The organism is Catellatospora bangladeshensis (genome assembly GCF_016862575.1).
Taxonomy (GTDB): Bacteria; Actinomycetota; Actinomycetes; order Mycobacteriales; family Micromonosporaceae; genus Catellatospora; species Catellatospora bangladeshensis.
On the sequence record NZ_BONF01000042.1, the window covers coordinates 1 to 110588 of the forward strand.

Annotated in this window: 107 protein-coding genes, 1 pseudogene and 2 riboswitches (1 of these 110 running past the window's edge); of the genes and pseudogenes, 52 read left to right on the forward strand and 56 right to left on the reverse strand. The window is 72.5% G+C overall.

The window, feature by feature from the left end:
* Positions 1 to 228: hypothetical protein (locus Cba03nite_RS31085; RefSeq protein WP_203753926.1), on the forward strand; the 228-nt coding region annotated here is incomplete at its 5' end.
* 31 nt (positions 229 to 259) lie between these two features.
* Here the strand turns inward: Cba03nite_RS31085 and Cba03nite_RS31090 are convergent.
* The 3 genes from Cba03nite_RS31090 to Cba03nite_RS31100 all read right to left on the reverse strand — a co-directional run bounded on the left by Cba03nite_RS31090 (position 260) and on the right by Cba03nite_RS31100 (position 3154).
* Positions 260 to 1612 carry a hypothetical protein gene (locus tag Cba03nite_RS31090; protein WP_203753928.1) on the reverse strand — a complete coding sequence of 451 codons (1353 nt, stop codon included), beginning with the start codon at positions 1610 to 1612 and terminating at the stop codon, positions 260 to 262.
* Positions 1599 to 2351, reverse strand: coding sequence for a phosphatase PAP2 family protein (locus tag Cba03nite_RS31095; protein WP_239126135.1), 753 nt, complete (start codon positions 2349 to 2351; stop codon positions 1599 to 1601). The genes Cba03nite_RS31090 and Cba03nite_RS31095 overlap by 14 nt, the downstream gene beginning before the upstream one ends.
* A gap of 248 nt (positions 2352 to 2599) precedes the next feature.
* A complete protein-coding gene (locus Cba03nite_RS31100; protein WP_239126136.1) occupies positions 2600 to 3154 on the reverse strand; it encodes a snapalysin family zinc-dependent metalloprotease in 555 nt (184 codons plus the stop codon).
* 199 nt (positions 3155 to 3353) lie between these two features.
* On the opposite strand from Cba03nite_RS31100, the gene Cba03nite_RS31105 reads away from it, so the two are divergent.
* Positions 3354 to 3674 carry a hypothetical protein gene (locus Cba03nite_RS31105; RefSeq protein ID WP_203753930.1) on the forward strand — a complete coding sequence of 107 codons (321 nt, stop codon included), beginning with the start codon at positions 3354 to 3356 and terminating at the stop codon, positions 3672 to 3674.
* A 93-nt stretch (positions 3675 to 3767) separates the two neighbouring features.
* Here the strand turns inward: Cba03nite_RS31105 and Cba03nite_RS31110 are convergent, their stop codons facing one another.
* The gene (locus Cba03nite_RS31110; RefSeq protein ID WP_203753932.1) at positions 3768 to 6851 is read right to left on the reverse strand and encodes an AfsR/SARP family transcriptional regulator; all 3084 of its coding nucleotides are present in this window, start codon (positions 6849 to 6851) and stop codon (positions 3768 to 3770) included.
* A 295-nt stretch (positions 6852 to 7146) separates the two neighbouring features.
* On the opposite strand from Cba03nite_RS31110, the gene Cba03nite_RS31115 reads away from it, so the two are divergent.
* On the forward strand, positions 7147 to 8070 hold the full coding sequence (locus tag Cba03nite_RS31115) for an ArsR/SmtB family transcription factor (protein WP_203753934.1): 924 nt from the start codon (positions 7147 to 7149) through the stop codon (positions 8068 to 8070).
* 101 nt (positions 8071 to 8171) lie between these two features.
* Here the strand turns inward: Cba03nite_RS31115 and Cba03nite_RS31120 are convergent, their stop codons facing one another.
* The 7 genes from Cba03nite_RS31120 to Cba03nite_RS31150 form a co-directional block, all read right to left on the reverse strand.
* Positions 8172 to 15983, reverse strand: coding sequence for an FG-GAP-like repeat-containing protein (locus tag Cba03nite_RS31120; RefSeq protein ID WP_203753937.1), 7812 nt, complete (start codon positions 15981 to 15983; stop codon positions 8172 to 8174).
* A 302-nt stretch (positions 15984 to 16285) separates the two neighbouring features.
* On the reverse strand, positions 16286 to 16444 hold the full coding sequence (locus Cba03nite_RS31125; protein WP_203753940.1) for a hypothetical protein: 159 nt from the start codon (positions 16442 to 16444) through the stop codon (positions 16286 to 16288).
* A 200-nt stretch (positions 16445 to 16644) separates the two neighbouring features.
* The gene (locus Cba03nite_RS31130) at positions 16645 to 18105 is read right to left on the reverse strand and encodes an FAD/NAD(P)-dependent oxidoreductase (RefSeq protein ID WP_203753943.1); all 1461 of its coding nucleotides are present in this window, start codon (positions 18103 to 18105) and stop codon (positions 16645 to 16647) included.
* Positions 18102 to 18383 (reverse strand): (2Fe-2S)-binding protein, encoded by a 282-nt coding sequence (locus tag Cba03nite_RS31135; protein WP_239126137.1) that lies wholly within the window; start codon positions 18381 to 18383, stop codon positions 18102 to 18104. The genes Cba03nite_RS31130 and Cba03nite_RS31135 overlap by 4 nt, the downstream gene beginning before the upstream one ends.
* Entirely contained in the window at positions 18376 to 19542 is a 1167-nt protein-coding gene (locus Cba03nite_RS31140; RefSeq protein WP_203753946.1) for an NAD(P)/FAD-dependent oxidoreductase, read from the reverse strand. The genes Cba03nite_RS31135 and Cba03nite_RS31140 overlap by 8 nt, the downstream gene beginning before the upstream one ends.
* Positions 19542 to 20459, reverse strand: coding sequence for a dihydrodipicolinate synthase family protein (locus tag Cba03nite_RS31145; protein ID WP_203753948.1), 918 nt, complete (start codon positions 20457 to 20459; stop codon positions 19542 to 19544). Before Cba03nite_RS31145 ends, Cba03nite_RS31140 begins: the two co-directional genes overlap by 1 nt.
* 84 nt (positions 20460 to 20543) lie before the next feature.
* Entirely contained in the window at positions 20544 to 21080 is a 537-nt protein-coding gene (locus tag Cba03nite_RS31150) for a cupin domain-containing protein (RefSeq protein ID WP_203753950.1), read from the reverse strand.
* 258 nt (positions 21081 to 21338) lie between these two features.
* Between Cba03nite_RS31150 and Cba03nite_RS31155 the strand changes: the two genes are divergently transcribed.
* From Cba03nite_RS31155 to Cba03nite_RS31200, 10 genes are read left to right on the forward strand one after another with little or no spacing between them, the layout of a single operon-like run.
* The gene (locus Cba03nite_RS31155; RefSeq protein ID WP_203753952.1) at positions 21339 to 22940 is read left to right on the forward strand and encodes an ABC transporter substrate-binding protein; all 1602 of its coding nucleotides are present in this window, start codon (positions 21339 to 21341) and stop codon (positions 22938 to 22940) included.
* Positions 22937 to 24031 (forward strand): ABC transporter permease, encoded by a 1095-nt coding sequence (locus tag Cba03nite_RS31160; protein ID WP_203753954.1) that lies wholly within the window; start codon positions 22937 to 22939, stop codon positions 24029 to 24031. The genes Cba03nite_RS31155 and Cba03nite_RS31160 overlap by 4 nt, the downstream gene beginning before the upstream one ends.
* Positions 24028 to 24933 carry an ABC transporter permease gene (locus tag Cba03nite_RS31165; RefSeq protein ID WP_203753956.1) on the forward strand — a complete coding sequence of 302 codons (906 nt, stop codon included), beginning with the start codon at positions 24028 to 24030 and terminating at the stop codon, positions 24931 to 24933. Before Cba03nite_RS31160 ends, Cba03nite_RS31165 begins: the two co-directional genes overlap by 4 nt.
* Positions 24933 to 25910 (forward strand): ABC transporter ATP-binding protein, encoded by a 978-nt coding sequence (locus tag Cba03nite_RS31170; RefSeq protein WP_203753958.1) that lies wholly within the window; start codon positions 24933 to 24935, stop codon positions 25908 to 25910. The genes Cba03nite_RS31165 and Cba03nite_RS31170 overlap by 1 nt, the downstream gene beginning before the upstream one ends.
* A complete protein-coding gene (locus tag Cba03nite_RS31175; RefSeq protein WP_203753961.1) occupies positions 25907 to 26863 on the forward strand; it encodes an ABC transporter ATP-binding protein in 957 nt (318 codons plus the stop codon). The genes Cba03nite_RS31170 and Cba03nite_RS31175 overlap by 4 nt, the downstream gene beginning before the upstream one ends.
* A 10-nt stretch (positions 26864 to 26873) precedes the next feature.
* Complete coding sequence (locus Cba03nite_RS31180) at positions 26874 to 28115, forward strand: amidohydrolase family protein (protein ID WP_203753965.1); 1242 nt, start codon at positions 26874 to 26876, stop codon at positions 28113 to 28115.
* Positions 28112 to 29764, forward strand: a complete 1653-nt coding sequence (locus Cba03nite_RS31185; protein WP_203753968.1) for a DUF885 domain-containing protein — start codon at positions 28112 to 28114, stop codon at positions 29762 to 29764. The genes Cba03nite_RS31180 and Cba03nite_RS31185 overlap by 4 nt, the downstream gene beginning before the upstream one ends.
* Entirely contained in the window at positions 29761 to 30144 is a 384-nt protein-coding gene (locus tag Cba03nite_RS31190; protein ID WP_203753971.1) for a nuclear transport factor 2 family protein, read from the forward strand. The genes Cba03nite_RS31185 and Cba03nite_RS31190 overlap by 4 nt, the downstream gene beginning before the upstream one ends.
* Positions 30141 to 30464, forward strand: coding sequence for a TIGR04076 family protein (locus tag Cba03nite_RS31195; protein ID WP_203753974.1), 324 nt, complete (start codon positions 30141 to 30143; stop codon positions 30462 to 30464). Before Cba03nite_RS31190 ends, Cba03nite_RS31195 begins: the two co-directional genes overlap by 4 nt.
* Positions 30461 to 31462 carry an LLM class flavin-dependent oxidoreductase gene (locus Cba03nite_RS31200; protein WP_203753979.1) on the forward strand — a complete coding sequence of 334 codons (1002 nt, stop codon included), beginning with the start codon at positions 30461 to 30463 and terminating at the stop codon, positions 31460 to 31462. The genes Cba03nite_RS31195 and Cba03nite_RS31200 overlap by 4 nt, the downstream gene beginning before the upstream one ends.
* Before the next feature lie 267 nt (positions 31463 to 31729).
* Here Cba03nite_RS31200 and Cba03nite_RS31205 read toward each other — a convergent pair whose 3' ends face one another.
* From Cba03nite_RS31205 to Cba03nite_RS31225, 5 genes are all read right to left on the reverse strand, one after another.
* Complete coding sequence (locus tag Cba03nite_RS31205) at positions 31730 to 32149, reverse strand: peptidoglycan-binding domain-containing protein (protein ID WP_203753982.1); 420 nt, start codon at positions 32147 to 32149, stop codon at positions 31730 to 31732.
* Between the two features lie 337 nt (positions 32150 to 32486).
* Entirely contained in the window at positions 32487 to 35009 is a 2523-nt protein-coding gene (locus Cba03nite_RS31210) for a M48 family metallopeptidase (protein ID WP_203753984.1), read from the reverse strand.
* A complete protein-coding gene (locus tag Cba03nite_RS31215) occupies positions 35006 to 35500 on the reverse strand; it encodes a hypothetical protein (protein WP_203753986.1) in 495 nt (164 codons plus the stop codon). Before Cba03nite_RS31215 ends, Cba03nite_RS31210 begins: the two co-directional genes overlap by 4 nt.
* Positions 35497 to 36138: a hypothetical protein gene (locus tag Cba03nite_RS31220; RefSeq protein ID WP_203753988.1), complete on the reverse strand. Its 642-nt coding sequence runs from the start codon at positions 36136 to 36138 to the stop codon at positions 35497 to 35499. Before Cba03nite_RS31220 ends, Cba03nite_RS31215 begins: the two co-directional genes overlap by 4 nt.
* Positions 36139 to 36244: 106 nt before the next feature.
* Positions 36245 to 37321 (reverse strand): winged helix DNA-binding domain-containing protein, encoded by a 1077-nt coding sequence (locus tag Cba03nite_RS31225; protein WP_203753990.1) that lies wholly within the window; start codon positions 37319 to 37321, stop codon positions 36245 to 36247.
* A 92-nt stretch (positions 37322 to 37413) separates the two neighbouring features.
* Here Cba03nite_RS31225 and Cba03nite_RS31230 point away from each other — a divergent pair, with 92 nt between their 5' ends.
* A complete protein-coding gene (locus tag Cba03nite_RS31230) occupies positions 37414 to 38016 on the forward strand; it encodes a hypothetical protein (protein ID WP_203753992.1) in 603 nt (200 codons plus the stop codon).
* 21 nt (positions 38017 to 38037) lie between these two features.
* Here the strand turns inward: Cba03nite_RS31230 and Cba03nite_RS31235 are convergent, their stop codons facing one another.
* Positions 38038 to 38439, reverse strand: a complete 402-nt coding sequence (locus tag Cba03nite_RS31235) for a hypothetical protein (RefSeq protein ID WP_203753994.1) — start codon at positions 38437 to 38439, stop codon at positions 38038 to 38040.
* A gap of 123 nt (positions 38440 to 38562) precedes the next feature.
* Here Cba03nite_RS31235 and Cba03nite_RS31240 point away from each other — a divergent pair, with 123 nt between their 5' ends.
* The 3 genes from Cba03nite_RS31240 (at position 38563) to Cba03nite_RS31250 (ending at position 39949) form a co-directional block, all read left to right on the forward strand.
* Positions 38563 to 38943: an ArsR/SmtB family transcription factor gene (locus tag Cba03nite_RS31240; protein WP_203753996.1), complete on the forward strand. Its 381-nt coding sequence runs from the start codon at positions 38563 to 38565 to the stop codon at positions 38941 to 38943.
* A complete protein-coding gene (locus Cba03nite_RS31245) occupies positions 38904 to 39389 on the forward strand; it encodes an SRPBCC family protein (RefSeq protein WP_203753999.1) in 486 nt (161 codons plus the stop codon). Before Cba03nite_RS31240 ends, Cba03nite_RS31245 begins: the two co-directional genes overlap by 40 nt.
* 74 nt (positions 39390 to 39463) lie before the next feature.
* Entirely contained in the window at positions 39464 to 39949 is a 486-nt protein-coding gene (locus tag Cba03nite_RS31250) for a helix-turn-helix domain-containing protein (protein WP_239126152.1), read from the forward strand.
* 10 nt (positions 39950 to 39959) lie between these two features.
* Here the strand turns inward: Cba03nite_RS31250 and Cba03nite_RS31255 are convergent, their stop codons facing one another.
* From Cba03nite_RS31255 to Cba03nite_RS31270, 4 genes are all read right to left on the reverse strand, one after another.
* Positions 39960 to 41222: a WD40 repeat domain-containing protein gene (locus Cba03nite_RS31255; RefSeq protein WP_239126138.1), complete on the reverse strand. Its 1263-nt coding sequence runs from the start codon at positions 41220 to 41222 to the stop codon at positions 39960 to 39962.
* 23 nt (positions 41223 to 41245) lie between these two features.
* On the reverse strand, positions 41246 to 41983 hold the full coding sequence (locus tag Cba03nite_RS31260) for a hypothetical protein (RefSeq protein WP_203754006.1): 738 nt from the start codon (positions 41981 to 41983) through the stop codon (positions 41246 to 41248).
* Positions 41984 to 42216: 233 nt separating this feature from the next.
* Positions 42217 to 42882 (reverse strand): response regulator transcription factor, encoded by a 666-nt coding sequence (locus Cba03nite_RS31265; RefSeq protein ID WP_203754007.1) that lies wholly within the window; start codon positions 42880 to 42882, stop codon positions 42217 to 42219.
* A complete protein-coding gene (locus Cba03nite_RS31270) occupies positions 42879 to 44132 on the reverse strand; it encodes a sensor histidine kinase (protein ID WP_203754009.1) in 1254 nt (417 codons plus the stop codon). Before Cba03nite_RS31270 ends, Cba03nite_RS31265 begins: the two co-directional genes overlap by 4 nt.
* Positions 44133 to 44242: 110 nt before the next feature.
* On the opposite strand from Cba03nite_RS31270, the gene Cba03nite_RS31275 reads away from it, so the two are divergent.
* The 3 genes from Cba03nite_RS31275 to Cba03nite_RS31285 are packed head-to-tail and all read left to right on the forward strand — an operon-like array spanning position 44243 to position 46498.
* Positions 44243 to 45760, forward strand: a complete 1518-nt coding sequence (locus Cba03nite_RS31275; protein WP_239126139.1) for a DUF1349 domain-containing protein — start codon at positions 44243 to 44245, stop codon at positions 45758 to 45760.
* Between the two features lie 52 nt (positions 45761 to 45812).
* Entirely contained in the window at positions 45813 to 46073 is a 261-nt protein-coding gene (locus Cba03nite_RS31280; protein WP_203754011.1) for a hypothetical protein, read from the forward strand.
* Entirely contained in the window at positions 46070 to 46498 is a 429-nt protein-coding gene (locus tag Cba03nite_RS31285; RefSeq protein WP_203754013.1) for a hypothetical protein, read from the forward strand. The genes Cba03nite_RS31280 and Cba03nite_RS31285 overlap by 4 nt, the downstream gene beginning before the upstream one ends.
* Positions 46499 to 46538: 40 nt before the next feature.
* Here Cba03nite_RS31285 and Cba03nite_RS31290 read toward each other — a convergent pair whose 3' ends face one another.
* From Cba03nite_RS31290 to Cba03nite_RS31305, 4 genes are all read right to left on the reverse strand, one after another.
* A complete protein-coding gene (locus Cba03nite_RS31290; RefSeq protein ID WP_203754015.1) occupies positions 46539 to 47690 on the reverse strand; it encodes an RNA-guided endonuclease InsQ/TnpB family protein in 1152 nt (383 codons plus the stop codon).
* A gap of 285 nt (positions 47691 to 47975) precedes the next feature.
* Positions 47976 to 48368, reverse strand: a complete 393-nt coding sequence (locus Cba03nite_RS40085) for an immunity protein Imm33 domain-containing protein (RefSeq protein ID WP_239126140.1) — start codon at positions 48366 to 48368, stop codon at positions 47976 to 47978.
* 134 nt (positions 48369 to 48502) lie between these two features.
* On the reverse strand, positions 48503 to 49471 hold the full coding sequence (locus Cba03nite_RS31300; protein WP_203754018.1) for a hypothetical protein: 969 nt from the start codon (positions 49469 to 49471) through the stop codon (positions 48503 to 48505).
* 187 nt (positions 49472 to 49658) lie between these two features.
* On the reverse strand, positions 49659 to 50336 hold the full coding sequence (locus tag Cba03nite_RS31305) for an alpha/beta fold hydrolase (protein ID WP_203754021.1): 678 nt from the start codon (positions 50334 to 50336) through the stop codon (positions 49659 to 49661).
* A 169-nt stretch (positions 50337 to 50505) separates the two neighbouring features.
* Between Cba03nite_RS31305 and Cba03nite_RS31310 the strand changes: the two genes are divergently transcribed.
* A complete protein-coding gene (locus Cba03nite_RS31310) occupies positions 50506 to 51540 on the forward strand; it encodes an extracellular catalytic domain type 2 short-chain-length polyhydroxyalkanoate depolymerase (RefSeq protein ID WP_203754024.1) in 1035 nt (344 codons plus the stop codon).
* Positions 51541 to 51546: 6 nt separating this feature from the next.
* On the opposite strand, the gene Cba03nite_RS31315 is transcribed toward Cba03nite_RS31310, so the two are convergent.
* The 3 genes from Cba03nite_RS31315 to Cba03nite_RS31325 form a co-directional block, all read right to left on the reverse strand.
* Positions 51547 to 52536: a pentapeptide repeat-containing protein gene (locus tag Cba03nite_RS31315; protein ID WP_203754026.1), complete on the reverse strand. Its 990-nt coding sequence runs from the start codon at positions 52534 to 52536 to the stop codon at positions 51547 to 51549.
* Between the two features lie 197 nt (positions 52537 to 52733).
* The gene (locus Cba03nite_RS31320; RefSeq protein WP_203754028.1) at positions 52734 to 53489 is read right to left on the reverse strand and encodes a hypothetical protein; all 756 of its coding nucleotides are present in this window, start codon (positions 53487 to 53489) and stop codon (positions 52734 to 52736) included.
* Positions 53486 to 53989, reverse strand: a complete 504-nt coding sequence (locus tag Cba03nite_RS31325; protein WP_203754030.1) for a sigma-70 family RNA polymerase sigma factor — start codon at positions 53987 to 53989, stop codon at positions 53486 to 53488. The genes Cba03nite_RS31320 and Cba03nite_RS31325 overlap by 4 nt, the downstream gene beginning before the upstream one ends.
* A 182-nt stretch (positions 53990 to 54171) precedes the next feature.
* Here Cba03nite_RS31325 and Cba03nite_RS31330 point away from each other — a divergent pair, with 182 nt between their 5' ends.
* Entirely contained in the window at positions 54172 to 55116 is a 945-nt protein-coding gene (locus Cba03nite_RS31330) for an acyltransferase domain-containing protein (protein ID WP_203754032.1), read from the forward strand.
* A gap of 226 nt (positions 55117 to 55342) precedes the next feature.
* Here the strand turns inward: Cba03nite_RS31330 and Cba03nite_RS31335 are convergent, their stop codons facing one another.
* Positions 55343 to 56848, reverse strand: coding sequence for a ricin-type beta-trefoil lectin domain protein (locus tag Cba03nite_RS31335; protein ID WP_346113225.1), 1506 nt, complete (start codon positions 56846 to 56848; stop codon positions 55343 to 55345).
* Between the two features lie 264 nt (positions 56849 to 57112).
* The gene (locus Cba03nite_RS31340) at positions 57113 to 57985 is read right to left on the reverse strand and encodes a hemerythrin domain-containing protein (protein ID WP_203754034.1); all 873 of its coding nucleotides are present in this window, start codon (positions 57983 to 57985) and stop codon (positions 57113 to 57115) included.
* A 208-nt stretch (positions 57986 to 58193) separates the two neighbouring features.
* Here Cba03nite_RS31340 and Cba03nite_RS31345 point away from each other — a divergent pair, with 208 nt between their 5' ends.
* Positions 58194 to 58985 carry a hypothetical protein gene (locus Cba03nite_RS31345; protein ID WP_203754036.1) on the forward strand — a complete coding sequence of 264 codons (792 nt, stop codon included), beginning with the start codon at positions 58194 to 58196 and terminating at the stop codon, positions 58983 to 58985.
* Positions 58986 to 59035: 50 nt separating this feature from the next.
* Here the strand turns inward: Cba03nite_RS31345 and Cba03nite_RS31350 are convergent, their stop codons facing one another.
* The 3 genes from Cba03nite_RS31350 to Cba03nite_RS31360 all read right to left on the reverse strand — a co-directional run bounded on the left by Cba03nite_RS31350 (position 59036) and on the right by Cba03nite_RS31360 (position 61919).
* Positions 59036 to 59710 (reverse strand): thymidine kinase, encoded by a 675-nt coding sequence (locus Cba03nite_RS31350; RefSeq protein ID WP_203754038.1) that lies wholly within the window; start codon positions 59708 to 59710, stop codon positions 59036 to 59038.
* A gap of 71 nt (positions 59711 to 59781) precedes the next feature.
* Entirely contained in the window at positions 59782 to 61140 is a 1359-nt protein-coding gene (locus Cba03nite_RS31355; RefSeq protein ID WP_203754040.1) for an MFS transporter, read from the reverse strand.
* Positions 61137 to 61919 (reverse strand): glycerophosphodiester phosphodiesterase family protein, encoded by a 783-nt coding sequence (locus tag Cba03nite_RS31360; RefSeq protein ID WP_203754043.1) that lies wholly within the window; start codon positions 61917 to 61919, stop codon positions 61137 to 61139. The genes Cba03nite_RS31355 and Cba03nite_RS31360 overlap by 4 nt, the downstream gene beginning before the upstream one ends.
* Before the next feature lie 150 nt (positions 61920 to 62069).
* Between Cba03nite_RS31360 and Cba03nite_RS31365 the strand changes: the two genes are divergently transcribed.
* Entirely contained in the window at positions 62070 to 62297 is a 228-nt protein-coding gene (locus tag Cba03nite_RS31365) for a hypothetical protein (protein ID WP_239126141.1), read from the forward strand.
* Positions 62298 to 62306: 9 nt separating this feature from the next.
* On the opposite strand, the gene Cba03nite_RS31370 is transcribed toward Cba03nite_RS31365, so the two are convergent.
* Positions 62307 to 63077, reverse strand: coding sequence for a lysophospholipid acyltransferase family protein (locus tag Cba03nite_RS31370; RefSeq protein WP_239126142.1), 771 nt, complete (start codon positions 63075 to 63077; stop codon positions 62307 to 62309).
* 109 nt (positions 63078 to 63186) lie between these two features.
* Here Cba03nite_RS31370 and Cba03nite_RS31375 point away from each other — a divergent pair, with 109 nt between their 5' ends.
* Together Cba03nite_RS31375 and cydB are read left to right on the forward strand one after the other, a co-directional pair.
* A complete protein-coding gene (locus Cba03nite_RS31375; protein WP_203754048.1) occupies positions 63187 to 64605 on the forward strand; it encodes a cytochrome ubiquinol oxidase subunit I in 1419 nt (472 codons plus the stop codon).
* 14 nt (positions 64606 to 64619) lie between these two features.
* The gene (gene cydB, locus Cba03nite_RS31380) at positions 64620 to 65672 is read left to right on the forward strand and encodes a cytochrome d ubiquinol oxidase subunit II (RefSeq protein WP_203754050.1); all 1053 of its coding nucleotides are present in this window, start codon (positions 64620 to 64622) and stop codon (positions 65670 to 65672) included.
* Positions 65673 to 65724: 52 nt separating this feature from the next.
* On the opposite strand, the gene Cba03nite_RS31385 is transcribed toward cydB, so the two are convergent.
* Positions 65725 to 66417, reverse strand: coding sequence for a hypothetical protein (locus Cba03nite_RS31385; protein ID WP_203754052.1), 693 nt, complete (start codon positions 66415 to 66417; stop codon positions 65725 to 65727).
* Positions 66418 to 66633: 216 nt separating this feature from the next.
* Here Cba03nite_RS31385 and Cba03nite_RS31390 point away from each other — a divergent pair, with 216 nt between their 5' ends.
* Positions 66634 to 67362 (forward strand): SDR family oxidoreductase, encoded by a 729-nt coding sequence (locus Cba03nite_RS31390; protein WP_203754054.1) that lies wholly within the window; start codon positions 66634 to 66636, stop codon positions 67360 to 67362.
* Here the strand turns inward: Cba03nite_RS31390 and Cba03nite_RS31395 are convergent.
* The 3 genes from Cba03nite_RS31395 to Cba03nite_RS31405 all read right to left on the reverse strand — a co-directional run bounded on the left by Cba03nite_RS31395 (position 67340) and on the right by Cba03nite_RS31405 (position 71388).
* On the reverse strand, positions 67340 to 69400 hold the full coding sequence (locus Cba03nite_RS31395) for a diguanylate cyclase (RefSeq protein WP_203754056.1): 2061 nt from the start codon (positions 69398 to 69400) through the stop codon (positions 67340 to 67342). The two genes, Cba03nite_RS31390 and Cba03nite_RS31395, sit on opposite strands and share 23 nt — an antisense overlap.
* Before the next feature lie 120 nt (positions 69401 to 69520).
* On the reverse strand, positions 69521 to 70732 hold the full coding sequence (locus Cba03nite_RS31400) for a sensor histidine kinase (protein WP_203754058.1): 1212 nt from the start codon (positions 70730 to 70732) through the stop codon (positions 69521 to 69523).
* Complete coding sequence (locus tag Cba03nite_RS31405; RefSeq protein WP_203754061.1) at positions 70732 to 71388, reverse strand: response regulator transcription factor; 657 nt, start codon at positions 71386 to 71388, stop codon at positions 70732 to 70734. The genes Cba03nite_RS31400 and Cba03nite_RS31405 overlap by 1 nt, the downstream gene beginning before the upstream one ends.
* A 104-nt stretch (positions 71389 to 71492) precedes the next feature.
* On the opposite strand from Cba03nite_RS31405, the gene alr reads away from it, so the two are divergent.
* Positions 71493 to 72647, forward strand: coding sequence for an alanine racemase (gene alr, locus Cba03nite_RS31410; RefSeq protein ID WP_239126143.1), 1155 nt, complete (start codon positions 71493 to 71495; stop codon positions 72645 to 72647).
* A complete protein-coding gene (locus Cba03nite_RS31415; protein ID WP_203754064.1) occupies positions 72644 to 73642 on the forward strand; it encodes a D-alanine--D-alanine ligase family protein in 999 nt (332 codons plus the stop codon). Before alr ends, Cba03nite_RS31415 begins: the two co-directional genes overlap by 4 nt.
* Positions 73643 to 73803: 161 nt before the next feature.
* On the opposite strand, the gene Cba03nite_RS31420 is transcribed toward Cba03nite_RS31415, so the two are convergent.
* Entirely contained in the window at positions 73804 to 74223 is a 420-nt protein-coding gene (locus tag Cba03nite_RS31420; protein WP_203754067.1) for an FBP domain-containing protein, read from the reverse strand.
* Positions 74224 to 74361: 138 nt separating this feature from the next.
* Here Cba03nite_RS31420 and Cba03nite_RS31425 point away from each other — a divergent pair, with 138 nt between their 5' ends.
* The 3 genes from Cba03nite_RS31425 (at position 74362) to Cba03nite_RS31435 (ending at position 76802) form a co-directional block, all read left to right on the forward strand.
* Positions 74362 to 75012: an HAD family hydrolase gene (locus tag Cba03nite_RS31425; RefSeq protein WP_239126144.1), complete on the forward strand. Its 651-nt coding sequence runs from the start codon at positions 74362 to 74364 to the stop codon at positions 75010 to 75012.
* A 77-nt stretch (positions 75013 to 75089) separates the two neighbouring features.
* Complete coding sequence (locus Cba03nite_RS31430) at positions 75090 to 75353, forward strand: hypothetical protein (RefSeq protein WP_203754070.1); 264 nt, start codon at positions 75090 to 75092, stop codon at positions 75351 to 75353.
* Between the two features lie 129 nt (positions 75354 to 75482).
* The gene (locus Cba03nite_RS31435; protein ID WP_203754072.1) at positions 75483 to 76802 is read left to right on the forward strand and encodes a hemolysin family protein; all 1320 of its coding nucleotides are present in this window, start codon (positions 75483 to 75485) and stop codon (positions 76800 to 76802) included.
* 82 nt (positions 76803 to 76884) lie between these two features.
* Here the strand turns inward: Cba03nite_RS31435 and Cba03nite_RS31440 are convergent, their stop codons facing one another.
* Positions 76885 to 77373: a hypothetical protein gene (locus Cba03nite_RS31440; protein ID WP_203754074.1), complete on the reverse strand. Its 489-nt coding sequence runs from the start codon at positions 77371 to 77373 to the stop codon at positions 76885 to 76887.
* A gap of 243 nt (positions 77374 to 77616) precedes the next feature.
* A complete protein-coding gene (locus Cba03nite_RS31445) occupies positions 77617 to 78180 on the reverse strand; it encodes a TetR/AcrR family transcriptional regulator (RefSeq protein WP_239126145.1) in 564 nt (187 codons plus the stop codon).
* Between the two features lie 79 nt (positions 78181 to 78259).
* Here Cba03nite_RS31445 and Cba03nite_RS31450 point away from each other — a divergent pair, with 79 nt between their 5' ends.
* Complete coding sequence (locus tag Cba03nite_RS31450; RefSeq protein WP_203754076.1) at positions 78260 to 78670, forward strand: nuclear transport factor 2 family protein; 411 nt, start codon at positions 78260 to 78262, stop codon at positions 78668 to 78670.
* A gap of 36 nt (positions 78671 to 78706) precedes the next feature.
* Here the strand turns inward: Cba03nite_RS31450 and Cba03nite_RS40570 are convergent.
* The 3 genes and pseudogenes from Cba03nite_RS40570 to Cba03nite_RS31465 all read right to left on the reverse strand — a co-directional run.
* A pseudogene (locus tag Cba03nite_RS40570) lies at positions 78707 to 78961 on the reverse strand (NUDIX domain-containing protein); the annotation flags it as partial.
* Between the two features lie 141 nt (positions 78962 to 79102).
* Positions 79103 to 79570 carry a hypothetical protein gene (locus Cba03nite_RS31460; RefSeq protein WP_203754080.1) on the reverse strand — a complete coding sequence of 156 codons (468 nt, stop codon included), beginning with the start codon at positions 79568 to 79570 and terminating at the stop codon, positions 79103 to 79105.
* 77 nt (positions 79571 to 79647) lie between these two features.
* A complete protein-coding gene (locus Cba03nite_RS31465) occupies positions 79648 to 80493 on the reverse strand; it encodes an Imm1 family immunity protein (protein WP_203754082.1) in 846 nt (281 codons plus the stop codon).
* A gap of 167 nt (positions 80494 to 80660) precedes the next feature.
* Between Cba03nite_RS31465 and Cba03nite_RS31470 the strand changes: the two genes are divergently transcribed.
* Positions 80661 to 81341 carry a class I SAM-dependent methyltransferase gene (locus tag Cba03nite_RS31470; protein WP_203754085.1) on the forward strand — a complete coding sequence of 227 codons (681 nt, stop codon included), beginning with the start codon at positions 80661 to 80663 and terminating at the stop codon, positions 81339 to 81341.
* Between the two features lie 91 nt (positions 81342 to 81432).
* On the forward strand, positions 81433 to 82236 hold the full coding sequence (locus Cba03nite_RS31475; RefSeq protein ID WP_203754088.1) for a PhzF family phenazine biosynthesis protein: 804 nt from the start codon (positions 81433 to 81435) through the stop codon (positions 82234 to 82236).
* A 13-nt stretch (positions 82237 to 82249) separates the two neighbouring features.
* Here the strand turns inward: Cba03nite_RS31475 and Cba03nite_RS31480 are convergent, their stop codons facing one another.
* The 3 genes from Cba03nite_RS31480 to Cba03nite_RS31490 are packed head-to-tail and all read right to left on the reverse strand — an operon-like array spanning position 82250 to position 83617.
* Positions 82250 to 82639: a PIN domain-containing protein gene (locus Cba03nite_RS31480; protein ID WP_203754093.1), complete on the reverse strand. Its 390-nt coding sequence runs from the start codon at positions 82637 to 82639 to the stop codon at positions 82250 to 82252.
* Positions 82636 to 82914, reverse strand: a complete 279-nt coding sequence (locus Cba03nite_RS31485) for a hypothetical protein (RefSeq protein WP_203754096.1) — start codon at positions 82912 to 82914, stop codon at positions 82636 to 82638. Before Cba03nite_RS31485 ends, Cba03nite_RS31480 begins: the two co-directional genes overlap by 4 nt.
* A gap of 37 nt (positions 82915 to 82951) precedes the next feature.
* Positions 82952 to 83617, reverse strand: coding sequence for an MOSC domain-containing protein (locus tag Cba03nite_RS31490; RefSeq protein WP_203754097.1), 666 nt, complete (start codon positions 83615 to 83617; stop codon positions 82952 to 82954).
* 52 nt (positions 83618 to 83669) lie between these two features.
* Here Cba03nite_RS31490 and Cba03nite_RS31495 point away from each other — a divergent pair, with 52 nt between their 5' ends.
* The 6 genes from Cba03nite_RS31495 (at position 83670) to Cba03nite_RS31520 (ending at position 88658) form a co-directional block, all read left to right on the forward strand.
* The gene (locus Cba03nite_RS31495; RefSeq protein ID WP_203754099.1) at positions 83670 to 84155 is read left to right on the forward strand and encodes a GNAT family N-acetyltransferase; all 486 of its coding nucleotides are present in this window, start codon (positions 83670 to 83672) and stop codon (positions 84153 to 84155) included.
* Positions 84156 to 84258: 103 nt separating this feature from the next.
* Complete coding sequence (locus Cba03nite_RS31500; protein ID WP_203754101.1) at positions 84259 to 84501, forward strand: hypothetical protein; 243 nt, start codon at positions 84259 to 84261, stop codon at positions 84499 to 84501.
* Positions 84502 to 84533: 32 nt separating this feature from the next.
* On the forward strand, positions 84534 to 85496 hold the full coding sequence (locus Cba03nite_RS31505) for an aldo/keto reductase (RefSeq protein WP_203754103.1): 963 nt from the start codon (positions 84534 to 84536) through the stop codon (positions 85494 to 85496).
* A gap of 20 nt (positions 85497 to 85516) precedes the next feature.
* Positions 85517 to 85804, forward strand: a complete 288-nt coding sequence (locus Cba03nite_RS31510) for a GNAT family N-acetyltransferase (RefSeq protein WP_203754105.1) — start codon at positions 85517 to 85519, stop codon at positions 85802 to 85804.
* Between the two features lie 130 nt (positions 85805 to 85934).
* Positions 85935 to 87638 (forward strand): ABC-F family ATP-binding cassette domain-containing protein, encoded by a 1704-nt coding sequence (locus Cba03nite_RS40090; RefSeq protein WP_239126146.1) that lies wholly within the window; start codon positions 85935 to 85937, stop codon positions 87636 to 87638.
* Between the two features lie 54 nt (positions 87639 to 87692).
* Entirely contained in the window at positions 87693 to 88658 is a 966-nt protein-coding gene (locus Cba03nite_RS31520) for a sporulation protein (protein WP_203754107.1), read from the forward strand.
* Between the two features lie 57 nt (positions 88659 to 88715).
* On the opposite strand, the gene Cba03nite_RS31525 is transcribed toward Cba03nite_RS31520, so the two are convergent.
* On the reverse strand, positions 88716 to 89525 hold the full coding sequence (locus tag Cba03nite_RS31525; protein WP_203754109.1) for an alpha/beta fold hydrolase: 810 nt from the start codon (positions 89523 to 89525) through the stop codon (positions 88716 to 88718).
* A 225-nt stretch (positions 89526 to 89750) separates the two neighbouring features.
* Here Cba03nite_RS31525 and Cba03nite_RS31530 point away from each other — a divergent pair, with 225 nt between their 5' ends.
* Complete coding sequence (locus Cba03nite_RS31530) at positions 89751 to 90527, forward strand: sulfite exporter TauE/SafE family protein (RefSeq protein ID WP_203754111.1); 777 nt, start codon at positions 89751 to 89753, stop codon at positions 90525 to 90527.
* Here Cba03nite_RS31530 and Cba03nite_RS31535 read toward each other — a convergent pair.
* The gene (locus Cba03nite_RS31535; protein WP_203754114.1) at positions 90447 to 91424 is read right to left on the reverse strand and encodes a LysR family transcriptional regulator; all 978 of its coding nucleotides are present in this window, start codon (positions 91422 to 91424) and stop codon (positions 90447 to 90449) included. The genes Cba03nite_RS31530 and Cba03nite_RS31535 overlap by 81 nt on opposite strands.
* An 83-nt stretch (positions 91425 to 91507) precedes the next feature.
* Between Cba03nite_RS31535 and Cba03nite_RS31540 the strand changes: the two genes are divergently transcribed.
* The 5 genes from Cba03nite_RS31540 to Cba03nite_RS31560 all read left to right on the forward strand — a co-directional run bounded on the left by Cba03nite_RS31540 (position 91508) and on the right by Cba03nite_RS31560 (position 98910).
* Positions 91508 to 92386, forward strand: coding sequence for an EamA family transporter (locus Cba03nite_RS31540; protein ID WP_203754117.1), 879 nt, complete (start codon positions 91508 to 91510; stop codon positions 92384 to 92386).
* A 227-nt stretch (positions 92387 to 92613) separates the two neighbouring features.
* Positions 92614 to 94170 (forward strand): IucA/IucC family protein, encoded by a 1557-nt coding sequence (locus tag Cba03nite_RS31545; protein WP_203754120.1) that lies wholly within the window; start codon positions 92614 to 92616, stop codon positions 94168 to 94170.
* Positions 94170 to 95783 carry an IucA/IucC family protein gene (locus tag Cba03nite_RS31550; RefSeq protein WP_203754123.1) on the forward strand — a complete coding sequence of 538 codons (1614 nt, stop codon included), beginning with the start codon at positions 94170 to 94172 and terminating at the stop codon, positions 95781 to 95783. The genes Cba03nite_RS31545 and Cba03nite_RS31550 overlap by 1 nt, the downstream gene beginning before the upstream one ends.
* Positions 95784 to 95831: 48 nt before the next feature.
* On the forward strand, positions 95832 to 97016 hold the full coding sequence (locus Cba03nite_RS31555; RefSeq protein WP_203754126.1) for an alanine racemase: 1185 nt from the start codon (positions 95832 to 95834) through the stop codon (positions 97014 to 97016).
* Between the two features lie 241 nt (positions 97017 to 97257).
* Complete coding sequence (locus tag Cba03nite_RS31560; protein ID WP_203754129.1) at positions 97258 to 98910, forward strand: substrate-binding and VWA domain-containing protein; 1653 nt, start codon at positions 97258 to 97260, stop codon at positions 98908 to 98910.
* 86 nt (positions 98911 to 98996) lie between these two features.
* On the opposite strand, the gene Cba03nite_RS31565 is transcribed toward Cba03nite_RS31560, so the two are convergent.
* Positions 98997 to 100205, reverse strand: coding sequence for a chorismate-binding protein (locus tag Cba03nite_RS31565; RefSeq protein WP_203754132.1), 1209 nt, complete (start codon positions 100203 to 100205; stop codon positions 98997 to 98999).
* Between the two features lie 175 nt (positions 100206 to 100380).
* Between Cba03nite_RS31565 and Cba03nite_RS31570 the strand changes: the two genes are divergently transcribed.
* A complete protein-coding gene (locus tag Cba03nite_RS31570; protein ID WP_120321268.1) occupies positions 100381 to 100578 on the forward strand; it encodes a DUF5999 family protein in 198 nt (65 codons plus the stop codon).
* A 123-nt stretch (positions 100579 to 100701) separates the two neighbouring features.
* On the opposite strand, the gene gcvP is transcribed toward Cba03nite_RS31570, so the two are convergent.
* The 4 genes from gcvP to Cba03nite_RS31590 form a co-directional block, all read right to left on the reverse strand.
* Positions 100702 to 103506, reverse strand: coding sequence for an aminomethyl-transferring glycine dehydrogenase (gene gcvP / locus Cba03nite_RS31575; protein ID WP_203754135.1), 2805 nt, complete (start codon positions 103504 to 103506; stop codon positions 100702 to 100704).
* Positions 103507 to 103572: 66 nt separating this feature from the next.
* A riboswitch (glycine riboswitch) is annotated at positions 103573 to 103661 on the reverse strand.
* 200 nt (positions 103662 to 103861) lie between these two features.
* Positions 103862 to 104839: a zinc-binding dehydrogenase gene (locus tag Cba03nite_RS31580; RefSeq protein WP_203754138.1), complete on the reverse strand. Its 978-nt coding sequence runs from the start codon at positions 104837 to 104839 to the stop codon at positions 103862 to 103864.
* 57 nt (positions 104840 to 104896) lie between these two features.
* A complete protein-coding gene (locus Cba03nite_RS31585) occupies positions 104897 to 105397 on the reverse strand; it encodes an HIT family protein (protein ID WP_203754141.1) in 501 nt (166 codons plus the stop codon).
* A gap of 43 nt (positions 105398 to 105440) precedes the next feature.
* The gene (locus Cba03nite_RS31590) at positions 105441 to 105845 is read right to left on the reverse strand and encodes a hypothetical protein (RefSeq protein ID WP_203754143.1); all 405 of its coding nucleotides are present in this window, start codon (positions 105843 to 105845) and stop codon (positions 105441 to 105443) included.
* Between the two features lie 74 nt (positions 105846 to 105919).
* On the opposite strand from Cba03nite_RS31590, the gene Cba03nite_RS31595 reads away from it, so the two are divergent.
* On the forward strand, positions 105920 to 106414 hold the full coding sequence (locus Cba03nite_RS31595) for a molybdenum cofactor biosysynthesis protein (protein WP_203754145.1): 495 nt from the start codon (positions 105920 to 105922) through the stop codon (positions 106412 to 106414).
* 141 nt (positions 106415 to 106555) lie between these two features.
* Here Cba03nite_RS31595 and Cba03nite_RS31600 read toward each other — a convergent pair whose 3' ends face one another.
* Together Cba03nite_RS31600 and Cba03nite_RS31605 are read right to left on the reverse strand one after the other, a co-directional pair.
* Positions 106556 to 107260 carry a nicotinamide mononucleotide transporter family protein gene (locus Cba03nite_RS31600; protein WP_203754147.1) on the reverse strand — a complete coding sequence of 235 codons (705 nt, stop codon included), beginning with the start codon at positions 107258 to 107260 and terminating at the stop codon, positions 106556 to 106558.
* 171 nt (positions 107261 to 107431) lie between these two features.
* A riboswitch (FMN riboswitch) is annotated at positions 107432 to 107558 on the reverse strand.
* Between the two features lie 66 nt (positions 107559 to 107624).
* A complete protein-coding gene (locus Cba03nite_RS31605) occupies positions 107625 to 108092 on the reverse strand; it encodes a GNAT family N-acetyltransferase (protein ID WP_203754149.1) in 468 nt (155 codons plus the stop codon).
* A 341-nt stretch (positions 108093 to 108433) separates the two neighbouring features.
* Between Cba03nite_RS31605 and Cba03nite_RS31610 the strand changes: the two genes are divergently transcribed.
* The 3 genes from Cba03nite_RS31610 to Cba03nite_RS31620 all read left to right on the forward strand — a co-directional run.
* Complete coding sequence (locus tag Cba03nite_RS31610) at positions 108434 to 109015, forward strand: dihydrofolate reductase family protein (RefSeq protein WP_203754151.1); 582 nt, start codon at positions 108434 to 108436, stop codon at positions 109013 to 109015.
* A 106-nt stretch (positions 109016 to 109121) separates the two neighbouring features.
* The gene (gene mgrA, locus Cba03nite_RS31615) at positions 109122 to 110129 is read left to right on the forward strand and encodes an L-glyceraldehyde 3-phosphate reductase (RefSeq protein WP_203754153.1); all 1008 of its coding nucleotides are present in this window, start codon (positions 109122 to 109124) and stop codon (positions 110127 to 110129) included.
* Positions 110129 to 110588 carry the 5' portion of a nucleotidyltransferase domain-containing protein gene (locus tag Cba03nite_RS31620; protein WP_203754155.1) on the forward strand. Its footprint extends 239 nt past the window's final position, so only the first 460 of its 699 coding nucleotides appear in the window; its start codon is at positions 110129 to 110131; its stop codon lies off the right edge, out of view. Before mgrA ends, Cba03nite_RS31620 begins: the two co-directional genes overlap by 1 nt.

The window sequence follows — 110588 nt, forward strand, 5'->3', positions numbered from 1 at the left end:
TGGCTTTCTTGGCTCAATGTCGCCGAGATCCCTGTCGACATCGTTCAGGGCACGCTCCACGGCACACACATGACGCGGCTCGCGCGCTCATGGCCGGCTCCCGCGATCTCGGACATCAATGACATGGCTGAGGACGTCGGCCGTCTCCTGGTCACGTATCAGACCGGAGTGGTCCTGCCACGGCGAGACCACCTTCCGGACGAGTGGCCACCGCTCCGGATCCGCTGACGTGTGCCCAGCCCAGCGCCCCGGACGAGACTCATGATCCAGATGATGGCACCGGAGCCGTCGCAGCGGGGTGGAGCCGTCGACCGGCTGCCTCGCGTACGTCGTCCTCCTCCAGTGGGTCTCGGCTCAGGTCGGCCAGCCACTGACGGGCGTCATCGGTGGGCGGCGTGTGCTCGGCGGCGAGCAGCCGCACCCCAGGCTCGCAGTCCAGCAGGCCGAGGGGCAGCAGCTGCGTGGTGCGTTCCGTGTCGAGCGCGAGGAGGCTGGTCAGGTAGCTGGTCCGCTCGTACGAGTGGGGCGAGCCGTGCAGCAGTCTGCGCAGAATGCGTACCAGCTGATCCTTGACGGAGACTGCGCCGCCCACGGTGGTCACGATGCGGGTGAGTCCTTCAGTGAGGGTGTCGTAGCCGCACCAGCCGGTGCACTCGTCGAGTTCTCGTACTGCGGCGAGCAGTGCAGGAATGTCGGCCTGGCCGCCGTGATCGGCCAGGATCTGCCAGCCGGTCCAGGAGAGAGGATGGCCGGGTTGGGCGGCCCAGGTGCGCGCCTGCGTGAGCGCCAGGGGGCCGAGCCGTCGGATCGTGGAGCCGAGGAAGGGCAGGTTGAGTTCCGCGACGCGGTCGGCGAGGCCGAGGAGTTCTGGTGCCGGTTCGCGGCGGCGGAGCTGGGCGAGCACCGAGATTTTGGCCTGGCGGCTGACTGCGGTGGTGCCGAGGATCGCGATGAGCTCGCTGGTGGCCTTCTCTTCGAGGCCGGGTTGCCGGTGGCGCGAACGTGCCCGCGCGATGCGGCTGTCGGCGGCGCTGAGAACAGCGTCGATGGCTGGATCGCGTCCGGTCCAGACCGACCAGGGCCCGCTGCCGGGGAGGACGTCGTGTGCGTCGTCGGGCCGCAGGCGGCGTGCCGCGACCGTCCAGAGGTCATCCCACCAGGTCGCGGGCCATTCGCCGGCGATCTGCTCAAGCACGTCGATCCACCGGACGCCGTCGGCGGTGTAGTCGCGCAGCGCGCCCCGGGCGTGGTCGTCACCGGACCGAGCAAGAGCTGCGAGGACGCCTACAGCGACGTCGAACTGGTTGTCGTCGTCGGTGGGATCGGGCTCGGTGTAGTGCTTCTGCGGGCCGCAGGCTCGCATCTGCCCGACCAGCGGAGCGAGGTCGAGGTGCAGGTCGCGCACCAGGCGGGCCAGGTACACGATCCGGTCGTCGACCTGCCAGTCCCACCGGTGGTCGCGGCGCAGGCACTCGCCGGCGAGCTGAGCACCGTCGGGATCGCGCGGGGCCAGGTACGCGGCGTACCCGAGGCCACGCTGCATGCTGCCGCGCAGGGTTTTCGGAGAGTCGTAGTGCCAGGCGTGGTCGCAGTCCTCGTCAGCGCAGCTCATCGGGGGGAGTATGGGCTGCCGCGGGTTCGGCGACCACCGCTTTATCAACGGGATCCGATTCCGCCGCAGGCCGCGCCCGGTGCCGTCGCCGGACGAGGCTGCCCCACGCCGTCGCGACCGCCACGGAGACGGCCACCAGCACCATGCTGCCCACGACGTCGAGCACGTAGTGATTGCCCGTCGCGATCACGACCGCGACCATGAGCAACGGGAATGCCCACGCCAGCAGCGCCAGGCGCGGGCGCGACACCCGCAGCGCCGACCACGCGGCGTACGCGCACCACAGCGACCAGCCGACGTGCAGGCTGGGCATCGCCGAGAAGTGGTTCTGGCCGTTCCCCAGGTCCCGGGAGGCATGACCCAGGATGTCGTACGCGGCGACGATGTCGACGACGCCGGGCAGCGCGAACCGTGGCGGCGACAGCGGCAGCGCCCAGTAGACCGGGAGGATGAGCACCGTCATCGCGACCAGCGTGCGGCGAATCCGGCGGTAGACGCCTGCATGCCGCAGGAACACCCACACCAGGACCGCGATGATCACTAGGTAGTAGAGCCGGTACACGTACACCGCCAGGTGGCTGACGAGCACGTTGCCGGCCAGCCAGCCGTTCACGGTCCGCTCGATGTCCAGGTGCAGGGTCTGCTCGGCGGACTGGACGGCGTGCGCGTTGGCGGTGGCCGCAGCGACGTCCTTGCCCGCCGCGGCGTGCAGCCGGGTGAAGACCACGAGCCAGAGCATCAGGCCGGCCACCTCGACCAGTGCGCCGGGCCGCCCGCCGGCACCTCGGATGAGAGGGCTCGTCCAGGCTCGTACCAGCGGATTCGGTCTGTCACCGGCGGCCGCGCGCTCCTGACCGGCCCGCTCTGTCTGCCATGGACGGCGGCGTCTGGTCTCCGGCGGCGGAGTCACGCGGCCACGATACGCCGACAGCGGGGACGGCAGGCCGTCAGGCGCCGCCGTCCCCGCTGTGGGCAAGGAGTGACCTGTCAGGCGCCGTCGTGGCGCCAGCCGGCGGTGACCAGGGCACCGCTGGCGAACAGGCTGTTGACCTTCGTGATCTCGGCGGAGTTCGGGAAGGCGCTGGTGCAGGAGGTGCCCGCGCTGCTGCCCGACATCAGTTCGGAGCAGATGCCGGTGCGCCGGTCGGGCAGGCCGAGGATGTGGCCGAGTTCGTGCGCGGCGATGCGGGTGGGGTTGTGGCCCTCGGCAGTGGCCTGGCGGCCCATGTAGATGGTGCCGTTGCCGAGGGAGTTCACGTAGGCGCGCGGCCAGTTGTTGTCGGCGTAGACGCGGATGTTGAGCGGGCGGCCCGAGGTCCACCGCTCCAGGCGCACGTTGGTGACCCGGGCGTTCCAGTTGGCCGCGCCCTGGTGTACGACGTTGATGAACTCGGCGGCCTGGCTCGCGTCGTAGTAGAGCACCCGGACGGCGGCGGGTGCCGGGGCCGCGGTGGCGGCCGCACTGCCGAAGAGCTGGCTGGACAGGGTCATCGTGATCGCGGCGAGGGTGGCCACGGCGATGCGCGCGAGGTGTTTTCTCATGAACAGACACGATGCCGCATATGCTGAGATATTTCAATCTATAGATATGACTGCTCACGCCCTCATGGTGCGCGGGATGGTGCCGCATCGCCCTGAGCAGGGTCATTGACGCAGGATGCAACCACCATGACCGGCGGAAGGAGCCCTCCTAGATTCGAACACGTCCGCACCCGCGGACCACTCACGAGGGGAGCCCAACATGGGTATGAAGGTCCGGCTGCTGGTGGCAGCGGCGGCCGTCGCGACGGGAGTCCTGACCGGCGCCACGGGGGCCCAGGCGTCGCTGGGGTCGTGCTCGGGCGCGGTGCAGAGCTTGAACAGTTGGACGGTCTACTGCAACGGCACGAACTCGACCCACGAGTACCGTGCGACGGCTAAGTGCTACACGCTGACCGGCGTCTACCACCACACCGCGTACGGCAGCTGGGTCACCGCCGGCTGGCCCACCGTCAACTCGACGGCGAGCTGCACGTCGCAGTACGAGCTGGCCGACGGCTACTGGCAGACCCGCCTCAAGTGATCCGGCAACATCGCCGATTGACGCATAGCGAGCTATAACAGTGCTCGGGTGGGCGGACGGTCCGTCGGCCCACCCGAGTGCCGTCGGCCACGCTCAGCTGATCTCGCCATCATCGGCCCGAGGAACCGCGCTGCGCGCAGCGCGAAAGCCTAGCGGTGCAGTGGCGGCGGCCATACCGTCGCGCGCCGCCTGCTCGAGCCGGGAATTCTCGAGCTTGCCGGCCAGATCCGACGCCTCGCCGAACACCACCGCCGCCCGCTCCCGCTCCCCTAGCGCCGCGAGCACGCCGCCGTACTCGATCTGCGCCTCGAGCAGGAACGTCGGGTTCGCCCGCAGCGCGTCGACGCAACCTTCCAGCTCGCGGTTGGCCGAGCCGTAGTCGTGGCCGCGGGCGTGCACGACAGCCTGCGCGAAGTGCGCGTAACCGGCGTACTGCGGCAGCGACACCTGTTCGGCCAGGCCAAGCGCCTGGTGGGCGTGCAAGCGCGCGTCGGCGAGCTGTCCCGCGTTGGCCAACGTCACCGCCAGTTCGGAACGCACCACCAGCTCCCCGACCGGGTCGCGCTCCCGCTCGACCAGTGACAGGCATTCGGCGTACGCGCCGATGGCCTCCGGCCAGTTGCCGCGGTCGCGGTGGAACCGCGCCATCCGCCGCAGGCCGTGCGCCAGCGGCAGGCTCGCGTCGGCGGTCCGCAGCAGCCCGACCCCGCGCACGTAGTAGCCGCCGGCCGCCGTGGCGTCGCCGGTGCGGGCCGCGATGTCGCCCAGCGCGGTCAGCTTCACCCCGGCCTCGGCCATGTCACCCACCGCGAGGTAGTGCTCGGTGGCGTGCTCGAGGGCCGTGAGTTCTGCTGCCGTGTCGGCCAGCCCGTTGTAGATGTGGGCGGCGACCGTGTAGATCTCCGCCAGCAGCCACCGGTCGTCCAGCTGCCCGGCCAGCCCTAGCGCGCGGCCGATGTCGTCCGACGCGGCCTGCAGGTCGTCCTCCAGCAGGGCCGCGAACGCGATGCTCATCGAGATCGAGGCGATGCCTTCGGCGTCCCCGGTCTCCTGGACCGCCTCCAGGGCGCGCCGCCCCCGGCTGCGCACCTCCGCGGTGCGGGCCTCCATCCTCAGGTAGCCCTCGACGTTGTAGATGAGCTTCCACTGCCACTCGGCGATACCGGCCTCGGCGCACCGCTCGACCATGTCGAGGATCGACGTGCACTCGATCGCGAACCAGGTCCGCGGATCGCGCCGGTGCACGTCGATCGGGGCGACGTGACCGGACTTCGGCGGGCGCGCGAAGGCGTCGGCGTAGTAGAGCGCCATGTCGGCCTCCTCGGCCAGGCACTGCCAGGCCCGCGCAACCCGGTCCAGCAGGTCGCGCAGCGCGGCGCCGGGCTCCTCGTCCCGTGCCCGGTCCGCGGCGAACGTGCGCACCAGATCGTGCAGCCGGAACCGCTGCTGGCCGAGCGCGTCGGCACCCTGCGCGGTGACGAAGCTCGACTCGACCAGGGCCGCGAGCCGGTGCGGGCCGTCCTCGCTCCCGAAGACCTCGGCGGCGACCCACTCCGGGAACGTGTCCGTCGTGACGATGGCCAGCCGGCGCAGCAGCCGCTGCTCGTCGGGCGACAGCGCCGCATACCCGGAGCTGAGGCTCATCCGGACGCCGCGCTCCGGGCTGGTCAGCCGGTCGAGCCGCCGGGAGGCGTCGACAAGCTGGGCGGCCACCGCCTGCAACCCCGACGGCGAGGCCATCGCCCGGGTGCCGCTGATCCGGGTCGCCAGCGGCAGGTAGCCGCAGTAGCCCGCGATCGCCACCGCGGCCCGCCTGTCGGCCTCCGTGCGGAACGAGCCGGACAGCCGCTCCAGCATCAGCAGCGCCTCACGCTCGCTCCACGGCTCCAGCTGCACGAAGGCGGCTCCGTCGAGGTCGATGAGCCGGCGGCGGCTCGTGACGATCACCGGGCACTCCGGTCCCGGCAGCAGCGGCGCGAGCTGCGCCACGTCAGCCGCGTTGTCGAGCAGGACCAGCAGCCGCCGCTCGGCCAGCATCGACCGGTAGAGCGCCGACGCCTCGTCCAGGTCCTGCGGCAGCGCGTCCGGCTCGACCCCGAGTGTGCGCAGGAAGCCGTGCAGGATCAGCCGCGGCTGACGAGGCTCGGCGTGCCCGCGCAGATCCGCGAACAGGTGCCCGGCGTCCAGCTCACCCGCCAGCGTGTGCAGCACGGCCAGCGCCAGGCTCGTCTTGCCGACACCGGGCAGCCCGCTGACCGCCACGACCGGCGCGGCCCCTGCCGCCAGCCGCTCGGCGACCGTCGCGCGGATCGCCGCGACCTCCTCGGCCCTGCCGACGAAGTCCGCCAGCGGCGCCGGAAGCTGACGGATGGCCGGTGCCTTCACCGCGGCGAACGGCTGCGGTGCCGCCACCGGCGCCGGGCTCGCGACCCGCAGCAGCTCGTCCCGCAGCCGCGTCAGCTCGCGCCCCGGGTCGATGCCGAGATCCTCGGCCAGGCGTGAGCGCAGCCGGTCGTAGGCCAGCAGCGCGTCGCGCTGGCGGCCGGTGCGGTGCAGGGCGGTCATCAGCATGCCGACCGCCCGTTCACGCCAGGGGTGCGCGGCCAGAAACGGGTCCAGCTCCGCGATGACCACGTCGTGGCGACCGAGTTCGAGCTCGCAGTGGATGAGTTCCTCGTACGCGGCGTCGCACCGCTCGGTCAGCGCCCGCGCCAGCGCGCCCAGCCAGCCTTCGCCGAGCCCGGCCAGCGCGGCACCACGGCGCAGCGACAGCGCCTGGCGCAGGTGGTAGGCCGCGTCGTGCCACCCGCCCTGCCTAACGAGCACGTTCGCCCTGGTCACGTGGGTGTCGAAGACGTCGACGTCGCGGCTGCCCGGCGGCGCGGTCAGCAGGTAGCCGCCGGCCGTGCTCGTGATCAGATCGGGTGCTCCGGCGGCGCGCAGCGCCGAACGCAACTCCGAGACCCGGTTCCGGGCCTGGGTCGGCGCGGTGCGCGGCGGATCGTCGCCCCACGCCGCCGCGACGAGATCGGCCACGCTGAGTGAGGTGCCGGCTCTGGCGATCAGCGACGCCATGATGGCCTGCGGATGGCGTCCGCCGAGCGGGACGATGATGTCGCCGACCCGCACCTGCACCGGCCCGAGCAGGCGGAACTGGACATCTTCCCTGGCTGCCAACGTCGGTCCCCTGTCGCGCTCCCCGTTGCCAGGCACAGGTTATCCGCGCCCGCACAGGCGTACGACAGCCGGGGGCGCATGCACTGTGCGCGATCTGTGACGGCTCTGTGATCGCGATTCCTAGATTCCTTTCGAGCCGCCAAGACCTGCTGCTCACGGGGGAAAGGTCCAGCATCCGCATGCCCAAAACCATCTATACCAGACGAATCAGCGTAATCGGGAAACTCCCGTGCTGAGAATCCACTTCACACCCGCAGATCTAGTCGCCGTCCGCATCGCCGCCAAACCCGATCCGATGTGGGAACTGGCGCTGAGCATGCACCACCTGCGCTACCGCAACCCGCCCGTCGCGCTGGCGCCGTGGAAGCAGCGGCTGGCCGGCCTGCTGCAGCCACAGAGCCCGCTACGGACCGACATCGACCTCCTGCTGGCCGTCAACCCAGCCGTCGGATACTTCCCGGACCTTCTGACGCCGAGCCAGTCACGGGACGGGTTCGAGCACGGGGTGCAAGCGGTCCTCGCCACCTCGAAACGCCGTCTCGGCGAGGAGATCACGCGGGTCGCTCGACCCGCATCCGCACAGGACCGCGTCGCGATGGAAGACCTCCGTTCCGGCAGGACCACCGCGGTGCGCGCGCTGGGAACGGGACTGCGCCAGTACAAGAGAATCGCGCTCGATCCCTACTGGGATCGGCTGGTCACCGCGTTCGACGCCGACCGCGTCGCGCGAGCACGGCAGCTGCTCTCCGACGGGCTGGGACCGTTCCTGTCCCACCTGCACCCGACGGCCCGGTTCCGCGACGCGGTGCTGCACATCACGAACTCAGGCACCTCGCCGGTGGAGCGTGACCTGCACCTCGCCGGACGCGGCCTGACCCTGATCCCCAGCTATTTCAAGCGTGCCGCCAGCCTGATGGTGCTCGCCGACGAGAGCCTTCCACCGGTCCTCGTCTATCCCATCGATCGCGACCTCAAGATGATGGCCGCCGCGCGTCACTCGCCCCTGGCCAGGCTGCTCGGTGAGACGCGCGCTCGTGTCCTGGAGTGCGTCGAAGGACTCAGCACCTCCGAGATAGCCGCGCGGCTCACCCTCTCGCCGCCTGCCGTCAGCAGACACCTGACGGCGCTGCGCAACGCGGGCCTGGTCGCCGCGAGCCGCTATCACAACTCGGTGGTCCACACCCCGACGCCGCTGGGACGTACGCTGCTCGAAGGATAGGCGGGTGGCGCCGCGGGTCCGGTAACGTGACCGGACCCGCGGCGCCACCCGCTACTCATTGGGGAGAATGCCGACGATCGACGCAGACGCCGAGCGGGCTCTCAACACCTGGCCGCCGCGCATGCCGCGTCGGTTGCCTTGTCGGTGAGCAGTCCACCCAGGAAGTCGGTGATGACGCCCGTCGCCTCTTCAATGCCCTTGTTGACGCTCCTGGCAAGCTTGTTCGGAACCCATCTGGAGTGCACGAAGCTCCGCCCCACCACGGCTATCTCATCCCAGGCCCGCAGGCCCAGCATGCGGATGACACCCGGGGTGACGTGGGTCGCCAGCTTCTTGACGAGCACGTCCCCGGCTTTGCCGAGCAGGAAGCCGATGCCTGCACCCAGGATCTTGGAGATCCCCTCCCGCACCTCACCTCCGATGATCAACAGCAGTCCGGCAAGCACGGTGAGCCCGGCGATGATCGCCGCGCACGGAGCACAGAGCCAGCCGGGAATGAGGCTGACCACGTCGAGGATGTTGCCGAGGATCTCACCGATGCGGGCTACCGTCTTTCGCCAGCCGGGCTTCTCCTCAGCACCACTGGCTCCGGCGGCGAGGTGGTTGTCCCCACAGCCGATGGTGCTGGGATCGTCACAGATGCCCGGCGCGGTGACGGTCGATCCGCCGCCTCCGGAACCGCTGCCGGGCCCGGTTCCGTGGCAGTCGGACCGGTTCGGATTGTTCGCGCAGTTCCCGCCCGCGCCGCTGCCGGTGCCGCCCGTGCCGTGGCAGTCCGACCGGTTCGGATCCTCGTAGCACGGCGTGGGCGGCGCGGGTGCCGGACCGGCGCCCCCGTCACATACGTCGCAGGCCGCGAGGCCGGTGGGGTCGGCCATGACCACGGGAGCGTTGTTCGCGTAGGCATAGCCGTTCCACGATTGCGGATCCCGAAGGTTGAACAGCGGGTCGACACTGATGAACCTGCCGGTCACCGGGTCGTAGTCGCGGGCGCCGAGGTGGGTGAGGCCCGTCGGATCGGTGGTGCCGCCGACGAAGCCCTTGGTGCCGAAACCGCTCGGCTGGGTGCCGCGCGCTCCGCCGTAGGGCAGTGACCTCCGCCGTTGCACACTCACCGTCGATGCGTCAACGACGACCTGGCCGGTGCCGTGATGATCGGCCAGTGTCCAGGTCAGCTTGTCGCCACCGGTCCGGTTGCCGGCGGCGTCGACGTTGGCGGTCCGCACCGCGACCCCGCCGTAGTAGCGGGTCGCCGCGATCGATCCGGCGCCGTTGCGCTTGAGTTCGGTGCCGTCCGGCAGGCTCAGGGTCGCGTATGACCCTGGGTCGCGACGCAGTAGCCGTGTCCCTTCCGGGGTGTAGAGGTAGGTCGTGTCCGCGCCGCCCTCGGTGACGGTCTTGACGCGTCCTTCCTCGTCCCAGCTCAGCGTCTGCTGCCCGAGGCCGGGTCCGGGCCTGCTGGTGGTGTTGCCACCGGCGTCGTAGCCGTAGGCCTTGGTCCCCGCCCCCACTCCGGTGACGGTCACCGAGTCCAGCGTATGCGGGCCGTGGCCCGGGTCCGGGTAGGTCGACGTGGCGGTCGAGGCCACCGACCCGTCGACGTTGTAGCCGACCTCGCTGATGCGGTTACCGGCGAGGTCGAAGGTCCACGACAGCCGGTACGGGTCCACGCCCTGCCTCTGCGGAGCGGTGCTGCTGCAGGCGGTGGTGGCCCCCTCGGTCCACGCCGCCGTCAGGCGCCGTAGGTTGTCGTAGTCGAAGCACTCGACCTGGTCCTGGACACCCGCTGTCTTGGTGGCGAGGTACTGGACGTTGCCGGTGGCGTCGTAGGAGTAGCTGCTGGTCGCCTTGTCGATCCAGGTGCCCGGAGCCGCCTGGCTCTCCGTGTCGATCTGGTCGGTGGACAGCCTCCGGGTGCCCGGTTGGTAGGTCAGCGTGTGCCGGACCTGCTTGCCTCCCACGCCGAGGATCCGCTCGCCGACGAGCCCGTCGTGGGTGTAGGCGGTGTCGGCAACGTAGACCTGCGCACCACTGAGCGACGTGGGCTGGCCGACCGCGTTGTAGTCGCTGGCCAGTGTCTCGGCCGGCAGGCCGCCCACCGCGGGCAGGCTGGCGGTGTCGAGTGCGCCGTCGACCCGGTACGCGAAGTCGGTCCCGTACGTTCCCGCCAGCGCGCCTTCGGCGGACGGGATGACCGTCTCGACGTGGGTCGGCTGGTAACGGTCGTTGTAGCTCGTGGCTCGCTGGATGTACGCCTGCGTGCCGGGCTGGTTGTAGCCGCCCAAATAACGCACGGACTCGTACGGCTGGCCCTTGGCGGCGGTGTCGTAGGCCCAGCCGGCGAGCTTGTCGACGTTGGCGGTCGAGTCGCCCTTGAAGACGCCGATCTTGCGGCCGAGCAGATCGTAGGTGTAGGTCAGGATCTGGTCACGGCCGTCCTTGGTTTTGATGACCTGACCGGCGCCGTCGTAGGTGACCGTGGCGGTCCCCGCGTCCGGATCGGTATTGCTGATCATGCGGCCGAGCAGGTCGAATCCGAAGGACCACTCGTTGCCCGCCGCGTCGGTGACCTTGGTGAGGTTGCCAGCGCGGTCGTAGGTGTAGCCCGCGGTGTCCCAGGCCTGCCCCTGGCCGATCGCCAGCGTCCCGATCGAGGTGAACGTGGTGTTGTCGCCGGTGAACCGCTTGAGCGAGGGGTCGGCCTGGTCGACGGGGTACGGCCCGAACAGGTCGAGCTTGCCGTCGCCGGTGAAGTCGGCGGCGGCAAGCGTCTGCCGCTTCCATCCGGTGAACAGGTCGGTGGCCGCGGCGAAGGTGCCGTTGCCGTTGCCCAGCGCCCGCCGCAGCATCGTGTCGGAGCCGCGTACGGCCAGCAGGTCGGCTTTGCCGTCGCCGTTGGCGTCGCCGCCGACGAGCTGGTCCAGGCCGGCCCAGCCGGTGCCCAGATCGGTCGGGCCGGTGAACGACCCGCCCCCGGATGCGGCCTGCCAGTACTGCAGCATGCCGTCGGCCGCGCGGATGCCGGCGAGGTCGGTGTACCCGTCGCCGTTGAAGTCGCCCGAAGCGAGTTGCCGCACTCCGGAGAACCCGGTGCCGACCTGGCCGTTGGCGGTCAGGTTGCCGGTGCCGTCGCCCGAGTAGCGCAACAGCGCGCCGTCGGTCTTGCGGATGCCGAGCGCGTCGAGGCTGGTGTTGCCGTCGAATCGTCCGGCGACCCACTCGCGCAGCGCGTCCAGCTGGTCTGCGGTGGTGGAGGAGGTGGGGGTGAAGGTGCCGTTGGCGTTGCCGGCGAACAGGACCTTGCGTCTGGCTCCGGGCCGGATGGCCTGGAGGTCGGCTTTGCCGTCGCCGGTGAAGTCACCGGCGATCAGGTCCGTGTAGTCGGCGAAGCTGTGGTACTGCCGCGTCTGCGTGGCACGGCCGAGCGCGTCGGTCAGCGTCGTGGTGTCGGTGCCGCCCAACGCCGCGTCGACCGTGGCACGGTCGCCGTCGTAGCTGGTCGAGACCTTCGACTGGAGGGCGTCGGCGCTCCACAGCTCGTCGGTGAGCTTCCGGCCGAGGCCGTCGTAGGTGTAGCGGTGCTGGTTGCCGACGGCGGTGTCGGCCCAGTCGGTGAAGCGGGCCGAGCCCGGCGCGCCGGAGTTGTAGAACGACGACACCTTGGCCGTGCGGCCGTGCTCGTCGTACTGGGTGTCGGTGATGGAGCGCCCGCCGTCGGCGGTGGGGCGCTGGGTCTGCCGGGTGCGCAGGAACCCGTCGAGGATCTCGTAGGACGTGATCTGCTGACCGTCCGGGCCCAGCCTGGTCGTCGCGACGTACGCGGCGGTGGTACCCCCGTCGAGGCTGTACGCGTAGGCCACGTCGGGTGTCAGTGACGTGGACCGGTTGGCACGCCACACCTTGACCAGCCGGCCGAGGCTGTCGTACTGGGCGGTGGTGACCTTGTCGTTGGCGTCGGTGACGGTCAGCGGCACCCCGAACGCGGGGTCGAGCGCGGTGTCGATCGCGAAGGCCGACCCTGTCGGTGGCGTTACCGTGGTGGCCGTCGTCAGGCCCAGCGTCTGGCTGTAGGTGGTCGTGGTGGTCCGGCCGTTGCCGTCGGTGACGGCGGTGGGACGTCCCCAGGGGTCGTGGGCCGCGTCCATGGTCGTGATCCAGTTAGGGTTCGTGCCGGTGTAGTCCCGGACCTGCTCCACGCGGGTGACGTCCCCGTTGAGCGGGATCCGGGTCAGGCTCGGCGTGCTCGATCCCGGCTGGTCGTAGTACGTACGGGTCTCGGCCACGGCATCCGCGGGGAACGACGGGGTGCCGGCGCAGCCGACCCCGACCGTCTTCGTGCTCGCCACCAGGCTCGGCTGGTAGCGCGACTGCACGGTGACCAGGTCCCGTTTGCCGTCGCCGGTGATGTCGCCGACACCGAGGAAGATGTCGGTGTCGGTGGCGATCCTGCCACTGGCGATGACCGCCGGCGTGCCCACGCCGCTGGCGCCGTTGCCGGGCAGGACATACACCGACCAGTTGTCGGCGGCGAGCAGATCGGCCTTGCCGTCGCCGGTGTAGTCGCCGTACCCGAAGATCTGCTCGTACTTGTCGGCGCCGTATCCCGAGGCGGCGATGATGGACACCGTCGACCACTGGCCGGCGCCGTCGCCCCGCCAGATCAGCAGCGCGTTGTCGCTGTGCCGGCGGCCCATGATGTCGGCCTTGCCGTCACCGCTGAAGTCCCCCGGCGAGAACAGGTCGTACTGCTTCCAGCCGTCGCTCTCGCCGATCTGCTCGCCGACGCTCACTCCTCCGGCGCCGTTGCCCTTGAACATGTACAGCAGGCCGTCGGGGTTGGCGCCGATGATGTCGGCTTTGCCGTCCCCGTTGAAGTCGCCGGGCGAGAAGATCTCGGAGTAACCCTGCCAGCTGCCCGGCCAGAAGACGACCGCGGCGCCGAAGGTGCCGTCACCGTTGCCGGGCAGGTAGCTCATGCCGCCGGTGGTGCTGGACCGGGCGATCAGGTCCCGCTTGCCGTCCCCGTTGAAGTCGCTGATCGGGAACACCTTGTTGTATCCCGAGAAGTCGGCGTTCACCACGACCGGGGACGTCGAGAAGCCCGAGGTCGGCGCGCCGTCGTAGCGGCGCAGGTTCGGGTACGGGTTGCCGTTGTAGACGGTCGTCGTGCACGTGTCGTCGGTGGTCACCGCCGTGTCGCCCTTGGCGTCGGTGGTGAGCACGTTGGAGAACGCGTCGTAGGTGTAGTCGGTCTGGGTGGTCCGCCAGCTGTTGGTCGCCGCGACCCAGGTCACCGTCCGGTCCCAGCCGGTCAGCTGCCGGTACGCGGTGGTCGGCACCACCCGTGCCCACGCCGAGGACAGCGAGCGCCCGCCGGACTGCACGGCGGCCGGGTCGTGGAACACCTTCTTGAGGATCGTGGTGCTTTCCCCGTCGAAGGTGATCTCCTCCTTGAGGAAGCCGGCCCGATACCAGAGGTCGGTCGCGGCCGCGTTGTCGGTATCGGTGATCGCCGAGGTGCGCGCCCCGTCTCCCCCGGCCGAGGTCCGGTCGCCCGACAGGCCCCGCAGGTAGAGCCGCAGCGTCTTCGACTTGACCGCCGTCCCGACCGTCTCGGTCACCAGCGGGTAGCCGACCCACAGGTTCCACGACCGGTCGTCCATGTCCAGCGTCGTGAACCCGGCCTGGTCGTGCTTCCACAGCACCGGCGACGACGAGCCGATGGTCCTGCCGGCCAGCGACATCGACACCGCGTAGTCATAATCGTGGATGATCGGCGGCGCGCCGCCGGTCAGGTCCTCCTCGGTGACCCGGTCCACCCGGTACTTGTGCCACCAGGTCCACACCTGTGCGGTGCCGTTGTCGTACAGCTGCGGGAAGCACCTGCGGTTGTTGTTGTCCGACGCCGGCGGCGAGATGCCGCCCACGCAGTTGCCGTCCGTCCCGGAGTAGGTGACGGTGATCTTCTTACCCGCCTCGGTCGTGATGCCCTTCAGCCGGTACTTCCACGACTCCGGCGCACCGGAACCCGCCGCGAACAGCGCCCGGTTCTGCATCGACGTGCCGTAGTCGAGCAGGACCGTGGGCATGCCGTCACGGGTGATCGAGAAGAGCGTCAGCACCCCGAGGTAGCCCGGGTGCCCGGTGCCCTTGATCGTGGTCCACAGGTCCACCGAGGTCACGGTCTGATAGGCGGGTGTGCCCGACGGCGACTCCAGCGCCTGCACCGAGATGTTCGTCAGCCGCTTCGCGGTCCAGTAGGTCGGCGCGCCACACCCGGAGCCGCCGGCGCAGTCCAGGTCCCACGGCACGTCGGGCCAGTTACTGCCGTCGTGCGTGCCACAGGACGACGTCCAGCACCGATCGGCCACGGTGAACACCACCCTGGCCGCCGGAGGTGTGCCGGGAGCCGACACCGACAGGTCGCTCGTGCGCTCGTCGCCCGCCCGGAAGCCGTAGTCGATCTTCTCCAGGTAGCCGCCGCGGTCGTATCCCGCCGAGCCGCCCGGAGTCGCCGCGTAGTTGTACTCCTTCTTGTAGGTGTAGACCATCGTGTTGCCGTGCGGGTCGACGACGTAGTCGAGGTTCCACCGGTACGCCATCGCACACGTTGACTTCAGCGCCGACGCCCAGTCGAAGCAGGGCTCGCCGCTGGAGTTGCTCAGCACCGGCTGCCCCCACACCGAGTGGGTGCGGTTGCCCTTCACGATCGACAGGCCGAAGTAGTACTGCGTGCCGTCCTTGGTGGTCAGCCGCCACCGCTCGTTGTTCCAGTTCAGGGTGCGGTCGTCGCCGCCGTCGGTGATGTACTCGACCTTGGTCGCGTCGTCGTCGGCCAGGTGCCACACCTTGGGCCGCGAGGTGTTCGGCGTGCTGCTGGAGTCGTCCGGGATGAGCTCCGTCGCCCGGCCGTCCCACATCAGGCGCGCGTTCGGCACCCGCCAGCACTGCATCGGCACGGTCGCGATCCAGTTCGGCGTCACCGGCGTCGTGTCGATGCCGCACGACATGTAAGACCGCTCGATGTAGCCCGGTTCGTAGGACCAGCCCTCACCCAGCCAGCCGGGCTGGGTGTTGCGGTGCGCGGTCTGCCCGTCGACGGCGGCGCTGGAGTAGCTGAGCGCGACCTTCGGCGCCAGACCGCCGGGCACGGGCACCGTCGGAATGTCGTACGACCAGGAGAACCCGCCGCCAGACTGCCCGGCCTGCCACGACGCCGCCTGCGACAGCGGCGTCTGCGTGAAGTCATCCGTGGCCGACGTCGGCGCGGCCATCAGCGCCACCACCGTGTTCGCACCCGCCACCGACACCTCGCCGGAGACGGTCTCGGTCTTGGCGTCAGTGGTCGACGGCACGGCGACCGCGTCGCGGCAGCCAGCCGCGGCCGGCGTCGTCAGCGCGCACTCCGGCAGGGTGACCAGCCGCAGCCGGTGCTCCCAGCCAGCGCCGAACGCGTCGTGGAACGCGCCGTAGCCGACGTCGAGCCGCACGGCGCCGGCGCTGCCGACGCCGTCGTTGCGGGTCAGGCGCATCGCCACCGCCGCGCCAGCCTTCGCCGCCGCGGCACGGTCGGCGATACGCACCCCCACCTTCGCGGGCGCGGCGGTCGCCGGAGCCGCGTCGGGAACGCCCTTGCCCCGCTGCACGATCGGGGTCCGGTGCAGGGTCGTGATGGTCACCGGGAGGCCGCCGACCACCCCGTGGCCGGACCTGCTCCCGTCGGCGCGGGCCGTCAGCCCCACCTCACCCGCGACCGGTGCCGGCCACACGACCGGGTCGGCCCGCCACGGGGTCTGCTGCGGCTGCTGCTGCGGGCGGGGCTGCGCCGCCTTGCCCGACACCGACTTGTCGTGCGCCTGCGCCACCGCGGACGGGCGGGACGCGGCAAGCGCGGGTGGCACCCACCCCAGCAAGCCCGCCACCATCGACGCGGCGACACCGGATATAAGGACAAGGGCGCGTCGGCGCGCCCTCAAAGACGGTCTTGACAGTGGTATCACGGATTCCCCGATCGCTGACGCAACTGGCCCAGGCGGCGTCGCCTGAGGCCGATCAGCGCGAGGATTCCGGAACCGTGCCGAGCACCACCAGATCCGTTACACAGGAGGCAATGTCGCAGCTCATCGCCTTGACAGGCCAGCCGGGCGGCGTTCGCCACGCCGCTGCCGGGATCGGGTACGCACTCGCCGACCCGAGCCCGGCAGCCGCTCGCGGGTCAGGCCGTGACCCGGAAGGTGGTGATGGTGTCGTCCTGCGCGTTGATCTCGCGCGCCGCGTCGGAGGAGACCCAGTCGTTGGCGCCGCCCTCATTGGAATGCCGTGATGAATCTGTCGACGGCGCTAATCCTGCGGCTTCTCCTTCCCACAGCCTCAAGGCACTCCTTCGGTCAGGCACAGCAGGAATGCACGGCGACAGCGACTTAGGGCGTGTCTCACTTGGTGAGGCGGCGGTAGCAGATCAGGGCACTGGCGATCATGGCAAGGGCTTCGTAGTGGTCGCCCTTGCGGTCGGTGCGCCGGACCAGGCGCCGATGACGCATCAGCCAGGGCAAACACGATTCGACAGCTTCCGGACTAGGCGTGGCGTTCTGCGGCGGCGAGCGCGTCCAGCGGCACTGGCTTCACCGGCGGCTGTGCCGTGAAAGTGCCGACCTGCTCGGGTGTGCGCCCGGTCTGCGCGGCGATCAGCCCGCACACCGCGGGCGCGCACGACCTGCCCTGGCACAGGCCCATACCGGCACGGGTCACGAGCTTGACCGCGTTCGCAGTGCCCAGATGCGGGTGCTCGGCGAGCGCCTGTCGGATGTCCCCGGCGCGCACCTCCTCGCACCGGCACAGCACGGTCTCGTCGGTGACCAGCGCGCCGAGCGTCGCCGGGGCCGGTGCAAACCTGCTGAGCACCGCAGCCGCGAAACGCCGCCGCCGCGCGAGGACCCGCCGGACCGGCCGGGCCAGCGCGCTCGCGCGGTCGGCGTCGAGCAGCCCGAGCGCTTGCAAGGTGCCGTACGCGGCGAGCCGCCCCTCGACCTCGGCCTGCTCCGCCCCGGCGACCCCCGTCAGCTCCCCCGCGACGCTGACACCGGGCACGGATGTGCGCATCCACGCGTCGTGCGCGACGACCCATCCGCCCTCGCCCGGCCGCCAGTCGACGGCGCATCCGGCCTGCCTGGCGAGTTCGGTGGACGGGACGAACCCATACCCGAGCGCGAGCACGTCGCAGCCCACGATCCGCTCGGTGCCGGGCATGAGCACACCGCCCGAATCCACCCTGGACATGTTCACCGAGTCGAGTGCGTCGTCGCCGTGCGCGGAGCGGATCACGGTCCCGAACCGGATCGGCACCCGCGCCCGCCGCAGCGTACGCAGCGCGGCGGCCCCTTCGGCGAGCTTGCCCGCGCTGCCGAACGCGGCGAGCAAGTCCCGCGGCCCCGGCAGCAGGACACGCGGGTGCTGGCTGAACGCGACCTCGACCACCCGCGCCCCCGCGTCGACGAGCTGGGCGGCGACCACGAGCAGCAGCGGATGCCCGCCCGCCAGCACGAACCGGTGCCCCGGCAGCAGTCCCTGGGCTTTGACGAAGGTCTGCACGCCGCCCGCGGTGAGCACGCCGGGCAGCGTCCACCCGGGGAACGGCACCGGCAGGTCGTACGCGCCCGCGGTCAGCACCAGCGCGGACGGCTCCAGCACCCGCCCGCCGTCCGGGGTGTGCACGCCGACCCGGATCCGCCCGGGGCCGGGTGCGGGTCCGGCGTAGTCGTCGAGCCCGGCCCTGGTCCCGAACACGCCCCACGCGGTGCTGTCGGGCAGCCACCGAACGTTCGGTGTCGACTCGGCCTCGGCCAGCAGCGCCCGGCCGGCCTTCGCCTGACGTCCCGGCCGGGTGAACCCGGCGGGCGGCTGGCGGTAGATCTGGCCGCCGGGCCGCTGCTGCTCATCGACGACCAGCACATCGGCGCCGTGGCGGCCGAGGGTCGCGGCGGCGGCGAGCCCGGCGGGCCCCGCGCCGACGACGACCACGTCGGGCTGCTCGTTCATCGCCCGGTCCGCACACGCAGACCCGGGCGGACCCGGACCAGGCAGGAGCGCTGGTAGGCCTGGTCGTCGACGGTGACGACGCAGGCGAAGCAGACGCCCATGTTGCAGTACGGCGCCCGCGCCGCCCCCGAGGCGGTGGTGCCGGTCGCGGTGCGCCCGGCTGCCAGCAGCGCGGTGGCCAGGGACTCCCCTGGATAGGCGGTGACGGGTTCGCCGTCGACCTCGATGGTGGTGGGCGCGGGCCGGTCCAGGCGGGTGCGGGTGGCGGTGTCAGACAAAGTTCAGCGCTCCGAAGCGTGCGGGAGAGTAGCCGTCCAGCGGCAGGTCGGGCTGCGCGCCGAGCAGGGTCGCGGCGAGCAGCCGGGCGTAGGTCGGCCCGAGGGTGAACGCGGACCCGCCGGTGGCCACGTACAGGCCGGGGCGGCGCGGGACCGCCCCGAGCAGCGGCAGCTGGTCCGGGGTCAGCGTGGTCATCCCGGACCACGACCGGATGACGGGCAGGTGCATCACGGCGGGCACGACGCGGGCGGCGTCGGCGTTGCCGGTCAGGGACTCGTACCGCAGCTCGGGGTTGTGGTCGAGGTCGATGCGGCCCTGGCGGGTGACGAGTTTGGCGGGCCAGCCGCCGCCGAGCAGGATGTTGCCCTCGGGGGTCTGCTTCATGGACAGGCGGCGGCCGACGTGCTGGATGAGGTGCGGCAGCAGGGGCGCGGTGCGGGCGGTGGCGCTCATGGTGAGCCCGACCGGGAACACGGGCAGCCTGGTGTCGGCCATGGCGGCCAGCTCGGTGGTCCACACCCCGGCGGCGAGCACGACGGTGTCGGCGGTGTCGGCGCGGCCTTCGGCGTGCAGGTGCCAGCGGCCGCCGTCGCGATGCAGCGCGGTGACCCGGTGGCCGGTGCGCAGCTCGGCGCCGTGCCGGGTGGCGGCGCGGGCGAAGGCGGGGGTGACCAGCCGGGGGTTCGCCTTGCCCTCACCGGGCAGGTGGGCGGCGGCCCGTACGGACTCGGCGAGGTAGGGCGCGAGATCCCGCAGGCGCGCGCCTTCGAGGACGTCGACGTCGAGGCCGTGTTCGCGTTCGAGAGCGGCCTTGCGGTCGAGGGCGGCGACCTCGGCGGGGGTCTCGGCGAGCATGAGGCCGCCGCGCTGGGCGACGCCGCAGGGTTCGCCGAGGGCGGCTTCGAGCCCGGCCCAGGCGCGCATGGCGTCGAGGTGCAGGGGCAGGGCGCGGGCGGCCTCCCGGGCGGCGTCGTCGCCGTGTTCGACCATGCGGTACTCGAGCTGGAAGTGCAGGCTGCCCGCGTTCTGGCCGGAGGCATGCCGGTTGAGCTGGTCCTTCTCGACGAGCAGGACGCGGGTGCCGGCGCGGGCGAGGTGCCAGGCGACCGCGCAGCCCAGCAGGCCGCCGCCGACGACCGCGGTGTCGTAGTGCGCCATCAGAGCAGGCCGAGCTGGGCCAGGGTGGCGCGGACGCGGGCCTGCTGGTCCTCGGTGAGCGGCAGCAGGGGGCGGCGGACGTGCCCGGCGGGCACGCCGCGCAGGGTGAGGGCGTACTTGAGGATGGCCTGGGCGCCGGCGAACCTGGCCCCGTAATCGGCGTTGAACCAGTTCTCCATGAGGACGCGGTCGCGGGCGCCGAGGCGGCGGGCGCGGTCGAGGTCGCCGTCGGCCAGGGCGCGGAAGAAGTCGGGGTGGTCGGCGCCGAGCACGGCCCCGGCGCCCATGAGGCCGTCGCCGCCGATGCGGGTGAGCAGCTCGATGCCGGTCTCGCTGGTGGGGATGCCGAAGTAGCGGACGTGGTCGCGCAGGGCGATGAGGCCCTTGACGAAGCCGCCGAAGTCGGGGGTCGAGTTCTTGACGGCGACGACGGTGGGCAGCGCGGCGAGTTCGGTGAGCAGGGCGGTGTCGAGGTCGACGCCGGTGCCGCGGGGCCAGTTGTAGACGCACAGCGGGATGTCGACGGCTTCGGCGACGTCGCGGTAGAAGGCGACGATCTCCTCGCGGGCGGGCACGACGTACGGCGGCGGGGTGAGCAGGATGCCGTGCAGCCCGGCGGCCTGGGCGGCGCGGGCGTGGCGGACCGCCTCGGCGGCGGTGTACGCGTTGCACCCGCCGAGCACCGTCATCCGGTCCCCGACCTGCTCGGCGGCGGCGGTGAACAGCTCGGCGCGCTCGTGTTCAGCCAGGCTGAACCACTCGCCGGTGGTGCCCGCGACGATGATGCCGTGCATACGCTGCTCGGCGAGCCAGTCGAGCTGGACGGCCCACGCGTCCAGGTCGAGGTCGCCGGAGGCGGTGAACGGGGTGGTGACGGCGGGAATGTAGCCGTGCCAGTCGACGCTGTCGCGGTTCATCGAGGGGTCCTTCCGTGGCGCAGGGCGCATCGGCCCGCCGGTCGGGCGGGCTGCGCGGGTGGTGCGATCGGGGTGTGGGGGCGGCTAGGGGGTCGGCGGGGTGACCGCGATGACCAGGCGGGCCGGTTCGGTGCTGGTGTTGAGGTAGCGGTGGGGCAGGCGGGAGTCGAAGGTGACCGCCTCGCCGGTGGACAGCTGGTAGGTGGCGCCGCCGATCTCGGCGGTCACGGTGCCTTCGAGCACGATGGCGCACTCGGTGGAGGGGTGCGACCAGGGCTGGGCGGAGCTGGCGTCGCCGGGGGCGAGTTCGGCCTGGAGCACTTCGAGGTCGCCGCGGCCGGGGGTGAGCCGGTCGTAGGCGATCTGGCCGGGCGGGGCCGCGAGGCGGCTGCGGGTGCCGGGGCGGCTGATGTACACGGCGGGGGCGTCGGGCTCGCTGAACAGCATGGCGATCGAGGTGTCGAACACCCGGGCCAGTTTGCGCAGGGTCGCCAGGCTCGGATCGGTCGCGCCGTTTTCAATCTGACTTAGCAGAGCCGACGAGACGTCGGCTTCGGCGGCGAGCTGACGCAGCGTGTACCCATGCTGCTGTCGCAGCTCACGGAGCCGATCACCGAGCATTGGCGCCTCCAACCCGATAAGTTTTACTGAACTTGTTTGACGAAACTACACGAGCGTGTTTAGTGTGGTCAACCAGAGCGGTAATGAGCAGGACTCATGATCGCCCTTACCACGCTGTTGCCGGGCGCACGCGTCCGTCCACATCAAACCCGAAGGCGCGCCGCCGGCCGTTTGCCGGCCCTGGTTCCGCCGGTCCCCGGGAGGCCTCCTCCTCCCTGAAGCTCCCGAGGGACCGGCCCGAAGGAAGGTAGGAACACCATGTCGGTGAACCCCCGCCGACTCCGCGTCGCAGCGCTCGCGCTCGCCGCCGTCAGCACCGCCTCCGTCACCGCCTGCACCGCCGGTTCCGGCGGCGGCGGCGCCGCCGGACCGACCGACACCCTCACGGTCAACACCTCGTTCGTGCTCAAGACCCTGGACCCGGGTCGCGTGTACGAGGCCACCGGAGTCACCACCACCCACGCCCTCTACGACACGCTGCTCACCTTCAAGGGCTCGGACGTCAGCAAGCCCGTGCCGGAGCTGGCCGAGTCCTACGAGGCCTCCCCCGACGCCAAGACGTTCACGTTCAAGCTGCGCGAGGGCGTCAAGTTCTCCGACGGCACCCCGCTGACCGCCGACGACGTCGTGTTCTCGCTGAACCGGCTCAAGAACGTCAAGGCCAGCCCCGCCGTCATGGTCACCGACCTGACCGCGTCGAAGACCGACGACCGCACCGTCGTGGTCACCTCGGCCAAGGCCAACCCGAACGTGCCGGTCGTGCTCGCCATGTCCGCCACCGGCGTGGTCAACTCGAAGGTCGCCAAGGCCAACGGCGCGACCGACGGCGCCGACGCGGCCTCGGCCGACACCGCCCAGCAGTTCTTCGACAAGACCTCCGCGGGCAGCGGCCCCTACGTCCTCAAGTCGTACGACCCGTCGTCGCAGGTCGTGCTGGAGGCCAACCCGAACTACTGGGGCGGCAAGCCCAAGTTCAACCGGGTCGTGCTGCGCAACATGGACGTGCAGACGCAGAAGCTCACCATGTCGCGGTCCACGGCCGCGGAGGTGTCGCTGGACATCTCCGGCAAGCTGCTCGACGGCCTGCCCGACAGCCTGCAGACCTCCGGCGTGCAGGACACGGTGTACTACCTGATCCTCAACGCCGACCCCGCCGTGTCGAAGGTGACCTCGGACGCCAAGTTCCGGCAGGCGCTGCGGTCCGCGATCGACTACCAGGGCGTGGCGGCGCTGTTCGGCAAGGGCGCCGGTCCGGGCGCGGGCCTGGTCGCCCCGGCCTTCCCGGGCACGCTCACCGGTGAGGAGAGCAAGCGCGACGTCGCCCAGGCCAAGCAGCTGCTGACCGACGCCGGGCTGAGCAACCCGACGGTCAAGTTCACCTACCCGGCGATCACCTACCGGGGCGTCGACCTCGGCACGGTGGCCACGAAGGTGCAGGGCGACGCGGCCGAGGCGGGCATCACCCTGGAGCTGAACCCGCAGCCGCTGACCACGTTCCTCGACCAGATGCGCGGCGGCAAGATGCCCATGGGCTTCACCCCGCAGAGCCTCAACTACCCGGTCGCCGACTCGCTGGTCAACAACATGGCACCGGGTGCGGGCAGCGCCCTACGCGCCGGATGGACCGTCGAGCGGGCCGCACCCAGCGTCGTCGCCGCCGGGGAGAAGGTCGTGTCCACGCTGGACCCTGCGCAGCGCGCCGAGGCCATGAAGGACTGGCAGCGCGAGATGAACGCCCACGGGCCGTACATCGTCATCGCCAACAACTCCGGCATGAACGTCGCCACCAGCGACCTCACCGGTGTGGAGTACACCCCCGCCGGATGGCAGCTCGACCTCGCCGCGATCGGCACCCGATGACCGAGGTCAGCACCAAGCAGGACCCGGGAGCGGCCGTCACGGCCGCCCCCGGGCCCCGCCCCCGGCGCCGCCGCCCGATGCTCACCTACCTCGCCAAGCGGCTGGTGATCACCGTCGGGCTGCTGCTGGGCGTGACCGTCCTGACCTTCGGCCTGGTGCAGGTCGTGCCCGGCGACCCGGTCACCGCGAACCTGTCCGACCAGGCGCTCAACGACCCCGCCGCCGTCGCCGCGTTCCGCGCCAAGTGGGGCCTGGACCAGCCGGTGCACCTGCAGTACCTGCACTACCTGGGCAACCTGCTCACCGGCGACCTCGGCATCTCCCAGCAGACCGGCCGCTCCGTCGCCGAGGACCTGCTGCAGTACGTCCCCGCCACCATGGAACTGGCCATCCCCACCATGCTGCTGGCGCTGCTGCTCGGCACCGGCATCGGCATGCTGGCCGCCGTCCGCAACGGCCGCCTCACCGACCAGGTCATCCGCGTCGGCGCGCTGCTCGGCCTGTCCACGCCGCCGTTCTGGCTGTCGCTGGTGGTCCTCTACCTGTTCTTCTTCCAGCTCGGCCTGTCCCCCAGCGGCGGGCGGCTGTCCCCCGGCTTCACACCGCCCGACACCGTCACCGGCATGTACACCGTCGACGCGGCGCTGGCCGGGCAGTGGGACCTGGCCTGGGACGCCGCCCAGCACCTGGTGCTGCCGGTGCTCGTGCTGACCTGCCTCACCGTGGCGATCCTGGTCCGGTTCGTGCGCTCCTCCATGCTGGAGGTGCTCCAGCAGGACTACATCAAGGCCGCGTACGCCAAGGGCCTGCCCACCGGGCTCGTGCTGCGCCGCCACCTGCTGCGCGCCGGGCTCGTGCCCGTCATCACCGTCTCCGGCCTGGCGTTCGCGTCACTGCTGTCCGGGACGGTGCTGGTGGAGAACATCTTCGGCTGGCCGGGCCTGGGCCAGTACGCCTACCGCAGCGCCAGCGCCCTGGACCTGCCCGCGATCCTCGGCGCCAGCCTGTTCGTGGCCCTGGTCTACACCCTGGTCAACCTCACCGTCGACCTGCTGTACGGACTCATCGACCCGAGGATCCGGATCCAATGACCAGTCTCGCCCACGCCGACCCCAAGGCCGCCAAGTCGCTGGGCCGCCGCCGCTGGCTGCGCCGCCTGCGCGGAACCGGCACCGCCCGCCCCGTCTGGCGGCAGCCGGTCACCGTCGCCGCCCTGGCCATCCTCGCCGCCTGGCTGCTCATCGCCCTGGCCGCGCCGCTGCTCGCGCCGTACGACCCGATCGCGCAGAGCGTCGACACCTACCAGCCGCCGTCGGGCGCGCACTGGTTCGGCACCGACTCCCTCGGCCGTGACATCCTCAGCCGCGTCGTCTACGGCGCCCGGCTATCGATCCCGCTCGCGCTGGCCATCGTCGCGCTCGCGCTGCTGCTCGGCGGCCTGCTGGGCCTGGTCGCCGGGTACGTCGGCCGGTTCCTCGACGAGGCCGTGATGCGGCTGACCGACCTGGTGTTCGCGTTCCCGCAGATCATCCTGGCCATGGCGGTCACCGCCGCGTTCGGGCCCAGCACCGGCAACGCCATCCTGGCTCTGGTCATCGTGTCGTGGCCGGTGTACGCCCGGGTCATCCGCAGCGCCGTGCTCACCATCCGGGGCGAGGACTACCTCAGCGCCTCCCGACTGCTGGGCGTCGGCCCGATCCGGACCCTGCGCCGCGACGTGCTGCCCAACAGCGTCGGCCCCGCGATCGTGCTGGCCACACTCGAACTCGGCAACGCCGTGCTGCTGCTGGCCGCGCTGTCGTTCCTGGGCCTCGGGCCCCGCCCGCCGGCCGCCGAGTGGGGCTCCATGGTCGCCCTCGGCGCGCAGGACCTGTCGATGTGGTGGGTCAGCGTCTTCCCCGGCCTGGCCATCCTGACCGTGGTGCTGGCCTTCAACGTGCTCGGCGACGCGCTGCGCGACCGCCTCGACCCCCGCTACATGAACGGACGCTGATGGGTGCGCTCCTCGACATCGACCGCCTCGCGGTGGCCCTGCCCGGACCCCGCGGACCCCTGCCGATCCTGCACGACGTGTCGCTGACCGTCGGCGAGGGCGAACTCGTCGGCATCGCCGGGGAGAGCGGCTGCGGCAAGAGCATGACCGCGCAGACCCTGCTCGGCCTGCTGCCGCCCGGCGCCAAGGTGACCGGCTCGGCCCGCTTCGACGGCACCGAGCTGCTCACCCTCGACCGCAAGGGCTGGCAGAAGGTACGCGGCGCGGGCATCGCCATGGTGTTCCAGGACCCCACCGCCGCCCTGCACCCGATGCTCACCGTCGGGCGGCAGCTCACCGAGCACATGCGGGTGCACCTGGGTGTGGACCGCAAGGCCGCCCGGCGGCGCGCGGTCGACCTGCTGGACCAGGTGCGCATCCCGGACCCGGAGCGGGCGCTGGAGGCATACCCGCACCAGTTCTCCGGCGGGATGCGCCAGCGCGTGGCCATCGCGAGCGCCCTGGCCGCCCAGCCCCGGCTGCTCATCGCCGACGAGCCCACCACCGCCCTCGACGTCACTGTGCAGGCGGGCATCCTGGCCCTGCTGGACCGGCTGCGCCGCGACACCGGCCTGGCCGTCGCGTTCATCACCCACGACCTGGGTGTGCTCAGCGCGCTGACCGCCCGCAGCTACGTGTTCTACGCCGGGCGCGTCGTCGAGTCCGGGCCGACGGGGCAGCTGCTCACCAAGCCCGAACACCCCTACACGGCCGCGTTGCTGGGGGCCCGGCCGCACGGCGGGCAGACCGGTGTCGCGCTCACGCCGATCCCGGGCAGCCCGCCCGCGCCCGGCGAGCTGCCGCCCGGCTGCGCGTTCAGCCCCCGCTGCGCGCACGTGCGCGACGAGTGCCGCACCGCCGTCCCGCCCCTGCACCCGGCGGGCCCCGGCCGCGCCGCGGCCTGCGTGATCCGACCCGAGCTGGAGGTGGCCGCGTGACACTCCTGGACATCGACGGCGTGCACGTCGAGCACAAGCCGCGCGGCCGCGCCCCCGTCCGCGCCGTCGCCGGAGTCGACCTGAGCGTCGCGCCCGGACAGATCGTGGGGCTGGTCGGTGAGTCCGGCTGCGGCAAGTCGTCGCTGGCCCGGGTCGCCGCCGGGCTCACCGCGCCCAGCGCCGGCGAGGTCCGCTACGCCGGGCGGCCGGTCACACCGCTGGGCTGGCGCCGCCGCACCGCCGACCAGGTCGGGCTGCAGATGGTGTTCCAGAACCCGTACGCCTCCCTCAACCCGCGCCGCGCCGTCGGCGAGCAGCTGCTCGACGGCGTACCGGCCGAGGTCACCGGGGCGGCCCGCAGCGCACGGCTTAACGAGCTGCTGGAACGGGTCGGCATGCCGGCCGCCGCGGCGAGCCGCTACCCGCACCAGTTCTCCGGCGGGCAGCGCCAGCGGCTGGCCATCGCGCGGGCACTGGCCCCGCAGCCGCGCGTGATCATCGCCGATGAGCCGGTCACCGCGCTGGACGCCTCCTCGCAGGCGCAGGTGGTGAACCTGCTCGTCGGGCTCGTGCGGGAGCTGGGCATGGGGATGCTGTTCATCTCGCACGACCTGGCCCTGGTGCACGAGATCGCCGACGTCACCGCCGTCATGTACCTCGGCAAGATCGTCGAGACGGCGCCCACCCGGCAGCTGTGGGCCCAGCCGCACCACCCGTACACCCGCGCCCTGATCGACGCGGTGCCGCGCATCAGCACGGAGCCGGTGCTGCCCGCGACCCTGGCCGGGGAGGTCCCCGACCCGGCGAACGCACCCGCGGGCTGCCGCTTCGCGCCCCGCTGCCCGCACGCGTTCGACCGCTGCGCCACCGAGCCGCCCACCGTCGCCATCGGACCGTCCGCCGGGGTCGCCTGCTGGCTGCACCAGCCCGCACCCCAGACCGCCCGCCTGTAAGGAGAACAGCATGTTCCGCCCTGCCGAGCAGGTCCTCGTCAACTGCTCCGTCTACGACGGCGTCGGCGACACCGTCCTGCCCGACCACGCCGTGTGGACCGACCCCGACGGCATGATCCGCGCCGTCGGGCCCGTCGACGACGTGCTCGCCGAAGCCCGCGGCGTCACCGTCGTCGACCTCGGCGGCGGCTACCTCATGCCCGGCCTGACCAACATGCACGTGCACCTGTCGCTCGGCCTGCCCGGCCACTTCGGCGACGAGGTGCACCGCTCCGACCAGGCCGAACTCGTCCTGCTCATGGCCGACTCGGCCCGCCGCACTCTGCACGCGGGCATCACCACCGCCCGCCTGGTCGGCGAGAGCCGCTACGCCGACTTCGCCCTGCGCAAGGCCATCGAGCGCGGCGCCGTCGACGGACCCCGCATCTTCACCGCCGGGCACGCGCTGTGCTGCACCGGCGGCCACGGCTGGGACGCCGACGCGCTGGAGGCCGACGGCGCCGACGGGTTCCGCAAGCTCACCCGCCAGCAGATCCGCGCCGGGGCCGACCTGATCAAGGTGTGCATCTCCGGCGGCATCGCCGGCCAGCACGAGGCCATCGACACCCCACAGCTGCTCGACGACGAGATGGCCGCCGTCATCCAGGTCGCCCACGACTGGGGCCGCAAGGTCACCGCTCACGCGGGCCCGGCCGACTCGATCCGCCGCGCCGTCGAGCTGGGCCTGGACTGCGTCGAGCACGGCTACGAACTCACCGACGACGTCACGAAGCTGATGGCCGCCCACGGCACCTGGTACGTGCCGACCATCGTGGTCAGCCGCTGCGAGCAGTTCTTCCGCGACTCCGGCGTGCCCGGCTGGCTCATGGACCGGGCCCTGTCGGCCGGTCCCCGCCACTGGGAGAGCCTGCAGCTGGCCATCGCCAACGGCGTGCCCATCGCCATGGGCAGCGACATGCCCCCGCACGCCGGCTACGACGAGACCACCGCCACCGTGCGCGAGCTGGAGTTCATGGTCGACGCCGGGATGAGCGTCGCCGACGCGCTCAAGTCCGCCACCGTACGCCCCGCGCAGTGGCTCGGCGCCGACGACCGACTCGGCACTGTCCAGGAGGGACGCCACGCCGACCTGATCGTGCTGCGCGACGACCCGACCAAGAGCATCTCCGCGCTGCGCACCCTGCACCTGGTCATGAAGGGCGGCGTCGTGTACCGCGACGACACCAACGTGACGCGGCGGTTCGCCCGATGAGCACCATCACCGAGATCGCCGACGGCTATCTGGCCGCGCTGGCCGCGATCGACCCCGACGCGGCCGACGTCGTGGGACGCCCGCTGCCGTCCCGGTTCGGGGACCTGTCCCCCGCCGGGTTCGCCGCCCGCGCCGAACTCGACCGGCGCACCCTGACCGCGGCGCGGGCCGCGACCGCAGACGGCACCGCCGCACACGCCCTCAAGGCAGCGCTGGTCGACCGGCTGGAGAGCGACCTGGCGCTGTACGACGCCGGGTTCACCACCCGGCTTCTCGCGCCGCTGGCCACGCCCGTGCACCTGACCCGCCAGGTGTTCGACCAGTTCCCCCGCGAGACCGATGAGGACTGGGCGGTCATCGCCGAGCACCTGCACGGCCTCGGCGGGGCGCTGGAGGCGTACGCGGCGACCCTGCGCGACGCCGCCGACCAGGGACACCTCGTCGCCCGGCGGCAGGTGCTCGCCGTCGCCGACCAGGCCACCGCCTGGATCACCACCGACGACTTCTACGGCCGCCTGGCCGCCGCCCGCCCCGGCGACGACCGGATCGCCGAAGGCGCCCGCCAGGCGTCCGCCGCGACCGGCAGGTTCGCCGCGTTCCTGCGCCTGGAGCTCGCCCCGCGCGCCGGGACCGTCGACGGCGTCGGCCGCGACATGTACGCCGTCACCTCCCGCAGCTTCCTCGGCGCGCAGGTCGACCTCGACGAGCTGTACGCCTACGGCTGGGACCAGCTGCGCAGCACCGCAGAGGAGATGCGGCAGGTCGCCGCGCAGCTCGGCCATCCCGACACGGCCGCCGCCTTCGCCGCGCTCGACGCCGACCCCGCCTGGCGCGTGGCCACCGGCCCGGCGCTGGAGCAGTGGCTCGGCGATCGCGTCGAGCAGGTCACCGCCGCGCTCGACGGCACGCACTTCGACATTCCCGCCGCGACCCGCCAGGTGACCTGCCGGATCAGCCCCGCCGCGTCCGGCGTCATGTACTACACCCCGCCCGACGCGACCCTGACCCGCCCCGGCGGCATCTGGTGGGCCGTGCCCGGCGGCCACCCCGAGATCCCGGTCTGGAGCCACGTCGGCACCCTCTACCACGAGGGCCTGCCCGGACATCACCTCCAGCACGCGATCACCATGACCACCGAGCAGCTGCACCCCTGGCAGCGGCACCTGTGCCACGTCCACGGCTACGCCGAGGGCTGGGCCCACTACGCCGAACGCCTCGCCGACGAGCTGGGCCTCTACCAGGGCCCCGCCGAACGCCTCGGCATGCTCTGCGGCCAGATCTGGCGCGCCGCCCGCATCGTCATCGACATGGGCCTGCACCTGGACGCACCCATCCCTGCCGGCAACGGCTTCACCGAGGCCACCCGCTGGACCCCGGAGCTGGCCGTGGACTTCCTCGTCCAGGTCGCCGGGCTCGACCGGGCCACCGCGACGTTCGAAGTGGACCGCTACCTCGGCTGGCCGGGCCAGGCGCTCGCGTTCAAGGCCGGGGCACGGCTGTGGGCGCAGGCCCGCCGCGACGCCGAGACCCGCGCCGGAGCCGCGTTCGACCGCAGGCGTTTCCACACCGACGCGCTGCGCCTTGGCCCCATGGGCCTGGACCCGCTGCGCGCCGTCCTCACCGCACTCGACCCCCAGGAGCGACCTTGAGCACCGACGACCTCGCCCAGGTCATCACCTCGATGTACCGGGCGCTGGGCGACCGCCCCGCCTTCGACGCCCACCTGCACCCGGCCCTGACCATCTGGGAGTCCGACGCGCCCGAGCTGCTGCACGGCCTGCCGTCGCTGGACGCGCTGCGCGACCGGCGCGCCGCGGCCCGCTCCGGCGCCCCCGTGGCCGGGACGGTCACCGTCGCCCCCGAGGAGCTGCTGACCGAGAGCTGGGGCGAGACCGGCCTGGCCCGGTACCTGCTGCGCGCCGTGCACGCCGACGGCAGCCGGGACGACGTCTTCCGGGTCACCGACGTGCTGCGCCGCGACGGCAAGGGCTGGCGCATCGTGCACCACCACGCGGAGGCCGTGGCATGAGCGACGAACCCGTCACCGACGTCTACGACCTGCGGGTCGTCGTCGAGCGCATCGAGGGCCGCTCCGTCTGCGGGCTGAAGGTCGGCGACTACATCGACCTCACCCAGTCGAATCGGCTGTCCACTCCCGAGGGCGGGCACTTCTGCCTGTACGCGCTGGCCGCGTGCCTGCCGCTGCTGCCCGCCAAGCAGCGTCCCCTGCCGCCGGGCGACTGGCTGGAGACCGACTGCCACGTCGCCTGCCCCGACCCCGACGAGCGGCTCATCATGCGCATCGAGCGCACCGCCCGCCGCACCATCCCCACGGAAGAACTCACATGACCCAGCGCCTGATCGGGCTCGGCGTGCAGTCCGACAAGACCGCCGGCGAGTACGCCGCCATCGCCCAGCTCGCCGAGCAGCACGGCTTCGACGTGCTGAGCGTGTTCGGCGACCTGATGTACCAGCCGCCGATCTTCCCGCTGCTCGTGGCGGCCCAGCACACCAGCCGCATCGCGCTCGGGCCCGCGTGCCTGAACCCGTACACGATGCACCCGGCCGAGGTCGCGGGCCAGATCGCCGCGCTGGACATCGCGTCCGGCGGCCGGGCGTACCTGGGCCTGGCCCGGGGCACCTGGCTCGACCAGGTCGGCGTGCCGCAGGCCCGGCCGCTGCGGCGGCTGCGCGAGACCGTGGACGTGGTGAACCTGCTGCTGGGCCAGGACCCAGCCGGCTACCAGGGGCGCGAGCTGAGCATCGCCCCGGGCACCGCGCTGCGGTACACGCCGCACCGGCCGCGCGTACCGCTGCTCATCGGCACCTGGGGGCAGCGCACCGCGGAACTGGCCGCCGCGGTCGCCGACGACGTCAAGGTCGGCGGCTCCGCCAACCCGGCCATGGGCAAAACCATGCGGGCCTGGCTCGACGCGGCCGCGGCCGCCGCCGGGCGGGACCCGGCCGAGGTCGGGCTGACCCTGGGCGCGGTCACCGTCGTGGACGAGGACGGGGCCGCCGCCCGCGCCCTGGCCCGCACCGAGGTCGCCATGTACCTCGCGGTGGTCGCCGACCTCGACCCCACCGTCGAGATCGACCCCGAGCTGCTGGCGCGGGTGCAGGCGCACGTCGGCCGGGGCGAGCACGCCGAGGCGGGCGCGCTGATCAGCGACGACCTGCTCGACCTGTTCGCGTTCTCCGGCACGCCTTCGCAGATCGCCGACCAGGCGGAGGCGGTGTTCGCGGCGGGGGTGACCCGCGTCGAGTTCGGCACCCCGCACGGGCTCACCCCGATGCGCGGCGTCGAGCTGCTAGGCGGGTATGTCGTGCCCGCCCTGCGCGGCTAGCCAGGCGCCAGCAGCTTCGGCACGTCGGCCCGGCGGCGCCGTTGAACTTCGACGACGGTACGACTTCGTGATTCGTGAGCGCCCTGTCCTTCGGAATTGCGCCGTCTGGGGAACTTCCGTCTCGGGAAGGTTCAGCCGGTCTCCCGTGGTGAGCCGGATTCTTCGCCACAGGAGAACATGTTCTCCTGTGGCGAAGAACCGATCTCAAGCCTGAGCCTGCGATGAGCGCCTACCTGAGCAGCCGGCAGGGTCGCAGACTGGCGTGAATCAGTCGACGTACGCGCAAATGGCCTGGTCCTTGGGGAACCAGCGCATGTTCACCCTAAGGGTGGGATCGTAGACACCGGTCTCCGTAACTCCCTCCACACGTTGCACATAGCGGACTGCGTTCTCGGTCGCCGTGCCGAAGTCGCCGTCCACCACGAGGTTGAAGTAGTAGCACTTGTTCAGAGAGGTCTGCAGGACCCTGACTGCATTGTTGTCGTAGTTTCCATTGCGCATCTGGCAAGTGACGCCGGTGGTGCTGTTCTTCGGAATGGCCGTGAGTACGTTGTCGTGGTTGTAGATCGTTCCGCTCACATTGCAAGTCGCATACGCGGCGTGAGCGGGCGTCGCCACGCTCACGATCGTCGCCGCGACCATCGACACGAACAGCCCGGACAACAGCCGTGCGAGCTTCTTGGACATGTGTGTAACTCCCCGTTCGACACGTAGAATTTGGACACGGAGATCTTTTCCCGTCCCACAAAGGTTCGCCATGTCCTTTCCCCCTGGGGAAACCTGTGCTCTGACCGGGTCAGCCGTTGTCGCGATGTGGAGATGACCCGGCATCCGATCCCGCAGGCGGCGGCAAGGCGGCCGCTTCGCCCGTTGGCTCGCTGCGCAGACTCGCCGCCAACCCACCAGCTACCGCCGCGTCCACGGGGTCCGCTGGTTCCGGACGACGTACGGTCCCGCCCCGCCTGCTGGACAGCAGGAGCCTCACCTGGCCTGACCTCACCGCCGGACGGGATGGGTGCGGAACTCATCGATTATGGGATGACGGCCAGTGGTCGGCGGGGACCTTGGCGGCCTCGGCCGCGGTGACGATGCCGCAGTAGTCGGCGATCGCCCGGTTGGCCTGGTGGTTGCGGGTCAGGTCGGCGGCGAGGAGCGCACGCATGGCCTCGTCGCCCAGCTTCTGCAGCACGATGTCGTCGGCGGACGCGGCGGCGGTGGCGGCGACGCCCAGCCTGCTCGGCCACGTCGTGCCGCTCAGGTCGGTCAGCCCGACCCCGTAGGAGTGCGCGGCGAGGCCATAGCCGCACGCCACGGCGCGCGGCAGGCTCGCCGGGCGGATCGACGCCGCGTACTGGCGCAGCAGGTTGACCGAATCCGGCGACATCGCCGTGCTGTTGTCGGTGCCGCGCAGGTACGTGGTGGCCCCGGCCCCGCCGATGACGGCGACCGCGAGCACCGTAGGCAGCAACCCAGCGACGGCCGGCCAGCGGGGGCCTGTCGGCGGCGGGGGCGTGCTGGGGCGCAGCGGCGCGCGTACGGCCGATCCCGCCATCGCCGCGAGCGCGGCCAGCACGACGGCCAGGACCGCTCCCGCCATGGTGACGCCGGTCAGGCCCTGGACGGCGAAGCCCGCGCCGCGGGCGGCGCAGTCGAGCACGTTCGTCGTGCAGGTGGCGGTGATCAGGTAGGCGGCAACGACGGCGACGAGGGCGGGCACGGCCGTGAGCGCGGCCAGGGCGGCGTGGACGGCCGCCTCCCCGGTCCGCCGGTGCCCGCCGCGCCACAGCCCGAGCCCGAACGCGCACGCCACGACGACGCTCCCGGCGACGACCCCGCACAGGCCGAGCGCGGGCCACACCTGCCCCGCCCGCAGCAGCCCGCCGAGTCTGCCCTGGAAAGGGAGCATGGCCAGCGTGAACCCGATCGCGATCGCGCCCGTGGTCAGCAGCGCTCGGCCGATCTCGGCCCGCCGTGCGCGGATCAGCCCGGCGACGGGGTAGACGCAGGCCCAGATCACCCCGGCGGCGAGCACCGGGTTGCTGATCATCGCGCCGAGGCCGATCGTCACGGTCTGCCAGGTCGGGTACGACGACACCAGCATCGCGGGCAGCTTGAGCCAGGCCGACACCCACCACCCGAACACGGCGGCGGCCGCGAGCACCCCGAAGATCGCCTGCCCGCGCGGCCGCGGGTTGCCGCGCAGGTGGCTGTACGCGCTGCGGACGACCCAGCGCAGGTAGACCTGGCACAGCACCAGCAGCACGGCCGCGACCCCCGCGGCGACCAGCGGCTCGGACCACAGGACCTGCGCCCAGCTGCCGGCCTCCGGCAGGTTCGGGGTGAGCAGCTGGCCCAGCAGGAGCCCGCCGGTCAGCGCCGCCGCGGCGGGCCACGTCGCCGGGGGCCGGGCGTCGGCGTCCGCGAGCGCCCGCTGGACCGCGCGCCAGGCGGATCCGGCGACGACCGCCGCCGCGCACGTGCCCAGCAGCAGGCCGAGGATCCAGTCGTGGACGTAGAGCCGCGCATCCGGCCAGACGGTGCCGAGCAGGAAGCCCATCAGCGGATACGCGAACCCGAGCAGCACTCCCGCGCCCAGCGCCTCGCCGGGGTGCAGCCGGAACAGCACCGCGTGGTCGTCGAGCGCGGCCAGGCGCTGTGCCTCGGTGGGGTGGTTGGCGCCGAGCGTCCACCGCCTCGGGCGGCCGTGCCGGGGCTGCAGCGCCGCTGCCACGTCGCCGGTGTCGCCGGCCGTCTGGGCGGCCCGCACGTCGGCGTAGTACTCACGCGAGCGCAGCACGGCGGTCCGGGTCAGCCACAGCACCACCAGGAACAGCGCCAGCCGCCACGACACCTGGGTCAGCATCGCCGGCTCCACGGCGCTGTAGACGACGGCGGGCACCACCACCACGGCGAGGAAGCCCCACCACAGCGCCAGGGTCAGGTACGTGATGTCGATGTCGCGGTTGCGCACGTGGGCCAGCTCGTGTGACAGCACGCCGCGCAGCACCCGAGGGTCCCGGCCGCCGTGGGCGAGCAGCCCCGCGTCGAGCATGATGCGGTAACGGCCGAGCCGCCCGAACGCGCGCGCCCCGGCGGTGACCCGCAGTATCGCGACCTCGACCCGCACCGGCTGCCCCGAGGCGGCCAGGACCTCGTGCGCGGTGCGTACGGCCGGGCTGTCCGGCATCTCGGCCAGCGCGCGCAGCGGCTCTCTGCTGATGAACCGGGGCGCCGTGGCGTACGCGAGCACCGCGACCAGAAGCAGCACCCCCACCATCGCGGCGACCAGCCCGAACGCCGACCGGTAGGCGCCGTTGACGCAGCCGGTGAACCCGTCGGTCAGCGCCGCGCCGTCCAGGCCGAGCACCTGGCGGCGGGCGTCGTTCACGCACTCCACCCGCGCCGCGGCGACCGGGCCCCGGAAGGTCCCGCCGAACAGGCCCGCGATCCAGCTGAACACCATGATCGAGCCGATGGTCGTGGTGAGCATCAGCAGCACGAACCTGGCGCTGGTCGCGCTGGGCAGCACGAACGGGTCGGGTTTCACCTCGCCGGCCCGGTCAGCGCTGCGGTGATGAGGTTGGCCACCCGCTGCGCCCGCTCCGGCTCGACCTTGGAATCCAGTGCCAGTTGCAGTGCGAGCCTTCCGATCTCGGCCGCGTCCGTGCTGGACAGCTGCGGCAGCGGCGTGTCCGAACCCTGCGGCGCCACCGCACCGCTGAGCCGCTTGCGCAGCCTGCGCCTCTCCCACCATCCGCGGGCCTGCCCGCTCACCCCGGCGGTCAGCAGGTCGCAGGCCACTCCGTTGAGGACGGTCAGCAGGAACGCCGCCAGCAGCCCGGCACCGCCCGCGAGGTCGAACCCGACCGGGTCGTCCCCGGAACGCCCCTCCAGGGCCGTTCGCACGGCGCGGTCCCGGCCGCTGTCACTGCCGAAGAACCCCGCCGCGACGGGGTCGAGCAGTGCCAGCTCCTCGGGAGCCAGCTCCCCCAGGATCGCGGCTGCGGCCTCGTTGATGGTCGGCGGCGCTTCGGTCATGTGTTCCCCTGGGTCTTGGCGACGGCGGCCCGCACGACCGCCTCGGTGATCTTCGTATCGACCGGGCTGAAACTGCCGTGCGCCAGGTGGATCACCAGTCCGGCGCTGCGCACGGTGACCTCGTCGGAGTAGTACGGCGGCAGCCCCGGCGCCGTGGTGACGAACCTGAGCGCGACCGTCTCGTCGCCGATCCCCTCCAGGACACCCGGCTCGACGGTCGTCGTCAGCGGCGTCCCGTTGGCGTCACGGGCGGTGAACGTCGCGCACAGCGACACGCGCCGGGCCGTGCGCAACTGCTCGCGCGCACCCGGGACACCGCGCTGGTACAGGGCCAGGCGCAGGAAGGGACCGGAGACACCGGTGGCGAACTGGGTGCGCGCGTCGGGCGGGACCTCGGCGGTGATGTCGGGACAGCCCTGCACGTTCTGTGCGGGCGTGTCCGGGCCGTCGAAGTAGCCGAACCCGGGCGGCAGGTCGGCCACGGTCAGCAGCGCGGCCTGCAACGCCGTGGACGGCGAGGGCGCGGCGGCCGCCGGGACCGCGGCGGTGGGCAGCGGCACCAGGTCGGGCAGCTCCCGCAGGGCGCAGCCGCTCAGCAGCACACAGCACAGGACTACGCCGAGCCCGCGTCCGACCACACCATCCTTTATAGACTCGACCTTGCCGCGCGGGACACCGCCCGATGCGGTGAGTCGGCGACCTGATCGTGTGACACCGAATCGGGTGTGTCGCCGCTCGCCCGGCTCAACCGGCCGGACTCAGGAACCGCGCCGTCGCGGCCGCTTCCTGCGCGACCCCGGCCTGGACCTCATCTGTCAGTGGCGTGAACGGGTCCACGGTGATCGCCCGGCCGCGCGACCAGGTGCCGACCACAAACCCGTCGACCAGCACGGTAGGCCGGATCACGCCCCCGCCGGGCCACACCCGCGCCTCGAATCCGGCGTCGACCGACTCCTGCCGGGTGCGGTAGCCGGTCAGGTAGTTGTCGTACGCGGGCAGCAGGCGCACGTCCGGCCCGCCGGACCGGTCACCGTGCCCCCGGGCGCCGCCGGCGAGGACGGTCAGATCACCGTCGGTCACGATCGCCCCGGATCGGGCCATGGCCTGCCACGCCGCGCGGGCCGAGGTGAGGGCGAGGCCCGACCAGGAGGCGAAGTCGCAGACGGTCGCCGGGGCGTACCCGGCCAGGTAACGGCGCGCCAGCTCGGCGGCGGCCGCTTCACCCGCCAAGCCGGGCGCACCCGCCGCCGGGACCCAGTCGCGCAGCAGCACGTACGTCGGCTCGCCTGCGCGCAGCGGCCCGTGGCACACCAGGCCGGTCAGCGCGGCGTACCGGACCAGGTGGAACGGCGCCTGGCCGGCCGGGGCGACGCCGAGGGTGGCAAGCTGCTCGGCCAGCTCGGCTCTGGTGAGCGGGCCGTGCGCCCCGAGCAGCCGGCCGATCAGGTCGCCGGACCGCAGGCGCAGGTCGTCGGTGAGGCCGAGGTCGCGGTAGCGCGAGCCGGTCCCGGCGATCACCCGCGGGGCGAGCAGCGCGGTGACCCAGCCGACGTCCTCCGCCGGGATCGTGTGCAGCGTGCCGCGCATGAACCAGTTGCGCACGATCGTCCGGTCGTCCTCGTACGCGGTGCGGATCGCGCGGGCGGTGAGGTCCTGCCCGCGCACGCGGATGCCCAGGTCGGCGGCGACGGTGTCCTGGGCCTGGATCGCGAAGACCTGCCGCACGACGTCCTCGGCGCTGCGCCCGCGCCTGCCCCCGGCCAGCAACTGGGCACGGGCACGCGCCTGGCTCAGGGGCTCGTCGTCGGCTCGGCGGGACACGGCCTCGACGGTACGGCACCTCCGAATCCCCTTGCGCCGTGCCCAATGGATCACTACCGTCCACCGCCACACCCGACGCGAAAGGCACCCGCATGGCGCAGCGCCTGCCCCGGCCCGTTTCCATCGCCTCGTACCTGCTGGTCGCGCTCGCCGCTGTCGCGCTGATCGATGTCGCCATCTCGGCGTCCGCTCTGCTGCGGGTCGCGGAGGAGGGGCCGAGATTCCTCGCCTCCCCGCTCGCGCAGCCGGTAGCCGATCCCGAACTGGTGGTGGAGACGACGCGGCAGGGGCTGGGCTGGAATGCGGCGCTCGCCGGGGCGATCCTGGTCGTGTTCGGGGTGCTCGGCCTGCTCATCCGCCGCCCTTATGCGGCCGCCCGCAACCTGGTGTGGATCAGCGGCTCGGTGGCCCTGTTCGTGCTCTCCTGCGGCGTCACGGTCAACCCCGACTACGCGGCTCCGGCCGACGGCGCGGGCAGCCGGTGGTGGTCGATCACCGAACTCGGGCTCATCCCGGCGTGGCATTCGGGCGTACGCAGCGCGCTGACCGCGGTCGAGCTGGCCCTGCTGATCCTGGGCTGCCTGCAGTTGCTCCGGCCCGGTGCTCGTGACCACTACCGCAGGCAGACCTCCGAGATCAGCCTGGGCGCGGTGTTCGCGCAGCGCGAGGAGCGGCTGAAGCGCGAGGGCGCCTGACGCGCTGTCCACGCTGGCAGGTCAGCGCCGCGGGGTGCGGCGGAAGCCGGTGTCGCGCATGTGCGGCAGCAGCCACGCCGCGCCGCAGCCCAGCGCCGCCAGCAGCACCAGCGGCGTGAGCGCGGGCACGGTCACCAGCAGTCCCGCGGCCGCGATGGAGGCCAGGTAGCCGGCGGCGTACCGGTGGCGGCGCGGCGGGGTCTCCTCCCGGGCGGCTGGGTTCCACCACGCCGGCGGCTCGGCCTTGCGACGGCGGATCTCGGCGCGGATGGCCTTGTTGACGGTCTCCCACAGGTCGCGCCGGTACTCGTAGTCCAGTTCCTTGTAGTCGGTCGGGAACCGGTGGGCCAGCAGGGTCAGCCGCAGGTACAGGGTCTCGTCGGTGACGGTCCGCAGGTCCTGCATCAGGGGATCGTCGGACATTGCCACACCCCTTCCGGCGAGGCCTGCCTTCGACGGTATCGGCATCAAACAGGCAAAGCGATCCCTCGACAGGGCTATCGCCGATCCTTGCAACATGCAACCGATTGGTTGTATGTTGGAGCCGTGACCGAGCAGCGTGAAGATCAGGCGGACGCCTTCTTCCACGCGCTGGCCGACCGGACCCGGCGCGACATCATGCGCCGCGTGCTGGCCGGGGAGCACTCGGTCTCCGCTCTCGCAGCGAAATACGACATGAGCTTCGCCGCCGTGCAGAAGCACGTCGCCGTGCTCGAACGAGCCGGGCTGCTCACCAAGCGACGCAGTGGACGCGAGCAACTCGTCAGCGGCGACGTGGAGGCGGTGCGATCGGTGGCGTCCATGCTCACCGAGCTGGAGCAGATCTGGCGCGGCCGCATCGCGCGCATCGACGAGCTCATCGCAGCCGACCTGAATCTGGAGGAACCATGCCCGTCACCGACGTCCGGCACGACCTCGACGCCCTGACGCTCACCATCACCGCCGACTTCGCCGCCCCGGTGGAGCGCATCTGGCAGGTCTACGCCGACCCGCGGCAGATGGAGAAGGTGTGGGGGCCGCCGACCTACCCCGCGACCGTGGTCGAGCACGACCTGCGGCCCGGCGGGCGCGTCACGTACTTCATGACCGGCCCGGAGGGCGACAAGCACGCCGGCTACTGGCTCGTCACGGCCGTCGAGGCGCCGTCGAGCCTGTCGTTCGACGACGGCTTCGCCGACCTGGACTTCACGCCGAACCCGGACCTGCCCGTCACGAAGAACGTCTACACCTTCACCGCCCACGACGGCGGCACCCGGGCGACGTACGTGAGCAGCTTCGACTCCGCCGAGCAGCTGCAGCAGCTGCTCGACATGGGCGTCGTCGAGGGCGCGACCGGCGCGATCAGCCAGATCGACGACCTGGTCGCCTCCTGACGCCATCCGGCTCCGAACGGGCCGGGCGTCGCGCGGGGACGCCCGGCCCGGCATGAGATCGTCTGTCGGTGGACATGGTGGAGCTGTTGGCACACCCGCTGCGGCTGCGGCTCCTGCACGCCGCCCGCCGCGGCGCCCTCAGCATCGCGGAGTTCCGCGCGGCGATCCCCGAGGCCAGCAAGGCCACCCTCTACCGGCAGATCCTCATCCTGACCAGGGCCGGGCTGCTGGAAGTGGCGTCCCAGCGCCGGGTGCGCGGCCAGACCGAACGCAGCTACCGCCTGCGGGAGATCGCGGAGCAGACCGGCGCCGACCCGCGCCCCGGCCGCGGACGCCTGCAGCATGCGGTGCTGCTGGCCACGGCGGTAGCGGCCCTCGTCGTGGAGTTCGAGGCGGTCAGCGGCCGCGAGCCGCGCGGCACGTCGGCCGCTGCCGCCTCATCGGCCGCGCTGGCCCTGTCCGAGCAGGAGTTGCGGCTCCTGCGGCAGATGATCGACCGGCTGGCGACGGAACCGGCCGCCGGCTCCCCCACCCCGGACCGGCCCGCAGACCCGCGCTGAGCACGTGCGGCTACTGACTCCGGCGCGGGAAGAACCCGACGCGGCCGTGGTACTCGTGTCCCAGGCGGTCGGTGTCCGAGCCCACGAACAGGCCCTTGGCGATGGACAGGAACGCCCGCAGGCCTTCGCCGCGGGTGCGGGTGGGATTCCAGGGCAGCGCCCGGCCGCTGCGGGGGTCGATCGCGCCGATGCCCTTGCGGTCGACCGCTCCCGGCCCTTTGGACTTGTCGCCGTCCGGGTTGTCCAGCCACTGCAGGTGGCCGCCGACGTACACCGCGGCGGGGGTGACCTCGACGGCGAACAGCGAGTTGCCGCCGGTGTGGTTGACCCAGGTCGGCTGCTGCTCGCCGTGGCCTGCCGTCTCGTAGCGGGCGGCGGTGCCGCAGGCCAGCTCGTCGTCGGAGCTGTGCCCGCTGGTGACGATGACGGCGAAGCGGCCGTCGGGTGAGAAGTCGGCGGCGCGCAGGTAGGTGTGGAAGCCGTCGCCGCAGTCGTCCAGGCCGTAGAAGCCGGTGTGCCAGTCGGTGACCTTCGCGGCCGGGGTGCTGATGTCGAGCATCGCGACCTGCTCGCGCGGGTTGCTGTCGGCGGTGGTGAACGAGCCGATGGCCAGCAGGCGCGCGCCGTCGGGCGAGATGGCGACGTCCTGGACCTTCACGGGCCGGTCGGCGGGTGCGGCCAGCCGGGCGTCGAAGGCCGGGTCGAGCGCACCGGTGTCGGCCGACATGCGGATCAGGCCGCGGCTGTAGGTCTGGCCGTCGACGGCGATCCGCCCGCCGACGTACAGGTCGTGGTCATGGCGGGCGAGGGTGAGCACCTCACCGGTGATCTTCGGTGCGAACCCGGGCACGGGCCTGCCGGTGACCAGGTCGAGGCGGGTGATCGCCCGCTGCGGCAGGCCGTCGACGGCGCGGAAGTCGCCCGCGGCGATGACGGTGCCGTCGGGGCCGGGCGCCAGCGCGTACACCGGGCCGTCGAACTTCGGGGCGAGGTCGAGGACGGTGCCGTCGCTGATCCGGAAGGCCATCAGGTTGTGCCGCTCGTACCGGGTGGCCTTGTCCGCGCTGGTGACGGCGCCGAACTCGCCCGCGACGAGGACGGTGTCACCGACCCGGGCCAGCGCCCAGACCTCGCCGTCGGTGAGGTGCGGCGTCCAGTCGGCGGGGTCGTCCTGGACCGGCTGCGGCGGTGCCGCGGCAGCGGGGGCGGCGGCCGCCAGCAGGCATGCGGTCAGCGCGGTGACGGTGGACAGCGTGGCACGGTTTCTGCGCACGCCCTGCTCAACGACCGGCATGATCACCGGTCACGGGCGGGCGGGTGCTGGGCGGCGCCGGCCAGCGCGATCAGGGAGATGCGGCCGGCCAGGTCCGCGCCCACGCCGGGGTGCGCGCCGGGCGGGAACAGGCGGCAGGTGCCGAGGTTCATGCCGTTGCTGCGGTCGTTGTCGCAGGCGACCGCCCGGTGGCCGGCGCCGATCCGCAGCGAGCCGACGGTCCCGGTGAGCCTGTCGAAGTCGCCGTCGACCTGCTCGTACCCGCCCGCGCCGAGCCTGATCCTCGCTCCGGTCAGGCCCTCGTGCTGGTATGCCGTGGCGCCGCCGGCCCTGGTGGGACGGCCGAAGACCGCCAGCAGCGAGATGCGGTCACTGAGGTCGTCGCCGACGTGGTCGTGCCGGCCCGCACCGAAGTAGCGGCACAGCCCGAGGCCGCCGGACCTGCCGCCGTCCTCGCCGCCGCCGTCGTCGCAGGCCACCACGCGGTAGCCGGCGGCCACCCGCAAGGAGGTGATCTGGTCGTTGCCCACCGCGCCGAGGCCGCCGGAGGAGGTGTCGAACACGCCCGCGCTGAACGGCTGGCTGCGCCCGCCCTGCATGCGGTCGCTGTAGGCGACCAGCGCGACCGGGCCGGTGGGCCGTATCGGCAAGGCCGCAGGGGCCGGGCCGAGCAAGGGCGCCGTCGCGGCGCCGGCCGCGGTCTGCGACAGCGCGAGCGCGCAGCCGATGCTGACGCCCGCCGTCAGGGATCGAACCCGCATGGAGGTACTCCTGATGCCGCCCGCGTCGGCGGGCATGTCGGATGTGCCGACCGGCGCTCCATGACCCGCCCCGGCGGCTGTTCCGGGTGCCGCGGGGCCGGTTGCCAGGGAAGTGCCGGACAGCCGGATCAACTGATCAACCCCGCGTCCGAAATGTCCCTGCTGGAAAAAGTTCGGCGAGATGAGAGGCCGTAGCGTGCGGCCTGCGGCGACGCGGCGCCACGGCGCCGAGGTCAGGCCACAGTCGCGATGCGGTAGCCGACGCCGGGTGTGGTGGTGACGATCGGCGGGTCGCCGAGCTTGCGGCGCAGCCTGCCCACGGTGACCGTGACGGTGTTGGTGAACGGGTCGGCGTGCTCGTCCCAGACCTGCTCCAGCAGGTCCTCGGTGGACAGGAAGCCGGGAGACGCGCGCAGGAGCGCCTCCAGCACCGCGAACTCCTTGACCGACAGGTCCAGCGCCCGGCCGTCGCGGGTGACCGTACGCCGCACCGGATCCAGCTCCAGCCCTGCGGCGCGCAGCGTGCGCGCCCGCGCGACCGGCCGGCGCCGGGCCAGCGCCCGGACCCGCAGCACCAGCTCCGGGAAGTGGAACGGCTTGGCCAGGTAGTCGTCGGCACCCAGGGTGAACCCGCTGACCCGGTCCCCCGGTGCCCCGGCCGCGGTCAGCATCAGCACCATCGGCCGGTCGTCCCGCTCCGTGATCATCTGGCACAGCGTGTCGCCGTGAATGCCGGGCAGATCCCGGTCCAGCACCACCACCTCGTACGTGTTCACGCCGAGTTTCGCCGCCGCGGCCAGCCCGTCGAGGGCCACGTCGACCGCGATGCCCTGATCCCGCAGCCCCTCGGCGACGACCTCGGCCAGCGCCCGCGCGTCCTCGACCACCAGCACTCTCACCGGCCCGACTCCCCCGTGCCGGGCCGCCCGCCGACGGTGGCCCGCGTGACGTGCGCGGACCCCGGTGCCCCGGCGGTCTCCGCCACCTCCTCGGCCCGCGGTTCGCAGGCCGCCGGAAGGCGCACGGTCACCCGCAGCCCGCCCTCGGGCAACGCGGCGAGGTCCACCTGGCCGCCGTGGGCCGAGGCGACCGCCGCGACGATCGCCAGCCCCAGTCCGGAGCCGTCGTCGGAGCCGGTCCGGGCGGCGCCCATCCGGTGGAACGGCCGGGTCAGCGCGGCCACCCGGGCCGGGTCGAGCACCTCTCCCCCGCTCTCGACGACCAGCTCGGCCTGCCCGTCGCGCCGGGCTGCGGCCAGCCGCACCCGGCCGCCGTCCACGTTGTGGATCACCGCGTTGTCGACGAGGTTCTCCACGAGCCGGGCCAGCAGCGTCGCGCTGCCCACGGTCCATGCCGCCTCGCCCAGCCCCGCGGTGTCGACGGTCAGCCGCCTGGCCGTGACGTCGCCGTCCCGCGCGGCCAGGGCCGACCCGGCCAGCCCGGCCAGGGACACGGCGGCCCGGTCGGCGAGCGCGCCGTGCTGGGCGCGGGCCAGCATCAGGAACCCGTCGAGCAGCCGGTCCACCCGGTCCAGCTCGGTGCGGACCCGCCCGGCCAGCGCGGCCGTCTGGGCGGGCACCGGCTCGGGCTTGGCCATGGCGACGTCCACCGAGGCGCGCATCGTCGCCAGCGGCGTACGCAGCTCGTGGGACGCGTCCGCGACGAAGCGCCGCTGCGCCGCGAACGACGCCTCCAGCCGCTCCAGCAGCCCGTCGATGGTGTCGGCGAGATCCTTCACCTCGTCGGCAGGCCCGGCCACGGCCAGGCGCTCGTGCAGGCTGTCGGCGGTGATCCGGCGCGTGGCCGCGGTGACGGTACGCAGCGGCCGCAGCACCCGCCGGGCGGCCACCCGCCCCAGCACCACCGACACCACGGCCATCACCAGCAGCGCGATCAGCGACCCGGCCAGCAGCCGCCGCGACTGCATGATCTCGGCCTCGTCGAGCCGCTCCTGCAGCAGCCGGATGTGCTCCTGCGCCCGTGCCAGGTCCAGCTGCGGGGTCGTCTGGCCCGGCGCGACCGTCGTGGTGTCCCGGAACGCGAGCAGGTTGGTCAGCGCGAGCAGCCCGGCCCCCGACGCCAGGAACAGCGCCGCGTAGAGCAGCGTGAACCGCCACGCCACCGTCCGGCCCGGCCGCAGCCCGCCCATCCCCGACCTCCCTGTCCCGTGCGAACGTCCAGCATGCCGCGCCGGACCTAACATCGGCATGACAGCGGCGGTTCGGCCCGCGTTAGGTGCGTCTCCGTAGAACCGACGCCATGCGTACCCCCTTGGAAATCACCACCGCGCTGCGGGCGCAGTGGGCCGTGCTGCGCGCCGGACGCGGCCGGATCATCGCCCTGGCCGCCGCCGCGCTGGCCGTGCTGCTGCTCGGCCTGCTCCCGGCCCTGACGAACCTCAGCTCGTGCAGCGAGGGCACGGTCGAGGTCCAGTGCCCCACCGACCCGATCGGGCCCGACGGCGCACCCGTGAGCGACCAGTCCTTCTTCGCGCACGTGCCGCTGGGCGAGCGCGGCGTGATCACGGCGCGGATGACCGAGCTGACCGGCACCATCACCTACCCGCCGCCCAACCACGACCAGATCGTCAGCGGCGTGGTGCCGTGGGCCAAGGCCGGGCTGATCGTCAAGGACGGCACCGGGCAGGGCTCCGACTACGCCGCGCTGCTGATGACCGGCGCCCACGGCGTACGGCTGCAGCACTCCTACCGCCACGACACGGCCGGCCGTCCCGGCGGGGTCTCCCCGGACCAGCCGCGCTGGCTGCGGCTGACCCGCGACGGCGACACCGTCACCGGCGAGGAGTCCGCCGACGGCACGGCGTGGACGCGGGTCGGCACCGCCCGGCTGCCCGGCCTGCCCGCCACCGTGCAGGTCGGCCTGTTCGCCACGTCCCCCGGCGACCTGACACTGCGCGAGATCGGCCTCGGCGGGCACGTCGGCGAGGTCCGGTTCACCCAGGCCGTCGGCGTGTTCGACCACGTCACGATCGACGGCGCCCCGGTCACCGGCTGGCAGCGCGACACGGTCGGCGAGCTGGGCCACACCGACTGGGAGAAGTACCACCGCCCGGCCGGGCTGGTCGAGGAGAACGGCGTCCTGTCCGTCACCGGCTCCGGCGACATCGGCCCGATCGGCTCCATGGGCTCGACCCGCCCGGAGAGCACCCTGCTCGGCCTGGTCGTGGCCCTGATCGTGGTGATCGTGGCGGGGGCCCGCTTCGGGGTGGGCGCCGCAGGACGTGTGATCGCCGCGCGGGCCGCCGCACTCGGCGGGCTCGTCCTCGCGGGCGGGCTGGCCGTCGCGGGGCTCACGCTCACCGCCGGGACCCTGCTGATGCAGCACAAGGGGCTGCCCGTCGCCCCGCTCGGGCCGCTCACCGGACTGCGGGTCGCCGCGGGCGCGGGAGTACTGCTCGCCGGGGCTGCCGCGCTCGCGGTGGCGCTGGGGGCGCTGTGCCGCCGCGCCTGGGTTGCGGCGACGGCCGGGATCGCGCTGGTGGTGGTGCCGTACCTGCTCAGCGTGGTGCCGTTGCTGCCGGAGCAGGTGACCTCGTGGCTGCTGCGCCTCAGCCCCGCGGGCGGCTACGCGATGCTGCAGACGGTCGTCGCGTATCCGCAGGTGACCATGCACTACGCGCCGCATGCGGGCTACCTCCCGCTGCCGGGGTGGGCAGGGTTGGCGGTGCTGGGCGGCTACGCGGTGCTCGCCGTGCTCCTCGCGGTCCGGCTCCGGCCACCGGCCGGCACAGACCCCACGGTGGTGGACTTCCGCTGACCAGCCTGCAAGGTGCTTCGCGGCGATGTGTGACAGTTGTAGGCTGTGGTGTATGACAGCGCCACAGCCTGCCGAGCCCCGCGCTCGCCGCGTCACCGTCTATCTGCCCGCCGACGTGGCCGCCGTCGTCGAGGCTCAGGGTCCTCGTCAGCAGTCGGCCTTCGTCGCCGACGCGATCCGGATGCACCAGCGCCGGGCCGCGACGCGCGCGATGCTGCGCGAGGCCGGTTACCTGGTGACCACGGAAGGCGTGGAGCGGATGCGGCAGAAGCTCGCGGCGCTGGACGCCCGGCGGGCGGCCGAGCAGCAGTGAGCGACGAGGTGGCGGAACCGCAGATCCGCGTGTTGCTCGACGTCACCGCGCTGACCGCGTACGCACGGCTGACCGGCATGGGCGTCGCCGAGCTGATCGCCACGATCGAGGAGGAGGGCGGCGCCGGCCTGGTCGGCATCCCCGCCGCGTGCTTCATGACCGCGTATTGGCAGCTGGACGCGGACGAGCAGGAGCGCCTGGCTGCCATGGTGACGCGGCCGGACGCGGTGACGGTGCTGCTGCCGCTGCTGGGAACGGACGCCCTGGAGGCGGCACAGATCGGTGACGTCATGGGGCACGCCGTGATCGCGGCCAGGCGCACAGGCGCGTACCTGGCCACCTACGACGCCGACGAAGCAGGCCGGCACCTTCCTGACAGCGGCGTGCTCGAGGTGGAAGACAAGTTGTCAACTACCCGGCTCTGAAAGGCCGGGCTTGCGGGTCTCTTTCTCGCTGGCTGCGAGGTCAGGCCGCGTGTGGGCGGTTGACTGCGCCCCAGCCCTCGACGCCGCGCCGGGCGATGTTGAGGGCCGCATTGTGATCTGCGTGGGCAACGACCCCGCACGATCGACAGGTGAACGTTTCCTGGTCGGGCCGGTTGCGCTTGTCGCGGTGCCCGCACCGTGAGCACGTCTGGGAGGTGTACCGCGGGTCGACCTGGACCAGCGGTACACCGGCCCGGCACGCCTTGTAGGCCAGGAACGCGCCGAGCTGGCGGAACGACCACGACGACAGAGTGACCCGTTGGGGCTTGCGGAGCCGGACCCGGTCGCGGATCCCCGTCAGGTTCTCGACGGCGATCCCACGGCCGGTGCGTACAGCCTCGGTCACGATGGTCTTGGCAATGACGTGGTTGACGTTCGCGGCGTGGCGGGCTTCCTTGCGGCGACGCCGGGCGAGCAGCCGCCTGGCCGACTTGGTGGCTTTGTGCTGCAGTCGAGCCCGCAGTCGTATCTGTCGTCGGCGGTAGCCGTTGAGCCGGGTTCCGGCGTAGCGATTGGCGTCGGAGTCATAGGCGATGTTGGCGACGCCCATGTCCACACCCAGGAACCCGACGGGGTCGATCAGCTGCGGCTCGGGCACCTCAACGCTCGCATGAAGGAACCACATGCCGTCGCGGTGCACCAGGTCAGACTCCCCGATCGGCAGGGTGGCGACGGCTTTGAGCTGATCTGACGATCCGGTGTACGGTACGGCCTTGAGGCGGCCGTCGACCGTCCAGATCGACACCGTGCGAACGTCCGGCCGCCAGGACAACATCCGCGCGTCATAAGGCTGCGCGGCGTCCCAACGAAACGAGACCGGGCTGGTTTCGGCATTGCGATGGCGTTTCGACCCGGGCTTGCCGAGATTGCCAGCCCGGATATTGGCTTTAAGCGTCTTGTACGCGTCGCTGACCTTCTTGATGACGTGCTGGGCCGCTTGCGCGCCGAGCCGATGATCATCCTTGACGGCCTGGTAGACGTGTCTACGCAGGTCGTAGTTGCGGTAGACGCCGACCTGCCGGGCCACGACGGCCACCTCCGAAGCAGCGGCATTGCACGCGCGCAGCGTCGCCTCCAGCGCCGACGCCTGCTGCGGCGCGGGCTGGAGTTTGAGCCGCACCACCAGCTTCATGGGCTCACTGTAACACTCGTCCATGTCCACAACGGACATTGAACTCGTACGTACGGCGCGACCGTGGCGTCATGCACAACCTGCACGTGCACTTGGTCTTCAGAACCAAGCGCCCGAACTGATCGCCCGGCAGCGACCGAAATGGATCACGCCGTGATTCTGCATCACAGTCGTATGCCCTGGCGTCGTAGGCGCACCGCGCTGAAGGTTAGCGAGAATCAGCTGCGTCAGCACGCGGTCACAGGGGGACTGTTGGATGTCGGGGCTTCAGGCACCTGCCGTCGGTCAGCCGTCGGTCCGGTCGAACCACACGTCTTCGTAACCAGGCGCGATGACGAATCTCCAGCCCGGTGGCAGCGCGAGATACGGCACGACCTCGGGCCACCGCTCGTACAGATGCGCGGTATGCCACGGCACGTAGAAGTCGTCCGCCTCCGAGTACTCTCCGGTCCACAGATACCAGCCGGTCGTGCCGCCTTCGACGTCGTGCCGGATGCCGTAGACCGGCCAGCTGACCGACGACGGCCTACGGCGCAGCCACCCGCTGCGGCCCCGCCCGCGAGAAAGCAAGCTGCGCGAGACGCCCGTGTTCAGCCCAGCAGGTGCAGCCACAGGTAGGGCCTCGAATCGACGGCAGAGCCCTGCCTGCTCAGGCGTGACGTCGCTGGATCCGACCATGCGTGCAACCTAGCGGATTAGCACCTCCGCCTGCTCGGCTGCCGTATCTGCTGGGGGCGGTGCGCTGCTGCCGGAGCGGTGGTACTCGTGGCTGCGGGACCGGCGGCGATCTGCCGGCGCAATCCCCACGTCGGTCAATCTTCGGCAGCGCCTCGGCCGCAGCCGCCTGATCGGGGTCCCCTCCCTTCCCGTTCGGCCTCGGGGCGGGGACGGGACACGATGATCTGGGCTATGCCGATGAGCAGGACGGCGATGGTGAGCAGCCGCTCGGCGTCGGGCAGCGGCCGGAAGTAGCCGTAGACCTGGGTGGCCACGGCGAACAGCGAGGCCCCGAGCGGCAGCGCGATCGCGGGCCACCCCGTGATCTCCCGGGACGGGTGTACCCGCGACGGCAGCCGGGTGGCGCCGACCGCGAACGCGAGCGCGCCCGCCGTCCAGAGGAAGTCGTAGCGCGCGTTGTGGGCCGTGACGTCGGCCGCGTCGAGGCTGTAGGCGGCGTCGGCGAAGGTCAGGCAGACCAGCCCCGCCGCCACCCACGGCCAGCTGCCGATCAGCCGCCAGGACATCAGCGGCAGGGTGCCCAGGAGCGCGCCGAGCAGCAGCACGTCGCCGAGTGGGTAGGCGACGGTGACGGTCTTTCCCAGCAGATCGATCGGAGCGTTCTTCACGACGGGTTCGATGACCAGCAGCACGCCCGGGGTCGCCACGACGAGGACCAGGACGAAGCCGTCGAGCCACCGGTGCCAGGGGGCGTCGCGTACACGTGCCCGGACCATGCCGACGAGTCCTGCCATGAACAGCGGATAGGTGCTCAGGTAGAGCGGGTCGGTGGGGTTCGGGGTGGGGATGTCGCGACCGCCGGCGTACAGGACGCTCTCGGTGATCACGGCGAGGCCGTACAGCAGCAGCGCCGCGGCGAAGCACCACCACGCCGCCCGGGCCGGGCCTGCCGGCCTGCGCCGGGCGCCCCGCGCGCAGATCGCGCTCGACGCCAGGATGAGCCCCGCGCTGAGCCAGTCGTCGATGATCGGCAGGTCCGACGGGTGGCGACCGGCCGTGAGATCACGAACGGCCTCGACGACCACCCCGGTCAGCAGCACCACGGCGAGGGCCCACCGCGGGCCCCTCCCGCCGCATCGCTCGCGCAACCGCACCAGCCGGCCTTCGCGCGTCACCGCCCCGCCTCCGGAACCTGAGGCTCACCCCGACAACGTCATTCTGAGCGTGCCGGCGGGGCGACGCTGCGAACTCCGTTCCGTGCCGGGCAGAAAGCCGCGATCCCGGCACACCTCACCCGGCTGCCTCGGACAGGCCGACCTCGGCCGCGTACGCATCCAAGCGCTCCGCGAGCTCAGCCGGGCGGCTCAGGGCCGGGGTGTGGCCGCCGTCCAGCTCGTCCGCCTCGACGCCGAGCCGCTCCCGCGCGACCCGCCGCAGGTACTCGACTGGGAAGATCCGGTCATCCCGGCAGATCAGCACCCGGGTGGGCACATACGGCCAGGTGATCATCGGCGACGGCTCCTTCAGCTGCGCCTCCGACTGCGCCCGCCCGCGCCGCAGCGCCTCGGCGGCCAGCTCCGGCGGGACATCCTGGTAGAACAGCTCGATCGGGTCGTCGTAGTGCCCGACCTCGGCGTCCTCGTAGCGGGTGTGCGCGGTGTAGTCGGCGGGCGCCTCGCCCGGCGCGGGGATCATCGGCGCCACCAGCACCATCAGCCTGGCCGGGACCCGCTCGCAGACCAGCGGCGCGGTGAACCCGCCCAGCGACTGGCCCACCACGACCAGGTCGGTCCGGTCGGGCACGGCGTCGATGACCGCGCTCGCGTACTCGGCGAGCCCGGCGGAGTCGTCGTCGCAGGGCAGGTCCGGGGCGAGGGTCTCGTGCCCGCGGGCGCGCAGCTCGGCCTCGACCAGATGCCAGTACCAGCCGACGTCACCGGCGCCGTGGATCAGGACGAACGTGGCCACTGCAGACTCCTTCCGCCGTGCCGGGCAGGCACGCTCGGGGCTCTCTTACCCCGCCGCCGGTGGAGTCACGCCCCACCGCCACGAATCGAAACATGTGGCTACGACGGATGGGTCCCGGACCCGCGCGGGCCTACGGTGACGCCACCCCTGTCACCGGAAGGAGTCGGTCATGTCACCATCCCGTGTCCGCACCGGCCTCACGCTCCTTGCCACGCTCGCCGCGGTCCTGCTCCCGGCCCACCCCGCCGCCGCGGCCACCCCCTACACCGTCCCGCCGACCCCCGGCACGCTGCAGACCTACAACATCTCCGCCGTGTACGTCGCCGGCGTCTCCTCCGGCGCCTACATGGCCGAACAGCTGCACGTGGCCTACTCGGGCCGGATCAAGGGCGCGGCGCTGTTCGCGGGCGGGCCCTACTACTGCGCGCAGTACAACGCGGCGCGTGCGCTCAACGCGTGCGGCGACAACCTGTGGTCCACGCAGCTGGCCGGCCTGCAGTCGTACACGTCGCTGTGGTCGGGCTACGGCTGGATCGACCCGCCGTCGCAGCTGTCCGGCGACCCGGTCTACGTCTTCCACGGCAACAACGACGGCACCGTGAAGAAGTCCGTCACCGACGACCTGGTCCGCTACTACCAGCACTTCGGCGCGAGCGTCAGCTACAACTCGGGCACCTCGGCCGGCCACGCCTGGGTCAGCCCGTACGGCAGCGGCGGCTGCACCGTCACCGCCTCGCCGTTCGTCAACGACTGCGGCATCGACCCGCAGCAGGCGATGTTCACCAAGCTGTACGGCTCGGTCAGCGCGCGCAACACCGGCCCGCTGACCGGCACCCTGGTCCGCTTCGACCAGAACACGTTCGCGGTCAACGGCCTGGCCGCCGGGCTCAGCATGGGCGGCTACGGCTTCGCGTACGTGCCGAGCAGCTGCGCGTCCGGGCAGAGCTGCCGCCTGCTGGTCGCGCTGCACGGCTGCTCGCAGGGCTACAACGCGGTCGGCACGGCGTTCGTGGACCGGGCCAACCTGAACCAGTACGCCGACACCAACCGCACGGTCGTGCTCTACCCGCAGGCGACGGCGAGCGGCGTGAACCCGTACGGCTGCTGGGACTGGTGGGGCTACCTCGGCTACACCAACTACCCGATCAAGGGCGGGCTCCAGCTCGAATCGATCATGAACATGGTGCGCCGCCTCGACGGCTGACCGGGCTCAGACCAGCAGCATCCGCAGCAGCAGCGCCGCCTCGGGGTCGATCAGCGTGCGCAGATCCACCAGCGCCTGATCGGCCCCGCCGGCCTGCCCCATGAACTTGCGCAGGTGCTGCAGCCGCCCGCGTGCCTCCTGCGCCGCGTGGTCGTCGCGGCCGTCCAGGCGCACGAGCCCCGCCTCGACCCGGTGCACGCCCCGCACGACCACCAGCGCCGGGTGGTCCGGCAGGGTGACCCGGTCGAAGTTGACCCCGCGGAAGTCGACGTCGTCGAAGGCGGTCACCCCGGCCATGTCCACGTCCAGCATCGGGTTGGGCGCCAGGTCCCGCTCGGGCTCCAGCACCCGCCCGTCGAACACCACCTCGCGCAGCACCCCGGCGAACCGGCACCGGATCAGGCTGGCCTGCCAGAAGTTCGTGCACTCCAGCTGGGCGTGGGAGAAGTCGACGTCGGTGAAGCTCGCCACGCCGCAGCCCAGCCGGGACAGATCGGCGTGCCGGAAGTCGACGTTGCGCAGCTTGTTGGCCCGGTTGGCGTACCAGCCGCCCACCGACGACCGGCCCAGCTCCGCCGCCAGGAACGAGCTGTCCATCACGTCGGTCGCCCACATCCGCAGGCCGACGCAGTACGCCCCGTCGAACAGGCTGTTGTCGATGACGCAGCCGAACAGCCGCAGCCGTGGCAGGTGCGCCCCGCGCAGATCCAGGTCGCACAGCCGTGCCCGCTGGAACTCCAGCGTCGCGGCGACCGTCGCGAACTCGAAGGTGAACGTTATCGGGCCTGACTGCGGGCCGGCGGGTTCGGCGGGGTCGGCGTCGACGCCCCGGGGCTCGGGGGCGCCCAGGCCGCGCAGGTCCCAGCGGCCGTCGACGCGGTCCAGCGGCAGCCCGTCCAGGCGCTCGCCCATTCGCAGCCGCCGCAGAACCTCGGTCTGCAGCTCCGGGCCGCCGGCCGCGAGCCAGCGCCCGGCGAGCGCCTCATCGTTCAGCATCGGGGTCCCCTCGCATCGACGCGGCATCATGACGAGCCGCACGGTGCCGCAGCTCAACGGCCTGTTGGCGATCAAAAGTAGGGGGCTGCCCGCGTCACATCAACAGGCCGGTGTCCGGCATGCCCGGAGTTGTCGGAACGTGTTACCGAACCTTGACCAGGCCGGGCGCCCACGAGGGCGCGCCCGGCCAGTTCCGCTCATCCGTGCAGCACCGGCAGCTCCTGCCTGCCACCCGGGGTGACCGCGACGATCTTGGTGATCTCGGAGAACGCGTACGAGTCCTCGCCGGTGCCCGTGAGCAGGTACCAACCGTTCTCCAGGGTCGCCTGCCGCACCGTCCCGCCCGGGAAGTGCACCTCCACCCGGGTGGTCCCCTCCGGGACCCGGCCGAAGGTGTACGCCGCGGCGGGGTTGCTCCCCCAGTTCGCCGACACGTTGCTCAGCCTGCCCGGCGGATGCGCGGGATCCATGTCCGTGGTCAGGTTCGACTGGTCGATCTCCACCGAGTGCTGCTCGGCGCCCAGCCAGCAGGCCACGTTGCGCTCGTCGTCGGCGTAGATCAGCAGCCGCAGCTCCGCCGGGACGACCTCGCGCTCGAAGCGCAGCGGCGGCAGCTCCGTCATACCCTCGGCGGCCAGCTCGGGCCTGGCGAAGTCGGCACACCGGCCCAGGGCCGTCGTCGCGCTGCTGGACGGCCGGGGCGGCTTGCCGGGCGGGGACGCCGAGGGCGACGGCAGCGCGGGCTGCAGCCCGATCGGCTGCCCGCCGAGCAGCACCCACGCCATGCCGAACAGCACCACGCAGACCAGCACCGCGGCGGCCGCGGCCACGGCGAGGCCCACCCGCCGCCGCGGCCGGGCCGCGATGATCCGCGACAGCGGCACGGCCAGGTGCGTGTCCCGGTGCGCCTCGCGGATCAGGTCTGCCAGGTGCGTGTCGTCGTACCCGCTCATCGGTTCTCCTCCCCGGCCAGGCGGACGCCGTCACCGGCCGTGCCCGCCAACTGGGCGCGCAGCGTCGCCAGCGCGCGGTGCAGGTGCACGTGCACGGTCGCCGCGCCGATGCGCAGCGAGCGGCCCGTCTCCTCCGCCGACAGGTCGGCCAGCAGCCGCAGCGCGACCACCTCGCGCTGCCGTCGCGGCAGCGCGAGCACCATGGCCCGCAGCCGCTCGTCGAGCCCGCCGGGGTCCCGGTCGCGCGCGCCGCGTTCGGGCGGGTCGCCCAGCAGCTCGCGGCGCAGCCGCCGCCACCACGAGCGCTGCTCGTTCAGCGCGGTGCGCAGCACCCACGCGGTCGGGTCAGGATGCGCGCGGACCGCCGCCCAGCGCGCGTACGCCCTGGTGAACGCCTCGGCCACGGCGTCCTCCGCCCCCGGCTGGCCGCGCGTGGCGACCAGCACGGCCCGGTAGACGGCGTCCTTGCGCGCCGCGTAGAAATCGCCGAAATCGTCCATCGACACCACCTGAGACCGGGGAACGCACTGTCGCATGTACTACGCCCGGCCCGCCTCCCGCCTTTACTTTCCGGCGATGATCGCCATCTCCTGTCAGAACCTGTGGCTAGGCAGCACTTTTCGACACGAGACAGCGATCTTGCCCCGCGCGCCGCAGCGGTGCTTCCGGTTAGGATCCTCGCGTGGATCTGGAGGAGATCGCCGCGCGGCTCGGGGTTCCCGTCGAAGAGGTCGAGCGCGTGCACCGGCTCGCCGGTGACCGGCCGTCGGCGCCGCTGCCCGCCAAGTCCGACGTGCCCGAGATGCTCGAACGCCTCGCGGTGCGGCCGGACGACGCCGCCGAGATCATGGCGGGCTGGCCCGACCCGGACTCACCACTGTGGACGCCGGAGCTGCGCTGGCTGCTCGACCGCTCGATCGCGCTGGTCCGCGCCGATCTGGGCGGCCACGGCTGGCTGCCGCCCGGCCCGGAGCTGGACCGCGACCGCGGCCCCGCCTGGCGGCACCTGTACGTGTACGCGTACCTCGCGCTGGTCGACGTCGCCATGGGCTACCACCGTGAGCACGGCGTCGCCGCGGACGTGTCGTGGGCGACCCTCGCCGACCTGGGCCGCAACCTGGCGATCGACCGGCGGATGGACCGTGAGGGCTGGCCGGTCATGCAGAGCTGGCTGACGCTGCACGCCCGCGGCGGCCTCTACCAGCTGGGCCGTCTGCAGCACCACCGGGGCGACAGCGCGATCAGCCTGCACATCCCGGACGCGGGGCCGCTCACTCCCGAGGCGGTCACGGCGTCGCTCGACGAGGCCCGCGCGTTCTTCCCCCGCCACTTCCCCGACGAGCACTACACGACGTTCGCCTGCGGCTCCTGGCTGCTCGACCCGCAACTGCTGGAGTACCTGCCCGAGGACTCCAACATCGTCCGGTTCCAGCGCCGGTTCGAGCTGGAGCCCTACGAGGCGCCCGAAGGGCTCGACCCCGACGTCGAGGTGCTGCGGTTCGTGTTCCGCAGCCTGACCACGCCGCTGGACCGGCTGCCGCGCGACACCGTGCTCCGGCGCGCGGTCGTCGACCATCTGGAGGCCGGCCGCCACTGGCAGTGGCGCCGCGGCACCTTCCCGATCTGAGCGACCGTGCACGAGGTGCCGGCGCGCGGGATTGGCCTCCCCCGTGTCGGCCAAGCCCGCGTCGCCCGAGCCGCACGGACTCGCCGCGCGTTCGGCGATTGCGCCGGTTCGCGCACGATCCTGCAAGACCCCGTCGCGATCGTCGAGGCTTTCGGCCACCGCCGAAACAGCCACGTGGATGTGGGGCGCCGGTCGGCGTCCCGGCGCCCCACATCCGGTCGGTGGCTCAGCCGCGCCGCCACTTCTGGTTGGCGCCGCCGGTGCAGTCCCAGGTCTGCAGCGGAGTGCCGGTGCCGCCCCAGGCGGTCACGTCGACGCACTTGTTGGCCTGCGGGTTGACCAGGTCACCCGCGCCGGTCAGCACGAACTGCTGGGCTGGGTTGCCGCTGCAGCCCACGATCTGGATCGCCGCGCCGGCCGCGGTCGAGCCCCAGGCCACGTCCATGCACAGGCCGTTGACGGTACGGATCGTGCCGTCACCCGGGAACGTCCAGTTCTGCGCGTTGGTGCCGTTGCAGTCCCACAGCTGCAGGCGCTGGCCGTCGACGAAGTTCGAGTTCGGCACGTCGATGCACTTGTCCTGCCAGCCGATGATGCGGCTGGCGCCGCCCCCGCCGGTGGTGGTGAGCGTGAGGCCGTACGCGCCGAGGATCTCGTTGACCGGCTGGTAGAACGTGGTGCCGCCGGTCGAGCAGTTGCCCGAGCCGCCGGAGGTCACGCCCTGGGCCTGGTTGCCGCTCAGCCACGCGCCGCCGGAGTCGCCGCCCTCGGCGCACGCGGTCGTCTGGGTCAGGCCGTAGACGGTGCGCCCGCCGGAGTAGTTGACGGTGACGTTCTTGGCCTGGATGACGCCGCAGCGCCAGCCGGTGGTGCGGCCCGAGCGGCAGATCGACGCGCCGATCGCCGCCTCCTGCGAGCCCGCCACGGTCGCGCTCCCGCCCGCGTAGTTGTTGACCCACGGGCGCGGGGTCCAGTTGCTGTTGGTACGCACCCACGCGTAGTCGTTGTTCGGGAACGACGACCCGGCGAAGGTGCCCTGGGCCACGTTGTTGTAGCCGAGGGTGGGGCTGCCCGCGCCGCCGCAGTGCCCGGCGGTGACGAAGCCGCCGTTGTTGACGGAGAAGCCGACCGAGCACAGCGTGTTGCCGTTGATGACGTACTGGTCGCCGCCGCGGATGTCGTACAGCGGGCGCGGCGCCTGGCCGGTGACGATCCGCAGCGCGGCGGCGTCGACCCCGCTCGCGGCGGCGAAGCGGCGGGCCGCGGCGGTGTCGGCGGCGGCCACGGTCACGGTGTTGGCGGCCACGTCCACGTACCAGCCGTGCACGGCGGCACCGGCCTTGGCGGCGCGGGCGTCGAGCTTGGCCTTGACGCCGTCGAGCTGGGCGAGGCTGCGGGTCACCAGGGCGGGCACGGCGCCCGCCGCGCGGGCCTGAGCGGCGCCGGCCTCGTCGAGCACACCGACCTTGAGGCGGCCGTCGGCGGGCGAGAACCACGCTCCGGCGAAGCGGGCGCCGAGGCGCTCGCGTACGGCCCGCTCGACGACGGGTGCGGCGGCCTCGTGGGCCTGGCGGACGCGGGCCTGGTCGGCGGTGAGGCCGAGGTCGCGTTGCAGCGCCTGCTGCATGGAAGCGGCGGGGGCGATGTCGGTGGCGGGGGCGGCCGATGCGGGTATGGGGGCGGCCAGCGCCACGGCGAGCACCGCCGCGCCGGTCAGCGCAGTGACTCTCACGTCAGTCCTCCGGGGGTGGGACGGATCAGGGCGTGAGAGCGCTCTCAAAAAGGAGACTTTACTGTCCGGTCACGTGAAGTCAATAGATGTGAATCGATTACTCTCTGTAGGCCGGCGGCCACGGTGGATGCGGGGGCTGCATGGTGCCGGGGTCGACGGCCTGCCCGCTGCGGCCGGGTGGGGAGAGCGATTTCAGGAGCGCGCCGACGAGGGGGTGGCGGGGCTGGTGCGAGGGCTCACCCCGCATCCGGCATCGAGCCCCGCTCAGGGCGCGGGGAAGGCGTCGCGGGCGCGGGAGAAGACGGTGCGCGGGGGGTCGGCGGAGGTGTCCTCGTCGTCGGCGAGGGCGACCAGGGTCGCGTTGAGCGCCACGTCGGCGAGCCGGAGCAGCTCCGCCGGGGGCACATTGTCGCGCAGGTAGTCGAACTCCTCTTCCTCCTCCAGCTCGGCGTGCTCGACCAAGGCGTCGCGCAGGTTGGCCAGCTTCGTGGTGAAGTCGTCGTGCTCCAGGCCCAGCTCGTGCAGCTCCTGCAGGTCCAGCTCGGCCTGGTCCTCTTCCTCGGTGCGGGCGTCGACGACCGCGTCGCCGTCGGTCAGCCTGGCCCGGGCCAGCGGGTGCACCAGCAGCTGCTCGATGCTCTCGTGCACGGCGAGCAGGCGTACCAGCCGGTCGAACTGCGCCCGCCGGTGCGGGCCGCGCGCGCGGCCCAGCTCGACGAACAGGTCGGCGATCTCCTCGTGCTGGGCCAGCAGCAGGTCGATCACGTCGTCGTCGCGGTCCAGGTCGGGCAGCTCGACCCCGGGTGCGGACGGCACCCGCTTGGCCGGGCGCACCGGCGCCTGCGCCCGCGACGACGGCGCGTTGTCGCCCGGCGGCACCAGGCTCTTCTTGCCCGTGGCGACCTTCGCCGTGGAGCGGGCGCGCTGGTCGGAGTGCATCGTCTTGAACAGCTCACGCACCAGCTCGTCCTTGCGCATGGCCGAGGTGCCGGTGACGCCCGCCTCGCGCAGTAACGCGCGCAGCTCCTTGACCTTCAGCCGGTACACGTCGGCCTCGCTGCGCCCCGCGGCGCCCGGCTCCGGCCGGGGCTGCTCGGGCTCGGGCCGCTCGTCGCCGGCCGCATCGCGCTGCGCCATCCGCGCTCACCTCACAGAAAGTCCGTTTCGTCACCATCCTGACGGAAACGACGGTCCGGCCGGGCCGAAATGGCGGCAGAGGCACCCGGAAGCGGACCGCGACCTCCGGCGGCCGGAGGAGGCACGCGAGCCGCATGCCCGGTTCGCGGCCTTGCCCCGACCGTCGTGGTCGGACAGCATGAGCCCCACGACATCGACGGGGGACGCCATGAACGCTGCCGGGAACCGGAACCGAGCCGCTCGCCGCGCGGGGGTGATCGCGCTCTGCGCCGCCGCGTACACCCTGGTCGTGCTGCTGGTGCCGAGCGGGCCCGCCGTCTTCGCCGACCACTGGGCCTCGCTCTACGGCCCCGGGCACTGGGCGCTGTGGGCGATCCTCACCGGCAGCGGCCTGATCCTGCTGGCCGGCCGTCCCGCCCTCGCGGGTGCCGCCGCGACCGCGGGTGTGCTCGCCACCGTGCAGCTGGGTGGGACCGGCATCTGGGCGGTGCGCCACTGGGAGCCGTTCACCGGCATGGGCGGGCGCGGTGAGCCCCTGCTCGGCATCCTCCGGCCGCTGGCCGCGGGGCTCGCCGTCGCCTGCGCCGCCGCGGTCGTGGCCTGCGCGCTGGCCGTGCTGCGCACCGGCGCGTGGCAGCCCGCCGCCGGACCTCGCCGGTGGCTGCCCGTCGGCGCCGGGGCGCTGCTCGCGGCCGGGTTCCCGGTCGCGCTGCTGGGCGGTCTGACCCCGATCACCCTGCTCGGCACGTACGGGCTGCTGTTCAGCCTGCCGTGGGGCCTCGCCGTGGCGGCGACCGGCCTGCTGCGCCGCGACGCCGCGATCAGCGCGGGCGTCATGGCGACCGTCGGCCCGCTCGCCGTCGCGGGCTGGAACCTCGCCTGGGACGTGTTCTACGGCGGCGGCTGGCAGTGGTACCTGCTTCCGCTGCTCGCCGCGGCCCTGCTGGCCGCCGTCGCGACGGCCCTCCCGATGCGGCGCGCCCGGCCCGCCCGGCCGTGACCGGAACTCCCTGCCACCTCGCCGGAGCGGCACGGCAGGGAGCCGGACGGTCAGCGGCCGAGGTCGCCGGAGCGGTAGTGGCGGCGGCAGAGGACCTGGTAGCGGACCTCGGCGGGGTCGGCGGCGGCGGTGTCGCCGATGACGACCTGCTCGCCCTCGCGGGCCACCACGCCGTCCACGATCCGGGCGTTGAGCAGGCCCTCGCTGCCGCACCAGCACAGCACCTCGACCTGGAGCCGGTGCACCTCGTCGGCCAGCTCGAACAGCCGCTGCGCCGCCGGGAACAGCCGCGAGCGGAAGTCCGAGGCCAGCCCGAACGCGTACACGTCGACGTCGTAGGAGTCGACCAGGTCGGCCAGCTGCTCGATCTGCTCGACGGTGTAGAAGCAGGCCTCGTCGCAGATCAGGTAGTCGATGCGGGCGCCCTCGGACCACTCCTTGCGCACCAGCGCGATCAGGTCCAGGTCGTCGGTCACCTCGACGGCGGTGTGGGCCAGGCCGATCCGGGTGGTGACCTGCGGGCCCATGGACCGGTCGTTGCGGGTCATGACCAGGCCGCGACGGCCCTGCCGGCCGTGGTTGTGGTCCATCTGCAGGGCGAGGGTGGACTTGCCGCAGTCCATCGGGCCCCAGAAGAACTTCAGCGCGGCGCCGTGGCGCAGCCTGCCGTCCCCGGCCGAGACACAGTGCGCGGGATCGGTCGTGGGTTCGTCAGCAGGCGTCACGGAGGGGCAGCCTAGCGGCTACCCCTCCGTCAGCGGGAATCCATGAGCGCGATTGGTGTTGGTACGGCGTGTCAGAGGCGGTCCGGCGGCGTGTTGCCCGCCGCAGCGATCGCCCGTGCCATGGGCACCCTCAGCAGCAGCACGAACCCGATGCCGAAGAACACGATCAGCGAGATGATCGCGACCCGGTAGCTGCCGGTCAGGTCGTAGGCCAGGCCGAACAGCAGCGGCCCGAACCAGCTGGTGCCCTTGTCCGAGATCTCGTAGAGGCCGAAGTACTCGCCCTCCTTGCCCTTCGGGATGAGCTGGCTGAACAGCGAGCGGCTCAGCGCCTGGCTGCCGCCGAGCACCAGGCCGATCGCGCCGCCGAGCACCACGAACGGCACCGCGTCGCCATACGGCAGGAAGTAAGCCGCGACCAGGATGAACGTCCAGCCGACGAGGCTGCCCAGCACGGTGCGCCACGCGCCGTACTTCTTGGCCAGGCGGCCCAGCAGCATCGCGCCCGCGAACGCCAGGAACTGCACCATGAGGATGGTCGGCATGAGCACGGTGTTGTCGAAGCCGAGCTGCTCGGAGCCGTAGGTGCCGGCCATCGCGATGACGGTCTGGATGCCGTCGTTGTAGATCAGGAACGCGATCAGGAACGACAGCGTCAGCGGGTACGCCTTCAGCCCCTTGAGCGTGTGCCCGAGCTGCTTGAACCCGTCGATGAGCACCGAGCCGCGCGCCTCGCCCGCCAGCGGGGGCCGGTTGCGCAGCCACAGCAGCGGGAACGTCGTGAACAGCGCCCACCACACACCGGCCGAGACCAGCGACCAGCGGGCGATGTCGCCCTGGTTCTCCTCGCCGCCGATCAGCACCACGATGACGTTGAGCAGCAGCAGCAGGCCGCCGCCGAGGTAGCCGGCGGCCCAGCCGCGGCTGGACACCCCGTCGCGCTCGTTCTCGTCGGCGATCTGCGGCAGGAACGAGTTGTAGACGACGACGCTCGCGCCGAACGACAGGTTCGCCACCAGGAACAGCGCGGCGCCCAGCGCGTACCGCTCGCCGGTGAGGAAGACCAGGCCGCAGGTGGCGGCGGCGCCGATGTAAGCGAACAGGGCGAGCCAGAACTTCTTCTTCGCGGCCCGGTCGGCGATCGCGCCGACCACCGGCAGCAGCAGCACCTGCAGCGCCACCGACAGCGAGGTGGTGTACGCGAACAGCGCCCCGGCCTTGAACGACAGCCCGAGCAGGTGCACGTCGCCCGCCGCGTCCGCGCCGTTCTCGGCGATCGCGGTCAGGTACGGCCCGAGGAAGGCCGTGACGACGGTGGTGGAGAAGGCGGAGTTGGCCCAGTCGTAGAAGTACCAGCCGACACGCTCGCGTTTGGTGCTCGCGCCGTAACTCTCTTCGGGGGTGGGGGGTGCGCTGGTGTCAGCGGTCATTCGCGGTCCTTCCAGAGGCCACGGTGTGTGAAAACTTCCCGTAACACGTCGATGCGATCGGTCATGATGCCATCCACACCGAGATCAAGTAAGCCCTCCATCACGGCAGGATCGTCGACCGTCCACACATGGACCTGCAGCCCCAGCGCGTGCGCGTGGGCGACGAAGCGCCGGTCCACCACCCGCACCCGCCCGAACATGATCGGGACCTGCGCCGCGACCGCCGACGGGGGCAGCGCGATCCGCCGCCGCACCCGCGAGGCCAGCCACAGCCGGGCCGTCTCCCGCTGCGCCAGCGACGTCGCATAAGCCGGTCCGGCGAGCTGCCGCAGCCGCCGCAGCCGCGGGTCGGAGAACGAGGCCAGCAGCACCTGGTCCGGGGTGGCGCGCTCGTGCACGACGGCGATGGTCGGCTCGACGGCCGCGTCGGCCTTGACGTCGATGTTGAAGCGGACCTCCGGCCAGGCGTCGAGCACCTCGTCCAGCCGGGGCACGGCCGCCGCCCCGCCCACCCGCACGCTCTTCAGGTCCGCCCAGGTCATCGTGGCGACCGCGTGCGGATCCCCGGCGACCCGGCCCAGGGTCGCGTCGTGCAGGACGACCGCCACGCCGTCGCGGGTGGCGTGCACGTCGGTCTCGACGTAGCGGTAGCCCGCCCGCACCGCGCGGTCGAAGGCGCCGGCGGTGTTCTCGTCACCGGCGGCGGCGCCACCCCTGTGGGCGAAGGCGAGCGGGGGCGCGGCGAGATACGGATGGGGTGGACCCTGCGGCGTCTCCATCTGCGAAAGCTTGCCACCCGGGGGTGCGTCCGCGTTGCCCCCATACTGACCGCTCGCCAACAACGGGCGACATCGGTGAGAATGTCCGCACCACCGCGTCGAAACGAATCGATCTTTCCGAGAGACATTGTGCCGTGAAGGGGTGCTCAGGTGGCCGAGGACGACCCTGTGGACTGGCTCCGCCGGCTGTCTCCGGTGCAGCGTGCGCTGCTGGACCGGCTGGCCGACGGCGCGACGATAGCCGCGGCTGCCGCCGCGGAGTACCTGTCGCTGCGCACGGCCAACCGCCGCATCGCCGACCTGCGCCAGGAGCTGGGGCTGGCCACCACCCGCGAGCTGGTCGCCGCCTACCGCTCGCGCCGCGTGCCGCCGCCCTGACGCGGCCGGTCAGCGGGGGCTGCGCACGCGCGCGCGGCGGGTCTCGGCGGGCCGGGTCGGGTCGGTGCAGCGGGGCAGGCCGGGCTCGTCGGCGCGCAGCGGGACGAGCTCCGCGTCGATCGCGTCGATGATGCGGTCGGCGATGCGCTGCGCCGCGCCCGGCCGCTCAGGATCGACGCCGGACAGGTCGACGGGCGCGCCGACGTGCACCCGGACCCTCGGGCGAAGGCGCAGGTTCCGCCAGACCACCGGCCACATGCCGGTGGGCGCGGCGTACGGCAGGACCTCGTGGCTGCCCCAGATCGCGATCGGGACGACCGGGGCGCCGGTGGCCAGCACGAGCCTGCCCACCCCGGTGCGGCCGCGCTCGGGCCACATCGCCGGGTCGAGGCCGATCCGCCCCTCCGGGTAGATCATCAGCAGCGAGCCCTCGGCCAGCGCGGTGACGCTGTCGGTGACCGCGTTGCCGGCGGTGGGCTCACCGCGGTCCACCTGGATGTGGCCCTGCCTGCGCATGAGCGGGCCGATCACGGGGGTGCGGAACAGTCCCGCGTTGGCCATGATCCGCGGATGCACGCCCAGCCGCCGGAACGCCGCGGCCGCCACGATCGGGTCGAACGGGCTGAGATGGTTCGCGGCCAGGATCAGCGGCCCGCCGCGCAGCCGCGCGGGCAGGTCCCCGGTCACCTCCAGACGCGCGAGCAGCCGCGTCACACCCTCGGCGAGCCACTGCGCGAAGCGCAGCAGCGGGGGCGGGGTCCAGGTCGGTGAGGGGCTCACGGTCGAAGATCCTGCCACGAGGTCGCCCAACTCCCCTACCACAGGCCCGTGACCTGCGTATGGTCGCCAAAAGGGGGATCGATACACGCGCGTGTGGGGAGCGCTGGGCATGGACGCGACGGAGCTGGCCCGCTGGCAGTTCGGCATCACGACCGTCTACCACTTCCTGTTCGTGCCGATCACCATCGGGCTGTCGTTCCTGGTCGCCGGGATGCAGACGGCCTGGATGCGGACCGGCGACGACAAGTGGCTGAAGCTGACGAAGTTCTACGGCAAGCTGTTTTTGATCAACTTCGCGATGGGGGTCGTCACCGGCATCGTGCAGGAGTTCCAGTTCGGCATGAACTGGAGCGTGTACTCGCGCTTCGTCGGCGACATCTTCGGCGCGCCGCTGGCCATGGAGGCGCTGCTGGCGTTCTTCCTGGAGTCGACCTTCCTCGGCCTGTGGATCTTCGGCTGGGAGCGGCTGCCCAAGAAGATCCACCTGGCCTGCATCTGGATCGTGGCGATCGGCACCGTGCTCAGTGCCGCGTTCATCCTCGCCGCGAACTCCTGGATGCAGCACCCGGTCGGTTACAAGATCAATCCGGAGCGGGGGCGGGCCGAACTCACCGACTTCATGGCCGTGCTGACCAACAAGGTCGCCCTGATCACCATCCCGCACACGATCGCCGGGGCGTTCATGACCGCGGGCGCACTGGTCGCCGCCGTGGCCATGTGGCACCTGGTGCGCCGTCCCGGCAAGGACACCGCGGCGTTCCGGGGCGCGGTGAAGCTCGGGTCCTGGACCACGCTGATCTCCATGGCCGCCCTGCTGGTCACCGGTGACATCCAGGGCAAGATCATGACCGAGGTGCAGCCGATGAAGATGGCCGCCGCCGAGGCGCTCTACCAGACCGAGCAGCCCGCGCCGTTCTCCCTGTTCACCATCGGCACCCTCGACGGCAGCCGCCCCGTCTGGTCCCTGGACGTGCCCGGCGTGCTGTCGTTCCTGGCCACCGGCTCCTTCGACGGCCGCGTCCAGGGCATCAACGACCTGCAGGCCGCCTACGTGCAGCAGTTCGGGCCCGGCCGGTACATGCCCAACATCCCGGTCACCTACTGGACGTTCCGCCTCATGATCGGCACCGGCGTGGTCGCCGCGATCCTCGCCCTGTGGGCGCTGTGGTCGATCCGCAAGGGCCGCGCCCCCGAGCCGGGCCGCCGCAGCACCCGCTTCCTGATGTGGGGCATGATCGCGCTGCCGCTGCTGCCGCTGGCCGCCAACTCCTTCGGCTGGATCTTCACCGAGATGGGCCGCCAGCCCTGGATCGTGTTCAGCCAGATGAAGACCGCCGTGGCCGCCTCACCCGCCGTCAGCTCCGGCGACGTGATCACCTCCCTGATCGTGTACACGCTGCTCTACGGCGCGCTCGCGGTGGTCGAGGTGGGCCTGCTGCTGCACTTCGCCCGCGCCGGGCTGCCCGACGTGTCCTCACCGGCGCCCACCGAGCCGGACGAGGACCGCCCGCTGGCCTTCGCGTACTAGGAGGACGCCGCCTCATGGAACTGTCGACCGTCTGGTTCCTGCTCATCGCGCTGCTGTTCGTCGGCTACTTCGTGCTGGAGGGCTTCGACTTCGGCGTCGGCATGCTGCTGCCCGTACTCGGCCGCGACGAGCGCGAGCGCCGCGTGATGATCAACACGATCGGGCCGGTGTGGGACGGCAACGAGGTCTGGCTGATCACCGCGGGCGGGGCCATGTTCGCCGCGTTCCCCGAGTGGTATGCCAGCGTGTTCTCCGGCTTCTACCTGCCGCTGCTGCTCATCCTGCTCGCCCTGATCCTGCGCGGGGTCGCGTTCGAGTACCGCGGCAAGCGCAACGACCCGGTCTGGCGGCGGCGCTGGGACCGGTGCATCGTGTTCGGCTCGTTCGTGCCCGCGGTGCTGTGGGGCGTCGCGTTCGCCAACATCGTGCGCGGCGTGCCGCTCGACGCCGACCACGACTACATCGGCGGCTTCTTCACCCTGCTCAACCCGTATGCGCTGCTCGGCGGCCTGACCACGCTGGCGCTGTTCCTCACCCACGGGGCGGTGTTCATCGCGCTGAAGACCGTCGGCGACATCCGGCAGCGGGCCAACCGGCTGGCCGAGCGCCTCGGCATCGCCGCCGTGCTCGCCGCCGCGCTGTTCCTCGGGCTGACCCTGGCCCGCCGGGCCACCACCCCCGCGCTGATCCTGGCCGTGCTCGCCGCGCTGTGCCTGGTCGGCGGCCTGATCGCCAACCGGCTGCCGTCGCGCGACGACCCGCAGGGCCGGCGGGAGGGCTGGGCGTTCGCGGGCACGGCGGCGGCGATCGCGCTGGCGGTGGCGTCGCTGTTCGCCGACCTCTACCCGTTCGTGCTGCCTTCGACCGTCGACCCCGTGACCAACAGCCTGACCGTGGCCAACGCGTCGTCGACGCCGTACACCCTGAAGATCATGACCTGGGTGGCGGTGATCTTCACACCACTGGTGCTGCTCTACCAGGGCTGGACCTACTGGGTGTTCCGCAAGCGCATCGGGACCCAGCACATACCGGAGGAACTGGTCACGCCGCAGCCCGCCACCCGGTGAGACGCAGACGGCGGCAGCGCACCGCCCGGTGCGCTGCCGCCGTCGGGACGGCTCAGACGCCGGCGGCGCCCAGCTCGGCGAGCTTGGCCTCCAGCTCGGCCAGCTCGGCGCGCAGCTTGCCCGCGTGCGCCTCGGCCTCGGCCCGCTCGGCGGCCAGGATCTGCTCCACGGCCTCCTGCACGCCCGGCACGTCGAGCATCGACACCATCTTCAGCGCCTCCTGCGCCTTGATGACATACGGCTTGGCCAGCGCCTTCGTGCCCTGCACCGCGCCGACGGTCCACTCGCCCTCGGTGTAGGCCAGCGTCACGGTCAACCCGGCCGGCGGCTTGACCTTCGGGCCCTTTGCCGCGGGCTTGCGGGGGGCGGGCGCGACGCTCGACGTCTCGGCGGGCACCTCGGGGGTTTCGGACACGGATCGCTCCTGACGTACGGGCTTCTCGCGGATGATCATGAACTCGGGCTCGGGCGGCGCGACCGGCTCCGGAACGGGCTCGGGCGCCGGCTTGCGCACGGTGTGCCCCTTGGGCGGGATGGACAGGTCACCCGGCGCGAACGGCAGCACGTCGCTGCCGAACTTCACCAGGATCCACTCGTCGTGGGTGGCCGGGTCGTCGAGCTGCACGACCTGCCCCAGCTGGCCCGCGATCTGGCCGGCCGCCTCGGTGAACATGACCTTGGGGCGCTTGCCGGACGCGAGCGTCTCCTGTATCTGGGTCAACTCCTGAGTCGACAGTCCCGCCATACCGCGCTCCAACTCTCCCGCAGCGGCAGCATGGCCGCCGCATCAACCCTCACCGAACACATATTTGATACGCATGTTCTATCAGAGCCGTCCGACAAACAGGCACCGACACCATGCTGAAGAGAGGGACATCTTCGCAGTACGCCATCGCGCCGCGCATCGGGTGTGTCGGCGGTGACAGTGCCACCCGCCCGGCGCGGTTGATCTAATGGCGCCATGGGGATCGTCATCGTCACCGGAGGCAGCCGCGGCATCGGCGCGGCCACCTGCCGGAAGCTCGCCGCGGCCGGCCACGACGTGGCGATCGGCTACCGCACCGACGCCGAGACCGCCGAGCAGGTCGCCGCCGAGGTGCGCGCCGCCGGCCGCCGCGCGATCACGGTCGCGGTCGACGTGTCCGACAGCGCCCAGGTGCGCGCCCTGTTCGACCGCGCCCAGGCCGAGCTGGGCACCCCCACCGGCCTGGTCAACAACGCCGCGGTGAGCAGCACGATCGGCCCGTTCACCGAGCTGTCCGAAGCCGACCTGCGCCGGGTCGTCGACGTCAACGTGGTCGGCGCGATCCTGTGCGCCCAGGAGGCCGCCCGCCGCTTCGGTCCCGGCAGCGCGATCGTCAACGTGTCCTCGGTCGCCGCGAGCCTGGGCAGCCCCGGCGAGTACATCCACTACGCCGCTTCGAAGGCCGCCGTGGAGACGCTGACCGTCGGCCTGTCCAAGGAACTGGGACCGGCCGGGATCAGGGTCAACACGGTCTCCCCCGGCGTCATCCACACCGGGTTCCACGCAGGCAGCGGCGAGGCCGGCCGCGCCGACCGGCTCGGCCCGTCCGCACCGCTGGGCCGCTCCGGGCAGCCCGAGGAGATCGCCGCCGCGATCGTCTGGCTGTTGTCCGACGAGGCGTCCTACGCCACCGGCGCGACGCTCAAGGTATCCGGCGGCCGCTGATCACCGGATGCTCCGGCGGCAGCGCCGCCGGCTCGTCGACGGCGCCGTCGTCGACCAGCGACAGGAACACGTCCACCACCGCCGGATCGAACCGGGTGCCCCGGCCCGCCAGGATCTGCGAGCACGAACCGGCCAGGGCGGGCTCCCCGACCGCCAGCGCCGCGCTGCGCAGCCTCGACCACGCGTCGCACACCGTGATGATGCGCGCCTCGACCGGGATGTCGGTCCCGGCGCAGCCCCGCGGGAAGCCGGTGCCGTCGTACCACTCGTGGTGCGCCCGCACCAGCGGCGCCAGCTCGGGCAGGTCGGCCAGCTCGGTGAGCAGGCGCGCCCCCTCCTCCGGATGGCCGCGGTCGTCCTCGCCCCGGTGCAGGCCGTCACCCTCGGCGACCGCGGCGACCCGGCCGATGTCGTGTACGCGGGCCGCGGCGGCGGTACGCCGCTGCACCGCGTCGTCCAGCCCCATGCGGGCCGCGGTGCGCAGCGCCCAGCGCGACACCGCGGCGCTGTGCTCGCGCTCGCCGACGGCCCGGTCGACCCGGTCGGCCAGCCACACCAGCGCCGGGGGCAGGGGCAGCGCGGTGTCGAACGCGGGCGCGGCGTAGCGGCCCGAGCCGACCACCCGGTCCCGGCCGAGCGCCTTGGCGCGGTAGACGGCCTGGTCGGCGTCGTCGACGAGCTGGTCGATGACGGGCCGTCCGGTGCCCGGCTCGGCGGTGGCCACCCCCAGCGACGCGGTCAGGGTGAGCTGCTCGTCGGTGCCAAGCACGCCGACCTGCGTGGCGCACAGCCCCTGCCGGACGCGTTCGGCCAGGTCGAGTGCCTCCCGGCCGCCGGTGCCGGGCAGCAGGCACAGGAACTCCTCACCGCCGTAGCGGCACAGCAGGTCCCCGGCCCGGAACGAGCGGCGCAGCCGCTGCGCGACCTCGATCAGCACGGCGTCGCCGACGGAGTGCCCGTACGTGTCGTTGATCTGCTTGAAGTGGTCCAGGTCGATCAGCACCAGGCTGAGCGGGTCGCCGCGCTGCATCGCCCGGTCCGCCTCGATGTCGAGCACCTCCTCGAAGAACCGCCGGTTGTGCAGGCCGGTGAGCGGGTCGGTGGTGGCGGCGGTGCGCAGCCGCTGGGTGAGCCTGGTCCGGTCGCGCGTGGCGACGACCTGGCGCACCAGCAGCCCCAGCAGCAACAGCATGATCACCGCAAGGGTGACCTCGCTGAGCCGGCCGACCAGGATCAGGTCGGCCACCGCCAGCGCCCCGACGGCGAGCACGGCCACCACCGCGGGCAGGAACGTGATGTCCGGGTCGGCCGCCCCGGGCTCGTCGCCCTCCCGGCGGCCGGCCGCGGTCACCGCCGCCACGCACAGCAGCACCGCCTCGGTCTGCCAGCCGAGGTTCACCCAGCTCCAGCTCTCGTACGAGCGCACGGCGGTCAGGTAGGCGTAGGCGCCGTCGGTGATGCCGGCCAGCCCGAACGCCGCCCCGACGACGATCATGGAGCGGGGCACGTGCTGAGTGCCGCTGAGCAGCACCGCCACCAGGATGCTGACCATGCTCACCGAGAACACCGGATACAGGAAGGTGATCAGCGCGGCAGCGGTCCAATCCTCCGGAACCAGCGGTGCGATGATCATCTGCCAGCCGATCGCGCCCGCCCCGGCCGCCACCAGCAGCGCGTCCAGCAGGCCCTGTCCCCGGCCGACCACCCCCAGCCCCAGTCCGACCACGATCGCGGGCAGCGCGACCGCGTACGAGGCGAGGTAGGCGGCGTCGGCCAGCGACGGCACCGGCGGCCCCTCCGGATGGACGTAGGAGTACACCGCCCAGATGCTCTCGCCGAGCAGCCACAGCGCGTTCGACACCACCAGCATCCGCCACGCGATCCGCACCCGCTGCCGGGTGCGCCGCGCGGCGAACACCGCCAGCCCCGTGCAGGCGATGATCGGGACCAGGTAGAGCACCTCGCCGACGAAGCGGGCCAGCTCCGGCATGTCACGGCTGTAGTTGAGCAGTGCGGCATAGCACCCCAGCCAGGCCACACCCGCGACGATCACCGTCGCCTGGGTTCGGTCGAACCCGGCGCGTGTGCCGCGAAGACCCTCTCTCACCGCCGTGATGCCCCCCGGGGTGGCGCAATAACTACTCTCAGTAGAAGTCTGTCATATGTGGTCCGCGCCGGTGCCGCTCGCGGAAACAGCCGGCACCACCCGCGGCGCCGCCGGCACGGGCAGCGCCCGCGGCAGGATCACCCGCACCACCAGGCCTCCTCCGGGACGGGGCACCGCCACCGCGTCACCGCCGTGGGCCTTGGCCACCGCCCGCACGATCGACAGCCCCAGGCCGCTGCCCCGTGCCGAGCCCACCCGGTCGGTCAGCCGCCGGAACGGCTCGAACAGCGCCGGCACCTCGTACGCCGAGATCACCGCACCGGTGTTGCTCACCACCACCTCGGCGTGGCGCGGCTTGGCCACCGTCTGCACCCGTACCCAGCCGCCCGCCTCGTTATAGCGCGCCGCGTTGTCGACCAGGTTGCGGATCAGCTGCTCCAGCAGGATCGGATCACCCACCACCGGCGCAGCCGACAGCTCCCGCACGATCTGCACCTGCTGCCGCGCCGCCAGCGGCTCGGTCGTGCTCACCGCGATGTTGGCCAGGTCGGCCACGTCCACCGGCCGCCGCTCGGTCACCGCGTCCTCCGCCCGCGCCAGCGTCAGCAGCGCGTCGATCAGCCGCTCGTGGCGCAGGTTGACCGCCAGCAGGTTCTCCCCCAGCTGCCGCGTCTGCGGCGGGCAGTCCGGGCGGCCCATCGCCACCTCGACCAGGGTGCGGTTCAGCGCGATCGGGGTCTTCAGCTCGTGCGCGGCGTTCGCGATGAACCGGCCCTGCCCCGCGAACGCCTCGTCCAGCCGGTCCAGCATGCTGTCGAACGAGTCCGCCAGGCTCTTCACCTCGCCGGGCGGCGCGTCAAGGTCGATGCGCCGGTGCAGGGTCCGGCCCGCGATCCGGTGCGCCGTCGCGGTGATCATGCTCAGCGGCCGCAGCAGCCGCCCCGCCACGAACCAGCCCGCCGCGGTGACCACCAGCCACACCGCCAGCAACGTCAGCCCGCCCTTGAACAGCAGGTTGGCGTGCATCGAATCCAGGATCGCCTGCTTGGACGCGTAGGCCGAACTCGCCAGCTGCGTCGCGCCCTCGTAGTCGTCCGGCTTGAGCCGGCTGTACCTGTCGGCCATCAGGATGTTCAGGCTGTAATCCATGCTGTTGTCGACCAGGATCAGCGTGCCCATCAGCACCGCCCCGCCTGCCAGCGCGAACAGCAGGCTGAACACCGCCGTCAGCCGGACCCGCAGGTTGCCGCTCCACAGCCCCATCAGCGGATCCGGTAGCCGACGGCAGTGACCGTCTCGATCGGCTGCGGCTCGCCCAGCTTGCGCCGCAGCCCGCTGATGGTCACCCGCACGATCGTGCTGAACGGGTCCATGTGCTCGTCCCAGACCTTCTCCAGCAGCGTCTCCGCGCTCACCACCGCGCCCTCGGCCCGCAGCAGCTCCTCCAGCACCGCGAACTCGCGCCGCGACAGGCTCACGTAACGCCCGTCCCGGTACGTCTCCCGGTGGTGCGGGTCCAGCCGGATCCCGGCCCGCTCCAGCACCGGCGGCGCGGCCGGGCGGGCCCGCCGCCCCAGCGCCCGTACCCGCGCCACCAGCTCGGCGAACGCGAACGGCTTCGGCAGGTAGTCGTCGGCACCCAGGGTCAGCCCGGCGACCCGCTCGGCGACGGTCACCGACACCGTGAGCATCAGCACCCGCACGTCCATGCCCTGCGCCACGACCTGCCGGCACACCTCGTCGCCGGGCACCTTCGGCAGGTCCCGGTCCAGGATCAGCACGTCGTAGGCGTTCACGGCGAGCTTCTCCAGCGCCGCCGCCCCGTCGTGGGCCACGTCCACCGCGAACGCCTCCTGCCGCAGGCCCTCCGCGACGGCCTCGGCCATCAGCTCCTCGTCCTCCACCACCAGGACCCGCAAAAGCCACCTCCTCGACCGCTCGCAAGTATGCACACGCCGTGTTAGCAGGGCGTTAGTGAAATCGCTCTCGGTACGCTCACACGCCCTCCTGTCCACTACTCACCGTGACAAGCGAGCTGGCCGAGGCGGTCGTCGACCTCGCGGCGGTCACGGGCAACGTCGAGCTGATCGGGGGCGCCACGTCCGCCGCGGTGATGGCCGTGGTGAAGGCGGACGGGTTCGGCCACGGCGCGGTGCCGGCGGCCATGGCCGCGCTGGCGGGGGGCGCCACCTGGCTCGGCGTGACCAGCGCGGCCGAGGCCCTGGCGCTGCGCGAGGCGGGTATCACCGCCCCGGTGCTGAGCTGGCTGCACGGCCCGTACACCGACTACGCGGCGCTGGCCGCCGCGGGCATCGACGTCTCCGTCAACACCGCCGACCAGCTCCACACCCTGGTCCAGGCGTTAGGAAGGGCACCTTCTACTACGGAAAACGATAAGAAGGTGCCCTTCCTCGCGCATGTGCATCTGAAGATCGATACGGGGATGTCGCGGGGCGGGGCGGGGACCGACGGGTGGCCCGAGCTGGTCAGCTGGGCGCGTAAGTACGAGCGCGAGGGTGCGCTGGCCGTGCGCGGGGTGTGGTCGCACCTGGCCACCGCCGACACCAGCCCGATCGGGGTGGCCGCGCAGGCGGCGGCGTTCGCCGAGGCGGTGGCCTGGGCGCGCGACGCCGGGCTGCGCCCGGACCTGCTGCACCTGGCCAACTCGGCCGCGGTGTTCACCGCCCCGCGCACCCACTACGACCTGGTCCGCGCCGGGATCGCCGTGTACGGGGTCGAGCCCGTGCCCGGCCGTACGTTCGGGCTGCGCCCGGCGCTCACCCTGCGCAGCCACGTGACCCTGGTGAAGCGGGTGCCCGCCGGGACCGGCGTCGGCTACGGCCACGACCACGTCACCGCGCGCCCCACCACCCTGGCCCTGATCCCGCTCGGCTTCGCCGACGGCGTCCCGCGCGCCGCGGGCGGGCGAGCGGAGGTGCTGCTCGGCGGGGTACGCCGCCCGCTGGCCGGGCGCGTCGCCATGGACCAGTGCGTCGTCGACGCCGGCGACCTCGACGTGCACCCCGGCGATCCGGTGACCGTGCTCGGCCCCGGCACGCACGGCGAACCCACCGCCGCCGACTGGGCGGCCTGGGCCGGCACCAACCCCCACGAGATCCTCACCGGCATCGGCCCCCGGGTCCCCCGCCGGTACGCACGGAGCAAGGAGCGCGCATGAAACTGGCGATCGTCTACGGCGGGCGCAGCGGCGAGCACGAGGTGTCGTGCAAGTCGGCCCACAGCATCCTGGCCCACCTCGACCGCGGCCGCTACGACGTCACCGAGGTGCTCATCGGCCGCGACGGCGCCTGGCACGTCGACGGCCTGCCCGTCGGCATGGGCGACGCGCTGCGCACGCTCGGCCGCGCCGACGTGGTGTTCCCCGCCCTGCACGGCCCGTACGGCGAGGACGGCACCGTGCAGTCGCTGCTGGAGCTGGCCGGGGTCCCGTACGTCGGCAGCGGGGTGCTGGCCAGCGCGACCGGCATGGACAAGGAGTTCACCAAGAAGATCCTCGCCGCCGACGGGCTGCGCGTGGCCGACGGCGCCGTGCTGCGCCCCGGCACGGACGAGCTGTCCCCCGCGGACCGGGACCGGCTCGGCCTGCCCGTGTTCGTCAAACCGGCCCGCGCCGGGTCCAGCATCGGCGTCACCCGCGTCGACGACTGGGCCGCGCTGCCCGCCGCGCTGGACGCGGCCCGTGCCTGCGACGGCAAGGTGCTGGTCGAGGCGGGGGTGACCGGCCGCGAGGTGGACGTGGCCGTGCTGCAGTTCCCCGACGGCAGCCTGCGCGCCGGGCCGCCGCTGGAGATCCGGGTCACCGACGGGCACGGCTTCTTCGACTACGACGCCAAGTACACGGCGGGCGAGGTCGTGTTCGACATCCCGGCCCGGCTGGACGCGGCCGTGACGTCACGGCTGCAGGAGCTGGCGATCCAGGCGTTCACCGCGCTGGACTGCCGGGGGCTGCTGCGGGTGGACTTCTTCCTGCCCGCCGACGGCGGCGAGCCGGTCCTCAACGAGGTCAACACGTTCCCGGGCTTCACGTCCGCCTCGCAGTACCCGCGCATGTGGCAGGCCGCGGGCATGTCCTACCCGGAGCTGCTGGACACCCTCATCGCGACCGCGCTGGCCTCCGCCGCGCGCCACCTGACGGCCCTGTCCCGCCGCTGAGACTCCGGGGTGCCGGGCCCCTCGGGGTGGGCCCGGCACCCCGGCACACCTTCAACCCAGGCGACGACCCGCGTCCGCAGTTTCGGGGAGACTGCACGAATCGAAGCCAGGAGCCGTGCAGTTTCCCCGAAACTGCACCACCGGGCCCAGCCGGCTGGGCGTCAGGGGTGGAGGACCTCGTCGAGGAAGGCGTCGAGGCGGGTGGCGAGGTCGTCGCCGGGGAGGCAGTTCAGGGCGGCGCACATGTAGGTGCCGACCGTGTCGCCGCGCCGCCCGGCGTCCCCGGCGCGGCGGGCGGTGAACAGGGTGACCTCGTCGGCGGTGCGCACCGCCTGGCAGAGCAGGCACATCGCCGCCCGCCCGCGCGACATGGACGAGCCGGCGGCGCGCAGCAGCAGCCCCACCGGTTTGCCGTCGCGCCAGCGCAGCACATACCCCCGCTGGTCGAGCTTGGGGTCACGCCAGCCGAGGAAGGTCAGCGACGGCCAGTCCCGCTCGGCGAAGTCCTTCGGCAGCGTCATCGCCGACGCGTCGCCGCGCGAGCAGTTGCTCATCGCCCGCCTGATCTGGGCTTCTGTCATCGGTTCCACCCGGCGCACGCTACGCCGGGGCGAGCCGATGATCGACCACATTTCCCCGGTCCCCGCACCGGCGGTGACGGGCGGCACGGGCCGCGCACCCGGGGCGGTATCGGCCCGCCCGCCCGTTATCCTGGGCAGATGATCAAGGCAGTGGTGTTCGATGTGGGCGAGACGCTGATCGACGAGACCCGCATCTGGAGCCGCTGGGCCGACCGCCTGGGCGTGCCCCGCTTCGCCATGCTCGGCCTGCTCGGCGGCATGGCCGCCATGGACCGCCCGCACGGCGACGCGTTCGAGCTGCTGCGCCCCGGCCTGGACGTCGACGCCGAGATCGCCGCCTGGGCCGTCGAGGACCCCGACGGCCTGCGTGAGAACTTCGACGAGGCCGACCTCTACCCCGACGTGCGGCCCGCGTTCGCCGAGCTGCGCCGCCGCGGCCTCACCGTGATCATCGCCGGGAACCAGCCGCCGCAGGCCAAGGCCGCCCTGGAGCGGATGGACCTGCCCGTCGACGCGATCTTCACCTCCGCCGAGTGGGGCATCGAGAAGCCGCACCCGCACTTCTTCGCCAAGGTCGCCGAGGTCGCCGCGCTCGAGCCGGCGCACATCTGCTACGTCGGCGACCGTGTCGACAACGACGTGCTGCCCGCCACCCGCGCCGGCATGATGCCGGTGCTGATCCGCCGCGGGCCCTGGGGTTACCTCGGCTCGGAGAAGCCCGACGCGGCCCGCCACGCCACCATCGTCGACGGCCTGGACACCCTGCCCGGCCTGCTGCGCCCCGCCTGATCAGGCGCCATTCCGGCAACGGCCTGCGCCCCCGCTCCCGCGCTCTTAGCGTGGAGGTGATTCTTCGAGGAGGAGCGATGGCCAGGAACCACAAGAACAACCAGTCCCGCCGGCACCCGGAGGCCGAGCAGCCGGCCGAGCAGGACCAGCCCGGCGCTCCGCACGCCGAGCACGAGCACGGGCCCGACTCGCACTCCGGCTGGGCCACCGAGCGGGCCGAGGAGCGCTCCCGGCAGGCCGCCATGGCCGCGCGGGAGAAGACGACACGCACCCACATGCCGACCGGCCAGTCGACGGGCATGCACCTGCGCAAGGGCAACCAGCCCCGCGGCGGCCGCTGACCCAACGCGCGGACAGACCGCTGAGCTGCTGATACCGTTGACCGAATGGAAGGCTGTGATACGGGGCCGGGCCTGTGCCCGGCCTGCGCGTACCGGCTGACAGACCAGGCGGGCCCAGGGTGATGCGCGGTGGGCGACCACTGGATCCAGCTCGTACTGGTAGCCGTACTCATCATCGTGAACGCGCTGTTCGCCGGCAGCGAGATGGCGCTGGTCTCCCTTCGTGAAGGCCAGCTGCGCCGGATGGAGCAGCAGGGTGGCGGCGCCGCGGCCGCCGCGGCACTGGCCCGGGACCCGAACCGGTACCTGGCCACCATCCAGATCGGCATCACACTGGCCGGGTTCCTGGCCTCGGCGACCGCCGCGATCGCCCTGGCCGAGGTGTTGCAGCCCGCACTGGGCTTCCTCGGCCGCGCCGCCCGACCCGTGGCCGTCGTCGGCGTCACCCTGGTCCTGACGTTCCTCACCCTGGTCTTCGGCGAGCTGGCGCCCAAACGCGTGGCCATGCAGCACGCCGAGCGCTGGGCCCGGCTCGCCGGGCGCCCGCTGACCACGCTCGCGGCGATCTCACGGCCGTTCGTGTGGGTGCTGAGCAAAGCCACCGACCTGGGCGTACGCCTCATGGGCGGGGACCCGGGCAGCCACCGCGACGAGATCACCCCCGAGGAGGTACGCGACCTCGTCAGCGTGCACCGGGGTTTCACCGCCGAGCAGCGGCTGATCATCGCCGGCGCCGTGGAGATCACCGAACGGGTGCTGCGCGAGGTGCTCATCCCCCGCCGCAACGTCTTCCTGCTCGACGCCGACCTGCCCGTGGACGTGGCCCGCAAGGAGCTGGCCGGGTCCGGCTTCTCCCGGGCGCCGGTGGTGCGCCGGCGCAACATCGACGACACCATCGGCATCGTGCACCTGCGCGACCTGCTCAGCCAGGACGACGGCACGGTCGCCGACGTCGCCCGACCGGTGCTGCTGCTGCCCGACTCGCTGCACGCCGGGGACGCGCTGCGCCGCTTCAAGGTCGAGCGGCAGCAGTTCGCCCTGGTCGTGGACGAGCACGGCGCCGTGGACGGCATCGTGACCATGGAGGACCTGCTGGAGGAGGTCGTCGGGGAGATCTACGACGAGGCCGACCGGGACGTGATGGCGGTGCAGCAGGGCGAGGACGGCGACATGCTGCTGCCCGGCACGTTCCCGATGCACGACCTGCCCGACATCGGCGTCAACTTCGGCCAGCGCCCCGACGGGGACTACATCACCGTCGCCGGGCTGGTCATCGCCGTGCTCGGCCACGTGCCGACCCGCCCCGGCGAGATCGTGCACCTGGACGGCTGGACCGCGCAGGTCACCTCCGTGGACCGCCACGCCATCACCGAGATCCGCCTGCGCCCCTGCGGCGGCCCCGCAGGCGACGCCCTCTGCCCACCCCGCGCCCGCACCGAGTCCGCCTAGCGCGCCTTTGATCATCCGACTTGCCTGGCACCTGGGCGTATCTTGAGCGCGCATTCGCCCATCTGCCAGGCAAGTCGAGTGATCAAGCCGGGTCACGGGCGGGCCGGGCGCGGTGCACGGCTCGCAGGAAGGCGCCGCTCGCCGCGTAGAACGTGCCGAACAGCGACGCGATGAGGAACTGGAGCGCGAACTGCGCGAACTGGTAGCGCTCCGCGCTGGCCGGGCCGGTCCGCCGCCCGTGGGACTCGAACCAGTACCCGTCGGGCGCCTGCTCCACGTTGCCCGCCGCGCACGCCATCACGAACGCGCCGAGCAGCAGCGCGAGCAGGGCGGCCACCGCCGCCTTCAGCCAGGCCGGGGTGTCGGCGTACGCGTCACGCGCCACGTCGGGATCGAACAGTCCCTGAAGAAGCAGGTAGCCGAGCAGCACGGCGCCGAACATCGCGGCGTTGAGGCCGATCATCCCGATGATGCCGGCCCCGATCCGGCTCGGACCCGGCCGCACCGCATCCACGAGGACGAGCGCGCACAGCAGCAGCCCGACCGCGTTCCACGCCCTAAGCGCCCGCATCGCGCCACGATAACGCCCCGTGCCGGGTCCCACCGCCCCGTGATCGTCCCCGCCGGCGCCGCGGCCGCCGTCCGCCCGTCCGGCCCTCCGCCCGCCCGTCCGCCGACTCGTCCGCCGGCCCGCCCGCATGATCGTTCGACTTGCCTGGCACCTGGGCGTATCTTGAGCGCGCTTTCGCCCATCTGCCAGGCAAGTCGAGTGGTCTTGACGGGCCGCCGGGCCGCGGGGCGGGGCGGGGCGGGGTCAGCGTGGGGTGAGGCCGGTGAAGACGACGGCGAGGGTGCGGGTCTGCAGGTCGGGGGGCCAGCCGCCCTGGACGGCGCCCTGGCAGACGGCGGCGAGCAGCGCCATCACCTCGGGCAGCGCGACGTCGCGGCGTACCGTGCCGGCCTGCTGGGCCTCCTCGAGCAGGCTGCCGACGGAGCGCTCGAGCCGGCCGACGGCGTCGGGGACGTTCAGCCCGGAGCCCGCCTCGGCGAGCAGGTCGACGACGGTCTTCTGGCGCGCGGCGTGGGCCACCAGGCCGGTGAAGAACGCGAACAGCGCGTCGCCGGGCGCGCTGTCACGCAGCAGGCCGTCCACGTCGGACAGCAGCCGGTCGAGCAGGTCCTTCATGATCGCCCGGAGCAGGTCGGCCTTGGTCGGGAAGTGGCGGAAGACGGTGCCGATGGCGACCCCGGCGCGATTGGCGACCTCCTCGGTGGAGGCGGCCGGGCCGCGCTCGGAGAACACCTGCGCACCCGCGGTCAGGATCCGGGCGCGGTTACGCGCCGCGTCGGCGCGCAGCGGCTTGGCGTCGGCTGGCACACGTACTCCCTTGAAAGATGAGTCCCCACTCACTATCGTGGAGAACCTGAGTCAACGCTCATTTTACCGGAGGTGCCTCGTGCCCACGCCCCGCGAAGCGTTCGACCGGCTGCGCCGGCAGTGGTTCCTCGCCGCCCAGTCCGACCTGGATGAAGACCTGTTCACCGAAGACCTCGTCGTCGAGATGCCCTTTGCCGCACCCGGCCGCCCCACCCGCATCGAGGGCAGAGCGGCCTTCATCGCGTACGCCCAGACAGGACGCGCGACCCTGCCCGTCCGGTTCGACCGGTGCGACATCACCGCCGCACACGACACCGCCGACCCCGACGTCATCGTCGTCGAGTACGAGCTGGGCGGCACCGTCACCACCACCGGCGTGAGCGCGTCCGCGCCGTTCGTCGGCGTGCTGCGCACCCGCGACGGCCGCATCGCCCACTGGCGCGAGTACCAGCACACCCTCGCCATCGCGCAGGCCCTCGCCGCCGCGTGACCGGCGTCAGCCCAGATAGGGCGCAGGCCGGTTGTCGATGCTGAACTGCTGGCGCGCCTCACCGTCGGCGTACGCGATCACGTGGCCCGGGTCCGTGTAGATGCCGACCAGGCCGGTGATCTCGATGTCCAGTCCGGTCTCCTCGCGCACCTCCCGCACCACGCACCGCTCCAGGGTCTCGCCGACCTCCATCGTGCCGCCGGGCAGCGCCCAGTTGCCCGAGTCGGTGCGCCGCTGCAGCAGCACCCGGCCGTACTCGTCGGCGAGCACGGCCACCCCGCCGGGCACGATCCGCGTCGCCGCCGGGGCGGCCGGGTCGTGGTAGTAGTCGCGGCGCGCCGGCCCCGCCGCCTCCCGGGGCGGCCCGCCCCACTCCGGCCTCGGCGCGGCCGGTGTCTCGTGTGCCGTCATCGTCGCCGTCCACATCGCATGTCACTCGCCCGCCCCGGGCGGCACCGCGCGCAGAGATCTGCGGCCCCGGCGCGCGAGGTCCGCGTCCAGCGCGATCACGCAGAACAACGCCACACAGAACCAGGCCTCGACCCAATCGGCCGGCACCAGCAGCCAGAGCAGCCCTCCGATCACCAGCGTGCTCACCAGCCACCAGTTGATCAGCCAGAACGGCGAATCCTGGAACAGGTGACGCAGCAGCCTGCCCCGCCGCCGCGCCGGCGTACCCCGCCGCCTGCCCATCACGTACCGGATCGCCTGCGGGCCCAGGCCGACGAGCATCACGATCCCGGCCAGCTTGAGCCCTCGGTCCTTGCCGAGCAGGTCCGGCACCAGCATGAACAGCCCGATGACCACGACCGCGAGCGCGAGGCAGGCCATGAGCGCCACCGAGACCGCCGTCTCGCCCTCGCCCGGGACCGGACGCGTAACGCCCTTACCGTCAGCCATGTCAGCTCCCCTGTGACGTCAGCCGCCGACCATAACCGTCCCGCGCCACGCCCGGTGCCCCGGCCGAGTAAGAATCTTCACGCCGCCGCCCGATCCGGGCGCGGCAGTTCACCCGCGACGAAGTACGCGCACAGCACGTCGATCGCTACGTCAACGGGGATCTCGCTGCCGGGAGGGAACACCGCCTGGCGATCATCGGTGTAGACGACCGGCACACCGGAGACACCGTCCGGACCGGCCACGGCCACCTGCGGCGGCCCGCCCTCGGGCACCGTCAGCACCATGCTGTCCGGCTCCCCGAGGCCGATGACGGCGCGCGGCGCGCCCGGCAGGACCAAGTCGACGGGCGTGGGCCGTCCAGCGGCCTCGTGGTGCAGCTGCCATAGCAGGTCGCGCAGCTCAGCCACGCTCGCCACCTCCCGCGAGTGGTCACCCGACTCCCATTCGAGCTGCGCGGCGAGCGGTTCCCGCACCGGTGTCCCCGGCGCGGCGCCAGTGCCCACCCGCTCTGGGCCGCTCCGCGCCTGCGCCCTCAGCGCGATGCCGCTGGCGACGAGGCTGGCAAGCAGGTACCAGCCGCGCGCCCAGTCACCGGGCACCAGCCACCGCAGCACCGCGCAGACGGCCAGGGACAACGCGGCCCACCCGTTCACCCACCGGAAGGGCGACTCACGGAAGAGGTGGTGAAGAAGATGCACGGCTGGGTGTCGGCGCTCGCCCGCGTCGGCGGCAGTCCGGCCGGCAGCTGCATGCTTGACCACGTCCCACTGGGGAAGGACGACGAAACAGGCGAGCAGGAACGACAGCCGGAACACCGGATCGCGGGTGATCGGCTCCGGCACCAGGAAGATCAGCGCCGCCACCACGGCCGCCGAGCCCACCAGCCACGCCGCCAGTATCAGGTACGACCTGTCCCGCGCCACGAACCGACCGCCTCATCCCCGTAATGGATCTCGGCGTGCAAGGTAGCGGGTAGGTGCCACCCGCGCAGCCCTGCTGCCCGCGAGCAGAAGCCGTGCCCGGCGCTCCGATCGGCCTGACGTCATGGGCGGGCGGCCGTCCCGGGCGGACGGTGGCATGATCTGTGCCCATGCGGCTGATCGACGACACGGAACTGCACCGTTCCTCGGTGGTCGCCAACAACGCGATGAACCGCGAGCGCGGCCTCGACGGCGTCAACAGCTACGCCCGTGACCTCGGTTTCCACCCGCTCGACCGGCTGCGGCCCCGGCTGGCCGAGCACGGCACGGCGTCCTGGCTGGACCTGTGCTGCGGACAGGGACGCGCCCTGGCCCAGGCTGCCGCGCAGCAGCTCGACGGGCTGACCCTGACCGGCGTGGACCTGGCCGGCCACTTCGACCCGGCCGCGACGGCCGCACCGGACCTGACCCTGGTCACCGCCTCCCTCGGCGAGTGGCAGCCGGGCCGGACCTTCGACCTGATCACGTGCGTGCACGGGCTGCACTACGTCGGCGACAAGCTCGGCACGCTCGCCCGGGTGCTGACCTGGCTGGCGCCGGACGGGTTCTTCGCCGCGCACCTCGACCTCGGCAGCATCCGGCTGCTCGACGGCACACCTGCCGTCCAGCCCCTGCGCCGCCTGCTGCGCACGGCCGGGCTCGCCTACGACGGACGCAGGCGGCTGCTCACCTGCACCGGCCCACGCGAGCTGGTCCTGCCGTTCGCGTATGCCGGAGCCGACGACCAGGCCGGCCCCAACTACACCGGCCAGCCCGCCGTCGACTCCTACTACCGCCCGCTGCCCGTCTAGGCCTGTGCCGGCGCTGCCCGTGAGCACGTGCGGGCCACGCGACGCGGATTGGCTGCAGTCTGCGGCGTACCCGCTGGTCTAAGGTCTGCTCATGCGGATCAGGATCGTGGACGCCTTCACCGACCGGGCTTTCGGCGGCAACCCCGCCGGGGTGTGCGTGCTGGACGGTGACTCGTTTCCCGACGCGGTCTGGATGCAGCGCGTCGCGGCGGAGCTGAACCTGTCCGAGACCGCGTTCGCGCACCCGCGCGGCGGGCGGGACTGGGCGCTGCGCTGGTTCACCCCGCGCACCGAGGTCAACCTGTGCGGCCACGCGACCCTGGCCACCGCGCACGCCCTCGGCGAGGATGGGCTGGCCACCGGCACGATCCGCTTCGACACCCGCAGCGGCATCCTCACCGCGGCCGTCGGCGGCGACGGCTCGATCACCATGGACTTCCCCGTCTTCCCGGTCATCCCGATCGACCCGCTGCCGGGCACCGCCGAGGCGCTGGGCGTGCCGATCCTCGCCTCGTACGACACCGGGGCGCTCGCCGACCTGCTGGTCGAGGTCGCCGACGAGCAGACCGTACGCACCCTGGCTCCGGACCTGGGCGCGGTGGCGCGGCTGGCCACCCGTGGCGTCATCGTGACCGCACCGGCCGAGGACCCGGCGGCCGGCTACGACTTCGTGTCGCGGTTCTTCGGCCCGGCCGTCGGCGTGCCCGAGGACCCGGTGACCGGCAGCGCCCACTCGGCGCTCGCGCCGCTGTGGTCGGCCCGGTTCGGCCGCGACGAACTCGTCGGCCTGCAGGCCTCGGCCCGCTCGGGCCTGGTCCGCACTGTGCTGCGCGGCGACCGCGTCGACCTGACCGGCCACGCCGTCACTGTCCTGGACGGCACCCTCGCCGCCTGACGGCCGGCAACGATCAGGGCATAGCCCACACCAAGGCTTGCTCCAGCACTTCATGAGCCGCGCTCGCGTCACGCGTCATCAGGGGAACGTCCTCAGCCATTGCCAAGAGGCAGGAGTGGGCGAGGCTGAGCCTGCCAACGCGCTTAGCGATCACGCCGACCAGGTCGCCGTCCTGCAGCCGACACTCTGCGATCTCGACGGTCGGCAGTTCGAGCAAGATGTCCAACAGGTCGGCGGTCTCGCCCTCAGCGCGTTGGTATGCCTCGGCGACGCAGAGCACCGAGGTCAGCATGGTGCGGCCCAGATCGGCACAGAAAGACAGTTGATAGGCCACTTGCGGATCACGACGTTCGGCGTACGCGAGCAGCGCTCCGGTATCAAGAACCCGGATCGTCGATGTCACCTGCGGCGCCTGGCCAGCTCGTCCAGACGCGCGTCCAGCACGCGGCGGCGGTCAGGATCCGATCTTCGTGCGTCGGACTCAGCCACGGAACGGGCGATGCGTTCGTACTCCTCGCGCGGCACGTCATGAACCCCGACCGCCGCCAGCGCAACCTGCGTCGCCTCCAGACGCTGCCGCATACGGACGGCCTCAGCGATGTAGCCGGACGCGTTGCCGCCCGACCGGACAACCTCCGCAAGATCGTCAGGCAGACTGATCGTGAACTTCGCGGTCATACCGGTAATGCTAGGAAGGTATGACCGTAGCGGCAACTCAACGTTTGTTCCTCGCCGCACGCTGGCGGGCCTTGTCCTTGATCTTTTCGGGGAGGGCGTCGGCGGCGAGCAGCTGCGGCAGCAGCTCCGGCTCCAGGGTCAGCGCCCGGAACGTCAGCGCCACCGTCACGTCGTGCTCGGGCCGGTGCAGCACCGTCACGGTGTCGCCTTCGCGCACCTCACCCGGCACCACCACCCGCAGGTACGCCCCCGGCAGCGCCCGCTGCGTGAACGTCTTGATCCAGCCCTGCTCGCGCATCTGGTCGGCGAAGGTCCGGCACGGGATCCGCGGCGAGGACACCTCCAGCACCGCGTGCTCGCCGACCTGCCAGCGCTCGCCGATCAGCGCCCCGTTGACGTCGATCCCGGACGTGGTCAGGTTCTCGCCGAACAGGCCGCCGGACAGGTCCCGGCCCAGCTCGGCCTGCCACCCGTCGAGGTCCTCGCGGGCGTAGGCGTACACCGCCTGGTCGTCGCCGCCGTGGTGGCGCCGGTCGCAGATGTCGTCGCCCTCCAGGCCGCTGCCCAGCCCGCCCGTCCGCGGTCCGGGGGCGCGCAGCCGCACCGGGCGGTCCACCGGGTGCTTGTCGATCGCGGTCATGCCGATGTCGGCGGCCGCGCTCGGCCGCGCGGCGCCCAGATTCACGGAGAGTACGGTGCCCACCGGGCCAGCCTAGTCGGCGTGAGCTGGGACGCCAGCGAGTATGGTGCGCACCATGATCCGTCCTGCCGTGCCCGCCGACGTCCCCGTCATCCTCGACCTGATCCGCGAGCTGGCCGAGTACGAGAAGGCCCCGCTGGAGGCCAAGGCCACCGCCGAGCAGCTGCACGCGGCGCTGTTCGGGCCGCACCCGGCCGCGTTCGCGCACCTGGCCGTGGACGACGAGAGCGGCGAGCCGGTCGGCGTGGCGATCTGGTTCCTCAACTTCTCCACCTGGCACGGCGTGCACGGCATCTACCTTGAGGACCTGTTCGTCCGGCCCGCCGCCCGGGGCCGCGGCCACGGCAAGGCGCTGCTGCGCGAGCTGGCCCGCATCTGCCGCGAGCGCGGCTACACCCGCCTGCAGTGGTGGGTTTTGAACTGGAACGCGCCCGCGATCGACTTCTACCGGTCCATCGGCGCGGTCCCCATGGACGACTGGACCGTGTACCGCGTTTCCGGCGACGCCCTTGGCGCGCTCGCCGGCGAACCGGCCGCGTGACGGCACAGCGTGGTGGATCCAGATGAACTGTGGTCGCGGGCGCGACCACAGTTCATCTGGATCCACGGGTTCCGGGCGTGGGGCGGCCGGGTAGGCGGGGGGCATGACGGTTGACGTGATGGCGCCGCGCGGCGGGGTGATGACGGACGAGGTCGGCACGATCACCGGCGAGCTGACCCTGGAGCCGAAGGTCGAGACCGACGGCACGGTACGCCTGCGCGTGCAGTACAAGGGCGCCGAGGAGTGGTACACCGTCACCGGCGCCCAGATCAAGGTCCCCGACCCGGCCGACGCCACCGCCGTCGACCGCGCCGCCCGGCACCTGCTCGACCGCTTCTCCCACTGACCGTCCCCGACGGGCGGGATAGGGTGGCGATCATGCGTTACAGGGCACTGGGTGAGTCCGGGCTGATCGTGTCGGCGGTCGGGCTCGGCTGCAACAACTTCGGGTGGCGGCTGGACCTGGACGGCACCCGTGCCGTCGTCGACGCCGCGATCGACGCGGGCATCACGTTCTTCGACACCGCCGACATCTACGGCCGCGCCACCGCGATCGGGGCGTCGGAGTCGATGCTCGGCGAGGTCCTCAAGGGACGCCGCGACCAGGTGGTGCTGGCCACCAAGTTCGGCCACCAGGGCGCGGACATGGGTTACGGCCCGGCCGCGGGCGGCAAGGGCGGCCGCAAGTACATCCGGCGCGCGGTCGAGGAGTCGCTGCGGCGGCTGGGCACCGACCACATCGACCTCTACCAGCTGCACACGCCCGACCCGGTCACGCCCCTGGCGGAGACCCTGGCGGCGCTGCACGAGCTGGTCACCGAGGGCAAGGTGCGCTATATCGGCAGCTCGCAGTTCGCGGGCTGGCAGATCGCCGACGCGGCCCGGCTGGCGCAGGCGATGGGCGTGACGCCGTTCGTCAGCGCGCAGAACCACTGGTCGATGCTGGAGCGCGGCAGCGAGATCGAGGTGGTGCCCGCCGCCCGGCACTTCGGGCTCGGCGTGCTGCCGTTCTTCCCGCTGGCCAACGGGCTGCTGACGGGCAAGGTGCGCCGCGGCCAGGATGCGCCCGCCGACAGCCGGCTGGCCAAGGACCAGGCCGGATTCATCACCGACGAGCGGCTGGACACGGTCGAGGCGCTGGCCGGCTGGGCGGCCGAGCGCGGTCACGAGCTGGGCAGGGTCGCGATCGGCTGGCTGGCCGCGCAGCCGGGCTGCGGCTCGGTCATCGCGGGCGCGACCAGCCCGGCGCAGGTCGCCGCGAACGCGGCCGCCGCGGACTGGGAGCCGACCGCCGACGAGCTGGCCGAGCTGGACAAGATCGCGCCCGTACCGGCGCGATAGGAACAGGCAAGGGGGAGGCAATGGTGGAGGTCGAGGTCGTCGAGGTCCCGGAGAGCAGCCGGTACGAGGCACGCGAGAGCGGGCGGCTGCTCGGCGTGCTGACCTACTACCGCAAACCGGGGATGATCGTGTTCGACCACACCGGGGTCGAGCCGGAGGCCCGCGGGCGCGGCATCGGCGCGATGCTGTGCGCGGCGGCGCTGGCGGGCGCGGCCGCCGACGACGTGCGCGTGGTCCCGGCCTGCTCGTTCGTGCGCCGCTGGGTGCAGGACCACCCGGAATACCTGCCGCTGGTGGAGCGGGCGTAAATCACTGGCAGTGCGGTGGGGCCGGTCGTTAGGCTGGCCCCACTATGGAGCTGTGACATCACCGACCGGCCTGTGACCGAGGCGCTGTGCGCCCGGCAGGCTCTCCCGCGAAACCCTTCCGGTGGTGCTCATGCGTGCTCGATCCCTCATTGCTGTTGATCTTGTCAAGCTCTTCGGGGACCGCCGTGTCCTCGACGGCGTCGACCTCACCGTCGCCCCCGGCCGCCGCGTCGGCCTCGTCGGCGAGAACGGCGCCGGCAAGTCCACCCTGCTGCGGCTGCTCGCCGGCGCCGACACCCCCGACGGCGGCCGCATCGAGCGGCCCGGCGACATCGGCCTGCTGCACCAGGAGCTGCCGTACGAACCCGGCGACACCATCGCCGACGTACTCGCCGAGGCACTGCGCGAGAGCCGCGACCTGCTCGCCCGCCTCGACCAGCTCAGCGCCGACCTCACCGGCCCGGCGCAGCTCGACGCCTACGCCGAGACGCTGGCCCGCGCCGAGCAGGTCGACGCCTGGGACGCCGAGCGCCGCGCCGAGCTGGTCATGCACGGCCTCGGCCTGGCCGCACTCGACCACGGCCGCACGCTGGGCACCCTGTCCGGCGGGCAGCGCTCCCGCGTCGCGCTGGCCGCGCTGCTGGTACGCAGACCCGCCGCGCTGCTGCTCGACGAGCCCACCAACCACCTCGACGACGAGGCAGTCGCGTTCGTCGAACAGCAACTACGCCGGCTCCCAGGCGTCGTCGTGGTCGCCAGCCACGACCGGGTCTTCCTCGACGAGGTCTGCACCGACATCGTCGACCTCGACCCCGGCGACACCGCCCACGGCGGACTGGTCCGCTACGGCGGCGCCTACACCGCATACCAGCAGGCCAAACGCGACCAGCGGGCGCGCTGGGAACGGGCCTTCGCCGACCAGCAGGCCGAGATCGCGGCGCTGCGGGAGTCCGCGGCCACCACGGCCCGGCAGGTCGCCTACGGCCGCCCGCCCCGCGACGGCAACAAGATGGGCTACAACCGGCACGGCGCGCGGGTGCAGGCCCAGATCTCCCGCCGCGTCCGCAACGCCGAACAGCGCCTGGCCGTGCTCGAACGCGACCCGATCCGCAAGCCGCCGCCGCTGCTGCACTTCCAGGCACCCGCGCTCACCGCAGCCCCGGCGCCTGGCGCCGCCTCCCCCGGCGGCGCCTCGTCCCGCGAAAGCGCCTCGTCCCGCGCGGTCGGGTCATCGCCCGGCAGCGCGCCGGCGAACCTCCCGGAGGCCGGCATCTCCGCGGAGCAAGACACCGTCGCACTGGCACTGCGGGACGTGCACGTGCCCGGACGGCTGCGACTGGACCGGCTCGACCTGCCCGCCGACGGCCGGCTGCTGATCACCGGACCGAACGGGGCGGGCAAGTCGACGCTGCTCGCGGTGCTCGCCGGGCAGCTGCGTCCCGCCTCGGGCAGCGTCACCCGCCGCCGCGGGCTGCGGGTAGGGCTGCTGGCCCAGGACGACCGGTTCGCCGACCCGGCCGCCACGCCGCGCGCCCTCTACGAGCGCACCGGCGCGGCCATACCCCTGGTGGAACTCGGCCTCGTCGCCCCGCGCGACCTGGACCGGCCGGTCGGCGTGCTCAGCGTCGGCCAGCGCCGACGCGTCGCGCTGGCGCTGCTCATCGCCGACCCGCCGCACCTGCTGCTGCTCGACGAACCCACCAACCACCTGTCCCCGGCCCTGGCCGACGAACTCGAAGACGCCCTCGGCCGCGCCCCGGGCGCCGTCGTGGTCGCCAGTCACGACCGCTGGCTGCGCCGCAACTGGCCGGGCGGCCGACTGGACCTCGTTTGATAGGAAGGTGACAGCGCAGGTCACCAGGACCGGCACCAGAGGAGATGTAGTTCAGTGGTCTTCAAGAAGATGCTCGCCGCCTTCGGCGTGGGCGGCCCGTCGGTCGACACCGTGCTCGCCACCCCCGTCGTCCAGCCCGGCGGCACCCTGTCCGGCACCGTCCACATCAAGGGCGGCGACCACGACACCCTGATCGAGTACGTCTCGCTGGGCCTGGTCACCCGGGTCGAGGTGGAGGGCCACGACAGCGAGTACGACGCCACCGTCGAGTTCCACCGGGTGCACCTGACCGGCTCGTTCACCCTGCCCGCCGGGGCGAGCCACCAGCTGCCGTTCACCGTCGAGGTGCCGTGGGAGGCGCCGGTGACCAGCTTCTACGGCACCCCGCTGCACGGCATGACGATGGGTGTGCGCACGGAGCTGTCGGTGGCCAAGGCCGTCGACAAGACCGACCTCGACCCGGTGCGCATCGAGCCGCTGCCGGTCCAGGCCGCGGTCATGGAGGCGTTCACCCGGCTCGGGTTCCGCTTCAGCCGCGCGGACCTGGAGCGCGGCCGCATCCACGGCGTGCACCAGACGCTGCCGTTCTACCAGGAGATCGAGTTCTACCCGTCGCAGGCGTACGCGGGCCGCATGCGCCAGCTGGAGCTGACCTTCGTCACCAGCGCGCACGGCATGGACGTGGTGCTGGAGTTCGACAAGCGCGGCTTCCTCGGCTCGCACGACACGTTCAGCCGCCACCACGTCAGCCACGCCGACGCCGCCGGCACCGACTGGCCCTCGGCCGTCGACGGCTGGATCCGCCAGGCCCTGGACCGCCACGCCCCGCACTACGGCGGCGGCCACGGCGGGCATGGGTTCAGCGGGCACGGTCACGGCGGTCACGGCCACGGGCACCGCGGGCACGGCATGGGCGGCGTAGCCGCCGGTGCGGCCGCGGGCTTCGTCGGCGGCATGGTCGCCGGCGAGATCGCCGAAGAGGTCTTCGACGTCGACATGGACTTCGGCTTCGACGAGTGAGAAAGGAAGGGCACCTTCTTACCGTTGTCCGTGGTAGAAGGTGCCCTTCTTAACACCTCACTGGGTGGCGGTGGCCGCCGCGTTCTGGATGACCTGGGCCACCCGGTCCGGCTGGGACACCATCACCACGTGCGACGCGCCGTCCACGGCCACGGACTCCTTCGCGCCCGCCCGCTGGGCCATGAACGCCAGCGCCTGCGGCGGGATGTTCTTGTCGGCTGTCCCGTACACGAACCAGGACGGGATGTTCTTCCACGCCGCCGCCGGGGACGCCTCGTTCAGCGCCGCCTCGGTGATCGGCCGCTGCCCCGCTCCCATCTGCGCGGCCAGCGCCTCGGGCACGTCGGCCGCGAACTGATCGCGGAACTTCGCCCGGTCGATGTACAGGTCCCTGCCGCCACCGGCCAGCGCCACCGGCGGCGCCAGCGCCTGCGCGAGCGTGCTGCCCGGGAACTTGCCGGACAGCGACGCCGCGCTCTCCCCCACCTCCGGCGCGAACGCGGACACGTACACCAGCGCCTTGACGTTCGGGTTGCCCTCGGCCGCGTTCGAGATCACACTGCCGCCGTAGGAGTGCCCGACCAGCACGATCGGCCCGGAGATGGTCTTGAGCAGCGCGGCCACCTCCGCGGCGTCGCTGCTCACCCCGCGCAGCGCGTTGGGCGCCGCGACCACCGGATAGCCCTGCGCCTGCAGCAGCGGGATCACCGCGTTCCAGCTCGACGAGTCCGCGAACGCGCCGTGTACCAGCACGATCGTCGGTTTCGTCTGTTTCCGTGCGGCCGCGGCCGCCGGAGCGGCCACCGCGAACGTGAGCGCGACCGCCAGGACCGCGGCGACGCCGGTCAGCACCCTGCGCGTGGACATGCGTGAACCTCCATCCGGTGTCCGGCCCGGGGGTCCAGCCAACGCCCAACCTACGCCGACCGCCCGGCGCGCATCCGGCGTTCGGCCCGCTATGGTTGCCGGGTGTTCAAGGCCCTCGTCTGCTTCATGCTGCTCTTCATCGCCATCGGGGCGATCGGGATGTGGCTCGCCACCCAGCGCCGCAAATCATGATCAATAGCACCTGCGCCACCCCCAGCACCGCCCATGGACGCCGGTAGCCTCACGCTGCTGCTGACCGCCGCCACCGCCGCAGGGTGGGTGGACGCCGTGGTCGGCGGCGGTGGCCTGCTCCTGCTGCCCGCACTGCTCATCGGCCTGCCCCAGACGCCGCTGGCCACCGTGCTCGGCACCAACAAGATGACCGCCATCGCGGGCACCACCAGCGCCGCGATCACGTACGCCCGCCGCACCCGCATCGACTGGCGCGTCGCCGGCCCGGCCGGCCTCATCGCGATCGTCGTCTCCGGCTTCGGCGCCTGGCTCGCCATCGCGCTGACGCCGAACAAGGACGTGTACCGGCCCGTCGTGCTCGGCATCCTGGTCGCCGTCGCCCTGTTCGTCACGTTCCGGCCCAGCAGCGGCATCTACCCGCATCCCGAGCGGCGCACCACCGGCCGGGCCGCGCTGGCCGTCGCGCTGGCGGGCGGCGTCATCGCCCTCTACGACGGCATGATCGGGCCCGGCACCGGCACCTTCCTGGTGCTCACCTTCACCACGGTGATCGGCGCGGACTTCCTGCACGGCTCCGCCATGGCCAAGATCGTCAACGCGGGCACCAACCTCGGCGCGCTCATCGTGTTCGCGATCGACGGGCATGTCTGGTGGCAGCTCGGCGCCGCGATGGCCGTCTGCAACATCGTCGGCGCGCAGATCGGCGCGCGGATGGCGCTCAAGCGCGGCTCAGGCTTCGTACGCATCGTGCTGCTCGTCGTCGTGCTCGCCCTGATCGCCCGCCTGTCCTACGACCAGTGGCTCGCCTGAGCGCGCCCACCCGGCCGCGTGCGCGGCCACCCGCTCGATCACCAGCGCCACGGCCGGCCAGTGCTGCCGGCCGGGCCTGGTGATGGCGAACATGCGCCGCCGCACCGGCAGCCCCGGCATCGGCACGAACCGCACCCCCGGCCGCGGCGCCACCACCGCCGCCAGCAGCGCCACCCCCAGATCCGCCGCCACCAGGTCCAGCACCAGATCCAGGCTGTCCGCCCGATGCTCGATCATCGGCCGGTACGCCGCCAGCGCGCACACCCGCGTGGCCAGCTCGTCGTCGTCCGGGCCGCGCGAGTTCACCACCCACGACTGCCCCGCCAGCGCCGACAGCCGGGCCGGCTCGTCGATCACCTCCGGCAGCGCCCGGCCCGCCGGCACGGCCAGCATCAGCGGCGTCTCGCACAGCCGGCGCACCGCGTACCCGGCGAACTCTCGCGGGACCAGGTCGTAGTCGTACACGAAGCCCAGATCGACCCGGTCCTCGTCCAGCAGCCGGGTCACCTCCGGCGGCTCCCGTTCCTGCAGCATCACCTGTAACCCCGGATGGGACACCGCCAGCTCCTGCACCACCGGGATGAGGTCGCCCGACAGCACCGTGGCGTACGCCGCCACCTGCACCGTGCCGCCCGGCTCCCCGCCCCGCGCCAGCGCCGAACGGGCCGCGTCCACCGCCGCCAGGATCGGCCGGGCGTGACCCACCAGCCGCCGCCCGGCCGGGGTCAGCCGGACCGTCCGCCCGGAGCGCTCGACCAGCGGTGTACCCACCTCGCGGGTCAGCGCCGCCAGCTGCTGCGAGACCGCGGAGGTGCCATAACCCGTGGCCTGGGCGACCGCGCGCAGCGTGCCCCGGTCCGCCAGCTCCACGAGCACCCGCAGCAGCCTGGTGTCCACGGCTCCATCATCCGCGATCCGCGGACGGTCAGTCCGCAGACCCGTGGTGGACGCGCATGATCGCCATCCGGTCACATGGAGTGATGACCGCAGTCGACGTCGCCACCAGCACCGCCCGCCGGCAGCGCACCGCCCCGGCGGTCGCGCTGATCCTCGGGTCGATGCTCTCCGTGCAGGTCGGCGCCGCCGCCTCGACACGCCTGTTCGACGACGTCGGCCCCGCCGGGACCGCCTGGCTGCGCGGCTGCTGGGCCGCCCTGTTCTTCATCGTCATCGCCCGGCCGTCGCTGCGCTGGCTGCGCGCCCAGTCCCGCCGCGACCTCGCCGGGGCCGTCGCGCTCGGCGCGGTCAGCGCGGTCATGAGCGTCTCGTTCTTCGAGTCGATCGCCCGGATCCCGCTGGCCACGGCCGTCGCGCTGGAGTTCCTCGGGCCGCTGTCGCTGGCGGTGCTGCGGCGTACCGGCCGGTGGGGGCTGCTCTGGCCGGTGCTCGCGCTGGCGGGGGTGCTCGCGCTGACCCGGCCCTGGAGCGGCGGCATCAACCTGGCCGGCGTGCTGTTCGCGCTGGTCGCCGCAGTCTGCTGGGCCGGGTACATCCTGCTCACGCAGCGCGTCGGCGACAGCTTCAGCGGCGTGAAAGGGCTGGCCATCGCGATGCCCGCCAGTGCGGTGGCCGCCGCTGTGGTCGGCCTGCCGCAGGCGCTGCCCGGTCTGAGCTGGGCCGTGCTCGCCCAGTCCGCGTGGCTGGCGCTGCTGCTGCCGGTGCTGCCGTTCGCGCTGGAGCTGCTGGCGCTGCGGCGGCTGACGGTCGCCGCGTTCGGCACGCTGATGTGCCTGGAGCCCGCGTTCGCGCTGGGGGTCGGCGCGACCCTGCTCCACCAGACCCCCCAGCCGCTGCAGGTGCTCGGCGTCGCGTTCGTCGTCACCGCCGGCATCGGCGCCCAGCGCACCGGCCACCGCTGACGGGGCATCGCGCGCGACCGCCTGCCCGCACCCACGGCGAGAGTTAAGAAGGGCACCTTCTACTACGGAAACCGTTAACAAGGTGCCCTTCCTTTCGTGGAGGGCGTCACGGTCTGTAAGCGGTCCTAGGACGCTAGGGTGAGGGGCGGGTGGCTGGCCGGGTGCGGCTCTCGTGGTCCACACTGGATCTCCAAGCTGCCGGGACGAGGGGGCCGACCATCAACACCGTGCCTAGGGTGACCGACTCGATGGCCGGCGCGCGTGCCGCGATCCTGGCCCGGCTGTGGGGGGCGCTGGTGCGCGAGCCGCTGCCGGGTGTGCAGCGGCAGGCGTACGGCGGCGACACCCGGGTCACCCTCCCGGGCGGCGAGCGGATCATCGGCTCGACGGCGCTGGCGCTGCCGTTCGCGGTGCCGCCGGAGGGGATGCGCCTGGTCACCGACACGGTCGCGGTCGACGATCCGGTGGAGCTGCTGCGGGCGGTGCGGCTGCCCGGTGACGCGGTGCGGCTGGCCACGGAGATCCGGAGCAGCCTGGCCGGGCTGGCGCTGGCCCGCGCCGCGCAGCCGGGCCCCCAGGGCGGGCCGCCGGCCCTGGAGGTGCTGGCCGGGCGGGCCGACGGGCTCGCGCTGCTGGAGCAGTCCGTCGTGGACGGTCACCCGCTGCACCCCTGCTGCCGCACCCGCATCGGCATGAGCGAGGCCGAGATGCTGGCGTACGCCCCCGAGCACCGCCCCACGGTGACGCTGGAGGTGTACGCCGTGCCCCCGAAGCGCTGGCTGACCACGGGCGCGGGGCTCGCGCCGCGGCTGCCGGTGCACCCGTGGCAGCGTGAGCACGTGCTGTCGGCGTACCCGTTCCTGAAGCCCACCGGCGAGAAGATCGCCGCCCGGCCGCTGATGTCGCTGCGCACGCTCGCGGCGGTGGGCGACCCGACCCGGCACTACAAGACCGCCGTCGACGTGCAGATGACCAGCGCCGTGCGCATCGTCTCCCCCGCCGCCGTGCGCAACGGGCCGGTCGTGTCCCGGCTGCTGACCACGCTGTCGGCCGACCTCGGGCTCAAGGTGTGGCCGGAGCTCGCGGCCGGCGCGGTGCTCGGCGACGACGGCACGCCGCTGCGCAGCCTGGCCGTGGTGGCCCGGCGCGCGCCCCGGCCCGGCCCGAACGAGGTGATCCTGCCGATCGCCGCGCTGGCCGCGCCGTCCCCCGCGGACGGGCGGCCGCTGATCCGCGAGGCGGTGACCCTCGGCTACGGCGGGCACCCGGCGGGCTTCCTCGCCGACCTGGCCGCGCTGGTCGTGCCGGTGCTGCTCACGCTGCTGCACCGGGGCGCCGCGCTGGAGGCCCACGGCCAGAACCTCCTGGTCACCCTCAGCCACGGCCGCCCCACCGGGCTGTCCTATCGCGACGTCGGCGGGGTGCGGCTGAGCCCGCAGCGGCTGCGCCGCCACGGCGCCGACGTCCCGGCCCTGCACGGCGACCTGGCCTCTGACGACCCGGCCGAGCTGCGCGCCAAGGTGCTGGCCTCGGGTTTCGCGGTCGCGCTCGGCGAGCCGATCGCGGTGCTGTCCCGGGAGTACGGCGTCGTCCCCGACCTGCTGTGGCGCCTGGTCCGCGAGCGGGTGGAGGTGGTGTACGACGGCCTGCCGCCGAACGCCGTGGCCGACGCGCGCGCCGTGCTCGGCGAGCCGCTGCCGCTGAAGGCGACCACGGCGATGCGCCTGGCCGCCGACCCGCTCACCGACGTGTGGGCGTCCCTGCCGAACCCGCTGGCCGCCTGATGCGCCCGCTCACCGACCCGATCGGCGCGGAACTCGCCGAACTCGCCCCGCACCTGCTCGACGGGTATGCCGCCGCGCTGCCCCGGGCCCGGGTCACGGTGGCGACCCGGCTGGCCGAGGCGCTGTGGCGGGAGGACCTCGGCGACGCCCGAGCCCGTTTCCGCGGGCGGCGCCACGCGTTCGACCGGGTGCTGCTCGACCCGGTCGACGCCGACCCGGTCGACCTGGTGTCCCACGAGGGGCTGCGCGCGGAGCTGGACAGCGCGGTGCACGGGCTCGCGCTCGCGTACGCCCGCCGGTCCGAACAGGACCCGGGACATCGCGCCGCCGCGGCCGCCAACGGGGTCGCCGACCTGCCCGCGCTGCTCGACGGCGCGCCGCCCGACGAGCGCACGGTGCGGCTGGAGCAGCTCGCGGTCGAGGGGCACAACCTGCACCCGTGCGGGCGCACCCGGCTCGGCTGGGGCACCGGCGACATGATCGCCCACGATCTGGAGAGCGAGTCGACCGCGATCGGGTTCCTCTCCGTGCGGCCGGAGCTGGCGCTGGGCGACGACCTGTCCGAGCGGCTCGGCGTGGCCGTGCCCGGCGGGCGGCGGCTGCTGCCCGTGCACATCTGGCAGCTGCGCCACCTGACCGGCCGCCACCCGGAGCTGTTCGCCGACGGCACGCTGCGCGTGCTCGACCAGGTGCTGCCCGCCCGGCCCACCGCCGCGCTGCGCACCGTGCTGCCCGCGGGCGCGACCTATCTCAAACTGTCGCTGGACATCCAGGTCACCTCGACCCGGCGCAGCATCTCCATCGCCTCCACCCGCAACGGCCCGGAGCTGAGCCGGGTGCTGTCGCGGCTGCTGGAGCGGGTGCCCGGCGGCGAGCGCGTGCTGCTGATGGCCGAGCCGATGGGCGTCGCCGGGCTGCTGGAGGACGGCCGCCAGCTGAGCACCATCGCCCGCGACGGCCTGGGCGGGCGGCTGGCCCCCGGCGAGCAGCCGTATCCGGCCAGCGCGCTGGCCGCGACCGACCCGGTGACCGGCCGTACGCTGCTCGCGGGCCTGGTCGACCGGTACGCGCGCACCCGGGGCGGCTCCTCGTCGGCCGCGGCGGCGGGGTTCCTGGGCGAGTACGCCGCGCTGCTGCTGCCGCCGGTGCTGGCGCTGGCCGCCCGGCACGGCATCGGCCTGGAGGCGCACCTGCAGAACTGCGTGCCCACCTTCGTGGGCGGCGTGCCGCACCGGCTTGCCCTGCGGGACCTGGCCGGGCTGCGGGTACACCAGCCGCGCCTCGCCGCCTCGGGAGCTTCGCTGCACCTGTGGCCCGGTTCGGTGATCGGCACCGAGGACGAGGCCGTGCTGCTGGCGAAGGTGGCGTACACCGCGTTCCAGGCGCACCTGGGCGAGCTGGTGCTGCGGCTGGGCCAGTCGCACGCGCTCGACGAGGCCGCCGCCTGGCAGATCGTCCGCGACGTGGTCGACGAGGCCCTGGCCGGCCACCCCGACCACGCCTTCTACACCGCGCCCACGGTGCCCCACAAGGCGCTCACCCGGATGCGGCTGGCCGGGGCAGGCGACCTCTACGTGCCCGTGCAGAACCCGCTGCACGACCCCCTGCGGTGATCGGCACCTCCACCGTGCTGTTCTAACGGCATGGCGGAAGCTTCGATCATGAGTGGTGGCGGCGGGAGCGGGCGGGCGGCCGTGCCGGAGCGGGTCGCGGCGGCGGTGCGCGGGCTGGCGTCGCCGGTGTGCGCGTACGTGTACGACCCGGCCGTGCTCGCCGCGCGGGTCGCCGCGCTGCGGGCGGCGCTGCCGGGGGTGACCGTCTGCTACGCGGTCAAGGCCAACGGGCACCCGGCGATCGTCGCGGCGGCTGCCGCGGCCTGCGACGGGCTGGAGGTCGCCTCGGGCGGCGAGCTGGCCCTGGCCGAGGCGGCGGACGCGCGCCGGATCGTGTTCGGCGGCCCGGCCAAGACCGACGCCGAGCTGGCCCACGCGCTGCGCCTGGGCGCGACGGTGAACGTGGAGAGCCCGCACGAGCTGCGCCGCCTCAGCCTGCTCGCGGATCGGGCCGGGACGACCGCGACGATCACGCTGCGGGTCAACCGCGCCGGGGCGGCGCTGCCCGGCACGCACGCGATGACCGGCGCGCCGACGCCGTTCGGGGTGGACGAGGCGCAGCTGCCCGAGGTGGTGGCGCTGGCCCGGTCGCTGCCGGGGCTGGACCTGGCCGGCTGGCACCTGCACGCGGTGTCCAACAACCTCGACGCCGCCGCGCACAGCGCGTTCCTGGCCGAGGCGCTGCGCTGGTCGGCGGCCACGTCGAAGGAGCTGGGCGTGCCGCTGCGTACGGTCAACGCGGGCGGCGGCTTCGGCGTCGACTACACCGGCGGCGCGGCGTTCCCGCTGGACGAGCTGCGGGTGGCGGTGCCGGAGGGGGTCGAGCTGGTGGTGGAGCCCGGCCGGTGGCTGGCCGCCGACACGGGCTGGTACGCCGCCGAGGTGCTCGACCTCAAGCACACGCACGGGCGCTGGTTCGCGGTGCTGCGCGGCGGCACCCACCACTTCCGGCTGCCCGCCGCGTGGGGTTACAGCCACCCGTTCACGGTGCTGCCGGTGGAGCGGTGGGACTACCCCTGGGCGCGGCCGGAGGTGGGCGGGGTCGCGGTGGACGCGGCCGGCGAGCTGTGCACGCCGCGCGACGTGCTGACCCGCGGCCAGGAGGTGGATCGGCTGCGCGCCGGCGACGTGCTGCTGTTCGCCCGCACCGGGGCGTACGGGTGGGACATCTCGCACCACGGGTTCCTGCGCCATCCGCAGCCGGACTTCGTCGTGCTCGACCGCGCAGAGTGACCCTGCGGTGTACCCAGCGAATCGGATGATCACGAGTCGGTCCGGGCTGTTCGGCCCGGCTTGACAGCGTCCTAGACTGTGCCGGTCCACCACCGGTGTGTGGTGCGATACACCCCCCTCAACGCCCCCCTCGACACCCCTGAAAGCGGAGGCCCCGATGCCGAACGGCCGTAGCTCCGCGGTCCGATCGCACCGGCGCGGCGGCCGGAAGCGCCGCATCGCACCTTGGATCGTCATCCCGATGTCGGTCGTGCTGGTCGGTTCCGGTCTGACCATCGGGTACGTATACCTGATCAAGAACGCGTGCAGCGGCAGCGCCCAGGCCACCGTCGTGGCCGCGCCCGGCACGGCCCAGCTGTTGCGCTCCCTGGCCGACAAGTGGTCCGACACCAACCCGTCCGTCGACGGCATCTGCGCCTCGGTGCAGATCGGTGAGCAGGAGACCGCCGCGACCGTGCAGGCGCTGGCGCACGACTGGGACACGGCCACCTCCGGCCCCGCGCCCGACGTGTGGGTGCCGCCGTCGAGCGCCTGGGTCAAGGCCGCCGCCGCCAAGAGCGCCGTCGCCGACCAGCTGCTGCCCGACCGCCTGCCCAGCGTGGCGCGTACGCCCGTGGTCATCGCGATGCCGAAGGCCGCCGCGGAGACGTTCGGCTGGCCCGACGCGCAGCTGGACTGGAAGGACCTGCTGGACAAGCTCGCGCAGAACTCGTCGGTCAAGGTCGGCATGAGCAACCCCGCCACCTCCACCGCGGGCCTGCTGGCGCTGTCGGCGATCATCGACGCGGACGACAACACCGAGGTCGACCCGACCGAGCTGGGCCGCGTGTTCTCGCTGGAGCAGCGCCTGGCCGTCTACACCAGCACCACCGACGAGCTGTTCGCCGAGTACGTCAAGGGCGCGGGCAAGACCGTCAACGCGTTCCCGGCGCTGGAGCAGGACATCGTGCGGCACAACGCCGAGCACCCCGACCTGCCGCTGGTCGCCCTCTACCCGAAGAACGCCACCACCGAGGCGGACAACCCGTACCTGGTGCTGAAGAACGCGGGCTGGACCAGCCCGGAGCGGATCGGCGCGGCCGAGGCCTTCCTGAACTACATCAGCGGCGACGCGGCCCGCGACGCCGTGCGCGAGCAGGGCTACCGCGACTCCAACCGGGTGCCCGGCCCGAAGCTGACCCCGGCCAACGGCGTGGTCAGCAAGCTGACCGCGCTGCCCGGCGGCGTGCTGCTGTCCGAGTCGATCACCCGGACCGTGGACACCTGGACCGCGCTGACCCGGCCCACCAACATGCTGATGGTGCTCGACGTGTCGGGCTCCATGGGCGGCCTGGTGCGCGGCACCGGTCAGACGAAGCTGGACCTGACCAAGGCCGGGGCGCGCGAGGCCGTCGACATGTTCGGCGACGACGTGCAGATGGGCCTGTGGGTGTTCTCCTCGCAGCAGTCGGGCACCAAGGCCTACCGCGAGGTGGTCAGCCTGGGCAAGCTCACCGACGACGTGGACGGCAAGTCGCGCCGTGCCCAGCTCAAGAGCAGGCTCAACGGCCTCGAGCCGGGCGGCAACACCGGCATGTACGACACGGTGTGGGCGGCGTACCAGAACATGCAGAAGAACTACGTCGAGGGCGCGACCAACATGATCGTGCTGCTGTCCGACGGCGCCGACGACGACCAGCTGCAGGGCCTCAAGCTCGACCAGCTCGTCGACAAGATCAAGAACGCCGACGGCAACAAGCCGGTCAAGGTGATCACGATCGCCCTCGGCAAGCCGTCGAACAGCGCCGCGATGGCGAAGATCTCGTCCGCCACCGGCGTCAACACGTACAGCTCCGAGCGCTCGTACGACATCGGCAACGTCCTGCGCGCCGCCATCTTCGACTTCCAGGAGTGACCCCGGCGCGCAACCCTTGACGACTCGCGGCCACAGGCATGTCCTGTGGCCGCGATCGTTCAAGAGTCGCGTGACGAAGGGGGGCGTCAGACCAGGCCGTGGAGGAGGGCGCGGACGGGGGCTGCCTTGGCGGCGGCCTCGGCGACCTCGGCGGCGGGGTCGGAGTCGATGGTGATGCCGCCGCCCGCCCACACGTGCACGTCGTCGCCGTCGGCGACCACGGTGCGGATGGTCAGGCCGAGATCGATCCCCGTGGGGCCGATCCAGCCCAGCGCGCCCATGCTGACGCCGCGGCCGACCGGCTCCAGCGCGGCGATCTCGCGCAGCGCGGCGAGCTTCGGCGCGCCGGTGACCGAGCCGCCCGGGCAGACCGCGCGCAGCAGCTCGGCCAGGCCGGTGCCGGGCCGGACCAGGCAGGTCACCTCGGATTCAGCCTGCCACAGGTCGGCCCAGCGGCGCACCGCGAACAGCTCCGGCACCCGCACCGAGCCGGTGACGGCGACGTGGGACAGGTCGTTGCGCTGCAGGTCGACGATCATGATGTGCTCGGCGCGTTCCTTGGGCGAGGCGAGCAGCTCCGCGCGCCCGGCCGCGGTGGCCGGGGCGGTGCCCTTGATGGGCCGGGTCACCGCGCGGCCGTCGCGCACCTCCAGCAGCGTCTCCGGGGAGGCGCAGCCGATCGCCCAGCCCTCGCCTTGCAGGATGCCGGCGTAGCGGGCGCCGGGCAGCCGGGCGAGGCGGCGCAGCGCGGGCAGCGGGTCGCCCGCGTACGCCGCGCATGCGTGGCCGACCAGGTTGACCTGGTAGACGTCACCGCGCGCGATCGCCTCCCGGACCTCCTGGACCGCCTGGGCATGGCGCGAAGGGGTCCAGGACGCCCGCCACGGGCCCAGCCGCCAGGGACCGGCAGATCGGTCGAACGCGCCACCCTGGGGCTCCGGCGGGCGTACGGTTGCGGCGTGTTCGTAGACCACGACGACCACGTCCGGCACGGCCGGCGCGGGGCTGGGCGCCCCGGCGGCACCGCCGATCATGGCGGCTCCGCCCGCGGCCGAGACGAACAGCGCCGCGCCGCAGACCTCGTGGTCCCCCGGATCACCCGTCCGGGCCGACAGATCACGGACAGCCAGCCCGTGGCGGGTCAGGAACGCCTCCACCAGGGCGGACGGGTCGCCAGGGTCGCCCCGCCGCCACTCCAGCCGGGAGCGTTCCCACGCATGGTCACGACACACTGCCGGAATGCCAGGAATATCCCTGGCCGTCCCGTGGGTAGGAGCTAGACCGACCGGCTTCATTCCGCTCGTCCGAAAGGTTGATTGTTAGAAAAGGCCTGCGTTACGTGCTCGTAAAAGGCTCGTTCGACTTGGTAGCGTGCGTCACTGTTGTGATCGACAGCACACCGGCGCCGGACAGTCTCTGACCGAGCTTCCAACGCCACCACCCCTAACCGAATCGCGGAGAACCCCGATGTTGTGCCAGCACCAACCGGTCTGCCCCTCAGCCGACGCGATCGACCACGACGCCGCGAAGGTCGTCGCATCCTTCCCTGAGCAGGGCTGGAGCCTGCTCTGCAACGGCGTCATCGTCTTCGAGGACACCGGCGAACTGCTCCCCGACGGGTCGAGCATCGCTCCGCACCGCGGCCCCGCGGTGCACGCCATGGCCTGATCCTTCGGCCCTCACCTGGGGCGCGACGACGCGCCCCGAAGATCAAGCACATTCTCGCACCCGAAGCGCCGGCCCGAAGCCCGCGTCCCGCAGGACGCCTCCCCGGGCCGGCGACGTCAGACCTCAGGCGAAAGCCTCCGGCGGCGGGCACGAGCAGACCAGGTTGCGGTCGCCGTACGCCCCGTCGATCCGCCGGACCGGCGGCCAGTACTTTCCGGCGCGCTCGGACGCGCCCGCCAGCCCCGGGTAGGCCGCCACCGAGCGCGGGTACGCGTGCTCCCAGGAGTCCCCAGTCACCATCGACGCCGTGTGCGGCGCGTTGACCAGCGGGTTGTCCCCGGCCGGCCACTCACCCGCGCCCACCTTGTCGATCTCGCGGCGGATCGAGATCATCGCGTTCACGAAGCGGTCCAGCTCGCCCAGGTCCTCGCTCTCGGTCGGCTCCACCATCAGGGTGCCCGCCACCGGGAACGACATGGTCGGCGCGTGGAAGCCGTAGTCGATCAGGCGCTTGGCCACGTCGTCCACGGTCACGCCGGTCGCCTTGGTGATCGGCCGCAGGTCGAGGATGCACTCGTGCGCGACCAGGCCCTTGTTGCCGCTGTACAGCACCGGGTAGTGCTCGCGCAGCCGCGCCGCGACGTAGTTCGCCGCCAGCACCGCGGTGCCGGTCGCCGCCGCCAGGCCCTCCGGGCCCATCATGCGCAGGTACGCCCACGGAATCGGCAGGATGCCCGCGCTGCCGTGCGGGGCCGCGCTGATCGCCGACACGTCCGACGAGCCCGGCAGGTAGGGAGCCAGGTGCGAGCGCACCGCGACCGGCCCGACGCCGGGGCCGCCGCCGCCGTGCGGGATGCAGAACGTCTTGTGCAGGTTCAGGTGCGACACATCGGCGCCGAACTTGCCCGGCTTGGCGAAGCCGACCAGCGCGTTCAGGTTCGCGCCGTCGACGTACACCTGGCCGCCCGCCTCGTGCACCTTCGCGCACAGCGAGGCGATGCCGGTCTCGTACACGCCGTGCGTCGACGGGTAGGTGACCATGATCGCGGCGAGGTCGTCGCGGTGCTTCTCGATCGCCCGGTCCAGGTCGACCAGGTCCACGTTGCCGGAGTCGTCGCAGGCCACCACGACCACGCGCATGCCGGCCATCACGGCGCTGGCCGCGTTGGTGCCGTGCGCGCTGGACGGGATCAGGCACACGTCGCGGTGCGCCTCGCCGTTGGCGCGGTGGTACGCCCGGATCGCCAGCAGGCCGGCCAGCTCGCCCTGCGAACCGGCGTTCGGCTGCACGCTGACCGCGTCGTAGCCGGTGACCTCGGCCAGCCATGCCTCCAGCTGCCCGATCATGTCCCGGTAGCCGGCGGTCTGGTGCTTCGGCGCGAACGGGTGCAGCTGACCGAACTCCGGCCAGGTGACCGCCTCCATCTCCGTGGTGGCGTTGAGCTTCATGGTGCACGAGCCCAGCGGGATCATGCCCCGGTCCAGCGCGTAGTCCAGGTCGGACAGGCGGCGCAGGTAACGCAGCATGGCCGTCTCGGAGTGGTGGCTGCGGAACACCTCGTGGGTCAGGAACTCCGTATCGCGCACCAGGTGCGCCGGGATCGCGGTCGCCTCCCGCGGCTCGGCCAGCTCCACCCCGAACGCGGCGCAGACCGCCGCCAGGTGGGCGACCGTGGTGGTCTCGTCGCAGGAGACGCCGACCCGGTCCGCGTCGATCAGGCGCAGGTTGATGCCGTCGCGCTCGGCGGCGGCGACCACGGTCTCCGCGCGGCCCGGCACGACGGCCGTCACGGTGTCGAAGAACGCGGTGTGCGCGATCTCCACACCGCCGGTGAGCAGGCTGACCGCCAGGCGGCTGGCGCTGTCGTGGGCGTGCTTCGCGATCTTCGTCAGGCCCGCCGGGCCGTGGTAGACGGCGTACATGCTGGCCATGACGGCGAGCAGCACCTGCGCGGTGCAGATGTTGCTGGTCGCCTTCTCACGGCGGATGTGCTGCTCACGGGTCTGCAGCGCGAGCCGGTACGCCTTCGTGCCGTCGACGTCCTTGGAGACGCCGACCAGGCGGCCGGGCAGCGAGCGCTCCAGCCCGGCACGTACGGCCAGGTAGCCGGCGTGCGGGCCGCCGAAGCCCATCGGCACGCCGAAGCGCTGGGCGCTGCCGCAGGCGATGTCGGCGCCGATGCTGCCCGGCGCGCGCACGATGGTCAGCGCCAGCAGGTCGGCGGCCACCGAGACCAGGGCCTGGCGGGCGTGCGCGGTCTCGATCAGCGCCGCGTGGTCGCGCAGCGCGCCGGAGGCGCCCGGATACTGCAGCTGCAGGCCGAAGAACTCCTCGGGCAGCTGCTCGGTGTCCAGGTCGAGCACGCGCACCTCGATGCCGAGCGGCTCGGCGCGGGTGGTGATCACGTCGATGGTCTGCGGGAGGGTGTCCGCATCCACCACGAAGACGTTGCTCTTGCTCTTGGCCGAGCGGCGGGCCAGCGTCATCGCCTCGGCGGCGGCGGTGCCCTCGTCCAGCATCGAGGCGTTCGCGGTGGCCAGGCCGGTCAGGTCGGTGACCACGGTCTGGAAGTTGAGCAGGGCCTCCAGCCGCCCCTGGCTGATCTCCGGCTGGTACGGCGTGTAGGCCGTGTACCAGGCCGGGCTCTCCAGCACGTTGCGCTTGATCACGCCGGGGGTGTGCGTGCCGTAGTAGCCCAGGCCGATCATGGAAGTGGCCACGGTGTTGCGGGCGGCGAAGGCGCGCAGCTCGGCGAGGGTCTCGGCCTCGGTCGCGGCGGCGGGCAGGTCCAGCGCCCCGTGCCAGCGGATCACCTCGGGGATGGCGGCGTCCATCAGCTCCTCGATCGAGGAGTAGCCGATGGCGTTGAGCATTTTCTCGGTCTGGTCGGGACCGGGGCCGATGTGACGTTCGACGAAAGCGCTCATGTGAGACTCCGGGGTCGAGGACGTGTGAGGTCCTCCCCCTCTGTCGCGGCGTCGCTCCAGAGTCGCCTGCCCGTTGCGGTCCGGGTGCCTGAGAGGTTCCGGGGAGGAATTGCCCCTTCGGCGCCGCTGCACGCGGTCTCTCCCGCACGGGTGTGCCGGCAACGCCAACGCTACCAGCCCCCGCATTTCCGCACCGTAACCTATGCCACTCCCCACCACCCGCGTCGATCTCCCCAGCTCGCCCGCTCGCCCCGCGCCAAGATCGCGTCGATCTTGCATGAACTGTTGCCCTTTTGCCCGGATAGCGCGTGTCGCACCCACAGTCCACGCAAGATCGACGCGGGAGAGGGCGGGGTCACGGGATCAGGATCACCTTGCCGACGGTGGCGCGGGACTGCAGGGCGGTGTGGGCGCGGGGCGCGTCGGACAGGGGGAACTCGGTGAGGGCGGGGGTGAACCAGCCCTCGGCGGCCTCGCGGAGGGCCTGCTCCTCCAGCGGGCGGAGGCCGCCGACGACCTTGAGCATCGCGGGGCCGAGGGCCGAGGAGGCGGTGATGCCGCGGACGTAGAGGTCCTGGGTGGTGATCTCCGTTGCGCTGCCGGCGGACCAGCCGAAGATCAGGAAGCGGCCGGCCGGGGCGAGCAGCTCCAGCGCGGCCCTGCCCTCGGCCCCGCCCACTCCGTCCAGCACCACGGTCAGGTCGCGCTCGCCCAGCTCGGCGCGCACCTTGTCAGCCCAGCCGGGCGCGCGGTAGTCGACGGCGATGTCGGCGCCGTTGCGCTGCACCCGGGCCACCTTGCCGGGGCCGCCCGCCGCGCCCACGACCAGTGCCCCGGCGCGCTGGGCCGCCTGCACGAACAGCGTGCCCAGGCCGCCGGCCGCGCCGGTGACCAGCACCGCGTCGCCCTCCTGGAGCTTCGCCAGGCGCAGCACACCGACGGCGGTGCGGCCGGTGCCGATCATGGCAACTGCCGCGGCGGCGCTGAGCCGCTCCGGGATCTCGTGCAGGGCGGTCTGCGCGGCGACGGCACGCTCGGCGTACCCACCGCTGGTCATGCCCAGGTGGGCGACGACGCGGCGGCCCAGCCACGACGGGTCGGCGCCCGGCCCGGCGGCCGCCACCCGGCCGGCGACCTCGCGACCGGGGGTCATCGGCAGCTGCGGCAGCGGGAACGGAACTGCTCCGCCGCCGCGGATCGTGGTGTCGATGAGGTGTACGCCCGCTGCCTCGACCTCGATCAGCACCTGGCCCTCGCCCGGGACCGGGTCGGGGACCTCCTCGTAGCGCAGGTTCTCGGCCGGGCCGAACTCGTACTGGCGGATGGCGCGCATGGTCACTCCTGGTCGCGTCGGTTGCCGCCGACGTTAGGACTTCAAGCTGACTTGAGGTCAAGCCGCCAGCGCGGCCCGGATGCGTCCGGCCAGCTCCGCCGTCTGCGCCGGGGTCAGCTCGAGGATGCCGTGCTCGGCCATCAGCGCGTGGAACTGCTGCTGCTCGTAGGGCACCCCCGGCGGCAGCGGCGCGACATGCCAGTGCACGTGGGCGTTGCCCTGCATGCTGCCCAGCGACAGCAGATAGGTGCGCTCCGGCCGGGTCACCGCGGCCACCGCGCGCGCCACCCGGTGCACCACCGCCTGCAACGCCAGATACTCCTCCGCGGTGAGGTCACGGACCACGTCCTCGACATGGCGGCGCGGCACCACCAGCGTGTACCCGGCCAGGGTCGGATAGCGGCTCAGGAACGCCGCGTGCACGCCGTCGTCGTAGAGCAGCTCGTGCTCGTAGTCCGGCTCACCGGCGAGGGTCGCGCAGACGAAGCACGTGCCGGAACGGGACCTGCGCACGTACGCGGCGAGGTCCATCGGCACCCGGCTGCCAAGATCACTCATCCGGGAATGGTAGGCCGCCGGGCGCGGACTTGCTGACCCGTCGCTACGCCCGGCGGCGGCGGATCCGGCCGATCCGCTCGGCCACCACGGCCTCGTCGGACATGCCGAGTTCGGCGCGGCGGCGCAGCTTGTACTCGACGACGCTCGCCAGCGGCGTGTCCCGGCACTTGCGCCAGCGCTTGGTCAGCCACATCGACTTCTTGGCGTACAGCTTCACCTCGGCCCGCTCGGCCGCCTCCGGCTCGGCGGCGCCCGTCGCCGCGGACAGCGCCTGGTGCTCGCGGTGCCGGTCAGCACGGTTCGGCGTGCGCTTGTTCCGTCGGATGCTCTTGCGCGAGCTCTTGTCGTTCTCGCCGTAGTCGTTGCGGCGGTCCCTGGCGTAGCTCAGCGCCTTCTTCTCCTGCGGGGACCTGCGGCGCCCCTGCCACCACTCGATGTCCGTCGGCACGGGGTCACGGTAGGGAACGGCATCGATGATCGGCAACCGGATTCCCTGCGGGCGGGCTCCGTAGAATCGGCGCTGTGCCGCAGATCGTACAGTTGCTGGCCTCGCCCGTACGCCGCTTCCAGGGGCGCCCGGCCGACGGGCCGGACCCGGCCCCGCCGGGCGAACTCGTCCAGGAGGTACGCATCCGGGCCGGGCTGGGCATCGTCGGCGACCGGTACTTCGCCAAGCCCGCCCACCGCGACGCGAGCATCACCGTGATCGCGTCGGAGTCGCTGCCGGAAGGGGCCGACCTGACGCACGTGCGCCGCAACATCCTGACCTCGGGCATCGACGTGGACGCGCTGGTCGGCTCGGTGCTGGTGCTGGACACCGGTGACGGGCCGGTCCGGCTCAAGGTGCAGCGGCCGGCGAACCCGTGCGCCTGGATGGACGCCATGATCGCCCCCGGCGCCTGGCGCGCGCTACGCGGCAGAGGCGGCATCCGGTGCACACCCCTCGACGACGGCGTGCTCCGGATCGGGCCGGTCAAGGTGGCGATCGAGGCGCCACCTGATCCACCGTCAGACTGATCCCCTTGGACGTGCCGGCCCGGCGAAGATCGCCGTCTCGTGTCAGAAGGTGCGGTGAGACCGCAGCTTTCGACACGAGACGGCGATCTTGGCGGGAGCACCGGCTCTGGATCTTGGCGGTGCCCTGTCCGGCCGGGGCGGTCAGGCGGTGGCGGGCTGGTCCAGCGGGGTGGGGCGGGGTGCCGGGCGTTCGGCCGAGCGGAGCCAGACGGTGAAGCCGTAGAGGACCAGGCCGCCGTAGACCAGGTAGAGCACCGCCGACGGGTAGAAGTGCGACTTGATCAGCAGCGGCACGCCCACCGCGTCGACCGCCAGCCAGGCCAGCCAGAAGTCGTGCCAGCCGCGCGCCATGGCGTACGTGGCCACCACCGAGCCGACGAAGATCCACGCGTCGCACCAGTAGTACCAGCGGGGAGCGGGCCAGCCCGCCCCGAACCAGAAGAACACCTGCTGCACGGCGACCACGCCGAGCGCCCACACCGCCAGGAAGGCCAGACGCTCCCGGGCGCCCGCCCAGCGCGGCGTGATCGCCGGAGCGCCCGGCGCCAGCTCGCGGCGGGCCTGCTGCCAGCGCCACCAGCCGTACACACTCGTCACGATGAAGAAGACCTGCCGGCCGGCCTGGCCGAACAGGGTCGTGTGCTGCGGGTTGGCGAACGCCACCCCGAAGAAGACGGTGAACAGCAGCAGGTTGCCGATGATGCCGGCCGGCCACGCCCAGACGCGGCGGCGCAGCCCGCCGATCGCCGAGGCGAAGCCGAACCCGTTGCCGATGATCTCGCGCCACAGGATGTGCTGGTCGAAGACCGTCAGCTGGGCGGAGAAGAGCTGTTCGAGGATGTTCACGGGGCCTCCGGTCGGATCCGGTCGGGTCCCCGGGGAAACCTGGTCGCGCGGGCGCGCACGATCGCACCGCCGGTCGGCCGTGCGTCCGGGCGCGCGGGCACGGCCCGGCACACCCGCGTACGCCCGCGCCCGTGCGGCGTCCACCGCGCAGGCGCGACCGGTGCGGTCGCCGCGTGCTGCCTCCCATCCGGACTTTCACCGTCGGTCCCGGAGTTTCACCGGGTCCACCGGCCGCCGGCTGCGGTCGGGTCGCGGACTGTCACCGCCGGTTCGGAATTGCACCGACCCCGGAGCACGTCGGCGTCAGTCTGCCACGGTGCCCGTGTCCCGCGGCACCCCTGCGTGAGCTAAAGAACTCGCGCGGTCACCCCTGCGGGGCGCGCAGCCACACGTACGGCACCGGCTGGACGCGGTTCCACTCGTCGGCCAGCTCCTGCGGCACGTGCTGGTAGCCCGCGCCGGTGTAGCAGCGCAGGGCGGCCGTGTTGTCCGGGTGCACCCGCATGAACACCTCCGGGTGGTGGTCCCGGGCGCGTGCCGTCAGCTCGGAGACCAGGCGGCGACCCAGGCCGCGGCCGCGGTGGGCGGGGGCGACGATCAGGCGGGCCAGCTCGGCCTCGCCCTCCTCTTCGTCTAGCCACAGCTCGCCGTAGGCGACCGTTTCATCACCTTCGACCAGGAGGTATGCCGTGACGTCGGGCTCGGCGGCCCAGCCGGTCACGGTCTCGGCGGTCACCTCGTCGCGGGAGCACCAGCGGCGGCACTCGTCGGCCGTCCCCGCCCAGCCCGCGACCACGGCCGCGTCCGCCGCCTCCACCATGCGCAAACCCATGCCGGACCCGCCTCCGTCTCGCCCGTCGGCGGCCGATGCTATCGGGGCCGCGCCTATCTCAGCCGGCACGCCCGCCGCAACCGTCGCGGCTGCTGTCGCGCCCGTCCCGGCTCGGCCTCGCGGTGGTGACCGGCCGGGCCAAGATCTGTTTTTGTGGACGCCGGCCGTCGCTATATCAGCGGTAAGCGTCCACGAAAACAGATCTTGGCGGTAGCGCGGGCCCGAAGCGCCGTGGACTCGGCGAAGGCGATCCCCACGCGGTGTCGATCCGGGCGGGCGCCGTTCGTGTAGACGGTGAAGGCCGGTGCGGATCCGGCCGCCGGACGGCAGGAGAAGACGCCATGCGCAAGCTCATCGTGATCGAGTTCGTCACCCTGGACGGGGTCATGCAGGGCCTCGGCTCGCCCGACGAGGACCGCGACGGCGGCTTCGAGCACGGCGGCTGGTCCGCGCCGTACTTCGACGACGTCCAGGCCACCAGCGCGGCCGAAGGGCTGAAGGCGACGACGGCGTACCTGTTCGGCCGCCGCACCTACGAGAAGATGGCCGCGTTCTGGCCGCACCAGCCCGACGAGAACCCGATGGCCGCACACCTCAACGCCACCCCGAAGCACGTCGCCACCCGCACCCTCACCGAGCTGAGCTGGCCCGGCGCGCAGGTGCTCGACGGCGACCTGGCCCCGGCGGTGCGGCGGCTCAAGGCCGAAGGCGAAGGCGTGCTCGCCGTGCTGGGCAGCGGCGCGCTGGTCCAGGAGCTGATCGCGCACGACCTGGTCGACGGCTACCGGCTGTTCGTGCATCCACTGCTGCTCGGCACCGGCAAGCGCCTGTTCCGCGAGCGCCCCCGGCCGCAGCGCCTGACCCTGGTCGACTGCACGCCCACCTCGACCGGCGTGCTCATGCTCGGCTACGACGTGGCGTGAGCCGCGGCTCTCCTTGCCAACAGGTAAGAAGGGCACCTTCTTATACGCATAGCGTTAAGAAGGTGCCCTTCCTTTCGGTGGACGGCGCCGCACTAGGCTGATCGTCATGACGTACGTGGCAGAGCCGAAGCGATACGACGACATGATCTACCGCCGGACCGGGCGCAGCGGGCTGAAGCTGCCGGCGATCTCGCTGGGTCTCTGGCACAACTTCGGGCACGAGCGTCCGTGGGACCGTCAGCGCGAGATCGTGCGGCGCGCGTTCGACCTCGGCGTGACCCACTTCGACCTGGCCAACAACTACGGCCCGCCGCCCGGCGCGGCCGAGGAGAACTTCGGCCGGATGCTCGCCACGGACCTGAAGCCGTACCGGGACGAGCTGGTCATCGCGACGAAGGCCGGCTACGACATGTGGCCCGGCCCGTACGGCGAGTGGGGCTCGCGCAAGTACCTGACCGCGTCGCTGGACCAGTCGCTCAAGCGCATGGGCCTGGACTACGTCGACGTCTTCTACTCGCACCGCTTCGACCCGGACACCCCGCTCGAGGAGACGATGGGCGCCCTGGACGCGGCCGTGCGCGCGGGCAAGGCGCTGTACGTCGGCATCTCCTCGTACACCTCCACCCAGACGCAGCAGGCCGCCGCGATCCTCAAGGACCTGGGCACGCCGCTGCTGATCCACCAGCCGTCGTACTCGATGATCAACCGCTGGACCGAGCGGGACGCGCTGCTGGACACCCTGGAGGAGGTCGGCGCGGGCTGCATCGCGTTCTCGCCGCTGGCGCAGGGCCTGCTCACCGACCGCTACCTGAACGGCGTGCCGGACGACTCGCGCATCCGCACCAGCCGCTTCCTCAACGAGGACGCGCTGACCCCGAGCAACCGGGTCAAGGTCGAGGGCCTCAACGACGTCGCCAAGCGGCGCGGGCAGTCCCTCGCGCAGCTCGCGCTGGCCTGGGCGCTGCGCGACGAGCGGATGACCAGCCTCGTCATCGGCGCGTCCAGCGTGAAGCAGCTGGAGGACAACATCGCGGCGCTGGGCAACCTGCACTTCACGGACGCCGAGCTGACCGAGATCGACCAGTTCGCGACCGAGGCCGAGATCGTCGTCTGATGCTGGAGGAGCAGCACCGGCTCGTCCTGGAGCACAGCATCCTGTCGGTGGTGGTGGGCTCGCGGGCGTACGGCCTGTCGGGCCCCGCCTCCGACACCGACCGCCGCGGCGTGTTCGTCGCGCCCACGAGGCTGTTCTGGGGCCTGGACAAGCCGCCGACGCACGTCGACGGCCCGGCCGAGGAGCAGTTCTCGTGGGAGGTGGAGCGGCTGTGCACGCTGGCGCTCACCGCCAACCCGACGGTCCTCGAATGCCTGTGGTCGCCGCTGGTCGAGAAGCTCACCCCGACGGGCGAACGGCTGCTCGCGGTGCGCGGCGCGTTCCTGTCACAGCGGGCCGCCGAGACCTACGGCCGGTACGCCGCGGACCAGTTCGCGAAGCTGCGGTCGCACCGGGAGCGGACCGGCGAGGTGCGCTGGAAGCAGGCCATGCACATGCTGCGGCTGCTGCGGGCCGGGG

What these genes read in the sequence shown, in the direction of transcription:
- Cba03nite_RS31090 (WP_203753928.1), bottom strand. Translation starts at nt 1,612, where the DNA reads ATGAGCTGCGCTGACGAGGACTGCGACCACGCCTGGCACTACGACTCT.
- Cba03nite_RS31095 (WP_239126135.1), bottom strand. Translation starts at nt 2,351, where the DNA reads ATGCTCTGGCTCGTGGTCTTCACCCGGCTGCACGCCGCGGCGGGCAAG.
- Cba03nite_RS31100 (WP_239126136.1), bottom strand. Translation starts at nt 3,154, where the DNA reads ATGAGAAAACACCTCGCGCGCATCGCCGTGGCCACCCTCGCCGCGATC.
- Cba03nite_RS31105 (WP_203753930.1), top strand. Translation starts at nt 3,354, where the DNA reads ATGGGTATGAAGGTCCGGCTGCTGGTGGCAGCGGCGGCCGTCGCGACG.
- Cba03nite_RS31115 (WP_203753934.1), top strand. Translation starts at nt 7,147, where the DNA reads ATGTGGGAACTGGCGCTGAGCATGCACCACCTGCGCTACCGCAACCCG.
- Cba03nite_RS31130 (WP_203753943.1), bottom strand. Translation starts at nt 18,105, where the DNA reads ATGAACGAGCAGCCCGACGTGGTCGTCGTCGGCGCGGGGCCCGCCGGG.
- Cba03nite_RS31140 (WP_203753946.1), bottom strand. Translation starts at nt 19,542, where the DNA reads ATGGCGCACTACGACACCGCGGTCGTCGGCGGCGGCCTGCTGGGCTGC.
- Cba03nite_RS31145 (WP_203753948.1), bottom strand. Translation starts at nt 20,459, where the DNA reads ATGAACCGCGACAGCGTCGACTGGCACGGCTACATTCCCGCCGTCACC.
- Cba03nite_RS31150 (WP_203753950.1), bottom strand. Translation starts at nt 21,080, where the DNA reads ATGCTCGGTGATCGGCTCCGTGAGCTGCGACAGCAGCATGGGTACACG.
- Cba03nite_RS31155 (WP_203753952.1), top strand. Translation starts at nt 21,339, where the DNA reads ATGTCGGTGAACCCCCGCCGACTCCGCGTCGCAGCGCTCGCGCTCGCC.
- Cba03nite_RS31160 (WP_203753954.1), top strand. Translation starts at nt 22,937, where the DNA reads ATGACCGAGGTCAGCACCAAGCAGGACCCGGGAGCGGCCGTCACGGCC.
- Cba03nite_RS31165 (WP_203753956.1), top strand. Translation starts at nt 24,028, where the DNA reads ATGACCAGTCTCGCCCACGCCGACCCCAAGGCCGCCAAGTCGCTGGGC.
- Cba03nite_RS31170 (WP_203753958.1), top strand. Translation starts at nt 24,933, where the DNA reads ATGGGTGCGCTCCTCGACATCGACCGCCTCGCGGTGGCCCTGCCCGGA.
- Cba03nite_RS31180 (WP_203753965.1), top strand. Translation starts at nt 26,874, where the DNA reads ATGTTCCGCCCTGCCGAGCAGGTCCTCGTCAACTGCTCCGTCTACGAC.
- Cba03nite_RS31185 (WP_203753968.1), top strand. Translation starts at nt 28,112, where the DNA reads ATGAGCACCATCACCGAGATCGCCGACGGCTATCTGGCCGCGCTGGCC.
- Cba03nite_RS31195 (WP_203753974.1), top strand. Translation starts at nt 30,141, where the DNA reads ATGAGCGACGAACCCGTCACCGACGTCTACGACCTGCGGGTCGTCGTC.
- Cba03nite_RS31200 (WP_203753979.1), top strand. Translation starts at nt 30,461, where the DNA reads ATGACCCAGCGCCTGATCGGGCTCGGCGTGCAGTCCGACAAGACCGCC.
- Cba03nite_RS31205 (WP_203753982.1), bottom strand. Translation starts at nt 32,149, where the DNA reads ATGTCCAAGAAGCTCGCACGGCTGTTGTCCGGGCTGTTCGTGTCGATG.
- Cba03nite_RS31215 (WP_203753986.1), bottom strand. Translation starts at nt 35,500, where the DNA reads ATGACCGAAGCGCCGCCGACCATCAACGAGGCCGCAGCCGCGATCCTG.
- Cba03nite_RS31230 (WP_203753992.1), top strand. Translation starts at nt 37,414, where the DNA reads ATGGCGCAGCGCCTGCCCCGGCCCGTTTCCATCGCCTCGTACCTGCTG.
- Cba03nite_RS31235 (WP_203753994.1), bottom strand. Translation starts at nt 38,439, where the DNA reads ATGTCCGACGATCCCCTGATGCAGGACCTGCGGACCGTCACCGACGAG.
- Cba03nite_RS31245 (WP_203753999.1), top strand. Translation starts at nt 38,904, where the DNA reads ATGCCCGTCACCGACGTCCGGCACGACCTCGACGCCCTGACGCTCACC.
- Cba03nite_RS31250 (WP_239126152.1), top strand. Translation starts at nt 39,464, where the DNA reads ATGGTGGAGCTGTTGGCACACCCGCTGCGGCTGCGGCTCCTGCACGCC.
- Cba03nite_RS31260 (WP_203754006.1), bottom strand. Translation starts at nt 41,983, where the DNA reads ATGCGGGTTCGATCCCTGACGGCGGGCGTCAGCATCGGCTGCGCGCTC.
- Cba03nite_RS31270 (WP_203754009.1), bottom strand. Translation starts at nt 44,132, where the DNA reads ATGGGCGGGCTGCGGCCGGGCCGGACGGTGGCGTGGCGGTTCACGCTG.
- Cba03nite_RS31275 (WP_239126139.1), top strand. Translation starts at nt 44,243, where the DNA reads ATGCGTACCCCCTTGGAAATCACCACCGCGCTGCGGGCGCAGTGGGCC.
- Cba03nite_RS31280 (WP_203754011.1), top strand. Translation starts at nt 45,813, where the DNA reads ATGACAGCGCCACAGCCTGCCGAGCCCCGCGCTCGCCGCGTCACCGTC.
- Cba03nite_RS31290 (WP_203754015.1), bottom strand. Translation starts at nt 47,690, where the DNA reads ATGAAGCTGGTGGTGCGGCTCAAACTCCAGCCCGCGCCGCAGCAGGCG.
- Cba03nite_RS40085 (WP_239126140.1), bottom strand. Translation starts at nt 48,368, where the DNA reads ATGGTCGGATCCAGCGACGTCACGCCTGAGCAGGCAGGGCTCTGCCGT.
- Cba03nite_RS31310 (WP_203754024.1), top strand. Translation starts at nt 50,506, where the DNA reads ATGTCACCATCCCGTGTCCGCACCGGCCTCACGCTCCTTGCCACGCTC.
- Cba03nite_RS31315 (WP_203754026.1), bottom strand. Translation starts at nt 52,536, where the DNA reads ATGCTGAACGATGAGGCGCTCGCCGGGCGCTGGCTCGCGGCCGGCGGC.
- Cba03nite_RS31320 (WP_203754028.1), bottom strand. Translation starts at nt 53,489, where the DNA reads ATGAGCGGGTACGACGACACGCACCTGGCAGACCTGATCCGCGAGGCG.
- Cba03nite_RS31325 (WP_203754030.1), bottom strand. Translation starts at nt 53,989, where the DNA reads ATGGACGATTTCGGCGATTTCTACGCGGCGCGCAAGGACGCCGTCTAC.
- Cba03nite_RS31340 (WP_203754034.1), bottom strand. Translation starts at nt 57,985, where the DNA reads ATGGCGCAGCGCGATGCGGCCGGCGACGAGCGGCCCGAGCCCGAGCAG.
- Cba03nite_RS31345 (WP_203754036.1), top strand. Translation starts at nt 58,194, where the DNA reads ATGAACGCTGCCGGGAACCGGAACCGAGCCGCTCGCCGCGCGGGGGTG.
- Cba03nite_RS31355 (WP_203754040.1), bottom strand. Translation starts at nt 61,140, where the DNA reads ATGACCGCTGACACCAGCGCACCCCCCACCCCCGAAGAGAGTTACGGC.
- Cba03nite_RS31360 (WP_203754043.1), bottom strand. Translation starts at nt 61,919, where the DNA reads ATGGAGACGCCGCAGGGTCCACCCCATCCGTATCTCGCCGCGCCCCCG.
- Cba03nite_RS31375 (WP_203754048.1), top strand. Translation starts at nt 63,187, where the DNA reads ATGGACGCGACGGAGCTGGCCCGCTGGCAGTTCGGCATCACGACCGTC.
- cydB (WP_203754050.1), top strand. Translation starts at nt 64,620, where the DNA reads ATGGAACTGTCGACCGTCTGGTTCCTGCTCATCGCGCTGCTGTTCGTC.
- Cba03nite_RS31385 (WP_203754052.1), bottom strand. Translation starts at nt 66,417, where the DNA reads ATGGCGGGACTGTCGACTCAGGAGTTGACCCAGATACAGGAGACGCTC.
- Cba03nite_RS31390 (WP_203754054.1), top strand. Translation starts at nt 66,634, where the DNA reads ATGGGGATCGTCATCGTCACCGGAGGCAGCCGCGGCATCGGCGCGGCC.
- Cba03nite_RS31400 (WP_203754058.1), bottom strand. Translation starts at nt 70,732, where the DNA reads ATGGGGCTGTGGAGCGGCAACCTGCGGGTCCGGCTGACGGCGGTGTTC.
- Cba03nite_RS31415 (WP_203754064.1), top strand. Translation starts at nt 72,644, where the DNA reads ATGAAACTGGCGATCGTCTACGGCGGGCGCAGCGGCGAGCACGAGGTG.
- Cba03nite_RS31420 (WP_203754067.1), bottom strand. Translation starts at nt 74,223, where the DNA reads ATGACAGAAGCCCAGATCAGGCGGGCGATGAGCAACTGCTCGCGCGGC.
- Cba03nite_RS31425 (WP_239126144.1), top strand. Translation starts at nt 74,362, where the DNA reads ATGATCAAGGCAGTGGTGTTCGATGTGGGCGAGACGCTGATCGACGAG.
- Cba03nite_RS31430 (WP_203754070.1), top strand. Translation starts at nt 75,090, where the DNA reads ATGGCCAGGAACCACAAGAACAACCAGTCCCGCCGGCACCCGGAGGCC.
- Cba03nite_RS31440 (WP_203754074.1), bottom strand. Translation starts at nt 77,373, where the DNA reads ATGCGGGCGCTTAGGGCGTGGAACGCGGTCGGGCTGCTGCTGTGCGCG.
- Cba03nite_RS31460 (WP_203754080.1), bottom strand. Translation starts at nt 79,570, where the DNA reads ATGGCTGACGGTAAGGGCGTTACGCGTCCGGTCCCGGGCGAGGGCGAG.
- Cba03nite_RS31470 (WP_203754085.1), top strand. Translation starts at nt 80,661, where the DNA reads ATGCGGCTGATCGACGACACGGAACTGCACCGTTCCTCGGTGGTCGCC.
- Cba03nite_RS31475 (WP_203754088.1), top strand. Translation starts at nt 81,433, where the DNA reads ATGCGGATCAGGATCGTGGACGCCTTCACCGACCGGGCTTTCGGCGGC.
- Cba03nite_RS31485 (WP_203754096.1), bottom strand. Translation starts at nt 82,914, where the DNA reads ATGACCGCGAAGTTCACGATCAGTCTGCCTGACGATCTTGCGGAGGTT.
- Cba03nite_RS31495 (WP_203754099.1), top strand. Translation starts at nt 83,670, where the DNA reads ATGATCCGTCCTGCCGTGCCCGCCGACGTCCCCGTCATCCTCGACCTG.
- Cba03nite_RS31500 (WP_203754101.1), top strand. Translation starts at nt 84,259, where the DNA reads ATGACGGTTGACGTGATGGCGCCGCGCGGCGGGGTGATGACGGACGAG.
- Cba03nite_RS31505 (WP_203754103.1), top strand. Translation starts at nt 84,534, where the DNA reads ATGCGTTACAGGGCACTGGGTGAGTCCGGGCTGATCGTGTCGGCGGTC.
- Cba03nite_RS31510 (WP_203754105.1), top strand. Translation starts at nt 85,517, where the DNA reads ATGGTGGAGGTCGAGGTCGTCGAGGTCCCGGAGAGCAGCCGGTACGAG.
- Cba03nite_RS40090 (WP_239126146.1), top strand. Translation starts at nt 85,935, where the DNA reads ATGCGTGCTCGATCCCTCATTGCTGTTGATCTTGTCAAGCTCTTCGGG.
- Cba03nite_RS31525 (WP_203754109.1), bottom strand. Translation starts at nt 89,525, where the DNA reads ATGTCCACGCGCAGGGTGCTGACCGGCGTCGCCGCGGTCCTGGCGGTC.
- Cba03nite_RS31530 (WP_203754111.1), top strand. Translation starts at nt 89,751, where the DNA reads ATGGACGCCGGTAGCCTCACGCTGCTGCTGACCGCCGCCACCGCCGCA.
- Cba03nite_RS31540 (WP_203754117.1), top strand. Translation starts at nt 91,508, where the DNA reads ATGACCGCAGTCGACGTCGCCACCAGCACCGCCCGCCGGCAGCGCACC.
- Cba03nite_RS31550 (WP_203754123.1), top strand. Translation starts at nt 94,170, where the DNA reads ATGCGCCCGCTCACCGACCCGATCGGCGCGGAACTCGCCGAACTCGCC.
- Cba03nite_RS31555 (WP_203754126.1), top strand. Translation starts at nt 95,832, where the DNA reads ATGAGTGGTGGCGGCGGGAGCGGGCGGGCGGCCGTGCCGGAGCGGGTC.
- Cba03nite_RS31560 (WP_203754129.1), top strand. Translation starts at nt 97,258, where the DNA reads ATGTCGGTCGTGCTGGTCGGTTCCGGTCTGACCATCGGGTACGTATAC.
- Cba03nite_RS31565 (WP_203754132.1), bottom strand. Translation starts at nt 100,205, where the DNA reads ATGAAGCCGGTCGGTCTAGCTCCTACCCACGGGACGGCCAGGGATATT.
- gcvP (WP_203754135.1), bottom strand. Translation starts at nt 103,506, where the DNA reads ATGAGCGCTTTCGTCGAACGTCACATCGGCCCCGGTCCCGACCAGACC.
- Cba03nite_RS31580 (WP_203754138.1), bottom strand. Translation starts at nt 104,839, where the DNA reads ATGCGCGCCATCCGCCAGTACGAGTTCGGCCCGGCCGAGAACCTGCGC.
- Cba03nite_RS31585 (WP_203754141.1), bottom strand. Translation starts at nt 105,397, where the DNA reads ATGAGTGATCTTGGCAGCCGGGTGCCGATGGACCTCGCCGCGTACGTG.
- Cba03nite_RS31605 (WP_203754149.1), bottom strand. Translation starts at nt 108,092, where the DNA reads ATGGGTTTGCGCATGGTGGAGGCGGCGGACGCGGCCGTGGTCGCGGGC.
- Cba03nite_RS31610 (WP_203754151.1), top strand. Translation starts at nt 108,434, where the DNA reads ATGCGCAAGCTCATCGTGATCGAGTTCGTCACCCTGGACGGGGTCATG.
- mgrA (WP_203754153.1), top strand. Translation starts at nt 109,122, where the DNA reads ATGACGTACGTGGCAGAGCCGAAGCGATACGACGACATGATCTACCGC.